This window comes from Streptococcus oralis, assembly GCF_021497885.1.
Taxonomy (GTDB): Bacteria; Bacillota; Bacilli; order Lactobacillales; family Streptococcaceae; genus Streptococcus; species Streptococcus oralis_BQ.
This window is the reverse complement of sequence record NZ_CP046523.1, coordinates 1-115343: the sequence shown is the minus strand read 5'-3', so window position 1 is coordinate 115343 and position 115343 is coordinate 1. Positions and strand designations below refer to the sequence as shown.

Below are 115343 nucleotides of genomic sequence, written 5' to 3'. Positions count from 1 at the left end.
GTTGATTAGCCGACGGATCATCTGGCAAAAAGAACTGGGCTGTAATCGCCACTAGCAAAACCAGAGTAGGCAACCAGATATAACGATTAAAAGCAGTCGTCTGGATGCTAACCTTTTCTGTCTGATACCATCTGTAAACTCCATAAACATAGGCCCCTGACAGAGCGATATAAAGTGGTAAGACTCCATATATTGAAGCCCCTAGTCCAAGAGCTGATAAAGCCATACTCTGAACTAGACCATAACCAAAGAAAAAGGATAGAACAGCTAGAAGAAACCAGCCGAGATTTTTAAGTAAGTTCATATAGGCCTCCTATTTGAAATAGCGTTTTACCATAGGTAACTGCATCACATTGATGTAAATATGGATAGTTCCTACGAGCAAGAAGGCTAGTAACTGAATCTCTCCTGTCAATAAAGAAAAGAGATCAATCAGAAAGTAGAGACCTGGCAAAACATACTGATTTAATTGGAATAAAACCCGAAAACTCTGTTCCAAATTAGCCTGACGCTCCCCTTCATCATAAGAATTTATATAGTCCAAAACATCCTTTGGTGTAGAGAAGAATTCCAAATCAAACTGACGAACGATTGCAATTGTTTTATAGAGATATTTTTGAGCACTGAAAACCATCACTAATGCCAAAAAAGAAAGAGATAATGTTAGATAGCTTACATTCAGTACAATTACTTCACTTCCTGAAATGAAGAGAGACAATAAAATCGCTACGCCTGTTATATTAAAAGCGATGGTTCCAAACTCAAGATTACGATACATTTGTACATAATAGGTTTCATTCAGATCATCATCCATTTCCTCTTGATACAAGGAGTGAAACTTTCTACTTTTCTTTAAGAAATTGAAAGTCAAAAGAATGCTAATAAAACCTAACAGTAAACAAATAGCTGATATCCATGGTATCAAGACCTTTACATCTAAAATAGTTCCATGGGATTCTGCACGTGTCTTAAACATCCCTGCAAAACTGCCCAAGAAACCTCCCAAGACAACAGCCGCTAAAAATAACAATCCACGTTTCTTTTTCATATTCATCCTTTCTCTAAACTAATCCAGCTAACCAGTGACCAAACGCTTTACCTGATTCAAAAATAGATGTCAATCCCTCTGAACCAAGTGATACTAAAATCAAACAAACAGCAAACAAAAGAATAGCTTGGTTTCTAGCTTTTTTTGCCCCATCTCCCAAGGGTTCATTGCCAAGCCAACCTGCTAGATAGGCATAGAGAGTTACTGTTATAATCCCAATCTCTGTCGAAGAGAGAAACAGCAAGACTGTCACCAAACGAACGATATTGGCTTGAATATTAAAATAATTTCCTAAACCTGCACAAACACCCGCAAGTTCTTTGTGCTCAGTATCTACTTGAAAATCTGCTAAAAACTTTTTCATCATTCATTCTCCTTTTTCACTTGCTAGATTTTTGGATTTCTTTTCAATCCAGTCAACTACTGGGATGAGAGCAAAGTAGGCCCAAACAAATTGGTCGCTTTGATATGGATTAAACCAGCCTAGGTCCATCCCAATCAGTAAAAACACACTGACTAATAGAGCTATGGCAACTACATAATAGATTACTTTATACTTGTTCATCATTTTTCTCCTTCTTCTTTAACCAATTGAAAATGGACAAGAGGACTAAATTAATCCAAAACAAATACTTACTTTCAACAAAATAAAACCAACCGAATAATGTTCCAATCATAGCGAAAGCATTCACAATAAAGGCAAAAACACTCATATAATAAATCACTTTATACTTGTTCATCACTCATCCTCCTCTATACGAAATACCGACTCGACTGGTTCATTGAATATCTGTGAAATCTTCAGGGCGATTACAATGGACGGGGTGTACTCATCCCGTTCTAGCAAACTGATGGTTTGCCTGGACACGCCAGCTAGTTTGGCCAGCTCTGTTTGATTCAGGCCATCGCGAGCCCGAAGCTCTTTTAGACGATTTTTTAGCATGTCTTTTTTCTCCTTTGTTCTTATCTTGATTTCATTGTAACACATCTTTTTCTTTTTGACAATTATATTTGTCAAAAAGTTTATGATTTTTGTCATTTTGTAAAAGAAAAAGGTCAGGAATAAGATCCTGACCGGTTTATCTATCATTAAAATCCTAGTTTTTCAAATACTTCTGAAAAGTTTTGGCTGATAGCATCAAGCGTAACTTCCACTTCTTCTCGAGTTTGGTTGTTCTTGACCTTGACTTGTCCGCTTTCGACTTCACTTTCACCTAGAGTAATGAGAGTCTTAGCCGCAAAGACATCGGCTGACTTGAACTGAGCTTTGAGTTTACGGTTGAGGTAATCACGCTCTGCTTTGAAACCTTGTTGGCGAAGGGCTTGTACCAACTCCAAAGCCTTGACATTTGCTCCTTCACCCAAGACTGCGATATAAACATCTAGAGCATTTTCGATAGGGAGAGCCACCCCTTGCTTTTCAAGGATGAGAAGCAGGCGCTCTACACCAAGTCCAAAACCAAATCCAGCAGTTTCTGGGCCTCCAAAGTAGGCAACCAAGCCATCGTAGCGACCACCCGCACAGACAGTCAAGTCATTGCCCTCAATCTCTGTGACAAATTCAAAAATCGTGTGGTTGTAATAGTCCAAACCACGCACCATATTGGTATCGATAATGTAGTCTACTCCGAGAGTTTCCAACATCTGACGCACAGCATCAAAGTGGGCTTGGCTTTCTTCATCAAGGAAGTCCAAGATAGACGGCGCATTCTCTACTGCTAGCTTATCTTCTTTTTCCTTAGAGTCCAAGACACGGAGAGGATTTTCCTCCAAACGACGTTGGCTATCCTTAGACAAAGTCTCCTTAAGCGGTGTCAAATAGTCGATCAAGGCTTGACGATAGGCCGCACGGCTCTCAGGATTGCCAAGAGTGTTGAGGTGCAGTTTCACATCTTTAATGCCAATCTCTTTCAAGAAATGGGCTGCCATAGCGATGGTTTCCACATCGGTAGCTGGATTGCTAGAACCAAAGCACTCAACACCAATCTGGTGAAACTGGCGCAAACGTCCTGCTTGCGGACGCTCATAGCGGAACATTGGACCCATGTAGTAGAACTTACTTGGCTTTTGCACTTCTGGGGCGAAGAGTTTATTCTCTACATAGGAACGGACAACGGGCGCTGTTCCTTCTGGACGGAGAGTGATGTGTCGGTCACCCTTGTCATAGAAATCGTACATTTCCTTGGTTACGATATCCGTTGTGTCTCCAACGGAACGACTGATGACTTCGTAGTGTTCAAAAATAGGCGTGCGCACTTCTGCATAGTTATAGCGCTTGAAAACTTCACGGGCAAAGCCCTCAACGTACTGCCACTTGGCAGACTCAGCAGGTAAAATATCCTGCGTTCCTTTTGGTTTTTGTAATTTCATAGAAAATCCTCTTTATAACTTAATAGTCCTATTTTACCATAAATAGAGGGATTAAAACAGTGAGAAAAAATTAGGATTCAAATATCATTTTTGAGATTAAGAATTGTCAAAAAAATAGCTAGCAAAGAAAGACCAACAAATAGCATCCAAGTCAACTGTATATTCCATACGGCTACAAGTGAAAAACTAGCTGTTCCCACAGGTATGGATAAGGTAAACAATAAACCCAAAAAATTACTGGTACGAGCTAGAACCTCTGGAGCTAGATTTTTCATGAGCATGGCACTAATCTTTGGTGAAACTTTGCCAGACACATACAGAGTTAAAAAGAGAAATAGCAAACCAAGCACGACTTGATTGAATAAGTTAGCCAGACCAACTAGACTGAGTCCCAAGGTCGCCCACATCATCAATCTAGGCAAGGACTGCTTCCCAAAATAATCATTGCCCGTAAGGCTACTGATGATGACTGCTACTAAAACACAGAATTGATTGATAAATAGTGCCTCTGTGTAAGAAAAATTCAAGAGAGAATGGCTCAAAAAGAAGATGTTATAAATGCTTCCTAAAGCGCCACCCAAGGCATTAATAAGCAAGACAGCAAAGAGCATAAAACCAAAGTTTTTCTGTCCACTTTTAAGAAAAACGAGGCGTAAATTTCGATAAATCGTTAGGAACTGGTCTTTGATAGAAAGCTTCTCATTCTTTAGGATTTCACCATCAGGAGATGAAATTGACAGGTTTAATTTGCTTCTTCCTAAAAAGAGAATAGAGGCTGATACGAGGAAAAAACAAGCATTGATTCCCGCAACGAGAGAAAAATTGTTGACCGATAGACCTAAGAGCCAGACTCCGAAAGCTTGACCACCAATAGCTGAAATATAGGTGATAAACTGGGAAAAAGAGTAAGCCTCCATCAGATCATCTTCAGCTACTTTTTCCTTAATGAGAGGCATGCGCAAACCACCTGCAAAATCACTGATGACATCACTAATGACATTGATTAAACACAGGCTAGAAAAGGCAAAGAGACTCGCTTGCTGAACAATTAGGGCTGCTAGAAAAAATAGAACCGCCTGAAACAAACCGCTATAGGTCATCCATTTGACCTTGTCCCTCGTGTAATCTGCACGAATCCCTACAAAAACTGTAAAGAGAGTCGGAAGAATCATGACAATATTCGCCATAGCAACAGCAAAAGATGCTTGTCGTAAGGTCGATGCATAGACGATAAATACCAGGTTGAAAATCGAAGCACCAAAAGCATTGAAGAATCGTGACAAAGTCAAGAGTCGATAAGCTTGATTTCTAAACAATAGCTTCATAGGTAATCTCCCTTCTTGTTCGAACTTCTATATGAAGTATGACTTTAGTATAGCACTTAAAAATTTTAGAGGAAGAACTTTTGAATATATGCAACAAATAAAATGAGCAAAAAACGATAGAACTTCTTTGATGACCTGAGAGAGATCAAGAGTTCTATCGCTTCAAATTTTAAATCATACTTCTTTAGTAATAAAAAATGAATCTTATCTAAATATAGATTACTCTAATCTTAGTATTCTAAAAATTTTAGGTAACATTATAGTTATATATATTAGGAGGGTTACTCCCCCAAATATGAATATCAACCCTCCATTCACTTCTTTTTGAAAAAGATAAGTGAATACTATGGTACCTATCGGCATGATAGATGTATTTAGTGTAAATAAAGTACTCATTACTCTGCCTAAAAATTTTGTTTCGATGGTACTTTGAAGGTAAGTCATCACAATGATATTTAAAACAACAAGAGTAAACGCTATGATTCCCATAAATATACTACCAAGAAAAGAAATAATAATTTGAGAGTTAGTTGATGCAAATGTGATGCCTAAACCAATAATAGCCATAGTTAAGAGAACAAGTGGCATGGTTATCTTACTCTCGAGTAAGATGTTGTTTTCTTTCTTATCTGGCAATAGTGACATTGAAATACTAGCTAAAAGCATTCCTACTGCGGCCATAGTTTCAAGCATCCCTACTGTCGAGTTATCTAACAGAAGTTGCTCTTTTAATACAAAGGGCACCCCAATACTGATAGATGTGTAGAAAAAATTGAGGATAACACTTACAAGAATAATGTATTTTACAATTTGATTTTCTTTAAGAAATTGAATGATTTCTTTGATTCCATGCAGAGGATTTTCACAATTCGTGGCCTTGTTCTCTTGCTCGTTATATTCATAGTAAAATTTCATACTAAGTAGAACTCCTAAAGAGAGGAGGTTTGCAAAGATTTCAATTAGAATAAAACCTGCAAAACCTAACCAACCATAAAAAATGACTCCAATAGCTGGAGAAAGCATGGTTGCAATTGCAATGGCAGTCTGTGTAACAGAACTTAATCTTTGAATTTTTTTATCATTTACTAATTCATGAATTGAGGCTGAATAACAAGTATCACTTATATTTACTGTAATAGAGTGAAGTATTACAAACGGAATTACTAGGTATAAGATACTCGAAGAATCCATAAGAAAATAAAAAGCATAGAACAAAAGAAAGGTAAAAATTCTAAAGATGAAATTATATATCAAAATTTTCTTGTGTGGGTATCTATCTACTAGATTACCAATGGGAACTAAGAAAATCAGACTGACTAAAGGATAAATAATCATATTAATCCCAAAACTCATTGCAGATTTTGTTTGATCCAGTAGCATCAAACCTAAAGCAAAATTGAAAGATTTCCCGCTCAAAGAGCCAATGAAATTGCTAATAAAATCTTTTATAATTTGCTTATTTGAGATACGGTCACTAATTATATTTTTCATTTACATTCTCCCCTCTTCTTAATTTGCAGATATTCAACAATCGGTCGTTTTTCTATAGTATTCGGCAGATTTGTTACAGCCAAGCATCTCAAAAATATGGACAGCATCTTCCATCTTTTTCTGACCCTCCTTAACTCTACCTTGCTTGCTATCAAGGAGACCTTCTGCCCACAAATAGACAATTCGGAAATAGGTCTCGTTTTCCTTGTAGAAATGCTCTTCGATAACACGTTTAAAATAATAGGCATTGGTAAATTCTTCACACTCAATGCTGGCTAAAAAACCATTCAGTAGCATGGTGTGAAATAGGTTCCGATTTCCCTTCATTTCCATTAGAAAATCAGATTTTCGGACCATTTCTCGTACATATCTAGTAAAAAGAGGAATAGATAAGAGAGGAGAACTAACCGAGAATAAATTGAGTTCATACATCCCCCAAATCTCAGTAGAAAACAGGTAATCATGAAGGACTTTCCCTTCCTCTGCTGTTAACTCTACCGTTTCATCCATGCTCTTCATATAAGACTTGATAATAATGGCATTTAGAATATGTTTCTGTTTGTTTTGAGAATGGGCATGCTTTTGATACTCCTTGCGATACAAGTCTTCAAGAGGTGCTATATTCTTTGGATCCAAGACAGCTATGATTTCTTTTCTCAACTCAGAATCTGTATCATACTGAAAACCTCTCGCCAGAAAGAGGATTTCCTCTACACTGGCAGATATATTTTCTAGGGCAAATAGAAACTTTTCTACCGAAAGCTCACTCTGACCTGTTTCAAATCGGGACAACATGGACGGCGAAAATTGTCCCCCAGTTGCTTGTCTCAGCGAGATATTTCTTGACTCTCGTAATTGTCTAAAGACTTTTCCAATCCGCTCCATAGGCTCCCCCTTGATTCAGTATTTTCTTCATTTTATCATATTTTTCAGAAAATTCATCAAAAACTTGCCAAATTGTCAGAATTATGAGAAAATAGAGGATATTTATCACGTGGAGGGACTGTAATGAGAGACGATATCAAAATCAATGACCGCGCTTTGGCCTTACAAGACCAAATTATCGAAAAACTAGAGAAGGTTTTTGATACAGATGTGGAATTGGATGTTTACAATCTAGGGTTGATTTATGAAATCAATCTGGACGAAACGGGTCTCTGTAAGGTTGTCATGACTTTCACTGATACTGCCTGCGATTGTGCCGAAAGCTTGCCTATCGAAATCGTCGCAGGTCTGAAACAAATCGAGGGTATCGAAGATGTCAAGGTTGAAGTTACATGGTCTCCTGCCTGGAAGATCACACGAATCAGTCGTTATGGGCGTATAGCCCTTGGACTGCCACCTCGTTAAACAGGCAAATTACTTTTGAAGATAAAAAGAAGCAAGCCGAAGTTGGCTTGCTTTTTGATACTCAATGAAAATCAAAGAGCAAACTAGGAAACTAGCCGCAGGCTGTACTTGAGTACGGCAAGGCGACGTTGACGTGGTTTGAAGAGATTTTCGAAGAGTATAAGTTTATTTTTTACCTGACTTGTCCATATTCCAGAAGTCTGTCACGGCTCCACGAGAAGCGGATGATACGATGTGAGCATATTTACCAAGGACACCACGGCTGTAAAGTGGTGGCAAGGTTGTTTCTGCCTTGCGTTTTTCAAGTTCTTCTTCGGATACTTCCATGGAAATTTCTTTGGTATCTTGGTCAACCGTAACGATGTCACCTGTACGAAGGTAGGCAATCGGTCCACCATCCTGAGCTTCAGGAGCGATATGTCCAACAACCAGACCATAAGTACCACCAGAGAAACGGCCATCCGTCAAGAGAGCAACCTTGTCTCCTTGACCTTTACCAACGATCATGGATGAAAGCGACAGCATCTCAGGCATACCAGGACCACCCTTAGGTCCCACGAAACGAACAACGACTACATCGCCATCAACGATTTCATCTGTCAGAACAGCCTGGATAGCATCTTCTTCTGAGTCAAAGACCTTAGCTGGACCAACGTGACGACGCACTTTAACACCTGATACTTTAGCAACCGCACCGTCAGGGGCAAGGTTCCCGTTCAAGATGATAAGCGGACCGTCTGCACGTTTTGGATTTTCAAGTGGCATAATGACTTTTTGGCCTGGTGTAAGGTCTGCAAAGTCAGCCAAGTTTTCAGCGACTGTCTTACCAGTACATGTGATACGGTCGCCATGAAGGAAACCATTTGCCAGCAAGTACTTCATAACCGCTGGCACACCCCCAACTTCGTAGAGGTCTTGGAAGACATACTGACCAGATGGTTTCAAGTCGGCCAAGTGAGGCACACGTTCTTGGATCGTATTGAAGTCTTCAAGTGACAAGTCAACATTGGCAGCATGGGCAATGGCAAGCAAGTGAAGAGTGGCATTTGTAGAACCACCGAGAGCCATAGTTACAGTGATGGCATCTTCAAAGGCTTCACGAGTCAAGATATCTGATGGTTTGAGACCAAGCTCCAGCATCTTGACAACAGCACGTCCTGCTGCTTCGATATCTTCTTTCTTGTCAGCTGATTCAGCTGGGTGAGATGAAGATCCTGGCAAACTCATACCTAGAACTTCAATAGCAGTCGCCATGGTATTAGCTGTATACATACCACCACAGCCACCAGGGCCCGGGCAGGCATTACATTCGAGACGCTTCACGTCCTCAGCTGTCATATCACCGTGGTTCCATTTTCCGATTCCTTCAAACACCGAAACCAAGTCAATGTCTTTGCCATCAAGATTTCCGGGTGCAATGGTTCCACCATAAGCGAAAATAGCTGGAATATCCATATTAGCAATGGCAATCATAGAACCAGGCATGTTCTTATCACAGCCACCGATAGCAACAAAGGCATCCACGTTGTGACCACCCATAGCCGCCTCGATGGAGTCCGCGATGATATCACGAGATGTCAAAGAGAAGCGCATACCAGGCGTTCCCATGGCAATTCCGTCCGCTACAGTAATAGTTCCAAACTGCACAGGCCAAGCACCTGCAGATTTGACACCTTCTTTCGCCAATTTCCCAAAATCATGCAAGTGAATGTTACATGGTGTATTTTCCGCCCAAGTCGAAATCACTCCCACAATCGGTGTTTCAAAGTCCTTATCTGTCATACCAGTGGCACGAAGCATGGCACGGTTTGGTGATTTAACCATGCTGTCATAAATGCTACTGCGGTGACGTTTATCTAATTCAGTCATTTGTTCCCTCCCGTTTCAGTTTTTACTATTATAGCACATTTTAAAGGCAATGAACAGAAGAAAATTCTTGAATTTTCAGAAAATTTCGATTACTAGCTCCTAATTTTTTCATCTTTTTTTGTCAAGTAACTTTACTTTACAAAAAAAATGTGTTATCCTAGTATGGTTGATGAAAATCACTAGATTGAATCGAATTTAAATACCTAAAGGAGAAATCAAAATGGCAGTACCTGCACGTCGCACTTCAAAAGCGAAGAAAAACAAACGTCGTACACACTACAAAGTAACAGCTCCATCTGTAAACTTTGACGAAACTACTGGAGATTACTCACGTTCTCACCGCGTATCACTTAAAGGATACTACAAAGGACGTAAGATCGCTAAAGCTGCATCAGCTGAATAATAGAAGGGAGATACCATGCGCGTAAATATCACACTTGAACACAAAGAATCTGGTGAACGCTTGTACCTTACTTCTAAAAACAAACGTAACACTCCAGACCGTCTTCAATTGAAGAAATACTCACCAAAACTTCGCAAACACGTTGTGTTCACCGAAGTTAAGTAAGCATTCAATACGAATCAATACATAAGAAAGACGCTGATTTTGTACTGACCCCAAAAGTTAGACAAATAATTATTGAAGGGATTTAGTTCTGTATTGCACAGAGCTAAGTCCTTTTAGTTTGATCTTAATTCGTTTATTGTTGTAGTAATCAATATAGTCTACAATAGCTTGTTCAAGGTCTTCTAAAGACCTAAAGTTCCTCTCATAACCATAAAACATTTCGGATTTCAAAATACCAAAGAAGGGCTCCATCATACCGTTGTCTGGGCTGTTGCCCTTGCGTGACATGGATGGCTGAATTCCTTTACTCTCTAGGAACCGATGATAAGAATCGTGTTGATATTGCCAGCCTTGGTCACTATGGAGAATGGTCTTCTCATAGTGTGTCTCTGTAAAGGCCTGCTCCAGCATAGCTTTCACTTGTTCTAAATTGGGCGAAGTAGAAAGATGATAAGCAATAATTTCACTGTTAAAACCATCTAAAACAGGCGATAAATAGAGCTTTTGGCTGCTTGCTGGAATGGCAAACTCTGTCACATCCGTGTAGCACTTTTCCATCGGTTTCGACCCTTCAAACTGGCGTTGAATGAGATTCTCTGCTTTCTTGCCAATCTCTCCTTGGTAGGAAGAATACTTCCGTTTCCGACGAATTCGAGCCGTTAAACCAAGGATCGTCATCAACCGTTGAACTCTTTTATGATTGACCGAATAACCACGATTCCTTAGTTAAAGAGTAACTCTCCGATAGCCATAGTTGCCTTTATGGTCATTATAAATAGTCTGAATTTCGGTTTTAAGCTCTTTATCTTTGTCAAGCCCATCTAGTTCCTTCAACTGATAGTAGTAAGTTGAGCGAGCTAAACGAGCTGTTTCAAGAAGTAAATCTAGTCGAAATCCTCCTGAAGCCATTTCTCTAACTGTTTCTGCCTTTCTCGCTCTAGGGCTTCGTCCCTTTCATCTAACTCTTTTAACTTTTTTAGGTAGGCCACCTCGGTACGTAAATGTTCATTCTCCTCTTGAAGTCGCTCAAGTTCAGTCATTCTTCCCAAGTTTTCTTTCGTTTACGTCCCATTTTAGCTGGTCTCCCTCTTGTTTTCTCAACAATAGTATACCCGTTTTTCTTGTATTGCGCCAGCCAATTTGAAATCATTCCTTGGTTGGGGAGGGCATAATCAAGACTAACACTTCTTTGCGAACAACCTTCCAGCAAGACTTTCTCAATCATTTCTTGTTTTAATTCAGGGAAATAGTGACGATTCTTCTCTTTTTGACGAACTCTATTCCGTAACGATCAATCAATTTAATCATGTACCTAAGATTAGAATTGTTTATCCCAAATTTATTTGAAAGCTTCTCTAAGCTATATCCTTGTTTTCTAAGTTCATAGATTTGAACTTTGTCCTCATATGTTAATTTCATTTAAAAAACACCCCAAAAGTTAGATTTTTCTGTCTAACTTTTGGGGTACAGTTCAAATATTAGCGTTTTTCGTATTTTTTAGTCTTAAAATACGGTATAATAGAAGTAAAATTTAGAGGATGTAGGTTCTATGCAGTCATTAAAAGAGCTAATAGAAAATTTAAAAAATGATATACAATCATTTGAACTTGTGGCAACTTATTTAGGATACAGTCTAGGTGAGAATCCAATAGAAAACTCGGGTGAGTGGAAGATTCTCTTTACTGATAAACTAGAGGATAAATCTAAAGGTGTGATGGCTATCAAGTTTCAAGAAGATTTGAATTCCTCTTCGAAAACAATCGAAGTTAGACGTCTATACAAACAGGTTGAAAAATTAAGAGATAGCTATACAGTTGATTTTGATACTCAATTAGTTGGATTTATCGGAGAAAATCGGATAGTTATTTTCCCAACCCATAGTGGGAATAGAGATGTCCGACTTGACATTAATTTAGAAACAGCTGAAAAGTCATTCTATTTCTCAAATTTTAACTTGTTGAAAAACGAAAATATTCAGATTGAAGAGGATAATTTTGGTTTTGGAGAAGATATAAGAATTCCCGACGGTGTATTCACTCAGCAGCTTTCTAGTCACTTTCTAATGGTTGTCTCGTATTACCGAAAAAAACTTTCGGAACTAATAACTGCAAGTCCTTTAAAACAAGAGTTGAAGGAGTTGGTTGGTTTTAAAGCCCAGTTTTACCTGGAACAAGGTGATTTAATCAACTTGGTTGAAGATGATACCTACACAGCAGTTCTGTCAAATGTAGTTGACACGATTATCCTTAGACAATTGATGAGGAGGTTTTTAGAAGGTTATTACGGTTCTGATGCCTTTAATGTCAATGATATAGCACTAGGAGTTGGAAACGGTACTCTTGATGATGCTTTGAAAAAAATTGCAGAAGCAGAGGCAACTATCCGTATTGGAGATGAAGATACATTTAAAAAACTAAACCGTAAAAAGACTCCAATTAAAAATCAAAACGAAATTAGTTTATTTGATATTTTTGATGACGATGAGCAGCGTGAGACATCAAGTTTAAGTTTAGAAGAAAATAGCAAGGAACAGATTAGTGAAATTAGCCGAAAGGCTACTGAGCAATTTAGAACAGTTTACGATGGTGACTTGTTTGCAGGCAGTGTTGGTCAAGTTGCAGATCGTTTAGAAATTCTTTTAGCGCAAGATTACACTGACTTCTGGACAAAACTATGGCTAGATACAAGCGCCCAGGAGTATTCCTTCCGTTATGAGGATTTACCCCCAAATGCAATTGAGAAACAATATGAAAACTCAATGAGTCAAAACGTTCAAATCAGGATTGAAGACAATAATACTCCTGTCGTATTCTATGGAGAGGATAGTGTTGAGCAAAAAAATAAGGGTGCATACTATACTGATGAACGATTTGTAAACTATATGGTAAAGCAAACTGTTGAAGTTGAGTTTGAAAAACGATTTTTAGGATTAAAAGAGGCAATAAAATCTGGTGAACTTTCTGATATTCAAACAAGTGTTGAATACTTGCTTGATATGAAAATTGCGGACTTGTCTTCGGGAGGAGGATCTTTTCTACGTGGAGCTTTTCAGCTACTAACGAGAAAACAACCTCTGATGTCAACACTTAATTTACCACAAGAAATTGAAGAGCAGTTTCCTTATTTCAGAGAGGATGACGAGGCCATTTATCAGTGGGAAAAGTATATTCTTGAACATATGATATACGGTGTAGATATCGATTATAAGGCAATTATCATTTCAAGTTTAACTTTGACCTTGTCCTCAATTGAACATCGTCCAAAGGAAATGAAACTCCCATCTTTAATTGGAAGAAATTTAATCCATCAAAACTCATTAATTAATACAGTTCCCTATTTTAGACGAAAAGAAATATATGCTAACTACAGACCAGAGTTGAAGGAATTACGGAAACTTAAAGTAGAAGGATCTGAAAAATACGAAATAAAGAGGGCCGAACTACAATCTAAACTGTTGAAATATCTTCCTGAAAAACTAAGAGCAGAAAGTACTTTCTTGCATATTGAAGCTATTGAAGTTAATTTACCCGAAATCTTTTTTGATGAAAATGGTGAATTCATTGAAAACTCGGGATTTGATGTTGTTATTGGCAACCCACCATGGGAAATATGGAAACCAAATTCAGACGAATTCTTCTCCCAATATGATGATACATACTTGTCCTTATCAAGTACGAAAAAGAAAACTAAACGCCAGGGTGAATTATTTGAAACTATGCCACGTATTAAGGATAAATGGGAAGAGGAGCTTAATAGGATCGAGCAAGGTTCCATTTATTTCCGCCACACGGATAATTTTAGTAATCAATCTTGGACTGTTGAAGGAAAGAAAACAGGCAGTGACATTAATCTTTACAAAATTTCTGTAGAACGCTTTTTACAATTGCTTAAACCAGACCAGCACCTTTCACTTATCGTCCCTGATAATTTGATGACTGATCTCGGAGCAACGGGTTTGCGCCACTTGATTTTTGATAATTATGATTTGGAAGAATTCTTATCTTTTGAAAATAGGTTAGGCATTTTTCAAACTATCCATAGAAGTTACAAATTTGCTGTAACCACTATCAAGAAATCTCCATCACAAAGAGAGGAATTTAAAGCTTTCTTCTACAAACTCAACCTTGATGCACTCAATCAAGAGAATGAAAAAATGGACTATCCATTTTCTCTGGTTAAGGAAGCAGAACCTGAAAAATATTCACTCTTTGAGCCACGTAGTATTAAGGAATTTAATCTCTATCAAAAAATTAAATTGAAATTCCCACCTTTGAGAGAGACTGAAGTAATTAAACTCAGAAGAGATTTTGATAAAACTAATGATTCAGCTTTGTTTTTGCCAATCGAAGAAGCTGACTACCCACTCTATGAAGGTAAATTGATGAATCAATTTAAGCTGGTTGATGTCCCGACAGAAGGTGTTTCTGAATCAGATATCCTCCGAAAAACGGGAGCTGATTATGAAAATTATAGGATTGGAATTCGAGCCATAGCTAGTGCTACTAATCAACGTTCGTTAATAGCAACTTTATTACCTCGTTATACGACAGCAGCAAATAATTTATTGATGGAAAAAGATGTTGATACAACAAAAATTCAGGAAAAGCTATTTACATTAGGATTGTTAAATTCGTATGTACTAGATTTTGTATTAAAAAAATTGGTTAACACTAATATTAATCAAACATACCTCAAACAGTTACCAATCCCAACTATTTCAGATGTTTCATGTTCGGAGGAGATTATACAAATCGTGAAGCAGTTATTGCTTAAAAATGGACCACTATATGAAGAGCTAGAAAACCTGGTGACAGGAGATGGTTTCAAAGGACTATCGCATGATGACTTAATTGCAGAGTTAAATGCCAGAGTCATGCTTGCTTTTGAGCTAACTCGAGAAGATATAATCGATTTGATGAAGACTTTTGAGACAGCTAATCATAAAGCATTTGTAGAAGAAGAAACACAACGGATTATCGCCGTTTACGATAGGATAAATAGATGACAGAAAATAAGGATTTAGAAACAGAAATTTTTCAACGCAAGGTAATTGATAACAGACACCTCTCGATGACTGACACGTTCAAATATCTCATCTCAGATTCAGGCACGCAGACCTTGAGACTTGGAGTAGGCTATTTTTACATTTCGGGCCTCATTCTGATTAAAGATGAATTTCTTCAATTTATGAATGAACGAAATGGTCGTGTACAAATTATTATGGGAAATCAAACTAACCATGAAACGGTAAGTGTTCTGGATGTGAAAACAAGCCAAGAGTACAGAGCCGAGCTTCCGCAGCTAATGAGCGCAGACTTGGATGGTATTCTAAGCGAAGAAGATTTCTTAAAGCAAGTGAGACAATGGATTAGTGAAGGGCGCATTGAGATTAAAGTCTACATAGGAGACGCCAATTATTTCCATGCTAAATCATACCTATTCTCAAGAAGTTTTGAAAGTAGCCAAGGGAAAGCTATTGTAGGTTCTTCAAACTTTTCAAAAAATGGTTTGATAGGAAATACAGAATTAAATGTCTTAGGACAGGATAATTATTTTGCCTTGAATGATTGGTTCTCAGAACTTTGGGAGTCGGATGAGGTGGATAATTTCGCAAGTGAATTGATAGAAATAGTAAAAAGCAAATTTCCAAATTGGCAAAAAGGTAAACCCTATAAATCAACATGGGAGACCTACTATGATTTTGCCCAGATATTTGGTAAGCCTTATGCTGAGTTTAACGAGGAAACTGAATGGTCAGAATTTCTCTATCCTCACCAAAAAACAGGGATTATCGATATTTGGGATAAACTGAATACATTTAGTACTGCTGTATTATCAGATGGTGTTGGACTTGGGAAAACAAGGACAACAGCTGGCATTGTCAAGCTGAGTCTAGAAAGGCAACCAGACTTAAAGACCTTGATTATTGCTGACAATAAGCTAAAGGTTCAGTGGACAGAGGAACTTGCAATCTTAGGTATTTCAGACTCACACTTTCAATATATCTCAAGAGAAAAGTTAGCTTTATCAACCGGTAAAGATCTTGAAAAAATTGCTGAATTCTTTGATTTGATTATCGTTGATGAGGCTCATTTAGGATTTAAGAATAGAGGAACTAGAGCCTATAGAAACTTACAATTAGTAGATAAACATTCTCAAAACCTTGGGAAAAAGATGAAAGGACTTATGCTTACGGCAACTCCTTGGAATAACAGCCGAAAAGATGTTTTGAATTTAGGAAGCCTCTTCTTAGATATAGATAGTATTCCAGCTAATAGACGCTATCAACAATATTTTCTATTTGGAAACAATCAACGAGTTATTAATAAACTTGTTACGGATGATGTAGCCTTTAGCGAATTTTGGGAAGATTTATTCTTACAAAGGACCCGTAAGACTTATGGTGGTCAGAACGTCAATTTTGCCAATCGTAAATTTCCAACTGTCGAAATACCATACGAACCAAGAAAAAACAAAATCTTTACGGATAATTTTGAACGTATCTCAAATTTAAATTTCCCGTATATGGATGCAATACGATATATTAATCCAGAGAGAAATGATATGAGTGGTGACCGCCTGAAATTAATGCTACTAAAACGAGCAGATTCAAGTTGGCAATCATATTTGAAGTCACTGGAAGGTATTAGAGATAAAAACACAACTTTACTTAAACAGCTAGATATAGTAGAAAATTCATCAAATCCAACAAGTGAATTCAAGATGTTTTTATCAAGGAAATATGGTTTAGATGAATATTTATCAAAAAATGTTGGACTCTTGACGACTGATATTGATTTTGATGATTTTAGTGATGCTTCACTTCTTTCTCAATACCAATTTGATTCAAGTATAAAAAAACGTCGCTACTATGAAAAAATAAGTAAACAGATTGACGACATTAAACCAAAACTTGCGAAAGTAACGATCACTAAAATGAAGTCAGACGCTATCAGTGATGATGAGATTTTAAATAACCTGATTAATGAATTACGGTCATCTTATGAATTTATCGATGAGAAATTTGATAAAGTCAAACAGAAGATTGTTCTGGAGCTCTCACGTGGTCGGAAAGTTATCTTAATTTCACAGTTTTCTGATACAGCAAGATATTACTATGATAAATTGCTGAATGATGCTGAACTATCCGATGACAATATGGGATTGATAACAGGAAATGATGATGAAAATCGTGTGGGAAGATACCCAGAAACGAAGAAGGAAATTCTAGATAGATTCTCTCCGTTATCAAAAAATCGTCAGGATATTTTCGGTACTGTCCAAGAAATTAATCTTTTGGTGGGTACAGATACGATTTCCACTGGCCAAAACTTGCAAGATGCGATTGTTCTTATGAATTTAGACTTGCCATATAATCCGATGATATTAGAACAGAGAATTGGTCGCATTGATAGACCGCGACAAGACACTGAGGTTAATGAAATTTATATATACACATTCCCAGTATACGAAGCTATTGATGTGGAACTCAAGATGTCTGAACGACTTGGAAAAAAAATGGCTGGGGTGCTCTCTGATACAGAATTTGATGACATGGTTTTACCTGAGTATACATCTTATCTTGAGGATGTAAAGAGCAAAAAAGGTGAAGCAATTAGGGATATGTTGGACGAAACTGTAGAAAAAACAATATTCAAAAGTGGGCTAAGATCTGAGAAACACTCGTCAGAGTTTAAAGAAGCAAATAAGAGACTTTATGATCTGAAAATATCAAAGATAACACGGATAAATAATCCAGTTTTCAAGACATATAGCTTCTCAGGGAATAGTAATGATCATAGTATATTAGTAGGTAGAGTGTTCTTCAATGATGTAAATGGAGCGCCAATAGCAAAATCTGATAGAATTTTTGATCTTAATAATCTAGAAAATGAAGAAATTATAAATGCAGAAAGACATCTAAGGTTAGCTAGTTCAAAAACAATTGTTTCAACAGCAGATTTACCACAGGAAAAAGCACAGTTTCTTATAGAGAAAGCTCAAGAACAGCTCAATAGTCATAAGCAATCTTTAGTAGATACATATAATTGTGCAATTGAGACAGCAGAGACCAACTATAAAAGTTTGCAAAATAAAGTTTCTGAAAGTGCAGCAGTGAAAATCAGCCAAAGTGTTAAAGATAAGGGAATTGTTTCACTCATTTTGAGTCGTATAGAAGAGGCTGGTTTGAAACCTACAGATGTTAGAAAGATTGCCTATTATATTCGCATGATTGATGAAGAGAGTGAATTGTATCAGTATGTTAAAGAGATTGATGCCGATGTAAATCGATTCTGGCATGAATTCGAAGATTATGCTGAAATATTCGATTTTGCTAATTTAGATTCATCCATAGGTTCAAAAGTTGTTAGGTCGTCTAATCGTCAAGCAAGTGTTGACAAAACAGAAATTGAAATCTTGTTTGGGAATATAGTAGTTGAATAGTTCTGCACAGTGATACGAAAAATTCTAGTATTAATAACTAATTTTCCGAAAAATACTTATTTTTCGGAAAATTAACATTGAGAAATCTAGAGTTACGATTTTTAGGTTTTGCTCCTTCAATACACCTCCTCCCTATCCAAATTTGGATAAAGTTTTTCATTGTTCAAAATTCGAAGAACAGTAGTTCTACTTGTTTTTATTTTATATTTTCACATAATGGCAATATTACAAAAAGTAACTTACACAGTTAAAGCCGAATGCTTCCCAGATACCTTGGGCTTTAGATGAAGGTATTAGTGACATGTTACCAATTATGCAGACTGATATTCAACTTCAAAAAGAGAATAACATCTTGATCATTGATGCTAAATACTATTCAAGTACTACACAAGTACGTTTCGATAAGTACACTATTCATTCTAATAATCTTTATCAGATTTTTACATATGTAAAAAACCGTCAATATCAATTTGGAGATAATAAATGTCTAGTATCAGGTATGCTATTGTATGCAAAAACTAATGAACAAATTCAGCCCGACAGTCTTTATCAGTTTCATTGAAATCAGATTAGTGTTCGTACATTGGACTTGAATTTACCGTTTAAAGAAATAGAAAAGCAGTTAGATTTGATTGTATTATCTCAATTTGAAGAGCAGTTAAAAATATAGTATCTACAGTTATTTTGAGAACAAAGATCTTTATCAAATTTTTAAAAGATTGAATTATTCATTTATTATGTGGTGGATGAATAAGCAATTTCGACGTTTAAAAATTATTTGAACAAATGAAAAAATCTAACTAGATGCCTCAATGTAGCAAATGATTATAAACTAATCAAGAAAGGTGAATAATGGAAAAAGACTATCTATTTAAATTAAATGTTCAGCCTCATGTGCTGGAAAAATATTCTGGAAGCAGAATTGACACTTTAAAAAATGAGTTGTTACCTAATGTTATTTCATTTTCATTTGGTAACGATATATTTAGTCAGACAGACTCTAATATTCAATTAGGAAGCGATCGGATGGGCTTTCAGATTGTTAGAAACTATCAGGATATTTTAGAATCTGAGGAATATGAACGTTTAATAGAATTGACTTCTGAGTTAACAAAGGAGTATGTTAGGATTAGTAGAGAATATTCTAATAAAAACGGAATTCATTATAGTCAAGAATATTTGGATAAACATCAGGAAGCAATTGAATTACGAAAAAAATTATTAGAAATCTTTGAGGAGTTGAAACAGTCTCAAAAGGAATACAGCAGTTCTACAATTGATAGAATATTAGAAGCAAAATACGATTTTGTAATAATGTCAAAAGTTGGAACAGGTATAGATCATATTCGGAAAGTCAAAAGGATTTCTTTGTTTTTAGAAGAGTATAAAAATAATCCTATAGAAGCTGTGCAAGTAGTATATAAATTTCAGTCAGAGAGATTAAGTATCCGAGCTCGAAGTCAACAGGAGGCACTTACCTTACATCGTATAATTGAACGTAAAATCAATAGTTCAGGCGAATTAGGTGAGATTGGGAAAGTTACTATAAATCCCATATATGAAGAAATTGTATTAAATATTGATCAGCAGAATACCAGGAGTATTGAAATTGTGACAACTTATCCAAACGGTACTGCAGATGAGTTGGAAGATTTGATGGTAGATCCTAATGAATTTTTTAAAACTAAAGAAAGCCGTATGACATTGATGTTTTCAGATGATAAAAATAATAGAGTAACATGGAGAAAAATTTGGAAGTTCTTAATTTTAAAAGCACAACAGGGCTATTTAAGATCTGTCAATAAAAATGGATGTTATATTATTGATGAAGAAAACTCTGTATTACAAACTAAGAGGTATTAAATATGTTACAAAAGCCAGAAAGAAATCCGTTAAAAATTATTTGGTTATCGAAAAATGATATACTTCCAAAAGAACTTTGGATAGCTTATGGTATTTTTTTGTGCATTATAACTGCTATTAAGTTTTGTATGCCTATTCATGTGATTGATGTTGATTTAAAAATCTATCAGACAAATCAGTATATTTTTCTTGCTATCTCGTCATTAGCCTTAGTACTATCAATGTATACCTTTGGTAGGGAGGTGTATACTCTTGATGACTTTGCAAAATTTTATTTAAGAAACAATGGAATAACCTACTATAAATATTTAACAAATTATTTATTTCCGTCGTTGATGTGGCTTGTAGCATTATTTTTTTCAATAATGAGATTAATGCTTATTGTAAAAATATCTAATACAACATTAGAAGTTTTGAGAGTAATATATCTTTCTCAAGTATTATTAGCTATTATATCAACCGTTAATTTAGTAATTAATAATATGAATCGAGTTTCAAATAAAGTCTATATGACTTCAAAAAGTATCAGCGAGGAGTATTCTAAAAAGAAAGAATCTGTTAGTTCAAAAACAATAGGAAGTACGGTGAATACGTTAAATATTAGTGTTGGGAAATTTAAACGTGTAGTACATTTCGGTATTGAAAAACTAGATTAAAAAAGATTAAGATAATTTCGCTTGAATTTATTTTAGAGATATTGTGTGAAAAATAATAAAGGGAATCACTTCTATTGATCAATATTAATTAGATTTTCATAAATTATGGAGTGATTTTCACTTATCTTGAAATATCTTGTATTAAACTGATTTCTAAGAAATAAGATGAAGCTGTGTGTAATAGGTAAAACGATATCGTACTATATTTAACTGAAATTTTTAATAATATTCCAATCTCTACCTTTTTCACTACCTTTTTCTTAGAAATGGTCTTAAAGTCTGGTATAATAAGTTTTATAGGCGTATTATTTTATTTTTACAGATTAAATAAGCATACCTAACTTAAAACGCCTTACTGGGCGTTTTTTGCTTTATTGGCTGGCAGTCTTTAGCTTTTCAGGAGAGATTTATGGCGTTTTATCTTTTGATGTTTCCTCCACTTTTTATCTTTCACGATATGGAAGAAATTATCGGTCTTGTCCCTTGGATTCATTTCAACGAAACCTTGCTGGCCCAAAAGGCTCCAACTATTCTCAAGATCCACAAAGGAATTACAACAGAGGGATTTGCCCTCGCTGTTTTTGAGGAATTCATCCTTGTCTTATCCATCACTTTCTTAGCATATGTTACTCAATCTAGAGCGCTCGAATTGGTTTGGTTAGGGGGATTTGTAGCCTTTGCGCTTCATCTCTTGCTCCATATCGGACAATCAATCCTTCTTCGCAAGTATATTCCTGCTCTGATTACTTCTGTCCTCTGTTTTCCTGTCAGTGCTTATTTGATTACAGACATCGTACATTTGTGGCAGGTTTCGACTAGCGAATTTTTCCTATTTTCACTGGTCGGTTCAGGCATTGTCGTCATCAATCTCCTCTTTGCTCTCTGGCTTGGGAGAAAGTATTCCGCCTGGCTTGCCCATTACCATTAACAAAAGTTCCTTGCAATTTCAATATGCAGGGAATTTTTTTATCCTCCTTCACAGTTAATAAGTGTTCTATAGTTTTTTAAGACAAAGCAAAAAGCCCACTGTTGTAGGCTTTTCGTAAGATATTTCTTAAAATTAAAGCATTTTGTTGTAGAATTCAACGACAAGTGCTTCGTTGATTTCTGGGTTGATTTCGTCGCGTTCTGGCAAGCGAGTCAATGAACCTTCCAATTTTTCAGCGTCGAATGATACGAATGCTGGACGTCCAAGAGTAGCTTCTACTGCTTCAAGGATTGCTGGAACTTTCAATGATTTTTCACGAACTGAGATCACTTGACCTGGAGTTACGCGGTATGATGGGATATCAACGCGTTTTCCGTCAACAAGGATGTGACCGTGGTTTACGAATTGACGAGCTTGACGACGAGTAGTCGCAAGACCAAGACGGTAAACAACGTTATCCAAACGACGTTCCAAAAGAAGCATGAAGTTGAAACCTAGGATTCCGCCTTTGATTTTTGTAGCTTGTACGAACAAGTTACGGAATTGTTTTTCACCTACACCGTAAGTGAAACGAAGTTTTTGTTTTTCAGCCAATTGCAAACCGTATTCTGACAATTTAGAACGGTTGTTTGGTCCGTGTTGTCCTGGTACGTAGTTACGACGTGCCAATTCTTTACCTGTACCTGTAAGTGAAAGGCCAAGGCGACGAGCTTGTTTCCAAGATGGTCCTGTATAACGTGACATATGTATGTCCTCCTGATATAAATAATATTTGGCGGAAATAGTCACTTAGAAAGCCCTGATTCGTGCAGATGCCCTTCGCCTAAACAGCCAAGGTTACTTGTCATAAGACACCTGTTGACGAGCTTCATGCTTTCCTGCTGCTATTTCACACAAAGGCTATTGTACCATGAAAAGCTAGATTTGTAAAGGGATTTTACGACTTTATTTCAAATTAAGGCTGAATGTAAACTTGCTTCCTAAGCCATACTGGCTTTCTGCTGTGATTTCGCCGCCAAGCTGATGGGCTAGTTCTCGTGCAATCGCAAGACCTAAGCCATGACCCCCTGTTTTCATATTGCGCGAAGTTTCTACACGATAAAGTCGTTTAAAGATCTTTCCCAAATCCTCAGGAAGGATCCCCTGGCCCTCGTCTTTCACACTGATTGTCAGCTCTTGTTCTGTTAATTGGGCAAGAACCTCGATTCTGGTTCCTGGTTCTGAATATTTAAAGGCATTGTTTAACAAATTAACTAAAATGCGAGAGAGTTTGTCAGAATGGCTCTTGATTTTCGCCGACTCAGGTGACACTTGAATGTAAACATCCCGCTCCTCTTGTTCAATCTGGAGTTGAAATTCACTCATTGACTCAATCAGCAACTGGTCTAAAAAGACCTCTTCGACTTCTTCATCAGCAGTTTCTTGAGGTTGTGTGTTAAGAGTCAAAACATCCAATTCCTCTACTAGCTTGTTTAGACGCTCAGTTTGCCGACCAATCGTGGTTAAGTAGTGGAGCCGCTCCTCTTCCTTGATCACTCCATCTAGAATTCCCTCAACAGTAACCTGAATGGAGGTAATGGGAGTTTTAATATCGTGAGAGAGCTGCGCAATCATCATTCTCTTTTCTTGCTCGCTCTCATCAAGTGATTGAAAGGTAGCCTGCAAATTGTGGGACATATCATTAAAAGCCTGTCCCAGCTCTTGAAATTCTAATGGTCCTTTGGTTTCAATTTCTGTGCTGAAATCCTTGCTGGCTATATCCTGAGCTTGTTTTTTCAAGTGTTTCAGAGAAGAGAACACTGGCGACAAAAGAAAGATGCTCACTGCAGCGCCAATGAAACTAGCAATCAAGGTCATTCCAACTAGAAAGTAAACTTCACTTTTCTCAATCAACATTCGTTGGACTGCCCAAAAAACGACCAAAATCGTTAGTAGAGTCGACACTAGATACCCCACTAAAATATAGTTTCTTAATTTCATTTTCTACCTCTTGGTCTTTCCATCTTATAGCCCAAACCCCAGACAGTTTTGATAGCAGGAGCATTTGAATTTGTATACTTGGTCAACTCTTGCCTCAAAGCATGGATATGAACATTGAGTGTATTGGTATCATCCACATAGTCCTCTTGCCATACCTTCTCGTAAAGTTCCGTCTTTGAAAAGACTCTCTCGGGATTGCTGGCTAATATCCATAGAAGTTCAAAGGATTTTACTGTCAATTCCAAAGGTTGCTCCCCAATGCGGACCTCATGAGTCACATGGTTGATTACCAAGTCACCAAACTCGATCTGTTCTGTCTCTCCTCCACGGCTAAGGCGACGCAAGATATTATTCACTCTTAAAACCAATTCGCGTGGGCTAAAGGGTTTGACTATAAAATCATCTGCCCCCAAACTTAATCCATAAATCTTATCCTGTTCGCTTGTCTTAGCAGTTGTAAAGAGGAAGGGTTGATCCGGAGCGATATACTGAACTTCACTGATAAAATCATAGCCATCCATATTGGGCATCATGATATCTGTGATAATAAGGTCAATAGATTTTTTTCTGAAAAGTTCTAATCCCTCCTTACCATCATGGGCGACCAAAACATCGTAACCTGCTTGTAAAAGATAGCGGTTTTGAATATCTAAAATATCTATCTCATCATCAACCAGCAAAATTGTCTTTTTCATCTGACACTCCTTCGATAAAAACAGTGTTATACTTGCTTTAGTATAACACTATTTTCTCTAATGTTTAAGTGATTTGAATCTTAATCTTCTCGTTTGGTTGTCAAACCCAAAAGTCCAACAAGACCTGCCAAGGCTAGACCAAAGATACCAAGGCCAGCTGTAGCCGTTTTAGCTTCCCCAGTATTTGGTAACATCGCTTTATCATCTTTTTTCATCATATTAGCCATTGGGCTAGAAGCTGGTTGATCTACTTTCATATCTGACATATGGTGATTTGTACCCATCATACCCTCAGTTGTACCTGTAGAGCCTGTTTCAGAAGGCTTCGTATTCATCTGACCTTGTTGAGATGGTATTGTCGCCATTTCTTTTCCACGAAGCTGAATCGTTACTTGACGAGTAGCAATCAGATTGGTCAAATCAGGTTTGCCATCTTTAGAGCCATAGACTTTAACAGTAGCTAGGTATGTATGTGTTCCGTTAGCTCGAAGTTGATCCAGCAAGGCCTGACCATCTTTGCCAACCGTATTGCCATTCAAATCCACTTCGTAGAAATATTGACCTTTAGCCAAGCCTTCAAGTGGCAATAGCGCTGGGTTCTTCGCTGTTCCATTGTCAGACCATGGAGCTTTGTCTGAGGCTTTTAACAAGAGGCGAGTCAACATACCATCTCCACCAAAAGCTTCGTATGGAATAACTTGGTTGACACCGGCCAAGAAAGGTCCAGGAACCTTAGCCTTATCAAGGTAGCTAGCTGGAACATCAATCATGTCTTTGACATTGTTAACAACAGACTCTTTGACCTGATTTGGTGTGGTCAAGCCATTCAAATTAACAGTCAAATCTTTAGTCGCTATGAGGTTAGTTAAGTCAGGCTTGCCGTCTTTCGCACCGTACACCTTGATAGTAGCTTTATAGCTTTGTGTACCATTTTGTTTCAAGAGGTCAAGCAGCTCTTTGTCAGATTTTCCTTGAGTGCCTGCTAAATCCACTTCGTAGAAGTAAAGGCCTTTGCCCAATTTTTCTACTGGTGGGAGAGCTGGATTTTTAGCCGTTCCATTGTCTGACCATGGAGCTTTGTCTGAAGCTTTCAAGATCAGACGAGTCAACATGCCATCTCCAGCGAAGAATTCGTATGGAATGACTTGATTGACACCAGCTGTAAATGGTCCTGGGAAATTGGCTTTGTCAAGGTAGCTAGCTGGGACATCTACTGTGTCTTTGGTGTTGTCAGCCACACCTTTTTGAACTTCAGCTGGGGTGGTCAAACCATTCAAGTTGACATCCAAATTTTTAGTCGCTACCAGATTAGTTAAGTCAGGTTTGCCATCTTTCGCACCGTACACCTTGATAGTAGCTTTATAGCTTTGTGTACCATTTTGTTTCAAAAGGTCAAGCAACTCTTTGTCAGATTTTCCTTGGGTGCCTGCCAAATCCACTTCGTAGAAGTAAAGGCCTTTGCCCAATTTCTCTACTGGTGGGAGAGCGGGATTTTTAGCTGTTCCGTTGTCTGACCATGGAGCCTTATCAGATGCTTTCAAGATCAGGCGAGTCAACATGCCGTCTCCAGCGAAGAATTCGTATGGAATGACTTGGTTGACACCGGCTGTGAAGGGACCAGGGAAGTTAGCCTTGTCCAAGTAAGTGGCTGGGACATCCACTGTATCTTTTGTATTGTCAGCCACACCTTTTTGGACTTCAGCTGGGGTGGTCGCTGGTTGCGCTTCACTAGCTTCACGGTCTTGTCCAGAAACTGTAGGCGCAGGACTTTCCACAGGTTTAACTGCATCTTCTGTTTGTTTCTTAGAGTCAGGTTGTGCTTGTACTTCTTCTTTTGGCGCTACTGCCGGCTCTTTAGCAGTTGCGTCCGCTTTTTCTGAAGAGCTTGTAGTATCCAAGCTTGCTTTAGGTGCTGAGTCTGCTTGTTCTGAAGGAAGAGCTACATCAACTGCTTTTTTGAGAACCTCTGCTGGTAAGTCGCTCTTTTCACTCACCGAAGCAGCGTCTGGCACGACTTGGGCAGGGGTCGGATTGACGACATCAGCACGTGCAGAACTTGGTTGACCAACTAGGACAAAGAAGCCACTAGCCACAACAACTGAAGCAACACCGACACTAAGACGGCGAATTGACCAACGAGTATATCTCTGATTTGGATTGAATTTCATAGGATTCTCCTTAGAGTTTTCTTTTTTTTTGATGACTCTAGTATAATCTCCTAAAATTAAAAAGGATTAAGAAAAAGTTAAAATTTTTCTTAAATCCCTCTTATAAAATACTTATATTGACTCGTTAATTGTTAGAAAGAGAGTACCCTTCCTCTCCTACTCACTCAGTTCAGCTAGGGTATCCAAATGTTGGTTATTAATGACCGCCATGATGTAGGCATCTGCCTGCAAGAGGTCATTAGGTCCGAATTGGACATCTAGAGGAGCATTTTCGTAGGCACGAAAACCTAGTACGTTGAGGTTGTATCGCCCACGTAAATCTAACTGACTGAGGCTTTTACCAGCCCACGATTGGGGAATTTTCATCTCGACAATCGAAACATTCTTGTCCAGCTGAAAGACATCCACGCTGTTATGAAAGAGGATTGTCTGCGCTAAAGAGCGCCCCATTTCAAACTCTGGTGAGATGACTGCGTCCGCACCGATTTTTTCTAAAACTTTTTTAGCTGTATGGCTTTTGACCTTGGCAATGACGGTCGGCACTCCTAGACTCTTGCAGTGCATAACCGCGAGAACACTGGACTCCAGATTTTCACCCGTTGCGACAACTACAGTATCACAGGTGTCAATCCCCGCTGATAGAAGGAGTTCTTCATCCGTAATATCGCCAACTACTCCACGCGCCAGCACAGGTTCAAATTGATTAATGCGTTCCTCGTGGTCATCAATAGCAATGATATTCATGTCATGCTTGGCTAGGGCAGCCAAAACACTGCTCCCAAAAATTCCCAAGCCTAAAATTCCAATTGTCCGATCTGACATCGTTCTTCCTTTCTTATCCGATAGTGATATCTGCTTTCATATAGTGAATCGTATCTTTCTTGTCTGGCTGGTATTCCGCTACACTGACCAGTAGTGTCAAGGGACCAATACGGCCGATGAACATCAGCAACATAACGATGCTGAGGGCTATCTTGCCTAGCTCTGGTGTTAAATTTGCCGTCACCCCAACTGTCGCAAGGGCTGAAATGGTCTCAAACATGAGGTAGATAAAACGCGGATTTCCCTCTGCTGTTATCCCTAGCAGGATCAAGCCCAGCAAGAAGGTCAGCAAGAAGATAATAAAGACACTGAAAGATTTTTGCACGGTTCGGGGTTCAATGGTCCTCCGAGCCACATTGGCATGAGGCAAGCCCAATAGTTCGCTACGAGCGAAGACCAACAAGACAAAGAAGGTCGTAATCTTGAGCCCCCCTGCTGTCCCTCCAGGCGCCCCTCCTAGAAACATCTGTAGGATATAGATGAACAAGGTCACCGGTCGAGCCTGGGTGTAGTCAATAGAGGCAAAACCTGCCGTTCTCATGCTGACGGTCTGGAAGAAACTAACCAGTAGTTTCTCTGGAGCGCTGAGATTTCCAATCGTCCCAGGATTGTTCCACTCGATGAACAAAGTCGATACGGTTCCAAAGAGCAGAATTCCCGCCGTTAAAAAGAGAACCAACTTGGTATGAAAGCGAAGACGACGTTTTTCCTTTTTCCCAATCTGGGTCGCTAGGTCAAACCAGACCATAAATCCTAGACCACCCGTGATAATCAAACCAGCAATCACTAGATTGATCAAGGGATCCGTTTGAAAAGCTGCCAAACTCGTACTTCCAAAATTATCAAATCCAGCATTACAGAAAGCTGAAACAGCCAAAAAGACAGAGGTTAACACCCCTCGCCCCCAGCCAAATTCGGGGATAAAGCGGAAACTCAAGAGAAAGGCACCAATTCCTTCCACCAGAAAAGTCGTCAGAAAGATTGAGCGGATGAAGTCCTTTAGAGACTGGGTTTCTCCATAACTGAAACTTTCTTGAATAGTCTCACGACCACGAAGACTGAGCTTTTGCTTGCCTTGGATATAAAAGATTCCGATAAAGGTCATGAGACCCAAACCGCCAATCTGGATCAAGAGCATACAGATCAACTGGCCCCATATATTGTAAGTAGAGGCTACCGGCTGGGTAAAGAGCCCTGTCACACAGACCATGGACACGGTCGTAAAGAGATGGTCAAAGTAGGTCGCTTGTGACGTTGTTGCTTGCACAAAGGGGAGACTTAAAAGGAGAGAACCCAAGAAGATTACTAGGGCAAAACTTAAAAAGATGCGACGGGCTGGCGATAAACGTCCCAGTGTCGTCCTGATTTTTTCCAAAAAAGATTTGAATAACATAGCTACATTCTACCATAAAAACAGTAAGAAAACTCACATGTGGTGCACAATGGCAAGACAGAGTTCGAGTGCCTTATCAAAAGCTTCTGAGCCCCAGTCACGACTGTCGTAGTTGTCCAGATCCGCCAAGGAATCTGCGGTAAAGAGCAATTCCCCCCAGACAACCCCACGTAGTTGGGTTACTGCCGCAAGAGCCGAGCACTCCATCTCCACAACTGCACAGCCTTCCTCCTTGCGATAGGCAACCTTTTCAGCCGTCTCTCGGTAAAAACCATCTGTCGTCCAGGTCATGACTTCCTCATAAGGAATGCCTCTTTGTTCCAAGACTTGCTCAATAGCAGAGACAGCCTCAATCTGCATCTCCATATAACGAGAAGGCGCTACATAGTGGTAGCTGGTCCCCTCATCTCGCAAAGCCCGAACAGGGACGAGAAAGGCATTTTCCTCTATATCGGCTAGGACGCCACAGGTTCCAGTGGAAATGATTTGCTCCACACCATAGCCAATCAACCAATCCATAAACTGGGCCGCTGGAGCAGAACCAACAGGCGCTTGAGCCAGACAAATCTTCTCACCCTTGTAGTTGATGACGTACACTGGATAAGTTTTAGTGGCAGAAACGAACTCGCCAACACAGTCCGCCCCTACTTCCTGAGCATAACGGTCAATCTCCTCCTCCAAAAATGCGTAGATGCACTTCTTTGGCAACTTTAAATCTAGCCCCTCATGTGTTGGCATAAGGACCGCTTGGGGATTGTCATCAAACTCCAAAATGGGAATCGCATGTTTCTGAATCATAGCCCACCTCCTCTAATTTTGTACTATTGTATCAAAAGCTGACGGAGTGTCAAGGAGTTGTCTTTACATTTCCTCTAGTAACAACACAAAACTCTCCCTTCTCTTTCGAGAAAGGAGATTCTTTTTTATCCTTGTCCGCCAGGGGCTGGACCTCCGCCTTGAGGGCCTCCATTTGGTCCACCGCCTCCAGGCATAGAGTTGACAATTTCCGTTTGTTTTTCACCGTTGAGATAGATATCCCCGCCTGTGTAGGTCGCTGTTCCATCAAAGTCAAAACCTGTTTGACCAATCATTTTAATGGTTCCGCCTGTGACCGTGATATTGCCGTTTGAGTCAATTGGGTCTGTATCTCCTTGACCGACTTCTACTGTCAGGTTCCCACCGTTCATGGTGAAGAAGATTTCACTCTGTTGGGCATTTTTGTTGGCTGCATTGACTCCATCATCTGTCGAATAGATGCTAATGTCCCCACCGTTGATAGTGATGGACTTACCTTCAAGTCCTTCTGTCGAATTCTTGACGGTGTAGGTACCACTATCGATAACCAAATCACCTGATGCGTGGATGCCATCATCTCCTGCTGCGTGGATGCCATCATCTCCTGCTGTGACGGTGATGTTGTTGTTGGATAGGTACATGGTTCCGACTGAAGTATCCTCGTCATTGTCCACCTTTACGCCATCTTCTTTGGCATCGATAGTCATGGTCGTACCAGTGATGTTGAGTTCATCATTGACATTAAAGGCATCGCCAATTGCTGTGATGTTATAGGTTCCACCCGTGATGTGGAGGGCGTCGTTGGCCTTGATACCATTGTTCTTCTTGCCATCTACATTGAGAGTTCCTTTCCCGTTGATGGTCAAATCCACCTTAGAAAAGAGAGCTGCGTCTGCTTTTTCGTCACTGTTAGAGCTTGAGTCAGAGAGACTGTTGGTGGTCCCCTCTGCTAAAGTCAAGTAGACGTGGCCAGCTGATGTCGCAGATATCGCTGCATTGGTATTGGTCATGGTCGCACCTTTTAGGACTAGGTGAACATCTGCCGACTTATCTGCCTCGACCTTGATCTGCACTCCGTCAGACTGACCTGAAATTACATAGGTCCCAGATTTTGTGATGGTCACTGTTGATTCAGAGACTGTCACCCCTTCTCCAGAGACGTTTGCAGATGAGCCAGATAACTCAATCTTAGAAGCTGTGCTTTCATCATAAGAAGTATCATTGTCCTTCTCTGTAAAATAGGATGATTGGTTTGTCTTTGTTGCAGTTGTTGTTGCACTATTTGTCGTCGCATTGGTATTGGATGTAGTTGTTGACTGGGAACATGCTGCCATCAGTACCATTGCCGTTAAACTCGTTACGAGTAGGGTCCATTTTTTTGATTTCATACCTTTTTCCTCTCCTTCGTATGATATAGCTAGACAGTCTACAGAAGATTCCTGAAACAAAACTAAAACTTTTCTGAAAGTTTCCTTAAATTCAGTTTGGATTAGATTTCGTCTAGTAATTTTTTAGAAAGGACTGCTAGAAACAATTTTTGAACGCTAAAATACCTTTAATAGATTTTTAAAACCAACATCCCCCAGTGCGATGTCTCCTTGACCAAGAAAGCCAAAAAGAAGAAAAATTTATAAGACTAAAACTCATAAAAAGAACAGCCCTAGCTGTTCCTTTTCACTTCTATTTCACAGGTATTTCCTTAATCACACGCGCAGGATTGCCAGCTAGGACGACATTGTCTCCAAAGGACTTGGTAATCACGGCCCCTGCTCCAGCGACGACATTATTACCCAGTGTCACCCCAGGAAGGACAATGACACCACCTCCAGCCCAGAAATTATCTCCGATGGTGATGGGCTTGCCGTATTCGACCCCTGAATTGCGTTCATGCGGATCCAGTGGGTGGAGTGGGGTTAAAAACTGACAGTTGGGGCCAAGCATGGCGTTGTTCCCGATGCGAATCGGACAAACATCCAGCATGGTCAAGTTCCAATTAGAATAAAAATTTTCCCCTAGATGGATGTTGACCCCATAATCGACCACCAGGCGTGGATTGACATAGAGATTTTGCCCAGTTGAACCAAACCAAGTCTTGATAATCTCCGCACCTTTTAAGGGATCTAGCTCCTGATTGAAATCAGCCTGCTTCTGACGTGCTGTCTGAGCCAAGGCCCGTAATTCTGGATCCGACGGACGGTAAGGCTCCCCTGCTATCATTTTCTGGTATTCGCTAGTCATCTTATCACCTCATACTTACTTTGGCCCCATCATATCAAAAAGCCTCTGAAAGGTCAAGAATAGCCTGCTTTCTAGACTCTCGAAACAAATCCCCTCCCAAGTCAAAACAACTTGCTTGACAAAAGATTGACTTCATGGTTTAATATACCCCATAAGGGTATATTTGGAGGTGCCTATGTTTCACTTATTTACAAAAATTGACAGTATTTCTACCAGCGAGTTAGAAGCTAAACTCAGAGAACCAATTCAGCTACTAGATGTTCGGACGCCTATGGAATTCCGTAGAGGTCATATCAAAAATGCAAAAAATGTTCCTTTAACGGAAATCGGATCTTACACACCTGCGACAAAAGAAACACTTTATGTCATTTGTCATTCTGGTGTACGAAGCAAACTGGCTGCGAAGAAGCTAAAGAAAAAAGGTTACGATGTCGTCAATGTTCGAGGCGGTATGAGCGCTTGGACAGGTAAGGTCATCTAGAAGTATAAAGGAGAAAGTCAATGAAAATTATCATTGTCGGAGGAGTTGCAGGCGGTATGTCAGCAGCAACCCGTCTCAGACGCCTCATGGAAGACGCTGAGATCATTATTTTTGAGAAAGGTCCCTTTGTTTCCTTTGCAAACTGCGGACTTCCTTACTATGTTTCAGGAGAAATTGCAAACCGTGATAGTTTATTGGTCCAAACTCCTGAAAGTCTCAGGGCACGCTTTAATCTCGATGTGCGGCCATTTCACGAGGTTATCCAGATTTCGCCAGAAGAACACACTGTGACGGTGCGGCATGATGGACAGGAATTCACAGAAAGCTACGACAAGCTGATCCTCTCCCCAGGAGCTAAACCATTTGTCCCTACCATTGAAGGCTTGGCAGAAGCTAAGAATGCCTACACGCTTCGCAATGTTCCTGACCTCAATGAGATTATGGCAGCCTTGGACAATCATCCAAAAGAAGCTGTCGTTATCGGTGCAGGCTTTATCGGGCTTGAAATGGCTGAAAATCTGGCAAAACGTGGATTGCAAGTCACCATCGTGGAGAAAGCACCCCATGTCTTGCCACCATTAGATCAGGAAATGGCGGCCTTTGTCCAAGCAGAATTGGTCAAAAACGGCGTTCGCGTTATCACTTCTCAGTCTGCGACTCGATTTGAAGATCAAGGAAAAACCATCGTTCTCGAAAACGGTCAAAAGATTGCTTCTGACCTCACCATCCTTTCTGTAGGTGTTGAACCTGAAAATGGACTGGCTCAGGCAGCGGGGATTGAACTGGGACTCCGTGGTGGGATTCTCGTCAACGAAAACTACGAAACCAGTCAAAAAGATATTTTTGCAGTTGGAGATGCCATCGTCGTCAAGCAAGAGATTACTGGCCAAGATGCCCTCATCTCTCTAGCTTCTCCTGCCAATCGTCAGGGACGCCAAGTGGCGGACGTCATCGCAGGACTCGGCCGTACAAACAAGGGCAGTATCGGCACTGCAATCGTTCGTGCCTTTGATATGACAGCTGCTTCGACTGGTCTCAGCGAGCGTATCCTTAGCATGAATCAACTTCCTTACAAGGCCCTTCATGTCAGCGGTAAAGACCACGCTGGTTATTATCCCGGCGCTACTGATATGACCTTGAAGCTCCTCTTTGACCCAAACACTGGAAAAATCTATGGTGCCCAAGGAGTTGGGAAGAAAGGTGTTGACAAACGAATCGATATCCTAGCAACTGCTATCAAGGGAAATCTCACCGTCTTTGACTTACCAGAGTTAGAGTTTACCTATGCGCCACCATTTGGCTCTGCCAAGGATCCCGTCAATATGCTGGGCTACGCAGCCTTGAACCTTATCGAAGGTCTCAGCGACAATATTCAATGGCACCAGCTCGAAGACGAACTGGCTACTGGTAAGAAATTCCTAGATGTACGGACAAGTGGCGAATTCCAGAGTGGTCGACTCAAAGTCGATACCATTCATATCCCCCTAAATGAACTACGAGAACGCTTGGATGAACTAGACAAGAACCAAGCCTATATCGTTAGCTGCCACAGTGGTTTACGCAGCTATATCGCAGAGCGTATCCTTAAACAAGCAGGATTTACCGTCCAAAACTTTGACGGCGCTTATTCACTATACAAAATGGCTAACCCAGAAGGAGTAGAATATGGTAACTAATATCAGCATGGCTGACTTTTATGAAAAATATCAAAATGAAAAACTAGATCTTATCGATGTACGTGAAGTACATGAGTTTCAATCAGGACATGCGCCAGGTGCAAAAAATCTTCCGTTAAGCACCTTGGAGCAAGGCTACAAAGAACTCAAACCTGACCAGGAATACCATGTCATTTGTCAAGGTGGAGTGCGTTCTGCCTCTGCCTGTCAATTTCTCAGCGCCCAAGGTCTCACCGTTATCAACGTAGAAGGTGGTATGAATGCTTGGCCCGGTCAAGTAGAATAATCAAAAAACCGATTAAGAATTCTTAATCGGTTTTTTCATCTTTATAACTCGATGATATGAGCCTCATAACCAATAGCTTCTAGGAACTTGAGTAGGTCTGTCGTGTCCAAGAAAAGCGTTTTTTCATTGGTATTAGGGTGAAAACTCATCCGTTTTTCAGACATAATTTCTTTGTCGAAATAGACCTGAACAGCCTTATCTGCATTGTTGAGCAAGCCAAATGGAGAGACAACACCTGCTGGTAACATCATTTTTTCAAACAAGCTCTCAGAGGAAGCCATACGGATTCTATTGGCTCCTACCAAGTCTTTCAAGAGGTCCATGTCCAAACGCTTTTTATCATCCATAATCACGAGATAATAGGCTGTTTTCTTTTTGTTGGTGAGAAACATGGTCTTAGTACGGACGCCTTCGATCCCTTCGATAAAGCTATCCGCTTGCTCTGTTGTCAAGGCTGGCTCGTGCTCCACGATTTCAAAGGGAATATCTAGCCCATTTAGCATTTCTACTACTTTTTCGTATGCTTCCATCTTCCGGCCTCCTTTAACTTGTCTTACCACCTTTAATTATACCATCAAAATGCATTTTCTTCCAATTCCCATCTAAGCCTCTCTAGGTTTCTTTCATTTTCATACAAGTTATCTTAGACGGGACTCCAACTGCTAGGATGGTCATGATTTCCAGCCAGCAAGCCCTTCTTTTCTTTCCACCGCATAACCACAAGGCGTTACATATCTTTTGCATGACCGAAACGCTGATTGATTGTGTGACTCAAGGTGACTAATTTTCCCAGAATATCCCTCTTGCAGATAAATAGCACATAACTATCGCTATTCATATCCATACAAGCAAGACAGAAATCGTGTCCAGCCCATCTTTCGTCCAAAATTTTACACCAAGTAGGGATGTCATCACCCTCGTCGAACCAATTCTCCTCCAAATCAAGAGTTTGTTTAGCTGCCAGAGGCTCTAGTTGGTACAGAAATTCATCCTTATCTGTCTTCCAGTCTAACTCAATGACTGCATCCACAGCAAGTAGTTCATCAGCAATAGCAAGCCATTTTATCGTAGCTTCATCGACTTCTTCGCCTATGCCCCGCTCGTCATATCTCTCTGCATACTGCTTGAAATAGGCTTTCGGTGATTCAAAACAGGAGGTCAAACGAGATCGTACCTCACTATCATCTGTTAGCAATTGGGTTATTTCCTGATAGATTGCGATATTTTTCTGCTCATCTGTCCGCATATCTAGTACAATTTCCCAGTCTTCTAGGTCCGATGTAACTCTGTTCTCCAAATATGCCCGAAGCAAGTCTTGAGTTTCTTTCTCGCTCAGACCATTTTTTTCGTAGATTACATTCTCGTTGATCCGTTCGGCATCAGCTACACTAACCTCAAAACGAAAACCGTCCGAATCTTCATCCTGACAAACCTGTACAAAATCCGATACAAACTGACTCCCCTTTAGTTTAACTGGTTGCTGAGGTATTAAAGTGAGAAAATCCCTATCACCATCTTGGACAGCTGCCAGTTGCTGCCATACTTCCTCAAGTTCAAAGCCATTTTGTTCCTTCTCACCATCATCTAGCACCCAATCCGCAAAGATTCTTCCGGAAATACTCGCAAAATCTGCTCTCTCGTCTCCATCTAGATAAGGCTGATCACTTGTAACAGGAGCCATCTCTTTGACTACCTTTTCAGCCTCTTTTTGAATCCAACCTTGTCTAAAGAAATGGGCAACAACACTAGGCAAAATCAAGACAGGCAGACAAATAAGAGTCCCTGCAAGTGCGAGACCCTTATATCGATTTTTTGTGGGACTCCCTTCTGATAGCTGATTTAGAAAGTCCGCTACTTGATTAAAAAGTTCGCCCCCAGTGACCCAGAATAGGAACAGACATTCCACACCAAGTAGGCCAAGCCATATAAACGCCATTCGTTTCGCTGCCTGACTACAGATCTCCATTTTAGTTTGTATAGGAATAGCTTCTGCCTCAGGAACACTCTGAAACCATTTTTCTGCTCGTTCTTCTTTTGTCATCTTTCCCCTCCTGTGATCCACTTTCTTATCTTGTTCTATCACATAGAGAACTACTATTTTCGTTTGATTAGGTACTGAACAGCCTTTTCTAAGCGTTCTTTTTGAGCCTCAGGGTCGTCTAGGGGTTGGTTGATGCAGGCTGTGAGATTCTCGGTAATGATCATCTCAATCACGCGCTCCACACTCGAACGAACCGCTGTCAACTGGGTAATGATATCTGCACAATCACGCTCTTCTTCGATCATCTTTTGAATTCCACGCAACTGCCCCTCTGAACGTTTCAGGCGTGTAATATACTTTGAGTTTGTCATCTTCTTATCCTTGGTCGATTTTTCTTCATTATATCTCTAATGGACTCCTTTGTCAAAATTCTCGTTCCCTCTTTATCAATAGAATCTCACCCTGCTATCGCTTTCATGGTATAATAGAATGACAAATACTATTAGAATCTATGCTCGTAGCAATACGAGTCATTCTTAGAATAGACCAGCCTATGAACTCTATCTATGGCCCTTGCGAAGTCTACTTACCCACTATCTTGCAGACTTTTCTTCAAGATATGGAAGAAGCCGCAGCTAATTATAAAAAAGAAACCTCCCTCAAACTATATGAGCATTTGCATGCGCGTATCAAAACCGAGGAAAGTATGCGTGAAAAATGCCAACGCAAGGGCCTTCCTCAGACAAGTCAATCCGCTCTTAAAGAAATACGAGATGCTATTGGCGTTCGAATTATCACAGGCTTTACAGATGATATCTACCGCATCGTAGAGTATATTCGCCAGATGCCAAGCATCCATATTTTCAAAGAGAAAGACTATATCCGTCAGGTCAAACCCAACGGATACCGTTCCTATCATCTGATTCTAGAGGTGACCACTCCCTATCCAGACTGTCTGGGAAATGACCAGGGTACCTATTTTATCGAGATTCAATTGCGCACAATTGCCATGGACTCCTGGGCTAGCCTCGAACACCAGATGAAATACAAGAAAAACATCCAAAATCCTGAGCGAATCACGCGCGAGCTCAAACGTTGTGCCGATGAGCTTGCTTCTTGTGACTTGACCATGCAGACCATCCGTGATTTGATTCAGTGCTCTGATCAAGACTAAGGAGAACCTATGAAAATCCTACTTGCCGAAGATGAAACCCAACTAAACCGTGTTATCACTGTTGCGTTAGAACGCGAAGGCTTACAGCGTTGATTCTGTTTTTAACGGACAAGACGCTGTCGAAAAGGCTAAATCTAACCACTATCACCTCATGATTTTTGACATCATGATGCCAATTAAAACTGGAATCGAAGCCCTCAAAGAAATTCGCCAGGCAGGCAATACAACTCACGTCATCATGTTGACAGCCATGGCCGAAGTGGATGACCGCGTAACTGGACTTGATGCAGGTGCTGACGACTACTTGACCAAACCTTTCTCGCTCAAGGAACTCTTAGCTAGACTCCGTTCTACTGCACGCCGCCTGGAAGACTACACCCCGGATACAGTCCAATTAGGAAATACTCGCTTGGATATTGACGAACAAGAATTAGCTGCTACAAACAGCATTCGTTTAGGGAAAAAGGAAACCCAACTCTTGACTCTCCTCATCCAGCACGCGAACCAACCCCTCAGTTGTCAACAGCTACTAGAGCAGGTCTGGCCAGACGAGCTGGAAGAACAGGATCACGAGCTCGTCTTTCTCTATATCTCCTACCTACGCCAAAAACTCCAAAGTGCCCAGTCTAGCTTACAAATACTTGGGGCTGCAGAAGGCCCCTTCCAATTGACAGGAGGTGACTAGATGTTTCGAAAACTTCGTATCAAATTTATCGCAACGGCCACTCTTGCCATCGCTCTGATTCTAACCTTCTTTCTAGTCTTGATGAATAGTATCGTCTACACTCAGACGGAGGGTAACATCCACACCGTCCTCTCTATCTTAACCAAGAATGAGGGCGAACTTCCTATTACAGACGAAATCAAGGAAAGTCTGACTGAGAAAAATATCCAAGAAGGAATTGTCTACAATTTTCAATACTTCTCCGTCAGAGAAAAGGAAAATGACTACGCCATCTCCCTCACAAATGTCCAGTCCTTAACTGAGGCTGAAGTCAAAAGTTTTCTCCCAAACATCCTCAAAAAGCAAGAAACTTATGGTTCTATTACTCATAAGGGACGCTATTTTACCTACCAAGTGAGCCAATCTACGACTGGGAAACTACTGGTCTTCTTTGAGACAACTAACTATATCCGCGAACGCGACACCCTACTTCAGGTCTCTATCTGGCTGGCCTTGGCTAGCTTACTCCTCCTCATACTGCTCTTTACCTTGATTTCTGGGATTGTTATCCGTCCCTTCGTCAAAAACTATGAAAAACAACGGATGTTTATCACTAATGCAGGTCATGAACTCAAAACACCGCTGGCTATCATTTCGGCCAATACCGAGCTTCAAGAACTCATGGAAGGAGAGACCGAGTGGAGTATCAGCACCAAAGAACAGACAGAGCGTCTCAACCACTTGATTGGAAGACTGATCCGACTTGCTCGGCTCGAGGAACAAGAGGATATCAAACTAACTCCTCAAAATATCTCGCTTATTGCTGAGAAAGTTGCGACAGATTTTGCTCCCCTCTTTAAAAAAGAAGATAAAAACTTTGAAAGCCTGATTGAAGCAGATATCATAGAAAAAGTTGCTCAGGAGGAATTTTACGAATTACTCAGTATTTTGCTCGACAATGCCCGCAAATACTGTGATCCAGCAGGCACCATCCGTCTAACTCTCAAACGCAAAGCCTATCTCCTACGCAAGCGCACCTGTATCACTGTGTCTAACGACTACAAGGATGGGCAGCCTGCCAATATTAAACGCTTCTTTGATCGCTTCTACCGTGCCGAAACATCACACAATAACCAAACCACCTCTGGGTATGGCATTGGTCTCTCCATGGCCCAACACCTTGTCAGCCTGTTTAGAGGAAAAATCTTTGTCACCTATAAAAAGCAGGTGATTACCTTTACCATCTGGTTGTAAACGTGGAGAGTCTGGTCAGAGTTCATTCAATAAAAATACAAGGGGAAGCCAATGGAATTTTTAGTAGCTGAGGAGGGTACTCCTCAAAGCATCGGTTGCGAAGGAGCAACGATAGCATATTATGGGAGTGAGATAGAATTTCATTATGAAACCGTGCCACCACATGGAGATGATATTTTTTCTGCAAAATTGCCTTTATTAGATATTCAACTTCCATTTTGGATCTATGGGAGAAATCTCATATTTTTAGATGCCTATTATTTGCTTGCAGAAACAGTGGAGAAGGGCACTTGGAATCCTATAACAAGTATGCTTATCAATATCCATACAGGAAAATATGCCAGCTTAGATCACTGGTACAACAACATTTCGGTCAAGGAAAAAGAAATCGAGTTCAAAAATGACTACGATGGAAGATCTATGATTTTAAAAGATGTTGATGGGCTTAAGTGGGTTTAGAAATATAAAATGCAAATGTTGGTTTTATATTAAAGGAGGAGAACAATGTCCAAAAAAAGAGTGACCTTACCTAAAAATTTTGATGAACTGATTACAGCAAGAGATATTGAAGCTCTTAAAGCCGTATATTATAAATGTGAGCTTACTGCTCATGACGGCAGATACAGCTTAAATACGGCACTTCATTTTGGAGGTGTTCCTGATGAGCTTGTTATCTGGCTGGTGGAACAGGGTTTAGATGTAAATACTCCTGATTATTATGGGCGGACACCATTATATAAGCATGCCACGCTGGGTAGGGATACTGTGAAACTACTTTTTGAATTAGGCGGAGATATACAAAAGCCTGATACATACGGGAGTACACCTCTGCATACGGCAGCAGGGTTTTTCCGACCTAAGATAGTCAGTTTTTTGGTTGAAAAAGGTGCAGATGTTAATGCAAAAACTGATATGGGACGAACTCCTTTAGCTGAAGCCCTTGCTACTTGTAGGCAGATTAATATTGCACAGGTAGCAGAAATTGCAGAAATGCTCATAAAGGCGGGCGCTGAGGTAACTCCTGATATGGCAGAAAGAGTCGAACTAATCGGAAAGGATTTTGAATTTCACAGAGAAAACTTTAATAAAGATTACTTGACTGAAACAGAAGCAGGGCTTGAGAGACTCTATGCACTGTTTGATGTAAAGCCTGCTCCGAAACGCAAGATACATGACGGAGTTTCTCCTATTCTTGTAGAAGATGGTCCTTGGCAAAAGCAATACGATGAACTTTGGGAGATGTTGATTCCTTCAAGCGGGCCAGCAAAAACTGTACAAGGCGAAGTGATCCGTATAACAGGGCGCGTACAGGATGAGCTCTATAGAAATGGCGGTGTCAACTGGGATAAACACTACCGGAACATGCTTAAAGCCCTGCCAAATCATTTCGCTTCAGGTACACCGCTTTCCGAAGAAGAACTGGAAGAAACTAAGGAACTGATTTCCAGCATCCGTGCAAAAGGCAGTGATGAAGATACTATAACTGAACGTTTGTGTGAACTTTCGGTTCTCTGGGTAAGCTTAAATCCTGATCCGCTTCCTTTAGGCAAAACAAATTATAACAGATGATTCTAAATTTGTAGGAGACTTAAAATGATTACATTAAAGGATATAGGAAGTTTTAAATCTGTTCCACAAATTGTAAATGATATCATAAATGGAAATACATCGGCATTAGATAAGTATTTTTCAAAGGGATGGGATATTGAAAAGGGTATAAAAATAGGTAAGTATACCACTTTGTCACCTTTAGACATCGCTTTGATTATGGAAAGTTTTGACTCTGTAAAATGGCTTGTGCAAAAGGGCGTCAATCTGAATGTAAAAGGAAGTCCTTCATTTTTGCTTGCTGTAAGGTATTGTGATAAAGCTATTATCAGGTATCTGGTAGAACATGGCGCAAAGGTGAACTGTGTAAATGAGGTAAAGGCAGAGGCCTTTGAACAGGCTTTATATGGGAAAAAATATGAGAACCTACCTCTTATCCACGAATTAGGACATAGGGTAGAAAAATACGGTGGACAGGCATTTCGCAGTGCAGTTTCAGAGAGAAATTATGAAGTGCTTGATTTCTTTATAAAGAACGGAGTTAATATTAACTACAATGCCCCTGATACGGTCTATCCTTTTAAACCAACCCCGCTATGTGTAGCCGCAAGGTATGTTGATTTGAAAATGTGTCAGTATCTTGTGGAAAATGGGGCGGATGTAACAATAACCGAAAAAGACGGGATGCGTCCATACAGTATCGCACTTGAAAATGGCGATGAAGAAATGGCTGCATATTTTAAGCAGTTAGAACCTGAAAAATACCACAGTTTACAAAATAAACTGGATGAACTGAAACCATTTAAATTGCCTAAGGTGGTCATTGATTTTCTTCAAAGCGAGGAATTACATTTTGAACTTAATGACTGTGATTTTAAATGGATAGAGTTTTTTTCTTTAATCAATACTGTTCCGATGAAAAAAGGCAGACAGAAAGTCCTACGTATTTCTAAACAGACGGGAGATTATGACCATATCTATATTGTATGGAATCCTAAAACAAAGAAGGTAGCTTCCTATGATATAGAGCATGAAGAGTTGAAAGATATGTGCAGTTTTGCGGAATTTGTAAATGATATGCCAGCATATATGCAACAAATAATCGAAGGAGAGCTGTAACTAAGAGAATAAAGGGTGGATGGTATGCAGATAAGTGATGAGATAAAAAAGATAGAAGAGTACATTTGCGAAAACTTTGAAGAATGGGATTTGGATGATCCTGTCGAGGAAGAATATCTGGACGATTATCAGGAGATATCCGGCGCTTCTGAGGAAGAAATAGCAGCATTTGAAGAGAAATTTGGGATAACTCTGCCTGATGATGTAAAAGAGCTTTACAGCTATAAAAACGGGAGTAAGTATCTCAGTATTCTGCCTTGCCTTATAGATGAAAGAGACATGGCCTTTTGCTTGATGAGCCTGCAGGCTATCAAAAACACTAAACACTATTTTCAAAACAGAGACGCCCTCTTAACTGAATTTCCTGAGCATTTTACAAGCCAAGACATTGAAAAAATGCGGGACGAGAGGATAAAACCCTATCTTTTTAATAAAAAATGGATTCCTTTTGCCGAGTATTGTGACAGTTGTTTCCTGATGCTGGATTTTGATCCTGACAAAGAAGGAAAAGAAGGTCAGATTCTTTGCTATATTCATGATCCTGATGAAGTTGTGTATGTGGCAGAAAATCTTAAAGACCTAATCTTTTCGATAATTAGGGAAATAAAAGCATAAGATAGAAGATTTAGAAAGGAACCGTTTATGAGAAAAATACAAGTTTCAAAAGAATGGTTGCAGAAATACCAAGAAATAAAACATCTACTCACTTCGTCTATCAATTATGCAGACTGTTTTGATAGGAAAGAAATACAGGGTGCAGAAATTTTTGTTTTGGATATGGGGGAAGTGACTTTCCCTAGCGGAGAAATTCTGGTTCGCGATCCTTTGGTCTGGCTCCGTAGAGAGGAAAAGCCTTACTTACAATCTGTTCCCAAAGGAACATATAGACTAAAAACTTTAGTAGCCAAGATAGAAGAAGACCATTACAGGTATGTAGCAACGAGAATCCAATTTACAGATCAAGTACCAGTCATCTACTATGAAGCACTGACTGGTGATGAAGATATAGACGCTGTTGAAAAAGACTCTTATTTTGGATTTGCAGTTGATGCAGGTCTGGCAACGATAGTAGATGTTGAAACCAAGAATGCCTACTGCGATTTTGAAGATAATTGGTATAAAGAAAATCCTGACAAAAATATCTACGATGATTTCTTTGCAGCAGTTTTTGCTCAACATGCCATAGACAATCCCCTTTATCAACGTGAGGGTGGGGATTGGATTAATTTTAAAATCCCCAACACTGACCTAAGCATTCCGATGATCCAATCAGGTTTTGGAGACGGAGTCTATCCCGTCTACTTTGGCTATGATAAGGATAATCAGCTTTGTGATTTAGTTGTCGAATATATTTACCTAGAATAGAGAGGAATAGCAATGTCACTAGAAAAAATCTATGATTATTTTCATCATTATGATTCTAAAACCTACCAAGTTGTAGCCTGCATGGGAAACGAACCCTCCGAAGAGGAGATACAAGATTTTGAAAAACTGTATCAAATCAGTCTTCCAGAAGACTTTAGAGAGTTTACCATGTCACCCCTAGGCGGACTATATATGGAAGTCAGGGAGGAACTGTGGCCTAGAGCTAAAGCATTTGATGTGGCACCATTTTGGACATTTTGCCGTGGTATTAAGGTTTACGGCATTGCAAATGAGATACCTGATTTTCTAGATATTCGACTGAAGACCAAAGAATTACATGAACTAGGCTTTGTAAATTATATCCCTTTTCTGTCTATCATCGGTGATGGAGATGTGATTTTCTGCTTTGATAAAAATAATCACATTGTCGCCTTAGATTGGTATAGTAGTGGAGAGGCTGAAGAACTCGATAGTGACTTTTCAGATCTTTTGCTCAAGCAAATCCAAGAACTGGAGGAGCGTAAAAACAGAATGTTAGAGAGAATCGAGAAACAGAAAAAAGAAAAATAAGCCATGTACTGACCAAACTGCCTCTAATGTCAATACAACAGCACGAAACTCAAAAGAGCTGGAAACCAGCTCTTCTTTTTATTTTACAACAAGCTCGTAGCGAGTTTTGCTGGTAAAGGTTTGACCTGCTTTGAGAATGACTTGGTCTTTGAGGTCACTGTGAATGGCATCTGGTAAAGCTTGCGCTTCAAGGGCAATCCCATTGTGTTGCACCATTGGCTGGCCTCCGATGATGACACTCTCATCCACAAAGTTTGCTGTGTAGACCACAAAGCAAGGGGCCTCTGTCTTGAACAGCAGGAAACGACCTGAGTTTTGGTCATAAAGGAAACCAGCATTGTCATGACCGGCAGGAAGGGCAAATGGGTGATCCAAACCAGATACCAACTGGATTTGCTCATCTTCCTCTTCAAAGATGTCCTTCAACAAAGCTCCATTGTAGATATGTTTCACTACATCACGAGTAGCATCTGGAGTCTTAGCCGGAACTCCGTCTGGAGCGATTGGGTAAATGCCCTCCGTATTTAGTTGGAAGACATGGCGGTCAATTGTCTGCGTGAAATCACCAGACAAGTTGAAGTAGCTGTGATTAGTGGGATTGACAAGCGTATCCTGATCTGTCGTCACCTTATAGCTGACTTCGTAAGCACCAGTTTCTTCCAAATGATAGCTGATCCATATCTTGAGATTACCAGGGAATCCTCCTGTCCCATCTGTACGCTCTGTGTAGAGGGTCAAGCCATGGGCGCTCACCTCTACCAATTCAAACAAGCTTGAATCCCAACCTGTTGAACCACTGTGGTTACAGTTGCTGGCATTGTTGACTTCAAGATTATAGGTCTGGCCATTAAGCTCAAATGTCGCACCTGCAATACGGCCCGCTACAGGACCTACACTTGCTCCATGCTTGGGACTATTGCCTACATAGCTATCAAAATCATCAAAGCCCAAAATCACATTGGCAAAATTCCCAGCCTTGTCAGGCGTGACATAGCGCAAGATGGTCGCACCATAAGTCATAACTTCAAGCTGGTAACCACCATCAGTCTCAAAGCGATAGGTCAAGACATCCTTGCCCTCATGATTTCCAAATACACGCTCTGTGTATGCTTTCATTCTTCTCTCCTTTGATCCATTTCTCTTAAGTAAACAAACCATAGAGAGTGTCTCACCATCTATGGTTGTAGTTTCTATTTTCAGAATCCTTTGTCAGAAAACTTAAGTATCCTCTTAACAAAAAGGAATTCTTCTATTCTTGTTTTTATGCTTCTACACGTTCAGTCCATGAAGTCGCTGTTGTTTGAAGAACTTTGTTGAGTTCGTCAATGTTCTCAAATCCAGTTGTGCGTAGCCATTCACGAGCTGCTGCTTCACCGTCTTTGATGTAGGCTTCAACTGATCCAGCCCATGTAGCACGGCCACAAAGAACGCCGTTGAAGTTTGCGCCTGATTCGTGGGCAAAGACAAGTGTTTCTTGGAAGAGTTTCGCTGACACTCCCGCACTCAAATAGATGTATGGCAAGTTAGTTGCTTCATCTTGCGCTTTGAAGAAGGCTGCAGCTTCCTCACGAGTATGAACGATTTCACCATCGCCAAAGCCTTCAACGTATTTGACGTTGACTGGAACTTCCACTTTCAAGACATCGATGTTGAAGCGTGGGTCTGAGAAGACCTTCATAGCACCGATAACCTTATGTGGTTTCACTTTTGCGTATTCTGCAGATCCTGCATCCGCAATCTTTTCATCGTAAGCCAAGATTTCAAGGAAGAATGGAATGTCTTCCGCCACACATTCAGAACCAATGCGTTCGATGTAGGCTTGTTTTTGTTGGTTGAGTTCGTCAGAACTGTCTACGTCATAGTAAAGCAAGAACTTAACCGCATCTGCACCTTGTTCCTTGATGCGTTTGGCAGACCAAACATCCAAGCAGTCTGGCAAGCGTTTAGTGCTCGTTGTGTCGTAACCAGTTTTCTCATAAGCAAGGAGAAGACCAGCATTGGCATCAAGCGCTTTTGTAGCTGGAAGACCATACTCAGGGTCGAGAAGCATAGATGATGCGTATTTGGTCAATTCATCTGCAACCAAGACTTTGAGTTCTTCCATTTGAGCTACTGTTGGCTCTTCTGTTTGGTATTGAGCCATGAGGCGTTTCAAAGCACCACGTTGGTCAAAGGCAAGAGCTGAGATGATTCCATTTTCATCTGAAAGTTTTTGCAGGCAGGCAACTTTATTCGGACTTAATTGTAATTTACTCATAGACACTTCCTTATTTTTGATAGTCATGAATGATCACACCTTGTACCACACGGTTTACGGTACCTGTAGGAGACGGTGTATCTGGTTTGTTTTTAACTTTCAGCGAAGTCAATAGGGCAAAGAGTTGAGCATATACGATGTATGGGAAGACACGGTAAATATCGTTCAAGACACCACCACAGCCAAGGGCTACTTCTTTGACATTTTCAAGACCAAAGGCTTGATCACTCAAAAGCACAACACGACGAGCAATACGGTCACCAGCCACTTCACGAACCAAGTCCAAGTCGTACTTGCGAGTGTAGTCTGTCGTTGTACCAAATACCAAAACAACTGTATCTTCGTTGATCAATGATTTTGGACCGTGACGGAAGCCAACTGGGCTTTCATACATGGTCGCCACTTGACCAGCTGTTAATTCCAAAATCTTGAGCTGAGCTTCATGAGCAAGACCGAAGAAAGGACCAGCACCAAGGTAGATGACACGGTTAAAGTCGAGGTCAACAAGCTCTTTGACATCTGCTGCATTGTCTAGAACTTTACGCGCAAGGCTTGCCACAACTTCAAAACGTTCAGCTTTAACAGCAAATTCTGTAGGATCAAAGACCAAGAGAGCTGTTAACATCATAGACGTAAAGCTAGAAGTCATGGCAAATCCAGCGTCATTTGAAGCAGCAGGTTGCAAAAGCAAGAGATTGCGGTCGTCACCATGAGCTTGAAGAGCCAATTTCCCATCTGCTGCACAAGTAATCGTCACTTGATAGAGCTCATCCACCAAGGCTTTAGCCAAATCAACAGTCGCTACACTTTCAGGCGAGTTTCCACTACGAGCAAAAGATACAAGGACAGTCGCCACGTCTTTTTTCAAATAAGTTTCTGGATTGGCAACAATATCAGTTGTCGCAATGGCATTGAAATTCCATTTGCGTTCGTCATAGACTTCCTTAAAGTATGGTACCAAGGTATCTCCCACATAAGCAGAAGTACCAGCACCCGTCAAGATGACCTTGATATAGTCATGTTTATCAGCGATCCCTTGAAGAAAGGCTGTAATTTCTTCCCGTTTCGCTTGATAGGCTTCAAAAGCCTCTTCCCATACATCAGGCTGTTGGTAGATCTCACGAGTCGTGATTTCTGCACCCAGTTTAAGTAATTCTTCTTTTGTGTAATTTAGCATAGAGTTCCTCTAATCTATTATTGTTTCATTCCTATTGAAAATATGGGAATGGATTGACTCCCATTCCCATGTATATTCTATACAAGCTGTTCTAACGATTTTCACGTTGTCACATCTTATTGAATTGAGTTCCAACTAAAATCTTGGGGAAAAAGACCGATTATCGTCGGAGCATCGCTCCATCCTCCTATCGCCTATTTTCCCTGTGATTTTCACGTTGTCACATCTTATTCATCTTCGTCATCATCGAAGCCCGCTAACAGATCATTGACTTTTACAATGCTTTCTGCAGCACGGCTCTTATAATCCGCATCTGCACCTGTAAGGCTTGCATTGATAAATTCAATCACCATTGGAAGATTCATCCCTGCGTAGAGTTCAATGTCGCGACCTTCCATAATCAAACGGCTTACCACGTTACAAGGTGTTCCGCCGAGAAGGTCCGCAAAGACTAGGAAATCATCAAATCCTTCGATAGCAGCTTCAAATTTTGCAGTAAATTCTTCTGGACCATCTTCTGGAAGAAGAGCCACTGCATGAATGTTGTCCTGTGGACCCATGATCATTTCTGTGCTACCTTTAAGTTCTTCACAGAAACGACCATGACTTACCAAAATTAATGATTTACTCATAAATTATGCGCCCATTCCAAGCAAGAATTTACCGATGAATGAAAGACCTACTGCAAGAACGATAATGATACCGATCGCTTTAGTAGAGTTCATACCTTTCTTACCAAGCAACCAGAAGATAAAGGCAGTAAAGATTGCTGGAAGCAAGCGTGGGAAGATTGAGTTCAAGATATCTTGGAAGTCAATCATCTTTTCACCGATTGGCAATTTGTAAGAAATGTCAAAGTTGATCATTGTTGCTACAAGAGCACCCATCATGAAGACACCAAGTACAGATGCAGCGTCAATCAAAGCTGTCAAGGTACTTTGCATGTTGTTGATAAGGTTAACCCCTTCTTTGTAGGCAAATTCCAATTGTTTCCAACGGAAGATGTCATAAGCAACTGCAACTGCGATCCAAAGGAAGATACCCCATGGTTGGCCAGCGATAGCCATAGTTGCTGCGATAGATCCCATGATAGCAGGCACAAGTGAACCAAAGATTGTATCTCCAAGAGGAGCGAATGGTCCCATCAAACCTGTCTTGATACCGTTAACGGCATCTTTTGAACCCACACCATCTTTTTCTTCCATGGCAAGGTCAAAACCAGCGATAATTGTGTGGAAGAATGGTGAAGTATTGAAGAATTGAGTATGAACTTTCATCATTTCTTTCAATTCAGGAGTTCCATCCCCATACATTTTACGCAATTGAGGCAAGATCATGTAAAGGTAACCAGAAGCTTGCATACGTTCATAGTTCCAACCTAATTGGAAAGTAAACAAGCTACGTTTGTTGATTTGATTAAAATCTTCTTTTGTAAGTTTGTAATTAGAATTCGTCATCTTCGATTTCCCCACTTTCTGATGGTGTAGAAGGTGCTGCTACAGCTACTTTTTGGCTGTTCTTAAAGTGAACAACTGCAAGGAAGATACCTACGATAGAAATACCAATCATAGACAAACCTTTGAAGTTATTCACAAAAGCAATTTTTTCAGCAACATCTTTAGGTAGAGTACCAAGGATACCCGCAACAGCTCCACCAAGACCTGTTACATATGAGTAAAGAACAGTCAACATAGCTGTCAAACCGAATCCCATTGCAAGGTAGTGAAGGTTACGTTTAACTGGAAGGTAACGAAGCAAGATTGCAAATCCAAGACCTGGAAGCATACGACCTGCAAGTGTCAAACCGTCTGCAACCCATTGGTATTCTTTAACAAGGTCTACTACTGATTGTACGAAAGCACCACCAAAAGCAAGAGCGAAGAATACTGGAAGGGCACGAGAAAGAGCCCATGGAAGCGCACCAAGTAGGTAATTGCGTTCGATACCTTTGTAGTCAAAGCGTTCGATCGCAGCATCAATACGGTGTGCAAAGAAAGTAGTTGTCATACGTCCAAGAACGTCGAAGTATGTCAAAAGTGCCGCTACTGGTACAGCGATTGTTGTAATCGCAAGGTCTGTATCAATACCTTGAGAGATAGAGAATGCTGTTGCAAGAACCGCACCAGAAGTTGCGTCAATACGAGAAGCACCACCGAAGGTACCAACCCCGAGAACGAACAACTGCAAGCTACCACCGATAAACAAACCAGTTGTCACATCTCCCATGATCAAACCAGTAATGAAACCAGCGAATACAGGGGAACCTGCAGATGAAACGATTGTCAACTCATCACAGATTTGATAAGCTGAGTACAAAGTGAGAAGTAAAATTTGCCACCATTGTATCATAACAATGACCTCCTAAAAATTTTTTCCTATTTTAATAAGCTCAAAAAGTCTGAAACTGGATCATTTGGAACCATTTGAGCAGTGAGTTTCACACCTTTTTCTGCTAGTTTGTGGAAATCTTCCACATCCTTATCTACCACGTTGATAGAACGTGTGATAGAGCGAGTTTCTGGTGTTTGAGACATATTGCCGACGTTGAGTGTTTCAAGCGGAACACCTGCTTCGACCAAACCAAGGAAACGGTCTGGTTTACGTGCAACGATAAAAAGACGTTGGCTATCGTATTTACCAGCAAGGATATTCGCTGCCGCTTTTTCAACCGGCAAGATACTAAGTTTCACACCTGGTGGTGTCGCAAGTTTCAAGCCACTCTTTTCAATATCGTTGTTAACAACTTCGTCGTCTACAACCATAATGCGTGAAACATTTAGTTTTCCAGCCCAAAGATTGGCTACTTGACCGTGGATCAAACGTCCATCGATACGGCATCCTACAATTGTCATAAGTTTTCCCCCTTTATATGTTTTAGTGTAGGTTTACGAGTTAAATGAATCTCTTCTTTATATTCGCCCTCAGTTTCAAAGATGATGATGCGGTTAGCACCTTCCTTGAGATAGCTATGAGGGATATAAAGTGAGAGGGTCGGGCCGACGTTCCAGAAACGCCCTAGGTGGCGCCCGTTGACAAAGGCAACCCCCTTACCAAACTCAGACAAGTCTAAGTAGGTATCCTTCGGCTCTTCGACCGTAAAGTCGAAAGCGTAAAAGGCTGGTTGTCCTTCTGTCCATCCTTTTGAAAAATCAATCTTCTCAGGATTATCCAGTGGAAGTGGATATTGTTTCCAATTCAGTAAGAAATGTAGATCCTTGCAGACACCTGTACGAATTCCTTTACGCTGCGTATCTGCCAAGAACTTATGTCCGTAGTTGACACGCCCCATATTTTCAATCAAAATGTCAATCTCTGAAAAGCCTTCTCGGTTGCCTTGACAGTAGATATCTTCACCAATTTCTGTCTGGTATTGAGTGGCAATCCATTGACCATCTACATAGAGTTGAGCTCGGTCACGTCCATCGATGATACGGAGACGTTCCTCTTCGGCATCCCAACTTGCTTCGGTACGATAAAGAAGGTAGCCATAACTTTGACCAAGTTCTTCCATCGCTTTTGGATAGAGGCTTTCAGTTGGACTGGCCAGGCTATCCAGAGTTTCAAACAAGGAAACTTTTTCGACCAATGGAATGGACCCTATCTCCATGCTTTCCTTATAGAGTGGTTCCAACTGTGGATACTCTGGGAAGTGTGTTGCCATCATCTTCTTGACTGCTAGGTATTTAGCAGTTGGATTTCCTTCTTCATCGAGAAGGGCATCATAATCGTAAGATGTAACTTGTGGCAAATCTAGAGTTCCTCGAGCCGAGCAACCATTCATGAAACCAAAGTTTGTTCCGCCATGGAACATATAAAGGTTGATGGAGCCTTGCTCTAATACCTCTCGAACAGCTTCTGCCAATTCTTTAGGATCCCGTGTGATGATGGGTTCTTTCCAACGGTTGAACCAGCCATCCCAGAACTCCATACACATGAGGGGCCATTTTTTACCATACTCATCAAAGAATTCCTGCATCTGTGAAAAATTGTAAGGAGCTTTAGAGCCGAAGTTCCCTGTCACAAAGAGGTCGTCTTCGATCAAGGTTCCGGCTTTCAGAGTAGCCCTCCATGGGCCATCTGAAGTAAAGAGCGGGCAATCAATTCCTCGGTCTTCCATCAATTTCCGAATTGCTCGTAGATAAGACTTATCTTCTCCATAAGAGCCATATTCATTTTCGACTTGCATCATAAGAATGTTCCCGCCATTATCCAACAGACGAGGCACAAGCCTTGGCAACAGTTGGTCATAATAGCGAGCAACAGCCTCGATGTAGGCTGGGTCGGACGAGCGGATTCGCATGCCCTTGGTCAGGAGCCAAGCTGGCAAACCACCGAACTCCCACTCAGCACAGATAAATGGAGACGGACGTACAATGGCATAAAGTCCCAGATCCTGTGCTATTTGGAGAAATTTCTCCAAATCTAGAGCACCTTCAAAATTAAACTCCCCTTCAACAGGTTCGTGTAAATTCCATGCTACATAAGTCTCGACCGTATTAAAGCCAAGCGCCTTTAAGTTGTAGAGGGAATGATACCAATCCTCTGCTGGAATCCTAAAATAATGAATGGCGCCGGACAAAATCTTGAACGGTTCGCCGTCTAAGTAGAAATCGTCCTCAATTTTAAATCTTGTCATGTTACTACCTCTGACTAATTAAGTTTGCGCTTTCATTTATTATAATATTAACTATAATCAAATCTCGTGCATTTGTCAATAGGTTTTAGAAAATTCTTTAAAATTTTTCTATTTTTTTACTTCTTTTTTACCAAAATTATCTAAAAAATAGCATGAAATAAGGGCTTTTGTACGACCTCTGTTTCGATGATACTTTTATATATGTGCAAAATAATATTTTTAATGTATTATGTTATTTTTTTATCTAAATGCTACTATTTTCTTTGTGTTTGTGGTAAAATCAAAGAAGGAGAAAGAAAAAAATTGAGGTGCAATTATGGCTATTCCAAAATACCAATATATTAAAGACGAACTCAAGAATAAAATCATCTCAGGTCAATTTGCGAGTGGAGACAAATTTTATACTGAAGCAGAATTGATCGCCATGTATGATGTGAGTTCTATTACCGTCGTACGCGCTTTGAACGACCTTGCCAAAGATGGCTATATTGTCCGTCAACAAGGGAAAGGGACATTCGTATCACGCGCTCGTAAGCACAAACTCGTTGAATTTTCAGATGTCGAAATTTTTGAAACAAAAGACGATAAGGTAACCGTTCTTTCTATCGAACGTGGAAACAAGCTTGAATATTTAGACAAACTCGGCCTACGTGGAGATCAATTCTACTATAAGATTGAACGTATTCGTCAAAGTAATGACGTAACTTATATCTACCACACTTCTTATATTCCTGAACAATATATCAATGCCAACTATCCAAACCTTGACTACTATAGTTCTATCTATACACGCTTCAAGTTGGACTACCACATCCACATGACTGATGAGCATTTTGAGGAAATCAATGAGATTACATTCCCAACCCCAGAGCACGCTGCTTCTGTATTAGGAATCGATACACAATTCCCAACAGTCTTCCAAACCAAGACAACCAAGCTAGAAGCTACTGGTCAAGTTCTGGCCTATAGCGAAACTTATAAGCGAGCAGATTACTACAAGATTAAATTTATCTCAAGTAATCAAGGCCGATAAGAAAAACCTGAGCTTAGACTCGGGTTTTTCTATATCTATCATAGCATACTCCATTTAGTATGAACATACGATAAAAGGTAAATCTATAATTAGTAGCGTTTTTACTAAAAACAAGTAAAATAGTCAGAAAAAATTTTCTGCTAGAGCAGATTTGCTAGGAAAAACAGCTTCCTAATCTTATAATTTCCTCCATTTATTATAGTTCTTTCATAAAGCCGCTTGACTTTTTATATCTTAGGTAATAAAATGAAAACAGTTTTGTGTAATCGCTATCATACAATATAATAACAGGGAGGTTTTATCATGAAACTAGAAAAGAAACAGCGCTTCTCCATTCGTAAGTACGCGATTGGAGCAGCTTCTGTACTCATAGGATTTGCTTTTGGTACCCAAGTCGTATCTGCCGACGGGATTACTCCAGCTCCAACAGCTGAAGAAACTGTCCAAACGATTCAGGAGAGTCCTCAAGCAGTCAAAGAAGCTGTAGACTCCAAGGTTCCAGAAAAACTGGAAGAAAAAGCTGACGAGCCTGTAAAAGAGGAGGTCAAAGAAGACAAGGAGGCTCCTCGAACAGTTGCTCCAAAAACAGAAGAGTCAAGCGCACCAGTTGTGACAGAAAATGCTGCTCCAACTCCTACTGCCGAGAAAGAAAGCCCTGCCCCAGCTGAAACTCCTGCAGAAAAGAAAAATGAAGCCGTCACACCTGCAGTAGCCACTCCTAGCACGGAACGAGCAACTCAGGTGAATGAAAAACTAGCGAAACGAAAAATGATCTCAATCGACGCTGGACGCAAGTACTTCTCTCCAGAGCAACTCAAAGAAATCATCGACAAAGCCAAACACTACGGTTATACTGATCTTCATCTACTAGTTGGAAATGATGGCATGCGTTTTATGTTGGACGACATGACAATCAAAGCCAATGGCAAAACCTATGCAAGTGATGATGTCAAACGTGCGCTCGAAAATGGAACTGATGCCTACTACAAGGATCCAAATGGCAACCACTTGACAGAGAGCCAGATGACGGACTTGATTAACTATGCCAAAGATAAAGGTATCGGACTAATCCCAACCGTTAATAGCCCTGGGCACATGGATGCGATTTTGCATGCTATGAAAGAACTAGGCATCCAAAAACCGAACTTCAACTACTTGGGAAAAGAATCTGCTCGTACTGTTGACCTTGATAACAAAGAAGCGGTTGAATTCACAAAAGCTTTAATCGACAAGTATGCAGCTTACTTCGCTGGCAAATCTGATATTTTTAACATCGGACTTGACGAGTATGCCAACGATGCTACAAACGCTAAAGGTTGGACTGTCCTTCAAACACAAGGAAAATATAGTAAATTTATCACTTACGCTAATGATCTTGCTCACATTGTCAAATCTCACGGTCTTAAGCCAATGGCTTTCAACGATGGCATTTACTACAATAGTGATACTAGTTCTGGTACTTTTGACAAAGATATCATCGTTTCTATGTGGACTGGTGGATGGGGCGGATACGACGTCGCTTCTTCTAAACTTCTAGTTGAAAAAGGTCACCAAATCCTTAATACCAACGATGCTTGGTACTATGTTCTCGGACGAAATGCCGATGGCCAAGGCTGGTACAACCTCGACCAAGGACTCAATGGTATCAAGAACACTCCAATCACTTCTGTACCAAAATCTGATGGGGCTACTATCCCGTTCATCGGGGGTATGGTAGCTGCTTGGGCGGATACCCCATCTGCACGCTATTCACCATCACGCCTCTTCAAACTCATGCGTAGCTTCGCAAATGCCAATGCTGAATACTTCGCAGCTGACTATGAGTCTGCTGAGCAAGCTCTGAAAGAAGTACCAACAGACCTTAACCGCTATACTGCAGAAAGTGTCGCAGCTGTAAAAGAAGCTGAAAAAGCCATTCGCTCACTTGATAGCAACCTCAGCCGTGCCCAACAAGATACCATTGACCAGGCAATCGCAAAACTCCAAGAAGCTGTCAGCAACTTGACCTTCACACCAGAAGCTCAAAAAGAAGAAGATGCGAAACGCGAAGTTGAAAAACTTGCCAAGAACAAGGTGATCTCAATCGACGCTGGACGTAAGTACTTCTCAGCTGAGCAACTCAAACGTATCATTGATAAAGCTAGCGAACTTGGATATTCTGATGTGCATCTCCTCCTAGGAAATGATGGACTTCGCTTCCTACTTGATGACATGACTATCACTGCTAACGGTAAAACTTATGCAAGTGACGATGTCAAAAATGCCATCATTGAAGGAACAAAAGCTTACTACGATGATCCAAACGGAACCACTCTTAGCCAAGCTGAAATCACTGAATTGATCGAGTACGCAAAATCAAAAGGCCTCGGACTCATCCCAGCAATCAACAGCCCAGGTCACATGGATGCCATGCTCGTCGCTATGGAAAAACTTGGAATCAAGAATCCTCAAGCCAACTTTGACAAGGTCTCCAAAACAACCATGGACCTTGAAAACGAAGAGGCGATGAACTTTGTCAAAGCCCTCATCGGCAAGTACATGGACTTCTTTGCAGGCAAGACAAAGATCTTCAACTACGGTACAGACGAATATGCCAATGATGCCACCAACGCGCAAGGCTGGTACTACCTCAAATGGTATGGACTCTATGGCAAGTTTGCTGAATACTCTAACACCCTTGCTGCCATGGCCAAAGAAAGAGGCCTTCAACCAATGGCCTTCAACGATGGTTTCTACTACGAGGACAAGGACGATGTTGAGTTTGACAAGGATGTCATCATCTCTTACTGGTCTAAAGGATGGTGGGGCTATAACCTTGCATCTCCTCAATATCTAGCAAGCAAAGGTTATAAATTCCTTAACACTAACGGAGATTGGTACTATGTTTTAGGTAATCACAAACCAGACGAAGCCTACCCACTATCAAAGGCGATTGAAAACTCTGGTAAAGTGCCATTTAACCAGCTTGCTTCTACCAAGTATCCAGAAGTAGACCTTCCGACAGTCGGAAGCATGCTTGCTATCTGGGCAGACAAACCAAGTGCCGAGTACAAGGAAGAAGAAATCTTTGAACTTATGACTGCCTTCGCAGATCACAACAAAGACTACTTCCGCGCTGACTACAATGCTCTCCGTGAAGAGCTTGCTCAAATCCCTACTAACTTGGAGGGATACAGCAAAGAAAGTCTCGATGCCCTAAATACAGCTAAAGAGGCTCTCAACTACAACCTCAACCGTAGCAAACAAGCCGAGTTAGACGCTCTCGTAGCCAAACTCAAAGCAGCCCGCCTAGGCCTCAAACTAGCTGCAACACACTCAGGAAGCCTCGATGAAAACGAACTAGCTGCTGCTGTCGAAAACAAACCAGAGCTCATCATAAAAACAGAGGCTATTCCGTTTGAAATCGTTAAAAAAGAAAATCCGAACCTCCCAGCTAAGCAAGAAAAGATTGTAACACCAGGTGTAAATGGCGAACGCACTCATTACATCTCTGTCCTTACTGAAAATGGTAAACAAACAGAAACCATTCTAGATAGCCAAGTAACCAAAGAACCTGTGACCCAAGTGGTTGAAGTCGGTGCCCCTATTACTCACAAAGGGGATGAAAGCGGCCTTGCTCCAGCTGCCGAAGCGAAACCGAGACTAGATATCCAAGAGGAAGAGATTCCGTTCACTACTGTGACACGTGAAAATCCACTCTTACTCAAAGGGAAGACTCAAGTTGTTACTAAAGGCGCTAACGGTCGTCGCAGTCATTACTACTCTGTGAGCACTAGTGCTGACGGTAAGGAAGTGAAAACTCTTGTAGATAGCCTTGTGACCCAAGAAGCAGTAACCCAAGTTATTGAAGTCGGAACCCTTGTAACCCATGTAGGGGATGAACACGGTCTTGCTCCAGCCGCAGAAACAAAACCGAGACTGGACATTCAAGAGGAAGAAATTCCATTCACTACTGTGACACGTGAAAATCCTCAATTGCCAAAAGGACAGACGCAAGTTGTTACTAAAGGTGCTAACGGCCACCGTACTGCCTTCTACTCTGTAAGTACTACTGCTGACGGCAAAGAAGAAAGAACACTTGTCAATAGCGTGGTAACACAGGAAGCGGTCACTCAAGTCGTTGAAGTCGGAACTGCCGTTGAGAAAGCTGAGCAAACTGCACCAACTACTGTCAAAGCAGATGAAAAACAACTCCCTGCAACAGGAAGTCAAGACTCTGCAGGCTTGATCGCAGCAGGACTCATGGCGACTCTAGCAGCCTACGGACTGACTAAGAGAAAAGAAGACTAAGATTCTTCTAAGAGAATATGAAAAAGCGAGATCGAATCTCGCTTTTTTGTTTTATGATTAGTCACCAAGTCCGATACGTTCAAAGATATTATCCACTCGTTTGGTGTAGTATGCAGGGTTGAAGATTTCATCGATTTCTTCTTGAGTGAGGCGTGATGTTACTTCTGGATCTGCTTCCAGAAGTGGCTTGAAGTCTACTTGGTTATCCCATGAGTGGGCTGTTTTTGGTTATACCAAGTCGCCAATTTAAGACCAAAGGTCGTCGGCTCCGCATGCATCCCGTGGGTACGACCCATCATGATGGTGAACTTGTGCTCCTTAGCCTTATCAGCGATGATGTTGGTGAAATAAAGACCGCTCCGCAAATAGCAGCCGACAGCATGCCCTCGCTGACAAAGCCAGCGTGGGAAGGGCTCATGGCCGCCAGAAATCAGGTCAACCTTGCCCGTCTTCTCACTCTTGCGAGCGATTATATCAAATCCCTCGACCCGATGCTGTGAATATAGGCCAAGCCGTCCAGCATCTCGTTCACAACTGCTGTTGGATCGTTGATAATTTTCTTCATAGGTGTCCTCCTTTTCTCGGCGCTTCTTTCAAATTGAGCTATTCACCCTAAAAAGAAAGCGTTGTCATTTTTGGCATCATTTTAACATTTTATCTTGCCCAAAGCAAATTCTGCCACATCTTAGACTAGAAGAAAACATCAAATTAGTTGACAAGAAAAAGTAGACAGCGTATACTAAAGATAGATAAGTAGACAGCGTATACTTTTGGAGGAGATACATGAAACGCAATACTGCCCAACTGAAAGAACAGCTTATCCAAACAGGGATTGACGAAATCGGAAAACATGGAATTGAACAACTTTCGCTCAGGACTGTTGCCAAGGTCTGCGGTGTGACTCACGGCAGCCCTTACCGCCATTTTGAGAGCAAGGAAGGCTATCTCAAAGTCGTTTTGACTCAGCTTTCGCTTTTTCTCAATCAGGAAATCAATGAAAATATTGATGCGACTGGTTCTGCGCGCGATCAGCTGATCCAGCTTGGACTTAATTTCATTATTTTTGCCAAGACCTACCCTCATTTTTTTGAAGCTCTCTTTATCAAATTTCCTTTTAAATATATGAAGGTGACGCAGGACACTATTCTCTTGGAGTCTGACTTGCCTGGATTTGATAAATTTAAGGAGCTCGTTTTAAAGCTTCGCAAGGAGGAAAATTTTAGCAATAGCGAAGCAGAAAGCCTTTTTCACTTTTGGAGCTTTATCACAGGCCTAGCCGTTCTGACCAACAGTCCTATCGGACAAGACCTTGATCTTCAAGCCATCCAAAGCACGATTGAGCATATGCTTGATATTTATATCAAAGGAGAACAATCATGAAAACCTTGATTATTTACACCCACCCCAGCCCAACTGGCTTCAATGCTGCTATTCTCAAAGAAGTTCAAAGCAATCTTTCTAAAAAGCACGAGGTGAAAACTTTGGACTTGTATGCTGAAAATTTTGATCCGATTTTGCGCTTTGACCAAGAACATAGACGCCGTGACCTGCACAAAGACCCTGAAATGGCAAAATACAGGGATTTGATTACTTGGGCAGACCAGCTGATTTTCATTTTCCCTATCTGGTGGAGTGGTATGCCGGCCATTCTCAAAGGCTTTATCGACCGCGTCTTTGCGGCTGACTTTGCTTACTCTTATAAAAAAGTTGGCCTCCAAGGCCACCTGCAAGGCAAGTCCGGCTGGATTATCACCAGCCACAACACACCTGCTTTTGCCTTGCCTTTTGTCCAAGACTACGGCAAGGTACTGAAAAATCAAGTCCTGAAACCGTGTGGAATTACTCCAGTCAAACTGACCGTCCTCAACAGTGTAGAACGCAAAACAGACCAAGAACGCCAAGAAATGCTCAAGAAAGTCGGACAACTGGCAAGTCAAATTTAAGATAAAGAAAACGGGAGCGGGAAAGAACTTCAAACAAGTTAAAAAAGTTCGTCTTCCCACCCCCGCTTGGAGCTTAAAAAGCGAAGGAAGATGCCAATCAACCACTGCGTCATCTATTTTTTCTAATTTATTTTCAAAAGCCTGGACTTTTTGCCCAGGCCTGTTTTTATATTTAATCTAAGCCCACGCGCTTGAAGATTTCATCCACGCACTTGGTGTAGTAAACTGGGTTGAAGATTTCATCGATTTCTTCTTGTGTGAGGCGTGATGTTACTTCTGGATCAGCTTCGAGGAGCGGTTTGAAGTCTACTTGGTTGTCCCAAGAGTAGGCTGTTTTCGGTTGAACAAGGTCGTAAGCTTGCTCACGTGTCATGCCTTTCTCAATCAGGGTCAACATGGCACGTTGGCTAAAGATAAGACCAAAAGTCGAGTTCATGTTGCGGATCATGTTTTCTGGGAAGACGGTCAAGTTCTTGACGATATTTCCAAAACGGTTGAGCATGTAGTCGATCAAAATAGTCGTATCTGGTGTGATGATGCGCTCAGCTGATGAGTGGGAAATGTCGCGTTCGTGCCAGAGAGCTACGTTTTCATAAGCTGTAATCATGTGACCACGGATAACACGCGCAAGACCTGTCATGTTTTCAGAACCGATAGGATTGCGTTTGTGAGGCATAGCAGATGAACCTTTTTGCCCCTTGGCAAAGAATTCTTCTACTTCGCGTTGCTCAGATTTTTGCAGACCACGGATTTCCGTTGCCATACGCTCGATAGAAGTTGCGATGCTAGCAAGAACTGCAAAGTACTCAGCGTGGAGGTCACGAGGAAGCACTTGTGTAGAGATTTCTTGGGCACGGATACCCAACTTGTCGCAGACGTATTGCTCTACAAATGGTGGGATGTTGGCAAAGTTCCCAACCGCACCAGAGATCTTACCAGCTTCCACACCAGCAGCCGCATGCTCGAAACGCTCGATGTTCCGCTTCATTTCACTGTACCAAGTCGCAAGCTTGAGACCGAAAGTCGTTGGTTCCGCGTGCACACCGTGGGTACGGCCCATCATGATGGTGAACTTGTGCTCCTTAGCCTTATCAGCGATGATGTTGGTGAAGTTTTCAAGGTCACGACGGATGATGTCGTTGGCTTGCTTGTAGAGGTAACCATAGGCAGTATCGACCACGTCAGTAGAAGTCAAGCCATAGTGAACCCACTTACGCTCCTCACCAAGCGTCTCAGAAACCGCACGCGTGAAAGCCACCACATCGTGACGAGTCTCTTGCTCAATCTCCAAAATACGGTCGATGTCAAAGTTCGCCTTCTCGCGAATCAAAGCCACATCTTCCTTAGGGATTTCCCCCAACTCAGCCCATGCCTCGTCAGCCAAGATTTCCACCTCAAGCCAAGCACGGTATTTATTTTCTTCACTCCAAATGTTCGCCATTTCAGGGCGAGAGTAACGGTTGATCATAGTTTCTCCTTATCTACATATTTATTTTTAAGTTTTTGAGACTCAGATTCATCCAATTTTTCAATTTCTTGCTTTTTTTTAGATGACCAGAAAGAAATCTTTAATAAAATTAATATTGTTTTAAACGATGATATTAGAGTTGAACATACTATAAATAACCAAATACTAAAAATATAATTATAATTGTTTAAGTCAAAGTTTGACTGTATGAATCCAAGAAGTATTGTGAAACACAAAGACAAGAAATTCAAAAGTAATGTTTCCTTACAAAAATAAAATAAATCACTCTCAGCGTCATATTCACGAATTCTCTCCATAATTAATGAACTATGTATAGAGGGCAAAACACCAAAAAGTGCTATCAAAACGCCCACTATGATTGCAAATACATTTATTAAATTGGAAAATAATGTATCTATCCCTTTAGAACTAGCACAAATAAAATTTATTTTACAATCTATGATTGCAACCACAGCTGATATCAAGAATGGAAATATTTTTATAAAGAAATCAGAATTCCGATTTTCTCTTCTCATAGACATCTCCCATCTTATGTTTCACGTCATCGTATTTTATCGGTAATTTTCTTTCTTGTTTAATTGTAATTTCATCCTGTATAACATTACCAAATAGACTCACGAATTCAGAAACTCCCTCATTTCTTACTGTAAAATCAGCTCTCTCTACATGATCCTTATATTTATCATTCAATAACAAAATATCATCTAATAGATTGTTTTTCTCATCCGTATTTAATTCCTTTGTTTTATACCGTCCTACTGATAAAGTAATATCATAATAAGGAATTCCTATATCTCTCATTGAATCTATTGCTTTTCCTAGTTTTGATTTCAATGTTGAGAAAATGTCCAATCGTTGTAAAACATCAACCTCACTCATTCTAAAACGAATTTTTGAAACTTGTTGTGCTTCTTTAACTTTTTTAAAAGCTTTGAAATCTATTTTTCTATCCAGCCTAATTTTACTATCCGTAAAAGTCTTATGAAAATATTTTTCAATTCCAACCGCACTAACACTATGCGAATTCTTTTGAATCATTAATATATTCTTTCTAGGATCATATAAACATACCATCGGTTCGGCTACATATTCATCATCGTTTAAAGATAACTCTTCTGCTTCTGACTCTCTTTTACACAATAATGGGACATCTTTATCTCTGATTCGTAAAAATTGAAAAAACCACAAATCAAAACTTTTTTTATAACTAATATTTTCAACTCTTATATAATCATCCAAATATTCGACAGCATTCTGCGAATACTTTGAAACATCAATACCTTTTATCCATTTTTCAAGATCAAATGGCACTTTTTTATCATTAACATATTCAAACACATCAAAATATTCACATTTAAAAATTTTCTCAACACTATCTGTAGACAAGTTTTACCTCTTTCTATAATTCCTCTACTTCATCCGGCTCATCACTAAACAAAGTCACATGTCCCATTTTGCGGTTGTGCTTCGCTTCTATTTTACCATACATGTGGAAGTGGGCGCTTGGATTTTCTGTGACATATGTTTCAGCAGCCTTGACATGCTGGCCGAGAACATTGAGCATGACGGCTGGGGCATGCAGTTTGATAGCTGGCAATGGTGCTCCGAGAATACCCAAAATATGCGTATCAAACTGCGAGAAGTCACAGGCTTCAATCGAGTAGTGCCCAGAGTTGTGTGGACGTGGGGCAATCTCATTGACGATGATATCATCGGCCGTCGCAAACATTTCCACACAAAGGGTTCCAGACAGGTTCAGTTGTTCTGCGATTCGCACTGCCATAGCTTTGGCTTTTTCAGCTAGACTTTCTGAGATGCGAGCAGGCACAATCGTTTTTGAAAGAATGTTATTACGGTGGATATTTTCCTGAACTGGGAAGACTGTCACATCCTTGCCATTTCCTGACACGATAACGGAAATCTCAAGGTCAAAGTCGACAAATTCTTCCAAAACGCAATCTGCTGAATCCGCTAGTGCATAGGCTTCTTCCAAGTCTGCTTCTGCACGAATGACCTTTTGTCCATGCCCATCGTAGCCACCAGTCGCCGTTTTGAGGACATAGTTTTTCGACAGGTCCATATCTGCCAAATCTTGACTAGAAGTCACGACCTTGTATGGTGCCACAGTGACTTGAGCCTTATTTGAGAGAAAGTCCTTTTCAAAAATACGATTTTGGGAGATGCGAAGAAGGTCCGTTCCTTGAGGGAGTTGTCCATCCTTGATAACGGCATCCAAACCATCAGCATCAACATTTTCAAACTCATAGGTGAGGACATCGCAACGTTCCGCCAACTGACGGAGGGCATCCACATCATTATAAGGAGCCACGATAATTTCCGATACGCGAGAGGCTGGGCAATCCGCCGCAGGATCCAGCGAGATAACCTTGTGCCCCATGTAGATAGCAGAAATGGCCATCATCTGCCCCAGCTGACCACCACCGATAATTCCGATTGTTTTAGATGAGCTCATTTGTAGACTCCTCTGCGATTTTTCCTTGCTCTTCTGCGAAATCTGCCAAAGCTGTCGCGATAGCCTGATCCTCTACTGACAGGAGACGAAGAGCGAAGAGGGCTGCGTTTGTCGCTCCTGCTTCACCGATAGCCATGGTTGCAACAGGCACGCCACCCGGCATCTGTACGATAGAGTAGAGCGAGTCGACGCCACTAAGGGCACGTGATTTGACGGGCACACCAATGACTGGAAGGGTTGTTTTAGCAGCAACCATTCCTGGCAAATGGGCTGCGCCACCAGCACCTGCAATGATGACCTTGATACCACGGCTACGAGCCTCCTCCGCATGTCTGAACATGAGGTCTGGAGTACGGTGGGCAGAGACAACTTTCTTTTCGTAAGCTACACCGAAGCGGTCTAGAACTTCTGCTGTTTTTTGCATAGTTGCCCAGTCGGATTTTGAGCCCATGATAATGGAAATTACTGGTTTAGTCATAATATTCCTTTTCTTCCTTTCTTTTTTCAATCACCTTAAGTTGTGAGGGACGGCAGCAGCCACCAAAGGTGTCTCATGCCTAAATCGGAAGCCCAAGATCTTCCGATTTCCCTGAACGATTGGCTTATAAGCCAATCGTTCTTTCACAACGGCGGTGATTGCTCTATATTAGCTTGCTAACGCTCGCAAGTTATGCAACCATTATCGTATTTGGCGACTTCGTCACGTTATTCTTATATCTTTACTTAATAGCCTTGCTTCCGATATCGGTTCGGTAGAAGAGGCCTTCTGTTTTTTGTTTGTCAAGTTCCTTGTAGATGGTACTTTGGGCTTCTTTAACGGTATCTTCTGTGGTGACGAGCATATAGACACGTCCACCGTTTGATAGCAGTGCTCTGCTATTTTCCGCAAACTTAGCCCCTGCATAGTAGGTGATGATATTGCCTTCTGTCTTAGTTGGCAACTCGACACCCTTTGCATAATCTAACGGGTAGCCCTTGGATGCGACAACCACACCCAGAGTCACACCCTTGTCCGTCCAGGTGATGTTTGGCTCCTTACCATCGAGGATATCCGTAATATTTTGTGCAAAGTCAGATGTCAAACGAGGTAGGATAATCTGAGTTTCAGGATCTCCGAAGCGAGCGTTAAACTCGATAACCTTAGGTCCATCAGCTGTCAAGATAAGCCCTGTGTAAAGGACACCAAGATACGAACGACCTTCTTTGATCATCCCTTCAAGGACTGGCTTGACAATGGTGTCAACCGCCGTATCAACCACGCTCTGTGGCAAGTGGGGAACTGGCGCATAGGCACCCATACCACCCGTGTTAGGCCCTTTGTCGCCGTCATAGGCACGTTTGTGATCCTGAGCCGTTGGCATGATGTAGAACTTATCGCCATTGACAAAGGCAAAGAGAGAGAACTCCTCGCCGTCGAGGAATTCCTCGATAACCACACGCGCACCTGAATCACCGAATTTATTGTCCAAAAGCATCTCGTGAGCGGCTTCGACCGCTTGCTCGACTGTCTCAGCAACGACGACACCCTTTCCAAGGGCCAAACCGTCTGCCTTAACGACGATTGGAGCGCCTTTTTCTTCGATATAGGCCTTGGCTTCCTCGAAATCTGAGAATGTGCCATAGGCTGCTGTCGGAACACCGTATTTGACCATGATTTCCTTGGCAAAATCTTTGGACCACTCCAGCTCCGCTGCCAATCTTGTCGGACCAAAGGCTTTGAGACCAGCTGCATTGAACTCATCCACGATACCAGCAGCAAGGGCATCATCTGGCCCGATGAAGGTCCAAGCAATATCGTTGACCTTTGCAAACTCAATTAACTTAGAATGTTCGGAAATAGAGATATTCACCAATTCCAGACCATCTAGAGTCATCCCATCATTTCCAGGAGCTACAAAGACTTTTTCAACGTCTTTTGATTCAAGCAATTTCTTAGCAATCGCATGTTCACGACCACCAGAACCGACAACTAACAGCTTCATCTCTCAACCTCTTTTGCGAATTATTTACTAATATTATATCACAAACGTTCGTTTTAATCTTGTTTCACTTAGCATTTTAAACCAAAAAAGGAAAGAAACTGTTTTCTTCCCTTTTGTATTCTTAATGTCTAAAATGTCTCACTCCTGTGAAGACCATAGTCAAGCCGTATTTGTCAGCAGCTTCGATGGATTCTTGGTCACGGACAGAGCCACCTGGTTGGATGATGGCCTTGATACCGGCTTTGGCGATTTCTTCCACGTTATCCGCAAATGGGAAGAAGGCATCAGAAGCAAGAACAGCGCCGTCAAGGCGGTCTTTAGCTTGTTCGATGGCGATACGGACTGAAGCCACACGGTTGGTTTGACCAGGGCCAACGCCAAGTGTCATGTGGTCATTGGTCACGATGATTCCGTTTGATTTGACGTACTTGATGGCTTTCCAAGCGAACTCAAGGGCCGTCGCCTCTGTCTCGGTTGGCTGGCGCTTGGTCACCACTTGCCAGTCAGCTGGGCTTTCCTTGACCACGTCTTGATTTTGAACGAGGAGCCCACCGACTACACCTGTGTATTCTGCCTCTACCTCACTAGCATCTTGAGCATCAAATGGCAAGGCAAGGATGCGCAAGTTTTTCTTTTTATTGGTTAAAATGGCTAGCGCTTCATCCGTATAGCTCGGTGCGATGATGATCTCGAGGAAAACGCCGTGCATCTTCTCAGCTGTCGCAGCATCCACCTCACGGTTAAGGACGACAATTCCACCAAAGATAGACACTGGGTCAGACTCATAAGCATAATCCCAAGCAGTTTCGATGTCATCAGCTTGACCAATTCCACATGGGTTCATGTGTTTGAGAGCCACAACGGTTGGACGGTCTTTGAAATCACGAATGATACGAATCGCCGCATCAGCGTCACGAATATTGTTAAAGGACAATTCCTTACCGTTGAGCTGTTTCGCTGATGCAATGGAGTAATCCGTTGGCAAGGCTTTTTGATAGAAATCGGCATCCTGCTGAGGATTTTCCCCATAACGCATTGGTTGCTTCAGGTCATAGGTCAAAGTGAGCTTTTCAGGTTTTTCTTCACCCACTTGAGCTGTGAAGTATTCTGCAATCAAGGCATCATAAGCTGCTGTGTGACGGAAAACCTTGGCTGCCAAACGTTGACGAGTTTCATAAGTCGTTTCACCATTTGCTGCCAATTCATCAAGCACCACTGCATAGTCAGCTGGGTCTACAACAACCGTTACGCTGGCGTGGTTTTTAGCTGCTGAACGAAGCATGGATGGCCCACCGATATCGATATTTTCAACTGCGTCAGCGTACGTCACGTCTGGTTTGAGAATCGTTTCCTTGAATGGGTAAAGGTTGACTACAACAAGGTCAATCAATTCAATCTTATTGTCCTTAGCAGCCTCTAGATGGCGATCAAGGTCACGACGAGCGAGGAGACCACCGTGAATATTTGGATGGAGAGTCTTAACACGACCGTCCATCATTTCTGGGAAACCAGTTACATCATCGATGGCAACAGTCTCCACCCCAGAATTATCAAGGGCAACCTTGGTCCCACCTGTCGAGATGATATCCCAACCAAGTTTTTTAAGTTCTTGGGCAAATTCAACAATGCCCGTTTTGTCTGAGACGCTGATTAAGGCGCGTTTAGTCATGTTTTTTCCTTTCATTGTATCAAGAGGTGCTTTCACATCATTTAAACTAAAGACTGGCGATCATAGTCTGTAAGCTGATTCCCAAGTTCTTTTAACAGTTTTCTGACCTCAAGCTTACTAGTTTCACTTTCGTACACACTTCGCAGTTCGGCATCTGTCGCACCAATTAAGGTTACAAATTCCACTTTTCCATGCGGAGTATCTAGAGACTTAGCTAAATCATCAGCAGCAGTCAAGAACCCTGTCAGACTAGATTTCTGTTGGGCATCAATTCCTACCGTTTGCTTGGTATAAATGTATTCTTCTGGCAAAACCACTTTACCTGTTTGAAAAATATATCTTGCTACATACTGCAACAAGCCACAGCCATTTTTTATTTCTTCTTCGTCGTCACTATTCGATTTCTTTAACTTAAAGGTTAATTCAATCCCATAACCACTGTATTTAGGGTCCGAGCTTTCTTTTGTGTATAACTTCGACAAACCATAGCCAACAAAATGCCAAAAATCTCCCGCATCATAAACACTGATGCCATCAAGCGGATCTGGACCACAAAACATATATTTGACAAGCGTTCCATAATGCCGAGGATTGGGCTGATCAGGATAAAGACGATCAAATTCTGCATCGATGGCTTCCCATCCTGGAGCGCTATCATCTGTATTTTCAGATTTGATAACAATCTTTCCCTCATCTCTAGTTGACGTCTCTTCGCTAGAAGGTTTTTTCTTAAAAAATCAAACAAACCCATAAATTTCTCCTTAGCAGATAACTTTTAATCCTTGCCACAAAATCATCCATGACTTCCTTCTTATTTTCGTGCAACTCCCAAGCTATCCAGCACCTCTGGATACAACTTATACTCCGCTTCATGAATGCGAGCTTCAAATCTTTCGATAGTATCATCAGCTAGACGTGGCACACGGACTTGTTTGATGACCTTGCCTGTATCCACACCAGAGTCCACCCAGTGAATGGTAACGCCACTCTCAGCAACCCCGGCATTCCAAGCATCCTCTATCCCATGAGCTCCTGGAAATTCTGGCAGGTAGGCTGGGTGAATGTTTATGATACGACCTTCGTAGGAAGCTAGCAAGGTGGGCCCAACGATTTTCATGTAGCCGGCGAGGCAAACCAAGTCAATCTGATGTTCTTCCAAGAGTTCGACAAGAGCTGCTTCGTAGTCCGCCTTGTTCTCAAACTCCTTGAGTTCAAAAGCATAGGACAGGACGCCGAGCTTGTCTGCACGTTCCAGCACATAGGCGTCACGATGGTCTGAAAAGACAAATTCCACCGGAAACTCTTCGGCAATCACCTGAAAATTTGAGCCATTACCAGAGGCAAAAACCGCTATTTTTTTCATTTGATGATGACACTTTCGTTTTCTTTCTTGACGATGCGACCAATTTCATAGACTGGTTCATCCAACAAATCCTTGACACGACCTACATTTTCAGGGCTAACTGCCAGCATGAGTCCCACACCCATATTGAAGATTTCAAACATTTCTTCATGCTTGATTTGACCGTATTTTTCAAGAGCTTTGAAAATCGGAAGCACTGGAACCTTGTCTTCTTCAATTTCCGCAGCTAGGTCATCCGCAAACATACGAGGGACATTCTCGATAAAGCCACCACCAGTGATATGGGCAATACCGTTGACCAACTCTTCTTTGATGAGCGGTAAGACAGCCTTGACATAGATACGAGTCGGCTCAAGCAGGACTTCCTTGAGTTTCTTGCCTTCCAATTCTGGCAAGACTTCCTCACCTGTATAGTCGGCAAAGACACGACGAACAAGTGAGTAACCATTTGAGTGAATCCCACTTGAAGCAAGCCCGAGAAGAACATCGCCTTCTGCCACCTTTGAGCCGTCAATGATTTGAGATTTTTCAGCCACACCAACTGCAAAACCAGCCAAGTCGTAGTCATCTTCGCCATACATACCAGGCATTTCAGCCGTTTCCCCACCGATGAGGGCAGCGCCTGCCTGCACACAACCTTCTGCCACACCAGCGACGACTTGTTCTAGCTTGGCTGGTTCATTCTTCCCTGTCGCCACATAGTCGAGGAAGTAAAGAGGCTCCGCACCTGCAGCAATAATATCGTTGACACACATAGCCACACAGTCCTGCCCGATGGTATCGTGCTTGTCGTACTTGATAGCCAGCATGAGCTTGGTTCCGACACCGTCAGTCCCTGAGATCAAGACCGGCTCTTTGACACCTGTCTTTGAAAGGTCAAACATGCCACCGAAACCACCAAGAGCTCCCATGACACCCGCACGCTCCGTGCGAGCCACATGTTTTTTTATTCGTTCAACTACTTCATAACCCGCTTCAACATCCACACCAGACTGCGCATAAGCATTTTTATTCGTCATTTTGTTCATTCCTTTCCTTTAATGGAAAATCGTTATCCGCCTATTTGTAAAAACTGGTCTTTTCTTCCAAACTTCTACGATATTCTTCCTCATAGTCGTAGAGAGGAGTTGGGTAGTCGCCGTCAAAGTAAGCGACACAGAGACCACCGTTCGGAGCATCTGTTTCAATACCAATCGAATCAATCAAACCTTCAACAGAAAGATAGGTCAGGCTATCCGCACCAATGATTTGGCGAGTTTCTTCGACCGTATGATTGGCAGCAATCAGCTCCTGACGAGTCTGGATATCAATCCCGTAGAAACATGGATAAGCTAGCGCAGGACTTCCAATAGCAACGTGAACCTCAGAAGCACCCGCTTCTTTCAAAAGCTGAACGATACGGCGAGAGGTTGTCCCACGAACAATGGAATCATCAATCATGACCACACGTTTGCCTTTGACAACACCCGAAACGGCAGACAGTTTCATCCGTACCCCTTGCTCCCGCAATTCTTGAGTCGGTTGGATAAAGGTTCGTTGCGTGTATTGGTTTTTAATCAGCCCCATTTCATTTGGCAGACCAGACTCTTCCGCAAATCCCATGGCTGCGCTGAGTGATGAATTTGGCACACCGACCACTATATCCGCTTCATGCTTAAATTCACGCGCCAATTGAGCTCCCATACGTTTGCGAGCTGTATGGACATTGACACCGTGGATATTGGAATCGGGGCGAGCAAAATAGATATACTCCATAGAGCAAATCGCCAACTGTGTATCATCTGTATAGCTATCATACTGGATGCCCTTATCATCAATGATCACAATCTCTCCAGGCTTCAAATCTCGAATCCACTCAGCACCAATAACTTCAAAAGCACAGGTTTCGGAGGAAACCACTACCGCTCCGTTGGTCATTTTCCCAATCGAAAGCGGACGGAAGCCATTAGGATCAAGCGCCGCAATCAACTTGTCCTCAAACAGCAGGATATAAGCAAATCCACCTTTTACAAGGCTGAGCGCCTCTTTGATTTTGCCCATCAAGTTCGGATTGTGACTCCGACGAATGAGGTGGGCCAAGATTTCCGAGTCCGAAGTTGAACTGAAAATTGCTCCTCTTTGTTCCAATTCTTTCTTGAGCGATTCGGCATTGGTCAAGTTTCCGTTATGAGCAAGTCCAAACTGCATATCATGAAAGCGAAAGAGGAAGGGCTGGATGTTGTCCACAGAAGCTTCGCCAGCAGTCGCGTAACGAACATGCCCAATCGCGCTCGTTCCAGTCAGTTTATCCAAATTAGCTGGGTTTCTGAACACTTCTGATAAAAGCCCCATGTCACGATGACGCTTCAATTGCCCCTGATCATTGGAGAGGATTCCTGCCCCCTCCTGACCACGGTGCTGAAGACTGTGGAGACCAAAATAGGTTAATTTAGCAGCATCTGGATGTCCCCAGATACCGAAAACACCACATTCTTCATTAAGAGATTTTACTTCGTATGTCATTTTTTATACCTTTTATTTCTCTGTGAAATAACGCACAGCCGACGCGAACAGGTGCTGGTCTTTATTTCCTGGGATGTTTTGGAAAAGATCGTCTTCATAACGTTCTGAGTGTCCCATTTTACCGATGATTTGACCATTCTTGCTGGTAATTCCTTCGATGGCATTTACAGAACCATTCGGATTGTACTTAGAATCCATACTTGGTTTGCCGTCAAAGTCAACGTATTGGCTAAAGATTTGTCCATTGTCACGGAGCTCTGCAAATTCTTCAGCCGTCACGACAAATTTCCCTTCACCGTGCGATACTGGAATGGCATGGATATCGCCCACTTGCACACCAGCCAACCATGGCGAGTTGGTATTGGCAATCCGAGTTTCCACCATCTTAGCCACGTGTTGGTTGGCATCATTGTAGAAGAGGGTTGGACTCGTACTGCTGGCATCCTCGAAGTTTCCGTATGGAAGAAGACCTGATTTGACCAAGGCCTGGAACCCATTACAGATACCGATAATCAAGCCACCACGAGCGATAAAGCTATCAATGGCTGCACGCACTTTTTCATTAAGAAGGATATTGACAATAAACTTAGCTGATCCATCCGGCTCATCCGCAGCTGAGAAGCCACCTGCAAAGAAGAGGATGTTAGCCTTGCCGATGTTGTCAACCATGGTTTCAACTGACTTGACAATAGCTTCTTCATTCAAGGTCACAAATGGTACCAAGTTAACCTCTGAACCTTCTTTTTCGAAGGCCTTAGCTGAGTCATATTCTGAGTTGGTACCTGGGAAGACTGGGATGTAAACCACAGGTTTTTCAATAGTTTCCTTGGCTTTGATGACTGCGTCAGAAGCGACAGCTGGAACTTCTTCCAGTTCTTTGGCTTGTGCAAATTCTGTTGGGTAAACTTCTTCCAGTTTCCCTTGGAAGGCACTGTCAAGTTTGTGTCCATCTAGCTTCACACCGTTGACAAGGAGTGTAAAGTCTGCGCTTGTTTGTCCAATCTTCTCTACTCCAGCAATTTCTTCAGGAGATGTGAAGACAAATCCGCCCAATTGAGCTGTCAAAGCTGTTTCAAGTTCAGGCAAGGTCACCTCTGCACCGATATGGTTCCCAAAGGTAGCAAGAGCCAAGCTTTCAACGACACCACCGTATTTGACAGCTGATGCAGATGTTACTTTGTGGGCCTCTTGAAGGGCTTCAAACTGAGCGAAGTTAGACTTGATAAGATCAAAGTCAATCTCTTGTGCTAGAGCTTGACCTGGGATGTAGTAGATGTTTTCACCAGCAGTCTTGAACTCAGGAGAGAGCACCTTGCGGCTATCTGCTGTCGTCACCCCAAAAGCAACCAAGGTTGGTGGTACGGTTAATTCTTCAAAGGTACCAGACATAGAGTCCTTACCACCGATAGATGGCAAGCCAAGTTGGATTTGTGCTTCGATAGAGCCTAGAAGAGCTGCTACTGGCTGACCAAAGCGCTCAGCTTGTTTGTCCATCCGCTCGAAATACTCTTGGTAAGAGAAGCGAGCCTTAGACCAGTTTGCACCAGCAGCCACCAAACGAGCAGTCGCTTCGATGACCGCATAGGCAGCACCGTGGTATGGAGACCATTCTGCCACATATGGATTGAATCCTTGCGCCATGACAGACGCAGTATTGGTCACCCCGTGCTGAACTGGCAATTTCTGGACAGATGCCTCAGTTGGTGTGAGTTGGTAGCGACCGCCAAGTGGGTGATTGACTGTAGAACGACCGACCGAACAGTCAAAGATGGTTTGCAAGCCTTTTTGACTCGCATGGTTGAGGTCAGACAGAACTGCAAGGGTATCTGCTTCAAGTGTGTCAGCATTGGTTGTGCGTTCTTCTGGAAGTTTGGCATCCTTGTCCACAACCTTGGCATCAACGACTACACGCACACCGTTTGTATCAAGAAAACGACGTTCCAAGTCGACAATCGTTTCGCCATTCCAGTGCATGACAAGATTTGGTTTTTCAGTCACTGTCGCAACCACAACCGCGTCAATATTTTCTTTATTACATTCTGCAACGAAAGCATCTACATCCTTAGGACGAACCACAACTGCCATCCGTTCTTGTGATTCAGAGATAGCAATTTCTGTCCCGTTCAAGCCTTGGTATTTAAGAGGAACCTTATTAAGGTCGATTTCAAGACCGTCTGCCAATTCACCGATAGCCACACAGACACCACCAGCTCCAAAGTCGTTGGATTTCTTGATAAGACGAGTGACATCTCCATTACGGAAAAGACGTTGGATCTTGCGTTCTTCGATGGCATTCCCTTTTTGAACCTCAGCACCAGCAGTCTCTACAGACTCAACCGTTTGAACCTTAGAAGACCCCGTAGCACCACCGACTCCATCACGGCCAGTCTTGCCACCTAGCAAGATAATCACATCACCGGCTTCTGGTTTTTCACGGACAACATTGCCCTTAGGAGCTGCACCAACAACGGCACCAAGCTCCATACGTTTAGCTACAAAGCCTGGGTGGAAATATTCACGAACGTAAGTCGTCGCCAGACCAATCTGGTTCCCATATGAAGAATAACCATGAGCCGCTGTCTTCGAAATGACTTGTTGTGGCAATTTACCAGCGCGCGTTTCTGAAATCGGAGCTGTAATGTCACCCGCACCTGAGATACGCATGGCTTGGTAAACGTAGGAACGGCCTGACAATGGGTCACGAATGGCGCCACCGATACAAGTAGCTGCACCACCAAATGGCTCAATTTCCGTTGGGTGGTTGTGGGTTTCGTTTTTGAACATGAGGAGCCAAGGTTCCTTGACACCATCAACGTCCACTTCGATTTCAACCGAGCAGGCATTGATTTCGTCAGACACTTCCATATCGTCCAAACGACCATTAGCACGCTCATAACGACCAAAAATAGTCGCCATATCCATCAAGGTTTGTGGCTTTTCAGACCGACCTAGTTCCTCACGCATGGCAATATACTTGTCATAAGTCGCCTGCAATTGCTTTTGGAATTTAGAAGCTGAGAAATCAATCTGTTTCAACTCTGTCTCAAAAGTCGTGTGACGGCAGTGGTCGGACCAATAAGTGTCCAAAACCTTCAGCTCTGTTTCCGTTGGCACGCGCCCGATTGACTTGAAGTAGTCTTGGATAAAGAGCAAATCATCCACTTCCATGGCCATCCCTTGTTCGGCCTTGTAGCGGGCAAAGTCTTCTGCCGTATAGCTTTCAAAGAAAGTCAATTTAGGAATGGTCTTGTCTGACTCAGAAAATTCCTGCTTGGCAATCCCTGTCGTGATGTCCTTGAAACGAGAATCAACTGGATTGAGCAAGTAGTTCTTGACCGCCTCTAACTCAGTCGCATCAATATCTTTATTGACCAGATAAAGTTGGGCTGTATTGACCGTCACATCACTCGAACTTCCCAGCAAAAGCAAGGCTTCCTGTGAAGAAGCTGCACGTTGGTCAAACTGCCCTGGCAGGCTTTCAATGGCAAAGAAAGCATAGTTGGCAAGATCCGCTTGCACAGCCGCTTCATCCAAGACATGGTCGGTCACCTGCTCAGAGAAGATGTGTTTCTCTGCAGGCTCAAACAAGTCCTCTGCCAAATCAAAGACATCATAAACCTGCACGATGCGAATACTTTTCAAAGTTGACAATCCCAAGTTGTGTTGGAGTTCTCTTACCAAACTCTCTGACTTGACCTGAAAATCAGCCTTTTTTTCAACAAAAATACGTTTATCCATCAATTCTTATTCCTTTATTTCAGCTCTTGCAAACAGATTATTTCAATTCCTGCAATTTCTCCCAGACAACTTCATAAACATCTGTCAATTCTCCGAGACCTCTACGGAAAACATCCTTGTCCATGTGGTTGCCGTCAGCGTCCCAAAGTCGACAGTTATCTGGTGAAAATTCGTCTGCCAAGATAATCTTACCATCCTTGTCAAAACCGAACTCTAGCTTAAAGTCAATCAATTTAAGTCCAATCTCAGCAAACCAAGCTTTCAAAAGTTCATTGATACGACGCGTTTCTTCCTTCAAGTAAGCAATCTGCTGGTCATCAGCAATTTTAAGGAATTTCACATGCTCGTCATTGATAAATGGATCATCCAAATCATCATTTTTATAGTAAAATTCAACGATCGGAGTCTCAAATGCGATGCCCTCATCAACGCCAAAACGTTTTGAAAAGGAACCAGCCGTGTAGTTGCGAAGCACAACCTCCAAAGGAATGATCTCAACTTTTTTATTGAGTTGTTCCGTGTCTGAAAGTTTCTCCACAAAGTGAGTCGCCACACCAGCAGCATTTAATTTCTCAAAAATAAAAGATGAAATCTGATTATTCAAGACTCCCTTGCCCGCAATCTGCTCCTTCTTGACACCGTTGAAAGCAGTCGCCTGGTCCTTGTAAGTTGAAATAATGAGATTTTCATCCTCAGTTGTATAGATATCCTTGGCTTTTCCCGAATAGATCAGTTTTTTTGACATTTTAAAGTTCGCCTTTCGTATTTCTTTACTTCATTCTACTACAAAATAACGGAAATAGCAAGAATTTGCGAACGACAGCGAAGGTAGCTCTTTTTAACATTAAGAAAAACTGTAAAATCAAAACATTTTACAGTTTTAAAAGTATAATATTGCATTAAAAACAAACATTATTCTCTGTTTAAAAATTGATCCCAATAATAGCGGAAATAACTTTTCTTTCCTGTGATTAGTGTCAAACGTCCTTCTGAACCGTAGCGAAGCTCTTCTGCTTGTTCAGGAGTCAGACTTGTCTCCGCCTCTATTTTAAAGAAATTTCCCTTTTCAGTCTTGGTAGCTGTCGCATCAATATTCGTAATCGCAGAAACAAGAATAAGTTCTTTGTTGGCATCCTTGGTTGTAGTAAAGCGAACAGAATCACCTACTTTGAGTCTTGCAACATCTTTCGAACTGAGATAAGCTGTGAGTTTGGTTTTGCCTTCTCTTTCCAAGGCCGGGTACAGTTGGGCTAGCAGGGTCCCTTCTGCAACCATCGTAGAATCACTGGTTTCAGGATTAAGGTGAAGCACCCCATCCTCACTTGCTGTAATTTTCCCCTTGTCCAGCAGACCTCCTTGGACTTTCTTACCCGACTCTGCTTCTAAAATTTTCTGATCCAAAAGGGTTAATTCCTGACCGACTTTGACTAGGTGCTGGGACTTAAGGGATTCAAGCTGACTATCCAGTCCACTTGCGTAGGCTTGTTGAGCTCCAGATCCCGCATACTGTACACGATAAGTAGCTAAACTAGACTCTAGCTGGCTAATTTGGGCATCCACCTGTGCAATAACTTGTGATTTAGCTTGCGGATCTTCTCCAGCTTGGTTTTTATAGGTCTGATAGAAAGAGTAGGCTGGATTCTGACTATCTAGTTGATCTCCCTTTTCAATCGCCGACTTAGCTGTTTTGTAGTCTCGGATTTTATCCTCTGTTTGGCTGATAAGATTGCCAATCTCGGCCTGGCTCTGACTTGCTGCCGCATTCTGCGAGGAGATGTTGGCATTTTGCTGCGAAACATTGCTCCTAAGACTACTAGCTTGGCTGAGATAGTCTCTAAACATCTCCTGATAACCAAACTTATCCGCCTCTGGAAATTGATCGCTCCCCTCTTTCAAACTGGATTGCAAATACCCCAACTGCTTTTTTTGATCCTTTAGCATCTCCAATTGACTGGCATATGCCTCTACCTGGACAGCCTCCGCCCCTTGCTGGTACTGAACGAGTAGTTCCCCCTGCTTGACCAACTTGTTTTCTTCCAGATAATTGGCCACGATGCGTTGATTGCTAGTCGACTGGATATTGGCAATAATCCGACTAGGTTCGACTGTCGCTCTGGTAGACAAACTAATCTCTTTCTCTGCAAAAACTGCAAATCCCAGTAAAAACATGAGCAGAAGTGACATAGGTAAAATCACCCGACTGGAAAAATTATGGTAACGACGATTATAAAACTCCGCACTTTCTAAAAATTCTGGTTTCATCTTCTCCTCTTTCTAGCTATTCACCAAATGGGCATAAAAACCATCTTGAGCAAGCAAGTCTGCATGGGTGCCCTCTTCGACAATCTTGCCCTGATTCAGAACAACAACCTTTTCTGTCCGCTCAGCAATAGTCAAGCGGTGGGCAATGAAAATCAAGGTCTTATCCAAAGCCATGAGATTATCGACAATCCGCTTCTCTGTCAAGATATCCAGACTGCTGGTCGCCTCATCCAATATCAGAACAGGCGCATCCGTTAAAAGAGCACGCGCCAGAGCAATTCGCTGCCGTTGCCCCCCAGAAATACCTGCTCCATCCGAAGTCAATTCTGTCTGATAATTCAGTGGCATGCGCTCGATATCCTCCCGAATTTCAGTCAATTCAACTGCTCGTAAGATATCTTCCTGTGTCGTCCCTTCCTTGGCTCCAAGGAGAAGATTCTCCAAAATCGTTCCGTTAAAGACATAGGGCTGTTGAGGTAGATAGTTTATATACTGGCGCAAGGCTTTTTTATCAATCTGATTAAGATTGACACCGCCCAGACTAATCTCTCCCTGACTAGGGTCGTAAAAGTTAACCATCATCTTGGCCAAGGTCGTCTTACCTGACCCTGAAATCCCCACAAAAGCTACTTTAGAACCTTGGGGAATCATCAAATTGATATCCGACAAGACGTCACGACCATAGCCATACTTATAGTGGACTTGTTTAAAGGTCACATCTCCCTTCATCATGCTCAAATCTTCGACTGTTTTCTTCTCCTCAAACTCCGAAGCTACTAGATAGACTTCGTTAAGACGATTATTAGCAACCTGCGCTGTCTGAAGTTTGGTTTGCAGGTTGATGATATTTTCCAAAGGGTTGGTAAAGTAAACAAGCAAAGTATTATAGGTAATCAGCTGACCCAAACTCATTTTCCCATCCATGACAAGAACTGCTCCCATCCAGAGAACGGCAACATTGAGCAGGAGCTGAGCAACTTTTTTCAATGCCTTTTGCTGACTTTCTGCCCGACTATAGGTAAAAGATTTTTTCAGATAAGCTACAAATTCCTTATCAATCTTTTGATAGCGTGAACTTTCACTAGTCAAAGATTTAATAGTCTCAATACCGTTGATGTCCTCGATGATAGAAGAAGACAGAACTGCATTGGCTTCCATAGTGTCCCGATTCATCTTTTCAAAAGGCTTCATAAAGGCAAAGATAATCACTGTATAGATGGGAAGTGCAAGCAGACTAATGAAAAAGAGCGTCATATTTTGTGAAAACAAGACAAGCGAAATAATCAAAATCGTCGACACATCTAAAAAGATAGACAAGATGGTCGAAGCTAGCGCATCAATGATACTATTAGCATCCGTAAAACGAGATACAATCTCTCCTGTCCTGCGTGTCGCAAAAAAGGACATCGGCAGGTGAAAAACATGCTTGATGTAGGACAAAATCACGTCAATTGACAAGCGTTGCCCAAGGACCAGCAAGAGATACTCCTGAGCATAAGACAAAATCTGCTGGAGAATATAGACGATGACCAAACCAATAGAAATAATTCCTAGCGTCGTACGCATCTGGTCTGGTACGTAACTATCAATGATGGACTGAAGATAATAAGAACCTACAATGTTGATCAGGGTTACCAAGAGTGTCGCTAGGACGATATTGGTAATTAAGCCACGCTGTTTGAGTAAGATTGGCAAGAAGGATAGGAGCCCCTGTTTTTTCTCCTTATGGGGCTTATAGTCCGGAGATGGCGCCATAAAGAGACTGATCCCTGTCCACTCTTGCGCAAATCGCTCACGGGAAATCTTGGTCAGCTTGACACCAGGATCTGGATCAGCGATATGGATGTGCTTTTTATCCTGACCTGTCACCACATAGTAGTGGAGCAATTTCCCTTCCTTAAGCACATGAGCCACAAAGGGAAAGGTCAAATCTGGCAAGTCAAAGAGCGTCATATCCGCCTTGATAGCTCGCGTCTCAAAGCCAATTTCCTCTGCCACCTTTACAAGACCCAAAGCAGTTGTCCCATCCATGGTCGTCTTAGCTAGTTCTCGTAGATGAGCCAAAGAGTAATAACTACCGTAGTAACCAAAGACCATAGCCAAGGAAGCCACGCCACAATCCATCTGATCCACCTGAGGACGGTAGTGCCTTTTCTTAAATTTCATATCCTTCTCCTTTTTTCTAACAATCTCTTAAAAGCTTTGTAAGATTATTTTAACCAAACAAGTAAGAAATAAGGGAATTATTTCTGAAAAAACAATATCCACGCCTAAACAGCACTTTTTGTCAAAGAAAATAGGCAGAACAAGAGTCCTGTCTAGAACATTCAATTACAGAGATTTCTTACCTTTCCCACTTCTTTTGTGAATGGTGTACAAAACGATAATCGAAAACAGCGGTGGTACAATATAACTCTTTTCACTCATTGTCAGCTGAAATCCCAGGGTTGCTAGTATCCCAAAGATGAAAATATTCATCAAAAATAGGAAAATAAATACAAGAATAGATTTTAAAATCTTAGTCATTTTCGCCCTCATTTCCTTCTTTAGCCGTTATTTTCTGGATAGTATGGTATTTTACCGCTATATAAATGATTAAAAGAAGTAGGGGATAAGAGAACAAGTCTGAAACTTCCATAAAATTTACACTACACTTTCCTGGTAATAGATTATAGTCCATTAAAACTTGCAGGATAGGTAGTACAATGCGTACTAGTAGAAGCCCTCCTAATAACATCACTTCTTTTTTAACATACAGACACCTTCCTCACTAAATGTAGATTACGGTTCATTGGTCTAACACTCCAATATTTCTCTTATACTGAAGCTACAGAAATCAGACTCATGTTGTCATCGTTTATTATCTTTTTCTTCACTTCTATAAAGTAAGATAAAGATCATCAAGAATAATGAAATCGTAGGTATATCAAGATATTCAAACCATGTAGGTAGGTTTATTTTGTTTACATCAGCCAAGATTCTAATAATTAGATAAGCCATCGAGCTAAACAATACAGTGGTCTCTGGCCAAACTTTTCCTAGTAATTGAACAACTTTCATCCCGAACTCCAATCTGATGGTCCATCAATTCCCAATCGTACTTTCTTTTGTTTCGTACTTATATCCTACATAAAACAGACCAAGCAGAATTGGATAGGTTTCTGGATAAAACAAGGTATTGATCGGTTTTTTCAAAATCAAATACGTTGCGATGTAGATAATGAGTGATACAATAAAATATCCCTCAGCAAATCCTAATAAGAATTTTTTCATGGTAGACTCCTATTTACCTGATAAGAAAGGTGGAAAAACTCCGCCATTCACATGCACAAAATCCTTTTCATTCAGATTCATCATTTATGGTTTTGATTATCTTTTGACAAATCTTTGCAAAAAATACCAAAATAGCCTGAAGCAAGCAAGCCAACTAAAGTCCATTGCCAATCAAAGGATACTAATGAACCTGTACGAATCACATGGAGCGCGAGATTAAGAGCTATTGCCAACAAAGGAACTATAGTGGCTAGTTTAGGTAACAATGTATTGAGATTAAGGTTGTGATTCATGGTTAATTTCCCTACATACTTTATCCCAAATTTTTAGCTTAGCGTCTACTTCCTAGATAACGCCCATACATATAAGAAGCTACTCCTAATACACCCCAAGCTATTGCTGTGGAAGTAGTAACAATGAAGCCTCCCTCAGTAACAGATAAGTCTGCTTCTGTCATGATGTCAAATTTTTCATCCAGTTTTTTCATTTTTCTCTCTCCTTTTTAAATAATACTGGCTAATCCAATAGCTACTCCAACCAAAAGCCCTACTATTCCTGAAGCTGATATAATAATTACTGCAAATTCTTCTGAAATCTTCATTTATTTCTCCATTTTTTATTGGTAGTAACTAAAAGATGACTATTCAATAGTATTTGCCACACACTAACAATAGTTCTCTTTAAACCTTGTCTTTACCTGAATCCAAATAACTCATCATTAAAATAAGGATTGGAATCCATAATTCTGAGCCTACATACTGATCAACTTTAAAGGGAATTACATTTAAATCACCCAGCACACAGAGTGCTCCAAAAATGATTAAAAGCACACCTATTACATTTTTTAGATTTTTCATACCTGATCACTTTTTATCCAAACCTACGTTTTAAATCTTGCCCGATCAATCTACCGCCAAGGAAAATAGTCACTCCTATACCAATCGTAGCTAATGTGATCACGCCTCCATCAGTATTCATTAATTCGTCTTCTGTCAACTCTGGCCAATTATTTAAATTATTCATATTCATTTTATCCTCCTATTATCACATAAAGTATCCCCAAGCAATACCGCCAATAAGTAGGATGCCCCCTACTACCACAGCAGTAACAGAACCCCCATTCACATCCATCAACTCTTCTTCTGTAAGAGCTACAAAGTTCTGTTCCATTTTGTCAAAATTTGTCATTTGTTTTCTCCTTTATTTCTATTTTTTAGTTTACGGTTTCTAGGCTTTAAACCATTTTAAAATCCAGATTGGAAAAATAACTGAAATCATTTTTTCTCTCCTTCCTTTTCTTCTTACCTATCTATTCGAAAAACAATTCGAAAATGAACAACTGTTTCATTTTTATTTTAAAAACCACTTGATGTACCATGGATACAAGATTGGCATGTACATGAACGTTCCTCCTTTTTTCTTTCTCATCTCTATATTCGCAATTTCTACAAAAAAGTTTAACGTTTTTCTTTTTTCTGCAAACAAAAAAACAACATGACTTGCATGTTGCTTTTTGCTATATCTTACCTTTAATAGTTCCGACTACATCCGCTACGCTTTGAAGATGATCAATTTCCTCATCAGTGATTTCGATACCAAATTCATCTTCTAGCGTTAGGACGAACTCCATCAAGTCCACTGAGTCCGCATCTAGATCGTCTTTCAAACTCAAGGCCTCTGTTACGACAAAGTCCTCTCCCTGTCGCTCTTGGATAATGGTTACAATACGGTCAAAAATTTCTTTTTCTGTCATCTTTTTATTCTCCTGAAAATTCACGCGCAGTCTGGGCAACTACGTCTGTTTTTAGCATGGTACGAATCTGGCGAATCGTACTATACACAGCCTTGGCGTCACTTGAACCATGAGTCTTGACAACCGGTGCCTTAACACCAAACAAGACCGCTCCACCAACATCTGAATAGTTAAGTTGCTTTTTCAAACCTTTAAGGCTATCCTTGAGAAGAAGAGCACCTAGTTTCGCTCGAAGACCACCACCTGTGATAGCTGTCTTAAGCAAGCCCATGATACCCATGGCTGTCCCTTCAATAGATTTGAGCACAGCGTTTCCCGTGAAACCATCTGTTACGACAACATCCGCAACACCATTCATCAAATCACGCGCTTCCACGTTTCCGACAAAATTCAAGCTTTCATCAGCCGCCAGTAAAGCGTAAGTTTCCTTACGAAGCGGGTCTCCCTTGCTGCTTTCTGTTCCGTTGTTGAGCAAACCAACACGTGGTTGTGCAATCCCACGAACATTTTTCGCATAGAAGGAACCCAAAACAGCGTATTGGTGCAGATGATGGGCTGTATTTTCCGCATTGGCTCCAAGGTCTAGCATGTCAAAGCCTTTTCCATCAATGGTCGGCAAGGTAGATATGAGTCCTGGACGATCGATGTTCTTGATACGACCCACGATGAAAAATCCTGCTGCCAACAAGGCACCTGTGTTCCCAGCTGAGAGGACAGCGTCTGCTTCTCCCTCCTTGACTGCCTTGGCTGCTAATACCATGCTGGCATTTTTCTTCTTACGGATAGCTTTTGTCGGCTCATCGTCTGAGTTGATTTTCTCATCCGTATGGATGATGCTAACGCGCTCTGTCGCTGTTAGATATTGCTTGATCTTGCTTTCATCTCCGTAAAGTTGAATCTCAATATCTGAAAAGTCAGCAAGGGCTTGGTTGACACCCTCAACGATGGCTTGAGGTGCATAATCGCCCCCCATAGCATCTACTGCGATTTTTTTCATTTGTCTTCCTCTTTTAGTAATTGTCCCCAGTCGGCTAGGGAATCAATGAATTTCTTTGATTTTAGGTGAATTCCAACGTACTCTTCGTAGAGTTGATCCATAAACTTGCGCAAGTCTTGCTTGATTTCAGACTTGAGCGAAATGGTCTCCAAGGTCTCAAAATCAATGGCTTGAAATTGATTGAGCAGATAAGGGATGTTGGGATTCAGATGGCAACGTTTCTCGTCCTCATGAAAATGATCCGGACAGAGGCAGGCTCCATATTTGAAAGAAAAGTCAAAGGCCTGACCTACCCGATGGCAAAAGACACACTCATTAAAATTAAGGCTGATTCCAAATCGAGTCAAGATTTGAATTTCAAAAATATTGGTCAAAACCTGATAATCTATACCTGCTTCCATCAACTCCAGAGTCTTCCTCAAGAAAGCAAACAAGGGAGCATCCTGCTGATTATCCTGCAAACTAGCATCTGCAAGGGCAGCCACATAGGTTGCATAGGCCATGACAAAGAGATCACTATTAATCTTGGGGAAGGTCATCACCTCATGGTAGTCCTCGATGTAGCTAAGCCCGTCATCATTGATTCGCAAGAGAAATCGTGCCAACACCAAGGGCTGAATAACCGGAGCTAGTTTGGACTGGCCAGCGTGTTTGACGAAAAACATGCGCTTGCCCGCCTGCTCGGTAAAAATTTTGACTAGCTTGTCATCCTCACGAAAGTTACGATTGTAGAGCACCAAGCCTTGACTCGTGATAGACTGAATCATGCTTCTCTCATGTACTCCTCAAGTCGTTTCATGGCCTCTCTGATTGTTTCCATGCTGGCTGCATAGGACAGGCGCACATAGCCTTCTCCGTAACGTCCAAAGGCGGCGCCAGGGATAAAGGCAACGGCCTTCTTCTGAGCAAAATCCTTCAGAAAAGCAAAGGAATCTTGATTGTAGCCCGCTGGAATCTTAGCAAAGATATAGAAGGCACCGTCTGGTTTGATAATTTCAAAACCAAGAGCAGTCATCTTTGCGATGATATAATCTCGACGCTGGATGTACTCCTTCTTCATAGGCTCTGCGTCGTTTTTACCAGCGGTCAAAGCCTCCACCGCAGCATGTTGTGCCATCGTATTTGCGGCAGTAACCAAATATTGGTGACTCTTGATTAACTGAGCTGTGAAAGCTGCAGGAGCAAAGATGAAGCCTAAACGCCAACCAGTCATAGCATGCGATTTAGACAAGCCATTGATAATAATAGCCTGGTCTCTCAGCATCGTTCCTAGAGATACATGGGCTTCGCCTGTATAGGTTAATTCTGAGTAAACCTCATCACAGACAACAAAAATCTCATACTTGCGTAAAACGTCTGCCAAGGCTTCCAACTGCTCCCGACTATAGGTAATTCCTGTCGGATTGGCTGGATAGTTGAGAATAACTGCTTTGAGCTTGTCCCCTTGCTCCAAAATAGCCTTTTCCAACATCTCAGGAGTCAAAACAAAACCATTTTCAGTTGTATCAATCTCGACAATCTCTGCCCCAACCAGATTGACAATCGGTTCATAGCCTGGATAGGCAGGAGCTGGCAAGAGCACCTTGTCCCCCTCTTCCAAAATAGCTGTCAAAGTAGCAGATAAAGCCTCTGTCGCCCCAATTGTAACCAAGATTTCATTTTCAGGATTATAATCTAGCTGGTATTTTTCTTTTACAAAGTCGCTAGCAGCCTGGCGCAAGGTCAGTAAACCGCTCATCCCTGTATAGTAGGATTGGTTCTGATCAATGGCTCGCTTGGCTGCCTCCTTGATATGATCTGGCGTTGTAAAATCAGGTTCCCCCAAGGTCAAACGCAAGACCCCAGGAATCTCTGAAATTGCCTGGTCAAACTGGCGAATCAAGGAAACTTGAATCTTGTCTAACTGTTTATTAAAGCGCTTGGTTAAGTCCATAGATATCCCCCTTGCTTACAGAACATAGTACTATTATACTACAAAAGCTCCCTGACCGCAAAATCCATCTGAAACCCGCATTTTTCACTTTCTGTTTTACTTTTCTTCTCGACAGGACTATAATAATAAGTGCTTATTTTCGGAGGTTTATATGTTATTTTTATCAAAAAATGGAGCAGGAATCTTGACCTGCCTTCTCATTTCCATCGTATCTTGGTACTTAGGAGGATTCTTTCCTGTCATTGGCGCACCCGTTTTTGCCATTTTCATAGGCATGCTCCTAAATCCCTTTCTCTCATCCTATAAACAACTGGATGCTGGATTGACCTTTAGTTCTAAAAAATTACTCCAATATGCTGTTGTCTTGCTTGGTTTTGGTCTCAATATCTCGCAAGTCTTCGCAGTTGGGCAATCTTCACTCCCTGTCATCCTTTCCACCATTTCAATAGCCCTGATTATTGCCTACCTCTTCCAGCGCTTCTTTGCACTGGATACAAAACTGGCTATCTTGGTTGGAGTGGGATCTTCTATCTGTGGTGGCTCTGCCATTGCTGCGACAGCGCCCGTTATCCATGCCAAGGAAAAAGAAGTTGCCCAAGCCATTTCCGTTATCTTTTTCTTCAATGTCTTGGCTGCGCTCATCTTTCCAACTCTGGGAACCTGGCTTCACTTATCAAATGACGGCTTTGCCCTCTTTGCAGGAACTGCGGTCAATGACACTTCCTCTGTAACGGCTACCGCCAGCTCCTGGGACAGTCTTTACCAGACCAATACCCTCGAATCTGCAACCATTGTGAAACTCACACGCACCTTAGCAATCATTCCTATCACTCTCTTTCTCTCCTACTGGCAAAGTCGCCAGCAAGAAAATAAACAAGGCGTACAACTAAAAAAAGTCTTCCCACTTTTTATCCTTTATTTTATCCTGGCTTCTCTCTTAACGACTCTCCTTACCTCTCTCGGTGTGTCCAGTAGCTTCTTTACCCCTCTCAAACAACTCTCCAAATTCCTCATTATCATGGCCATGAGTGCTATCGGTCTCAAAACAAATCTAGTAGCCATGGTCAAATCCAGCGGTAAATCCATTCTTCTTGGAGCCCTTTGCTGGATTGCCATCATCCTTACCAGTCTTGGCATGCAGGCATTGATTGGTATTTTCTAACACAAAAGGTAGCCCATGGCTACCTTTTATTGTTCAAGAATTAAGCGTGTATGTTCTCTCTTGATACAGCGATTCATCACGATGTCATCGCATCCTCCGGCACGCAAGATTTCTTCCGCTTCTAGGCTTTCAAGTCCTAATTGCGCCCAAAAAATCTTGGCATCAGCCTTGAGAAAATCACGCGCCACATCTGGCAAAAACTCACTACGACGGTAAACATTGACAATATCTACAGGAAAAGGAATCTCAGCTAGACTCGCATAAGCCTTTTCTCCCAAGATTTCCCCACCTGCAGCCTTGGGATTAACTGGAATAATTTTATAGCCTCGAGCCTGCATTTCCTTGGTCACTCGATTGCTAGTTGTTTCCTCACGATCAGACAAACCCACTACCGCTAATGTTTTACTGGTCGCCAGATACTGACGAATCACACCATCACTTGGATTGATAAATTCTTGACTCATAGAAATCCTCCTTTTTCATCAGTATAGCATATTTTGAAAAGGCTTGCAGATTTTGACTATAAAAATCTCCTAGCAAGAAAAGAAACCTGCTAGGAGAACTATCTATTTCAAGTGAAAGATTAAATCTTTTTCTCAATGCTAAACAAAGGAGAAAGAGGACGTTTTTCATGGATACGAACGATGGCATCTCCTAAGAGGTGGGCAATAGAGATCTGTTCAATCTTATCAATCAAACGCTCTTCTGGTAGGTAGATAGTATCCAAAACAACCAATTTCTTAATAGCTGATTTTTGGATATTATCCATAGCTGGCCCTGAAAGAACTGGGTGCGTACAGCTTGCGTAAACTTCAACAGCACCTGCTTCAGCAAGAGCATCCGCCGCATGACAAATAGTTCCAGCTGTATCGATCATATCGTCAATCAAGATACAAGTCTTACCTTCGACCTTACCGATAATGTTCATCACTTCGCTAGTATTCATCTTGTCTACACTACGGCGTTTGTCAATAATCGCAATTGGAGTTTTCAAAAACTCTGCCAATTTACGAGCACGAGTCACCCCACCATGGTCTGGGCTGACAACCACGTAGTCAGAGCCAACCATGCCACGACGTTCAAAGTAGTCCGCAATCAATGGAGCGCCCATCAAGTGATCTACAGGAATATCAAAGAATCCCTGAATCTGCGCAGCGTGCAAATCAATCGTCAACAAACGATCCACTCCAGCCACTTCTAGCATATTGGCAACGAGTTTTGAAGTGATTGGCTCACGCGCTCTCGCTTTTCTATCCTGACGTGCATAACCATAGTAAGGCATGACAACGTTGACAGATTCTGCACTAGCCCGCTTCAATGCGTCCACCATAATCAAAATCTCAAGTAAATTATCATTTACAGGTGAACTAGTTGATTGTAGGATAAAGACGTGTTTTCCACGGATTGATTCTTCAATGTTGACCTGAATCTCCCCATCTGAAAATTGGCGAACAGTCGATTTCCCCAACTCTATCCCAATTTCTTGCGCCACACGCTCTGCCAATTCTCTATTAGAAGAAAGGGCAAACAGCTTTAAATCAGAAAAAGACATGATTTCCTCCGGTATTTATGTATCACTTGTTTTTACACAACATTTTCCATCTACCATTGTAGCGCTTTTTCCTTTATTTTTCAATCAAAAATAAAACAAGAGTAAACATTTATACCCTTGTTTTATACTATTTTATATTAGCTATATTAAACCTGAAAATCCTACATTTTAACAATCGATTTTATGCTAGGATGAGATTTTTTCGAGGCAAAGTTAGTATACTTCTCTCATACTTCCTGTATCCACATCATAGACAGCACCTGAAATAACCACATCATCAGGAATCAGTGGAGATTCTCGAAGCAATTGCATATCCTCTCTCACACTCTCTTCCACATCCTGGAATGGTAAAAAATCTTGATCAGACACATCGACTCCGAGCTCGTGTTTCAAATGTTCATGAAAACTTTCATTTTCAAAGGTTTGAGCTCCACAATCTGTATGGTGAAGCACCACAATCTCTCTTGTCCCCATTTGTTGCTGGGAAATCACCAGTGAACGAATCATGTCCTCAGTTACTCGACCACCCGCATTCCGCAAGATATGAGCATCCCCAAGGGCCAAACCTAGAGCTTGCGCAACGTGTAGACGTGAGTCCATACAGGTCACGATAGCTACTCTGGTTTTGGGTTTAAGTGGCAGATTTAACTGCCCATGTAGGGCAACATAAGCCTGATTGGCTTGCATAAACTGTTCAAAATACGACACGATTCCCTCCTGAAAAATTTGATAATCAAATATTTCTCCTATCTTATCATTTTTAAGAGGATTTGTCACGGATTATGCAAAGACCTTTTTCAAAACTTCTTGAATCGTTGTCACACCAATGACTTCAATTTCCTTGGGTGGAGTGATTCCTGTCAAGGAATTCTTGGGTACATAAATCTTGGTAAAGCCCAGTTTTGCCGCTTCATTTATGCGTTGTTCGATGCGATTCACGCGCCGAATTTCTCCGGTCAAGCCCAGTTCACCCACAAAACATTCCTGAGGATTGGTAGGCTTGTCCTTGTAACTAGAGGCAATAGCCACTGCAACGGCTAAGTCAATGGCAGGCTCATCCAATTTGACGCCACCAGCAGATTTGAGATAAGCATCCTGATTTTGCAAAAGAAGCCCTGCTCGTTTTTCCAAAACAGCCATAATCAGACTTGCACGATTGAAATCAAGTCCAGTCGTCGTACGCTTAGCATTTCCAAACATGGTTGGTGTTACCAAAGCCTGAACCTCCGCCAAAATCGGACGGGTCCCTTCCATGGTCACAACGATTGACGAGCCAGTAGCCCCATCCAAACGCTCCTCTAGGAAAACTTGACTCGGATTGAGTACCTCAACCAATCCACCCGACTGCATCTCAAAAATCCCAATCTCATTAGTGGAACCAAAACGGTTTTTGACTGCCCTCAAAATACGGAAGGTATGGTGGCGCTCCCCTTCAAAGTAAAGCACCGTATCCACCATATGCTCCAACATACGCGGACCTGCCAAGGTTCCTTCCTTAGTCACATGTCCTACGATAAAGATAGCAATGTTATTAGTCTTCGCCAACTGCATGAGTTCAGCCGTTACCTCACGCACCTGAGACACAGACCCCTGCACCCCTGAAATCTCAGGAGACATAATCGTCTGGATAGAGTCGATGATGAGAAAATCTGGTTGGATGCGCTCCACCTCAGATCGAACACTCTGCATATTGGTCTCTGCATAGAGATAAAACTCACTATCAATATCCCCCAAGCGCTCTGCTCGTAACTTAATCTGCTGGGCAGACTCCTCCCCACTGACATAGAGAACCGTACCCACTTGAGACAACTGGGTTGATACTTGTAAGAGAAGGGTTGATTTCCCAATCCCTGGATCCCCACCGATAAGGACGAGACTCCCTGGTACCACTCCCCCTCCAAGCACACGGTTGAATTCCTCCATCTCCGTCTTGGTTCGATTGACATTGATGGAAGTCACCTCAGCCAGTTTCATGGGCTTGGTTTTCTCACCTGTCAAGGACACACGCGCATTCTTGACCTCGGCAACCTCAACCTCTTCTACAAAAGAAGACCAAGACCCACAGTTAGGACAACGCCCTAGATATTTTGGGGAATTGTACCCACAATTTTGACATACAAATGTCGCTTTTTTCTTTGCGATGATAAACCTCTTTCTAAATCTCTATCTCACACTCTATCACTTGGCAAAAATCAATTTTTTCATTAGGTACAAACTGGCGCATGAGCATTCGATGAGCGACAACTACCACAGTCTGATGTTCTCGATACTTAGTCATGCATTCTAGAAAACGAGACTTCATCTCCGCAGCTGTCTCATATTGAATAGGGGCATTGGGGAGCAACTCTCCATTGTTTTCTAAAAACAGACATCTAGCTCTTTCAAAGTTTTCTATTCCTGCTTCATAGACCTGCCATTCGTGTAACATAGGCTCCACTCTCAAAGGAAGTCCAGTAGCACAAGATACATAAAAAGCCGTTTCTAAAGCTCTCGTTACTGCTGAAGTCACTAGTAGATTAGCCGATTGTAGCAAAGGATTTTGCCAAAGTTCCTGAGCTTGTTTTCTTCCCTTCTCAGATAAGGGGGCCAAATCCATCCCAAAACCTGTATAAGAACGTTCCTCTAACTCACGGTAATCTGGCTCCCCGTGACGTACAAAGATGATTTTCATCCTAGTGTCCTGTTGATCCAAAACCACCAGTCCGCACGCCGTCTGCCTCATCTCCGTCTGCGATTAAAAATGGTGCAAAGACAGCCTGAACCACACGTTCCCCAACTTCAAGAATCACTTCCTGATCAGTAATGTTTTTCATCTGCGCAAAAATATGTCCCTCATTTCCAGGATTTCCATAATAATCCCCATCAATAACGCCAACAGAGTTGATCAAGACCAGACCCTTCTTACGAGGATTTGAAGAACGGTCATAGAGATAGAGCACTTCTGTCGGCTGCATGTAAGCCTTGACACCAGTCGGAACGAGAACAATCTCTCCTGGAGCAATCACAGTGCGTTCCGCAACCTTTAAATCATAACCAGCTGCATGAGCTGTCTCACGCTTCGGTAGCAAATTTTCATCTGTAAAACTCGAAACCAATTCAAAACCACGAATTTTCATATTTTTCTCTTTTCTATAATCATTTATTCTAGGCTATTTTATCTTATTTATTCGAAAAAAGCACGAAAAAAGAGCACACAATTCACATCGCTTAGGGCTGCTGGATTCCTCCCCTGACCCGCTTCACGCAGAACTGTTGCTCCACTATTCATTATACCACATTCCCATCGGTTTTTAAAGAGAAATTATTTTTTCCGTCGATTTCGAAAAAAATCCTGCATAATCGCTGCACAGTCATCTTCCAAAATTCCCGTTTCTACCTCTACACGATGATTGAGACGCTCATCTGTCAAAATGTCGTACAAGCTCCCAGCTGCACCAAATTTCTGGTTTTTAGCCCCGTAAACTACGTTTGGAATACGGGCAAGCCCAATCGCACCACTACACATAACACAAGGCTCAATGGTCACAAAAAGCGTACAATCCAGCAGTCGCCAACTCTCTTCACTCACATTCGCATTCTCTATAGCCATGATTTCTGCATGCATGACCGCCCGTTGCAACTCCTCGCGCGCATTATGCCCCCTACCAATGATTTCTCCATCCTTGACAATCACACAACCAATTGGAATTTCATCGTGTTCTAAGGCAATCTCAGCCTCTCTCAAAGCCTCTCTCATAAAGGCTTCTTTTTCTTCAACTGTATAATTCATCGTTCTTCTCTTTTCCTGCTTATCAATTCTATCATTATAGCATGTTTTCCTAGACAAAAAAAGAGCTCTATAATATTTACACTGACTAACTTTAGATAGTATCAAATCGCTGGATTGTAGAAATAATGTTTTAAAAAGAGTATAATATTAACAAAATTGATAGAAAATCAGAAATCATGAACTTAAAATAATGGAGATAACTGACATAGAAAGTTCAAGAGATGAATATACTGATATTTATACAATAAACAATATGAAAGGGTAAATGATGAAATTAGAGTTATTACTGGATAAACCAAAATTTACCTTAATGTTTCCATATGAAAATCAATTTAATAGAGCAGGGGGACCATTCATGATATCTTTATCTGTTATGATTCTCTGGATTCTAAAGCATCTGATAGCTTATAATACCGATTTTACAGACAAGATTATTATAGCAATCGTACTGATTTATGCTCCACTTCTTCTATGGTTTATGGGGTATTATCTCTTCATAAATGGAGTAAAATTAGAAGTTCATAAAAACAATACTGTTCAGTATTATACCTATAGTAGCAGAGGCCTCAGCGTATTACATTATCAATTTAAACTTCAAGATATCGAACAAATAACCATTAAAAAACGTCCCTTTAATTGTGCAAAGTTAACCATGAAAATTAGAAATCCTATTTTTTTAGAAGGATATGAGAAAAATCTAAATAAGCTAATAAGTGTCAGTATCATCACAGATAAACTGAAAGCAGATGTTTTTATGCACGAAATGAACCAAATTCAAAATGACAAATCAGGAAACCAAATTATCAAATAAGCTAATTTACAAAAAATTTAATTTTATCTAACTTATAAATTCTAAAGAAAATAGTTCACTGAAGAAGCTGGGATCAAAAATCCCAACCTCATTTTTGCTTAGTTGTAAACCTATAATTTATTAGTAGATTGAACTGTTTGTTGGTATTTTAGAATTCAAAAAGCTACTTTTACCAAAACTTCTTTTCTCCATTCACAACATTAACCAATTTACTCAAACGTTGAAATCTTACAGATATAGGTTTACCAAATCGAGACTTAGTCTAGAGATTTCTATCCCACTGTTTTTTTCTTTATTTTAAAAAGTCAAGTAGAAGCCTATATAGGACTTATGAACTAAAAAAAGCCACCCAATGGGGTGACTTAGTAGGGAGATTATTATGAAAAAGAAAAGTTTAGGATATTTGTTACAACAAGTTAGGAGGTTTTCTTGTAACTATCTATAGTATACCCGCCCTCTCTTAAACTAATCTTAAAAATCTCTTACGACCAAACACTTTCTAAAATATTTGTTTGTTCACGACCAGGACCAACTGAGAAGGTAGAAATACGAACGCCAACCAATTCACTCACACGACGGACATAGTTACGCGCATTTTCAGGAAGATCTTCCAAATTACGGACTCCAGTGATGTCTTCTGACCAGCCTGGCAATTCTTCGTAGATAGGCTTGCAACGTTTTAATTGCTCAAGACTAGCTGGGTAGTGGTCGATACGTTGACCATCGAGATCATAAGCCACACAGATTTTCACAGTATCCAAACCGCTCAAAACATCAATAGAGTTCAACGAAAGATTGGTAATACCAGATACACGGCGGCTATGACGCATCACAACTGAGTCAAACCAACCCACACGACGTGGACGCCCAGTTGTCGTACCATACTCATGACCTACTTCACGAATGCGATCTCCCACTTCATCAAATAATTCAGTTGGGAAAGGTCCATCACCTACACGACTTGTGTAGGCTTTACATACACCTACAACCTTGTCAATCTTACTTGGACCAACACCAGACCCAATTGTCACACCACCAGCGACAGGGTTTGACGACGTAACAAATGGATAAGTACCTTGGTCGATGTCTAGCATGACACCTTGTGCACCTTCAAAAAGCACACGTTTGCCATTATCAAGCGCATCATTCAAGATAACAGATGTATCTGTCACATACTGCTTGATTTGTTGGCCATATTCATAGTATTCTTCAAAAATATCATCAATTGAAATAGGGGTGCTATCATATAATTTTTCAAACAGACGATTCTTTTCCGCCAGATTACGTTCTAAACGCTCACGAAAAATGTCTTTATCCAAAAGATCCGCAATACGAATTCCAACACGAGCAGCTTTGTCCATATATGCTGGACCGATTCCCTTGATTGTAGTACCAATCTTATTGTCACCCTTAGCCTCTTCTTGCAAGCGATCCAATTCAATATGGTAAGGCAAAATAACATGTGCACGATCAGAAATACGCAAGTTATCAGTTGTCACACCTTCACCATGAAGATAAGTCAACTCTTTCACAAGGGATTTCGGGTTTACAACCATCCCATTCCCGATAACAGAGATTTTTTCAGGGAAGAAAATTCCAGATGGAATCAAGTGCAACTTAAATTTCTTACCATCAATCACAATTGTGTGACCAGCATTATCACCACCTTGGTAACGAGCAATCACCTCTGCATTAGCTGAAAGAAAATCTGTAATTTTCCCTTTACCTTCATCGCCCCATTGGGTACCTACAACAACAACTGAAGTCATAATTTTGTCTGAGCCGCTAGGCTCTTCCTTTCTCATATACATGGCAGGAGTCTCACCCGCAATCATATCTTACAATTTATTATAAGAAAAAAAGACCATTTTATCAAGAAGAAACACTGGAAAAGATTTGGAATTTCTGCAAATTATAAAATTTGAAACCTTAAAAATTAAACAAAATCCTACAAAATATAAAATCAATACAGATTATTGTTCGTGATAAATGATATATGAACGTCACTAGTTTAGAGTAGTACCTTCTAGCAAGAATTTATCTAGATACAAGCGATAGGCCGTCTGAAAATGATATAAACAAAACTCTTTATCGCTTTTAATTCTAAATCTTATCAAATAATAAAGTAAAAAACGAAGATGAAGTGATTCCCACTCAGCAGAACTCTGGCATAAAGAAGCATATTCTTGTTCAACTAGTTTCAAAAAGACAAATGCTCGTTCATAAAATTTTTGAAGCATATAAAAAATCCCTTTCTTATTATTAACACTAGTCTAACAGAAAAACGAACTAAAAAAGCTTCAAATCCTATAAAAGAAGAATTTAAAGCTAAACGAACTAAAAATAAAATATAAAGGTAATTATAGATGCCAAAATTAAGTTTTGAATTTTGAGAAGTTTACTTCATTTATAAAATCATGACCACCCGTCAAACGGATGGTTTGCACCAGGGCTATAAGCCCAAATTACCAGCCAGCGCCTAAAGACGCTGGATAATTTCTTTAATCTTGAATATATTTCTTAATTGTGGCTTCATTAAGTCCCACTGTACTCACATAATAACCTTCTGCCCAAAAATGCCGGTTGCCAAACTTGTACTTGAGGTTGGCGTGTTTATCAAACATCATGAGTGCACTTTTGCCTTTTAAATAACCCATGAAACTTGAAACACTTATCCTTAGTGGAATACTTACTAACATATGTACATGATCAGGCATTAAGTGTCCTTAGATAATCTCAACACCTTTATAACTACATAATCGGTGGAATATTTCTCCCAAACTACTTTGATATTGATTATAAATGATTTTTCGTCTATACTTAGGGGTGAACACAATGTGATATTTACACATCCACTTTGTGTGTGATAAACTATGTGCCTTTTGTGCCATATTTTTCTCCTTTCGCTTTACAATTGGCTTGAACACCTTTATTGTATCGCGTTTGGAGTTTTTTTGGTATAACCTTCAACGCGCACTCGCATAGCGGGTGGTTTATTTGTCTCGCACCTGACGGAGCGAGACGGACTAATAGTCACATAATAAAAAAGAACACCAGTGGTGTTCTTTTTTATCTGACTCCGCCAGTAGGACTCGAACCTACGACATCATGATTAACAGTCATGCGCTACTACCAACTGAGCTATGGCGGATAAAAGCTAAGCGACTTCCATATCTCACAGGGGGCAACCCCCAACTACTTCCGGCGTTCTAGGGCTTAACTGCTGTGTTCGGCATGGGTACAGGTGTATCTCCTAGGCTATCGTCACTTAACTCTGAGTAATACCTACTCAAAATTGAATATCTATCAAATACCAAGAAAACCTTTCGCTTTCGTATCCTCAGTTACTTTGGATAAGTCCTCGAGCTATTAGTATTAGTCCGCTACATGTGTCACCACACTTCCACTTCTAACCTATCTACCTGATCATCTCTCAGGGCTCTTACTGATATATAATCATGGGAAATCTCATCTTGAGGTGGGTTTCACACTTAGATGCTTTCAGCGTTTATCCCGTCCCTACATAGCTACCCAGCGATGCCTTTGGCAAGACAACTGGTACACCAGCGGTAAGTCCACTCTGGTCCTCTCGTACTAGGAGCAGATCCTCTCAAATTTCCTACGCCCGCGACGGATAGGGACCGAACTGTCTCACGACGTTCTGAACCCAGCTCGCGTGCCGCTTTAATGGGCGAACAGCCCAACCCTTGGGACCGACTACAGCCCCAGGATGCGACGAGCCGACATCGAGGTGCCAAACCTCCCCGTCGATGTGAACTCTTGGGGGAGATAAGCCTGTTATCCCCAGGGTAGCTTTTATCCGTTGAGCGATGGCCCTTCCATGCGGAACCACCGGATCACTAAGCCCGACTTTCGTCCCTGCTCGAGTTGTAGCTCTCGCAGTCAAGCTCCCTTATACCTTTACACTCTGCGAATGATTTCCAACCATTCTGAGGGAACCTTTGGGCGCCTCCGTTACCTTTTAGGAGGCGACCGCCCCAGTCAAACTGCCCGTCAGACACTGTCTCCGATAGGGATAACCTATCCGGGTTAGAGTGGCCATAACACAAGGGTAGTATCCCAACAACGTCTCCTTCGAAACTGGCGTCCCGATCTCATAGACTCCTACCTATCCTGTACATGTGGTACAGACACTCAATATCAAACTGCAGTAAAGCTCCATGGGGTCTTTCCGTCCTGTCGCGGGTAACCTGCATCTTCACAGGTACTAAAATTTCACCGAGTCTCTCGTTGAGACAGTGCCCAAATCATTACGCCTTTCGTGCGGGTCGGAACTTACCCGACAAGGAATTTCGCTACCTTAGGACCGTTATAGTTACGGCCGCCGTTTACTGGGGCTTCAATTCATACCTTCGCGTTACCGCTAAGCACTCCTCTTAACCTTCCAGCACCGGGCAGGCGTCACCCCCTATACATCATCTTACGATTTAGCAGAGAGCTGTGTTTTTGATAAACAGTTGCTTGGGCCTATTCACTGCGGCTGACTTAAAGTCAGCACCCCTTCTCCCTAAGTTACGGGGTCATTTTGCCGAGTTCCTTAACGAGAGTTCTCTCGCTCACCTGAGGCTACTCGCCTCGACTACCTGTGTCGGTTTGCGGTACGGGTAGAGTATGTTTAACGCTAGAAGCTTTTCTTGGCAGTGTGACGTCACTAACTTCGCTACTAAACTTCGCTCCCCATCACAGCTCAATGTTATAGATATAAGCATTTGACTCATATCACACCTCACTGCTTAGACAGACACTTCCATTCGTCTGCTTTAGTTAGCCTACTGCGTCCCTCCATCACTACATACTCTAGTACAGGAATATCAACCTGTTGTCCATCGGATACACCTTTCGGTCTCTCCTTAGGTCCCGACTAACCCAGGGCGGACGAGCCTTCCCCTGGAAACCTTAGTCTTACGGTGGACAGGATTCTCACCTGTCTTTCGCTACTCATACCGGCATTCTCACTTCTATGCGTTCCAGCACTCCTCACGGTACACCTTCATCACACATAGAACGCTCTCCTACCATACCTATAAAGGTATCCACAGCTTCGGTAAATTGTTTTAGCCCCGGTACATTTTCGGCGCAGGGTCACTCGACTAGTGAGCTATTACGCACTCTTTGAATGAATAGCTGCTTCTAAGCTAACATCCTAGTTGTCTGTGCAACCCCACATCCTTTTCCACTTAACAATTATTTTGGGACCTTAGCTGGTGGTCTGGGCTGTTTCCCTTTCGACTACGGATCTTAGCACTCGCAGTCTGACTGCCGACCATAATTCTTTGGCATTCGGAGTTTATCTGAGATTGGTAATCCGGGATGGACCCCTCACCCAAACAGTGCTCTACCTCCAAGAATCTCTAATGTCGACGCTAGCCCTAAAGCTATTTCGGAGAGAACCAGCTATCTCCAAGTTCGTTTGGAATTTCTCCGCTACCCACAAGTCATCCAAGCACTTTTCAACGTGCCCTGGTTCGGTCCTCCAGTGCGTCTTACCGCACCTTCAACCTGCTCATGGGTAGGTCACATGGTTTCGGGTCTACGACATGATACTAATGCGCCCTATTCAGACTCGGTTTCCCTGCGGCTCCGTCTCTTCAACTTAACCTCGCATCATATCGTAACTCGCCGGTTCATTCTACAAAAGGCACGCTCTCACCCATTAACGGGCTCGAACTTGTTGTAGGCACACGGTTTCAGGTTCTATTTCACTCCCCTCCCGGGGTGCTTTTCACCTTTCCCTCACGGTACTGGTTCACTATCGGTCACTAGGGAGTATTTAGGGTTGGGAGATGGTCCTCCCAGATTCCGACGGGATTTCTCGTGTCCCGCCGTACTCAGGATACTGCTAGGTACAAAGACTATTTTAAATACGAGGCTATTACTCTCTTTGGCTGATCTTCCCAAATCATTCTTCTATAATCTTTGAGTCCACATTGCAGTCCTACAACCCCGAAGAGTAAACTCTTCGGTTTGCCCTCCTGCCGTTTCGCTCGCCGCTACTAAGGCAATCGCTTTTGCTTTCTCTTCCTGCAGCTACTTAGATGTTTCAGTTCACTGCGTCTTCCTCCTCATATCCTTAACAGATATGGGTAACAGGTAGTACCTGTTGGGTTCCCCCATTCGGAAATCCCTGGATCATCGCTCACTTACAGCTACCCAAGGCATATCGTCGTTTGTCACGTCCTTCTTCGGCTCCTAGTGCCAAGGCATCCACCGTGCGCCCTTATTAACTTAACCTTATTTTTGACCTTTCAGTCATAAACTCTTTTAATACTACAGCGTTTCGGTTTATTTTCTTGTTACTATTTGATATAGATATTCAATTTTCAATGTGCATTACTTGGTGATCTCTCACCAATGGAGCCTAGCGGGATCGAACCGCTGACCTCCTGCGTGCAAAGCAGGCGCTCTCCCAGCTGAGCTAAGGCCCCACAAGACCTCTCAAGACTAAACAAGACCAATGCGCAGTTCCTTATCCTTAGAAAGGAGGTGATCCAGCCGCACCTTCCGATACGGCTACCTTGTTACGACTTCACCCCAATCATCTATCCCACCTTAGGCGGCTGGCTCCTAAAAGGTTACCTCACCGACTTCGGGTGTTACAAACTCTCGTGGTGTGACGGGCGGTGTGTACAAGGCCCGGGAACGTATTCACCGCGGCGTGCTGATCCGCGATTACTAGCGATTCCGACTTCATGTAGGCGAGTTGCAGCCTACAATCCGAACTGAGACTGGCTTTAAGAGATTAGCTTGCCGTCACCGACTTGCGACTCGTTGTACCAGCCATTGTAGCACGTGTGTAGCCCAGGTCATAAGGGGCATGATGATTTGACGTCATCCCCACCTTCCTCCGGTTTATTACCGGCAGTCTCGCTAGAGTGCCCAACTAAATGATGGCAACTAACAATAGGGGTTGCGCTCGTTGCGGGACTTAACCCAACATCTCACGACACGAGCTGACGACAACCATGCACCACCTGTCACCTCTGTCCCGAAGGAAAACTCTATCTCTAGAGCGGTCAGAGGGATGTCAAGACCTGGTAAGGTTCTTCGCGTTGCTTCGAATTAAACCACATGCTCCACCGCTTGTGCGGGCCCCCGTCAATTCCTTTGAGTTTCAACCTTGCGGTCGTACTCCCCAGGCGGAGTGCTTAATGCGTTAGCTGCGGCACTAAACCCCGGAAAGGGTCTAACACCTAGCACTCATCGTTTACGGCGTGGACTACCAGGGTATCTAATCCTGTTTGCTCCCCACGCTTTCGAGCCTCAGCGTCAGTTACAAGCCAGAGAGCCGCTTTCGCCACCGGTGTTCCTCCATATATCTACGCATTTCACCGCTACACATGGAATTCCACTCTCCCCTCTTGCACTCAAGTTAAACAGTTTCCAAAGCGTACTATGGTTAAGCCACAGCCTTTAACTTCAGACTTATCTAACCGCCTGCGCTCGCTTTACGCCCAATAAATCCGGACAACGCTCGGGACCTACGTATTACCGCGGCTGCTGGCACGTAGTTAGCCGTCCCTTTCTGGTAAGATACCGTCACAGTGTGAACTTTCCACTCTCACACTCGTTCTTCTCTTACAACAGAGCTTTACGATCCGAAAACCTTCTTCACTCACGCGGCGTTGCTCGGTCAGACTTCCGTCCATTGCCGAAGATTCCCTACTGCTGCCTCCCGTAGGAGTCTGGGCCGTGTCTCAGTCCCAGTGTGGCCGATCACCCTCTCAGGTCGGCTATGTATCGTCGCCTTGGTGAGCCGTTACCCCACCAACTAGCTAATACAACGCAGGTCCATCTGGTAGTGATGCAATTGCACCTTTCAAACAGTTATCATGCAATAACTGCTATTATGCGGTATTAGCTATCGTTTCCAATAGTTATCCCCCGCTACCAGGCAGGTTACCTACGCGTTACTCACCCGTTCGCAACTCATCCAGAGAAGCAAGCTCCTCCTTCAGCGTTCTACTTGCATGTATTAGGCACGCCGCCAGCGTTCGTCCTGAGCCAGGATCAAACTCTCATTAAAAGTTTGAGTTCTCACTCATTTCTGTCACTGACAGATTTATTGTTTTTTCATTGTTCAGTACTACAACGTCAGTTGTAGCGCCCTGCACATTGGTTCGTCTTGTTCAGTTTTCAAAGGTCTTTGTCACTCAATCTCTCTCAAGCGACAACTATATTAGTATATCACAGCTGTCGACCTATGTCAACACTTTTTTGAAACTTTTTTGAACTTTTTTCATCAAGTGTTCCATCCGCAACATACCATAGTCCGTACGGGATTCGAACCCGTGTTACCGCCGTGAAAAGGCGGTGTCTTAACCCCTTGACCAACGGACCTTGAGTTTTTCAACTCTTTCTATTATACCTACTTTTTCCTCTTTGTCAAGATCTTTTTTGACTATCTTCAGTTTATCTAAAATCACTCAATACCACTCTTAATTCTCCTAGAAGTGCCTTACGTCCTTTGAAACATTCTCCTCCCATCAGACGTTCTAGTTGTTCTTGTTTTTCTTTCCCCTGACTTGCCTTGTAATTCTTTAGAAGCTCATGAAAGAGATAATAATCATCCAGTCTCAGGCCTTTTTCTCCTAGGCGATGGCTGATTTCGCTTACCTCTTCATAGGGTTCTTTATCGAAACGGCGCTTATGACTTTCCTGTTTGCGGATGTAGTCTAGGATGCGATTGCGGAATTTGGTTTTAAAGCAGACATATAGTCGGCGACGTTCACCAACTAGTAACTCTGGATGGTGACTGACCAGCTCATACAGGCACATCATCCCCTCCTGGTCCCAGTCCTCTTTCTCCCACAGATGTAAATGGTATTCTTTGCGGCACTTATGGACAATCCCCTTACTTTCTTCGTATAGTTCTTTCAGATTCATAGACCTCTCCTTTCTGCATTTAGTTTAGCAAAATGCGCGAGCCCCTGAGTCTACTTTCTCTATTCTATACTTCTTCCTCCCTCAACGGCACATAAAAAGAGAGGCACTGCCTCTCTGGGGTTATTTTTCTTCACTCATTTTTGATTTTACTTCATCATAAGATAGGGCATGGGATTCCTCTTCTACAGTCTCAGGCATTTTTCCTGTTTCGTAAAGAGATTTAATTTGTGTACTATCCAATGTTTCGTATTTCAACAATGCTTCTGCAATCAACTTGTGGGTTTCACGATTTGATTGAATAATTTCAGCTGCTTTGTTTCGTGCCTCATTCAATAATGAACGAACTTCCTCATCAATCTCATAGGCTGTTTGTTCTGAAATTGATTTTTGAGGACTTTGTGCACCAAACATAGCATGGTTACCTTCGTATTGGACTGGGCCAAGTTTTTCACTCATACCATATTCAGTGACCATCGCACGCGCCATCTGAGTAGCTTGTTCAAAGTCATTTGAAGCTCCTGTCGTTTGGACATTAAAGATAATCTCTTCAGCTACACGACCACCCATGAGACCAGCCAATTGCTCTTTCATATCTTCTTTGGAAAGAAGCATTTGGTCTTCTTTAGGAAGTGCAATCATGTATCCGCCTGCACGTCCACGTGGCACGATGGTCACTTTATGAACAACACGAGCATTTGACAAGACTAAACCAACAATTGTATGTCCAGCCTCGTGGTAGGCAACCAATTCACGTTCTCTTTGTGATACTGTTTTATCTTTCTTAGATGGTCCAGCAATCACTCTGTCCTCTGCCTCATCAATATCTGAAGCATCAATGACTGCCTTGTTGCGACGGGCAGCAACTAAGGCCGCCTCATTTAGAACATTTTCCAAGTCAGCACCAACAAAACCTGGAGTTTGTTGGGCAACTAATTTCAAATCAACATCTTCTGCTAGAGGTTTATTTTTAGCGTGAACTTTCAAGATTGCTTCACGACCTTTAACATCAGGACGACCAACCAAGACTTTTCTATCAAAACGTCCCGGGCGTAGTAGAGCAGGATCAAGGACATCTGAACGGTTTGTTGCAGCGATGACGATAATTCCTTCATTTCCCTCAAAACCATCCATTTCAATTAAGAGTTGGTTCAAGGTTTGCTCACGTTCATCATTTCCTCCGCCGAGTCCGACACCACGTTGGCGACCAACAGCATCAATTTCATCGATAAAGATAATGGCTGGTGCTGCTTTTTTTGCATCCTCAAAAAGAGAACGAACACGGCTTGCACCAACTCCGACAAACATTTCTACAAAGTCAGATCCTGAGATGCTAAAGAATGGAACTCCTGCTTCTCCAGCAACTGCCTTAGCAAGTAAGGTTTTACCTGTCCCGGGAGGCCCCTCCAAAAGAACACCCGCAGGAATACGCGCACCAAGCTTTGTAAATCGTTTTGGATCTTTTAGGAATTCAACAACTTCGACTAATTCTTGTTTTTCTTCCTCGGCACCTGCAACATCTGAGAATCGTACCTTGATATCTTCTTTGTTAGCAGCCTTGGCCTTGCTACGTCCAAAACTCATTGGATTTCTACTATTATTTCCTCCCATATTTCCCATCATAGAGAATAGGAAGAAGAAGAGAATAGCAAATGGCACAACAGAGACAAGGATATTGATCCACATACCGCTTGAACTCTCATGCTTGACTGTTACTTCTGCCTGGTGTTCAGAAGCAAGTTTTTGCAATTCTGCAACTGTTGAATCCGATGGAAGAATGGTACTTGAGAATCTTTCTACTTTTGTGGCAGCAGGAGTGAAAAATTGAATCCCTGTTTCTTCTTTACTAGTCTTAGGATTTTTATAAACACCAGACACCTCAATGATACTACCATTTGGCTGATAGGTCAATTCTTTTACATTGTCGGCTGTAATTTCTTTTACCAATTCTGTATAGTTAATTTTTTCACTTTTTCCAGCAGCATTTCCAGAGTAAAAATACTGGAACCCTGTTACAAGGAAGAAGATAATTAACAAGTATAGAAATGGATTTCTAACTAAACCATTATTTTGTTTTTTCATTAAAGATAGATCTTTCTAATTTGAATAAACTTCCTCTTTCAACACTCCAACATAAGGAAGATTACGATAATTTTCTTTGTAGTCCAAACCATATCCTACTACAAACTCATTTGGAATAGTAAAGCAAGTATAATCCGCTTCAATTTCAACAACACGTCCCTCTGGTTTGTCCAACAAAGTCGCAATTTTAACCGAAGCTGCCTCTCTTGCAATAAACATATCTTTCAAATTCTTCAAAGTTTGACCTGTATCGATGATATCTTCTACAAATAGAATATGTCTTCCTTTGATATCTTGAGTCACGTCTTGCTTGATATTGATGACACCACTACTTGCTGTTCCACCATGGTAACTAGATACCATCATGAAGTCCATCTCAATATGTGTATCAATATGTTTGACCAATTCAGCCATAAAAGGAATTGATCCTTTCAAAATTCCAACAAGAATTGGATTTTTCCCCTCATATTCTTTTGTTAGTTGCGCACCTAGCTTTTTAGCTGCTTCTGTAATTTCATCATGTGAAACGAGGATTTTTTTAATATCGTGTTCTAACATCTTTTTACCTATCTATTTTTTCTATATAAAGTACAGTGTTCATTATATCATTTTTCGTGTTTTTACTCAAATCACTGATAGCAATTCCTAAAATTGAGACAATTTCTCCCAATTGCTCAATAATAGGGGTTGTTTTTCGTTTTTCAATAGAGATTTTCAAATCTATAAATAAACGTCTCAGTTTCTTTCGATGACCATTTAGGATAATAACATCGCCAGGTTTTCGACATCTAATATGTACAGATGTTTCCCGTGAAACCGTTACTTTTTGAACAAAATCCCCTTCAATAGGGATGCCAAAGGAAAATAAATAGCCCATATATCGAACTTGATTTTGATAGTGTAACACAAGTTCATCTTCCTTTTCATCAGCCTGAGGACTGATTTTGCAAACTCGAAAATATTGATACTCTTTTATCAATTTATAGCCATTTTTAAGAGAATGACGATACTGGCTTCTAGTTGCTAAAATCTGTCGAACTTCAGCAAACTGAGCCTTTGTCAGATTTAAGTCTGGAAATTGATTGAGATAGTTCTGGAGTAAAACCCCTTGAGTTTGTTGTGAGAATGAAAAGAGCTCATTCAAATCTTCCACATCAATCTGTTTAGAAAGCTCCGTTATTGTTGCTTGGTAATCTGAAATTTCCCTTCCTAAATCTAAAAGGGCGGATTTAAGACGAGGATTTTCTTTTTCAAGTTCTGGTAAATACCTATTTCGAATACGATTGCGAAAATAGGCATTTTCCTGATTTGTTTGATCTTCAAAATGAACAATTGGTGGAAAATCCTTTTTATGAAAAGGCAACAAGGGACGGAGGATTTCAATTCCATCAACTACTTGACTTTCTTTTATTCCTGTTAAATGACCTAGTCTACTTCCGCGAATCAAGCGCATCAAAATCGTTTCAACCTGATCATCTGCATGGTGGGCAGTAACCAAGGCTGTCGCTCCAACCTCTTTCATGATTTTTCTAAAAAAATCATAGCGAAACTCTCGAGCACGCGCTTCTGAAAAGTCTCCTGAAAAACTTGTGATATAAATAGGAAGTCCAGCCGCATCAGCTAACTTCCTTAGTTCATTTTCCTCCCAGTCAGACTCCCTTCTTTGCTTATGGTTGACATGTGCTAAAATCAACTCAATTCCCAACTCTTTTTGATAAGTGGACAATAGATGGAATAAAAACATTGAATCTAATCCGCCAGACAGAGCTAACACGATTTTAGAATGTTTTTTGAAATACTCTTTTCTGAGAAAATGATTTAAAAAATCCCGGTCCCTCATTTTAGAACCTCATAGACATCCTTGGCTATCTTAGCAATGGTGTCATAATCAGAATTTTTGGTGAAAATGGAAAGAACGAAAGGAGAGTCTGTATAGACAATGGCAGTATCATGTTTGAACTCGTCGGCATCTCCAATTTTATGAGCTACCTTAACCGAAACACCTTTCGCAATTCGTTGGTTATCAAAATTCGTCTTACTTAGAGACTCTAGTACAAAGCCATTCTGATTATAAATAGCTTCCATGACCTTTCCAGCCATTTTTGAAGAAGTTAATTTATCATTCACATCCCAATCTTCACCCATAATGGTGGACATTTTTTCTTTAAAAGCCCCGTCAGATTGATTGGTCACATAATAACCTAAAATATTATGAGCAACATTGTCAGACTCTTCTGTTATCTTGGTAATTAACTGTTGGAGACTGTAATCTTTGTTGTCTCCTGTTTTAGGTAAACTACCACTACCTTCTGGTTTATAGGATCCGGGAAAGCTATTTACCTCTGGGATATACTTGAAGCTACTGTCTAGCGTATATTCCCCTTGATTTATCTTATCTTGAGCATAATAAAGGTAAGTCAGTTTCAAGATGCTGGCCGAATAGAGTTTGCTGTCTTCATTCACCCCAGCTTCTTTTCCTGTACTCAGCTGTTTAACATAAATAGAATAATTTTCATTCTGATAGTTGTTTGACAAGACTTCTTGAACCTTCTGGATGCGATTGTCTTCTTCTGAGACGAACTCTTTGGATACCCACCCAACTTGATCAATATGAAGAAATTCTTGTCCCTCAGCAAAGAGGGTTCTATCTACTGTTACGCGTTGATAGGGAGAGAGGGATGAAGAAATTTCTTTAGCACCATAAGGACTGTTATAAATAACAAACCCCGGTTCCAACCATACTTGTCTATTTTGAGTTTGAACTTGACTTTGATCATAGATTAAACGCTTATCTGCAAGGATAAACTGATGATTGTTTAATTTAAAAACAGGAATACCTTGTCTATTCAAACGCCATTCTACGATTTTAAAGGTGGTTCTAGGAGTCAATTTTCCAGACTCCTTAACAAGATCTTCATTAGCATAAATAGCTGTCTCTCCATATACCATTGGGGATTCCAGAGTTTCTTTATAGTAGAATCCATGATCAGACTCAGTTAGATAATAAATTTCTTGTGAAGAGTAAGGAAGCTGTTTTTCTGTGCTAACTACTCTTGAAGTTATGATAAAAACAGATAGTAGCGATAACACTACTAAGAACTTACGCATTCTTCCCTTCCCTTTCTTCTTGTACTCGTAATAAATGATTCTTAGTTGCTAATTCCTCTAATTTTTCATCTGATAAACTTAAAAACTGCTCAACAACTTCTAATAAATTTTCCATGACATTACCTCGGAAGCAAATCAGGAATTGTATAAATTGCTTCTCGTTTCTTTGAGTAATAGTACTTGGCGCGTGCATATTTTGCTACATAGTCTTCATCTTTCAACTTTGCAGCAAAAGCAGATTCCTTATCCTTTTCATCACTAAGAGTTTGGTACTGCTCTTTCAACTCTGTCAATTGCTGGCGGCGTTGCAGTAACTGATTATAGCTTTGAGCCAAGTTATAAGTTGGTAAAATAAACAACAAAATCATCAAAATAAGGATCCAACCCATAAAACGATTTCGTTTTTGTCTCTCCTTCATCAGGTAACGACGACGTTGATGTTCATTTTGAATAAAAGGATTGTTCATCTGTACAATATTTTTAGACATTTTCTTCTACCCGTGTTTCACTGAGAATTTCGTACATGCCTGCTGCATCTTCTTTTTTTGTACTATCTTTCATCTCTAGTACTTTAACAAGCAACAACTTATTTCCAAAGCGAATTTCAACTTGGTCATCAACTTTTAAATCCGTTGAACTTTTGGCCAAGATTCCGTTCACCTTGATTCTACCTTTATCTGCTACTTCCTTTGCGACTGTGCGGCGCTTAATAATTCGTGATACTTTTAAATACTTGTCTAATCTCATTTTTATTACCTCAAATTATTATTGTACCATTTTTATCCTTTTTATAGAAGAAAAATGTCAGATGAGATTTGCTTCCTTTGATTCTTTTATCTCTAATAAACTTTCTCCAAAGATCAGCAGACCTTCTAAAATTTCATAATCCTTCTTGTTTCGGACATCAAATACGACTTCCATTAATCCTCTATTCTCAGCTATAGCTGCCTTTAAGTTCGTTGCAGATAAGGCTTTAAAATAATCTTGAGCCAAGAACAGTCGTTGAGTAATTTTTTCAAATTGAACTGTAATCTTATTTTCTTTTCTCTCCACACGTTCTACAAATACCTTGTCCAAGTAAGATTTGACCAAACCAATCTCTAAAAGATAGGCCACTACGTCTGGATATTCTCCAAAGCGATCCATCAATTCTTCTTGTAATTCTTCATAGTTGACACGGTTGTCAATTTGACGAATTTTCTTGTAAATCTCAATTTTATGTCGTTGGTCAGAAATATAAGTATCAGGAAGATAGGCATCGATTTGTAAAATCAACTCAGCATTTCCTTTGGTTCTTGTGTTCCCATTACCGTTACGTTTAGCGATAGCTTCCTCTAGTAACTGAGAATACAATTCAAAACCAACAGAATCAATGAAACCTGATTGGGATTTTCCTAGGAGATTTCCTGCTCCACGAATCGAAAGATCTCGCATAGCAATCTTAAATCCTGATCCCAATTCTGTAAACCCTTTGATTGCTTCTAATCTCTTCTCAGAGACTTCACTGATTGATTTTTCTGGACGATACATGAGATAGGCATAGGCAATGCGATTACTACGACCAACTCTTCCTCTTAATTGATACAAGGTTGATAAGCCCATATGATCTGCATTTTCGATAAATAAGGTATTTGCGTTTGGAATGTCAACTCCTGTTTCAATTATGGTAGTTGTCACCAAAATATCATATTGTCCTTCAATAAAGTCCAGTAGAGTATTTTCTAACTGAATTTCACTCATTTGTCCATGAACATACCCAATCGAAGCCTCTGGAATCAACTTCTGTAATTCTGAAACCTTCTGGTCAATCGTGTCAACTTTGTTGTAAAGATAGTAAACTTGACCTCCACGCTCCATTTCACGCAAGACAGCATCACGAATCACACTATCATTCTTTTCCAAAACATAGGTTTGAACAGGATAGCGATTGGTTGGAGGAGTTTCAATAACAGACAAATCTCGGATTCCCAGCATAGACATATGAAGGGTACGAGGGATTGGCGTAGCTGTCAAGGTTAGGACATCCACTTGTTTCTTTAACTCTTTCAAAGTTTCCTTATGCTTGACACCAAATCGTTGTTCCTCATCAATAATCATCAACCCCAAATCTGAAAACACAACATCTTTTGACAAAACACGATGCGTTCCAATCAAAATATCAACTTGACCATTTTTTAATTTTTCAAGTGTCTCTGCCTGCTCTTTTTTACTTCTAAAACGACTCAACACATCAATATTAACTGCAAAATTTTGGAATCGTTCCTTAAAATTCGTATAGTGTTGTTGTGCTAAAACCGTCGTCGGAACTAGAACGACAACCTGTTTGTGATCATTGACAGCCTTAAATGCTGCACGCATTGCAACCTCAGTCTTCCCAAAACCAACATCCCCAACCAAAAGTCGATCCATGGGATGAGAATCCTGCATATCTCTCTTAATTTCCTCAATACTACGAAGTTGATCATCCGTTTCAACATAAGGGAAAGCATCATCAAAAGCATGTTGCTCTTCATCATCATCTGAGAAAGCAAACCCCTTCAACTGACTACGCTCAGAATACAGTTTGATTAAATCGTCAGCTATATCCTCTACCTGGTTCTTAACTTTTTGCTTGGCCTTTTTGAAATGACCATCATTTAATTTATTTAGTTTAGGAGGTTTCCCATCACTTGAAACATATTTTGACAGCAATTGAATCTGCTCTACTGGGATGGAGATTTGATCCCCATTTTGATATTGAACACTGACATAATCACGGTGAATGCCTTTGATTTCAATTGTTTCGATTCCTAGATATTGACCAATTCCATGGATATGGTGAACAACGTAGTCCCCTTTTTCAAGTTCATTATAATCTTTTAATCGCTCTGCGTTTGAAGCATATTGTCTTCGAAAACGACGTTTTAATTTCTTTTGAAAAATCTCATGTTCAGTAATGAAGAGAATTTTTTCATCTACAAAATGAAAACCATGTCTTAGATTACCCTCAATCAGGTTTACAGATTCTTTACAGATACTTGACTTATCTTTGGAATCCAATTTGACCTGGTATTCCTCTAAAACATCCTCCAATGTTTTACTTCCCATTGAATTGCTAGACTGCAAAACAATGGTGTAGTCCATTTTTTTGTATCGCTCAATCTCTTCTTTAAGAAAAGAAAACTGATTGAAAAACTCTTGCATGGGGTATTGATTAAATTGATAAATGTGATCAAACTTGAGGTTTCCTAAGCCCTTTTGCAGATTAGAGAAAAAGGTAACTGGACTTTGTTTTTTATAGGTTTGCTCTGTTTCTGCAAAATAATGCATACCAGAAAATGCTTTACTATTCTGTAAATCTTCTGTAAAGTATTGTGCTAATTCTCTTTCAAAGGTTTCATACTGATTCATCAATTTTTGATAGTCATCAAAGAATACTGGCGTATCTTTTTCATTATAATCAAATACAGTCCATGTTTTATCATAACATAAGGACAAAAATTTTCGACTATCTGAATGTGTTTGTCTTTGATGAAAACTTGACAAAATTTCTTCCAAGTATGATTTTAAAATTGGTGATAAGGTCTTCGAAATTTGCTTTTCTAAAGCTGACTGACCTCGTAAATAGTCACTTTCTTTTAAAAGCATATCACTAGCTGGAAAGATTGTGAGTTCTGTCTGATTTTCTTTTGATAATTGTGTTTCTACTTCAAAAGTTCGGATTCCATCTACTTCATCGCCAAAAAACTCGATTCGGAAAGGTTCTAACTGAGACATCTCAAAAATATCTAAAATGTCTCCTCGAATACTAAACTCACCTTGTGTCTGTACTTGAGTAACTTTTTGATATCCAATTTCCTTTAACCAGTGAAGTAGCTCATGTTGGTCATATTCTTCGCCAACCGCAATTTTTATAGTACTTTCTTTAAATCTAGTCGGAGAGGGTAAAATTAACCGACTCGCTGCGATATTACAAACTAAAATCCCTTTCTTAGATGGATCACTCAAAAAACGCAAGGCCTCAGCCCGCGAAATGATTTTTTCTTGCGAAGACATCAAAAACTCTACCATAGGAGAGTCATCTACCAAAAAAGGATAGACAAGTTCCTCTCCTAAGAGAGAAAGAAGATCACTGATAATTCGTTCTGCTTCTCCATAAGTCGAGGTCAGTAACACAACCTTATTTTCTTTTTTTAGACTACTTGCAATTGCAAGAGCCTTGGTAGAAGTTGACAGACCTAGTATTAGTTGTCTTTTCTTATCTGTCAGATTTTGATGCCATTTTTTTATCTGGTCATTTTCTGAGAATAAATCTAATAAAGTCACCATTTATCCATTATACCTCTGCATCGTTTTCTCAAAGTTTTTCTCTTGTAAATAGTAGTTTACAGCTTCGTCAACTTTGTCAATAGACTGTAAAATACCTACATAGTCATCCTGATCAAACTTACTTAAAACATGGTGAACCAGTGAAATACCTTTTTTAGGTCTGCCAATACCTATTTTAACACGGTTAAAGACCTGAGTACCTATATGTTGAATAATAGACTTAATACCATTATGACCACCAGCTGACCCCTTTGCTCTTAAACGAATTTTCCCAACTTCCATGTCAAGGTCGTCGTAAATAACGAGTAAATCTTCAATATCCAAACCATAGTAAGTCAATAAAGCATGAACAGCTTTCCCGCTTTCATTCATAAAGGTCGTTGGTTTGACAAGATAAATTTTTTCGCCATTAAGGAAAAAAGATGCTAGGTCAGCTTGAAATATCTTGTCATGTGTAAAGGTGACATTTTGTTTTTTAGCCAATTGGTCAATCAACATAAATCCAACATTGTGCTTGGTTTCAAAATATTTATCCCCTGGATTTCCTAATCCAACAAGTAATTTAGTCATTTATTTTCCTTTCAAAAGCCAAAAGGGTTGGAATTTTTTTCCAACCTAATTGACACTATTGGTTAAATATCTTTAGACATTAAAGCGGAATTCCATGATATCGCCATCTTGAACGATATATTCTTTTCCTTCTTCACGCAAGCGCCCAGCTTCTTTTACAGCCTTTTCAGATCCATATTTCACTAGATCCTCATATGACATGGTTACTGCACGAATAAAACCTTTTTCAAAGTCTGAGTGAATAATACCAGCTGCTTGAGGAGCTTTCATACCACGCTTAAAAGTCCAAGCGCGAACTTCTTTTTCACCAGCTGTGAAGTAAGTTCCGAGTCCAAGCAAGTGGTAAGCTGCACGAGTCAACTTGTCAACGCCTGATTCAGTCAACCCAAGTGCTTCAAGAAATTCTTGCTTATCTTCATCATCTAACTCGGAAATTTCTTCCTCAGCACGCGCGGAAATAACTACCACCTCAGCATTTTCTGTCGCTGCAAATTCTCGAATTTGTTTAACATAGTCGATAGAATCTGGATCTGAAACTACATCCTCATCCACATTGGCAACATAAAGAACTGGTTTAGTGGTCAAAAGGAAGAGACCTTTAACAACCTTTTGTTCTTCATCTGTAAATTCAATGGTACGTGCTGATTTTCCATCTTCAAGAACAGGTTTAATCTTTTGAAGAACGTTAAACTCTGCTACTGATTCTTTATCTTTTTGCGTACGTGCCATCTTTTCTACACGCGCATAGCGTTTATTGACTGATTCTAAGTCAGCAAGAATCAACTCCAGGTTAATGGTATCAATATCTGCAAGTGGATCCACAAAGGCGTCTTCACGTCCTTGCTCGCGCATCACATTTTCATCATCAAATGCACGCACAACATGAACAATCGCGTCTACTTCACGGATATTGGCCAAGAATTTATTACCCAACCCTTCTCCTTTTGAAGCTCCTTTTACAATCCCTGCAATATCTGTAAATTCAAAGGTTGTCGGGACTGTCTTTTTAGGTGTGATCATTTCAGTTAGTTTTTGTAGGCGTTCATCTGGAACTTCTACCATCCCAACATTTGGATCAATAGTCGCAAATGGGTAGTTTGCTGCCTCTGCTCCTGCTTTTGTAATTGCATTAAAAAGGGTTGATTTACCAACGTTTGGCAAACCAACGATACCTGCTGTTAAAGCCATAGTTTCTCATTCTCCGTTCTCATTTCAATCCCTAACATTATAACACAAAAAGGGAAAACTTGCTAACCCTCTAACTAAGGGTTCTTAGTCAATAATCTTATTCATTTTTCGTTCAAAATCATAGCGACTCATCATGACAAGGTGGTCACAATTGCTACATTTGATTTTGATATCTGCCCCTACGCGTGTAATTTCCCAACGATTAGCTTTTTTTCCTGTTGATTTAATGGTGCAAGCATGTGTTTTTTTCATCTCAACAAAATTTCCAACTTGATACATACTACTCTCCTTTTCTTTTTTGATTATATCATAAAAGAGGCGAGCCAGGCTCAACCTCTTTAACTTAATTTGTACGAACTGGTGTGATGAGCTGCATGAAGTCTTCGTCAGTATCTGCTGGCACAAGAGTAAATGGACGAACAGCTGAGATAAAGCTAATAGTTACCTTTTCGCTATTTAAAGCCTTGAGAGAATCAATCAAGTAAGTTGGGTTGAAACTAATAGTTAAATCATCACCAGTCACCTGCTCCGTATCGATTTCTTCGTTTACTTTACCAACTTCTGGAGAGTGAACATGGGCGCTAACAACTCCACATTTAATTTCAAGCTTCACAGTACCATTTTGAGTCGCACTTGATAAGAGGCGAGCACGCTCCATTGACTGGCGTAAATTTACCACGTCAAAAGTAATTGTAGTATTAAAGTCTGTTGGAATCAAACGATCTGTATCAGGATAGTTTCCTTCTAGGAGACGAGTGTAGAAGCTAATATTTTCGCTTCTAAAGAGGATTTGATTATTTGCAAAGAAAATCTCCACAGTTTCAATATCATCCGTAAATACAGCTGAAAATTCGCGTAGAGAGCGACTAGGAATTACCACATCGAAATCATCGCCATTTTTTTTAAGAGTCAATTTTTTCTGGCTAAGGCGATGAGAGTCTGTTGCAACTGTTTTTAGTTCCTTGTGTTGGCTCAATACAAAATGAACACCTGTTAAAATTGGACGACTTTCTTGCGTACTTGCAGCAAAAGCTGTTTCATTGATAATTTTCTTGAGTAGTTTGGTTTCAAGAACCAAAGGAGTGCTTGCTGAAATTTCTTGGATTCGTGGATATTGTTCGCTATCTTTTCCTTTTAAGGTGATTTCTGATTTTCCACTTGTTAAGACAATTTGTTTTTGTTCAATCTCTTTGAAATCAAGTGTTACATCTGGAAGACTAGATACAACATTGATAAAGAAAGAAGCCTCAAGAAGAATCGAACCTAAGGAAGTAATCAAGAGGCCAGCATCTTCATTCTTTTGAGAAATGAAATTTTCAATAGAAATTTGACCGTTTGATCCAATCAAAATAATTCCTTCATTGGTAACATCAATTTTAATGGTTGATAAAATTGGAATGGCATTTTTTGAGCTAATTGCTCGTTTTGTAGTATTTAGGGCTTGTAGAAATAAATTTTTATTAATTGAAAAATGGATCATGGATTCTCCTTTATTTATTTTTAGTATTAGAAGGATAATAGAAATAATAGAGTGTGTGAATTCTGTGGAAAACTGATTTCTATTTAATGACTTCAAGCTTTTTAGCTTGTTTAAAAAATGTGGATAAAAAAGATAAGAAAGGAAAAGTTATCCACAAGCTACTTAATTTTCTTTTTGATTGCTTCTATTTCTAAACGTAAATTATCGTCTTCGTCAATCAAGGATTTAATTTTAGCATGGGCATGAATAACGGTGGTGTGATCCTTTCCTCCGAATTCTTTTCCGATTTTTGGAAGACTATTATCTGTCAGTTCTCTAGCTAGATACATGGCTACTTGACGCGCCAAAACGATATTCTGAACTCGTCTCGTCCCCTTCATTTCTTTGACACTCACTCCATAAAAATTACCAACTTCAGTTTGGATTTTGTCAATTGGAATGACTAGCAGTTGGCTAACATCTTGTTTGCGAGCTCTGATAGCTTCAGCAGCGATATCAATGGTGATATCCTTAATCTTCTTTACTCTGGCAATTAAAGTGATATCGTTGATTGCTCCTTCAAGTTCTCGAACATTTGAATCGAATTGACCTGCTAGGTATTCTAGTGTATCGCTTTGAAAATTATAGTCCAAATGTTCCGTTTTACTTTGAAGAATGGCAATTCGTGTTTCAAAGTCAGGTGGTGTGATATTTTGAGTCAAGCCCCAGCTAAAGCGCGTGACAAGTCTTTCCTCAAGGCCCTCTAAATGTTTAGGACTTCGGTCACTAGTCAGAACGATTTGTTTTTGATTGCTATGAAGAGCATTGAAGGTATTGAAAAATTCTTCTTGAGTTGCAACTTTTTTACCGCTGAGAGATTGGATATCATCGATCAGTAAGAGATCAAGGCTACGGTAAGTCTTTTTGAATTTCTCCATTTCCCCAAGTCTCAGGTGTTCAAGAAAATCATTGATAAAACTTTCAGCAGGAATATACTTAACCCGAGCTTCAGGAATATTTTTTAGAATTTCATTTCCGATAGCATTCAGTAAGTGGGTTTTCCCTAGTCCAGGACCACCATAAATGAAAAGGGGATTATAAGTCAAGGCGAGATCTTCGGAAACAGCCAGAGCAGCAGACTTAGCCCAGATATTCCCATCTCCTTGAATAAAGTTATCAAAGGTATATTTTTCCTTCAATCCTGTTTCAGAATATGGAATAGCAAGATTGGCCTGTGAAGCAACATAATGATTGCTATTTTCAGAATCCATGACATAGGTTGAAGATTCTTCCTCAGGCTTTGTTAAGACAAATTGAGTTTTTATTTCAGTATCATAAACTTCAAAACCAGCAGCCACAATGATATCTTTGAGTTGTTTTTTCCAAACCATTTCCATTTCAGGTCTAGGTAAAAAGATAGTAGCTACATTTCCCTCCACTTTTATGAGTTCAGCAGGTGTGGCATAGAAATCGTACATGGAACGTGTCAATCTTTCTTGAGCCAATTCCAAGATTTGATTCCAAAATTGTTTTTCTTTCAC

The 115343-nt window shown here is 41.0% G+C and carries 107 protein-coding genes, 3 tRNA genes, 3 rRNA genes, 1 other RNA gene and 7 pseudogenes (1 of these 121 running past the window's edge); 27 read left to right on the top strand and 94 right to left on the bottom strand.

Features of this window, described 5'->3' with window-relative positions:
• The 10 genes from GOM48_RS00595 to GOM48_RS00550 all read right to left on the bottom strand — a co-directional run.
• Window positions 1-304, bottom strand: the start of a protein-coding gene (locus GOM48_RS00595; protein WP_235097727.1) for a CPBP family intramembrane glutamic endopeptidase. 338 nt of this gene lie to the left of the window's left edge; 304 of the gene's 642 nt are visible here — the first part of the coding sequence; the start codon lies at window positions 302-304; its stop codon lies beyond the left edge, outside the window.
• Between the two features lie 9 nt (window positions 305-313).
• The gene (locus GOM48_RS00590; protein WP_235097725.1) at window positions 314-1048 is read right to left on the bottom strand and encodes a DUF3169 family protein; all 735 of its coding nucleotides are present in this window, start codon (window positions 1046-1048) and stop codon (window positions 314-316) included.
• A 13-nt stretch (window positions 1049-1061) separates the two neighbouring features.
• Window positions 1062-1412, bottom strand: a complete 351-nt coding sequence (locus GOM48_RS00585; RefSeq protein WP_235098702.1) for a PspC domain-containing protein — start codon at window positions 1410-1412, stop codon at window positions 1062-1064.
• Between the two features lie 3 nt (window positions 1413-1415).
• Entirely contained in the window at window positions 1416-1613 is a 198-nt protein-coding gene (locus GOM48_RS00580) for a hypothetical protein (RefSeq protein ID WP_061599175.1), read from the bottom strand.
• Window positions 1600-1788, bottom strand: coding sequence for a hypothetical protein (locus GOM48_RS00575; RefSeq protein WP_038804241.1), 189 nt, complete (start codon window positions 1786-1788; stop codon window positions 1600-1602). Before GOM48_RS00575 ends, GOM48_RS00580 begins: the two co-directional genes overlap by 14 nt.
• On the bottom strand, window positions 1788-1991 hold the full coding sequence (locus tag GOM48_RS09795) for a helix-turn-helix transcriptional regulator (protein WP_000916947.1): 204 nt from the start codon (window positions 1989-1991) through the stop codon (window positions 1788-1790). Before GOM48_RS09795 ends, GOM48_RS00575 begins: the two co-directional genes overlap by 1 nt.
• A 146-nt stretch (window positions 1992-2137) precedes the next feature.
• A complete protein-coding gene (gene hisS, locus GOM48_RS00565; protein ID WP_235097721.1) occupies window positions 2138-3418 on the bottom strand; it encodes a histidine--tRNA ligase in 1281 nt (426 codons plus the stop codon).
• Between the two features lie 77 nt (window positions 3419-3495).
• The gene (locus GOM48_RS00560; RefSeq protein ID WP_235097719.1) at window positions 3496-4743 is read right to left on the bottom strand and encodes a transporter; all 1248 of its coding nucleotides are present in this window, start codon (window positions 4741-4743) and stop codon (window positions 3496-3498) included.
• Window positions 4744-4962: 219 nt separating this feature from the next.
• A complete protein-coding gene (locus GOM48_RS00555; protein ID WP_235097717.1) occupies window positions 4963-6234 on the bottom strand; it encodes an MFS transporter in 1272 nt (423 codons plus the stop codon).
• A gap of 33 nt (window positions 6235-6267) precedes the next feature.
• The gene (locus GOM48_RS00550) at window positions 6268-7119 is read right to left on the bottom strand and encodes a helix-turn-helix domain-containing protein (protein WP_235097715.1); all 852 of its coding nucleotides are present in this window, start codon (window positions 7117-7119) and stop codon (window positions 6268-6270) included.
• Window positions 7120-7242: 123 nt separating this feature from the next.
• Between GOM48_RS00550 and GOM48_RS00545 the strand changes: the two genes are divergently transcribed.
• Complete coding sequence (locus GOM48_RS00545; protein ID WP_235097714.1) at window positions 7243-7584, top strand: metal-sulfur cluster assembly factor; 342 nt, start codon at window positions 7243-7245, stop codon at window positions 7582-7584.
• A gap of 165 nt (window positions 7585-7749) precedes the next feature.
• On the opposite strand, the gene ilvD is transcribed toward GOM48_RS00545, so the two are convergent.
• Entirely contained in the window at window positions 7750-9453 is a 1704-nt protein-coding gene (ilvD, locus tag GOM48_RS00540) for a dihydroxy-acid dehydratase (protein WP_061428478.1), read from the bottom strand.
• 220 nt (window positions 9454-9673) lie between these two features.
• On the opposite strand from ilvD, the gene rpmF reads away from it, so the two are divergent.
• A complete protein-coding gene (rpmF, locus tag GOM48_RS00535) occupies window positions 9674-9856 on the top strand; it encodes a 50S ribosomal protein L32 (protein WP_000290417.1) in 183 nt (60 codons plus the stop codon).
• A 15-nt stretch (window positions 9857-9871) separates the two neighbouring features.
• The gene (rpmG, locus tag GOM48_RS00530) at window positions 9872-10021 is read left to right on the top strand and encodes a 50S ribosomal protein L33 (protein ID WP_001265622.1); all 150 of its coding nucleotides are present in this window, start codon (window positions 9872-9874) and stop codon (window positions 10019-10021) included.
• Window positions 10022-10090: 69 nt separating this feature from the next.
• On the opposite strand, the pseudogene GOM48_RS00525 reads toward rpmG, so the two are convergent.
• Window positions 10091-11440: pseudogene (locus GOM48_RS00525) on the bottom strand (IS3 family transposase).
• A gap of 130 nt (window positions 11441-11570) precedes the next feature.
• Here GOM48_RS00525 and GOM48_RS00520 point away from each other — a divergent pair.
• From GOM48_RS00520 to GOM48_RS00495, 6 genes and pseudogenes are all read left to right on the top strand, one after another.
• Entirely contained in the window at window positions 11571-15026 is a 3456-nt protein-coding gene (locus tag GOM48_RS00520) for an Eco57I restriction-modification methylase domain-containing protein (RefSeq protein WP_235097712.1), read from the top strand.
• The gene (locus GOM48_RS00515) at window positions 15023-18466 is read left to right on the top strand and encodes a helicase-related protein (protein WP_235097711.1); all 3444 of its coding nucleotides are present in this window, start codon (window positions 15023-15025) and stop codon (window positions 18464-18466) included. The genes GOM48_RS00520 and GOM48_RS00515 overlap by 4 nt, the downstream gene beginning before the upstream one ends.
• 244 nt (window positions 18467-18710) lie before the next feature.
• Window positions 18711-19136: pseudogene (locus tag GOM48_RS00510) on the top strand (5-methylcytosine restriction system specificity protein McrC); the annotation flags it as partial.
• Between the two features lie 182 nt (window positions 19137-19318).
• Window positions 19319-20329 (top strand): hypothetical protein, encoded by a 1011-nt coding sequence (locus GOM48_RS00505; protein WP_235097709.1) that lies wholly within the window; start codon window positions 19319-19321, stop codon window positions 20327-20329.
• 2 nt (window positions 20330-20331) lie between these two features.
• Window positions 20332-20985 carry a hypothetical protein gene (locus GOM48_RS00500; RefSeq protein ID WP_235097707.1) on the top strand — a complete coding sequence of 218 codons (654 nt, stop codon included), beginning with the start codon at window positions 20332-20334 and terminating at the stop codon, window positions 20983-20985.
• A gap of 409 nt (window positions 20986-21394) precedes the next feature.
• Window positions 21395-21913 (top strand): HXXEE domain-containing protein, encoded by a 519-nt coding sequence (locus GOM48_RS00495; protein ID WP_084917372.1) that lies wholly within the window; start codon window positions 21395-21397, stop codon window positions 21911-21913.
• A gap of 132 nt (window positions 21914-22045) precedes the next feature.
• On the opposite strand, the gene rpsD is transcribed toward GOM48_RS00495, so the two are convergent.
• From rpsD to GOM48_RS00450, 9 genes are all read right to left on the bottom strand, one after another.
• Window positions 22046-22657: a 30S ribosomal protein S4 gene (gene rpsD, locus GOM48_RS00490; protein ID WP_000092756.1), complete on the bottom strand. Its 612-nt coding sequence runs from the start codon at window positions 22655-22657 to the stop codon at window positions 22046-22048.
• A gap of 201 nt (window positions 22658-22858) precedes the next feature.
• Window positions 22859-23893, bottom strand: coding sequence for a sensor histidine kinase (locus tag GOM48_RS00485; RefSeq protein WP_235097706.1), 1035 nt, complete (start codon window positions 23891-23893; stop codon window positions 22859-22861).
• Window positions 23890-24588: a response regulator transcription factor gene (locus GOM48_RS00480; RefSeq protein ID WP_044020073.1), complete on the bottom strand. Its 699-nt coding sequence runs from the start codon at window positions 24586-24588 to the stop codon at window positions 23890-23892. Before GOM48_RS00480 ends, GOM48_RS00485 begins: the two co-directional genes overlap by 4 nt.
• A gap of 80 nt (window positions 24589-24668) precedes the next feature.
• The gene (locus tag GOM48_RS00475; RefSeq protein WP_235097704.1) at window positions 24669-26756 is read right to left on the bottom strand and encodes an SSURE domain-containing protein; all 2088 of its coding nucleotides are present in this window, start codon (window positions 26754-26756) and stop codon (window positions 24669-24671) included.
• 156 nt (window positions 26757-26912) lie between these two features.
• Window positions 26913-27578: a potassium channel family protein gene (locus GOM48_RS00470; RefSeq protein WP_044020070.1), complete on the bottom strand. Its 666-nt coding sequence runs from the start codon at window positions 27576-27578 to the stop codon at window positions 26913-26915.
• A 13-nt stretch (window positions 27579-27591) separates the two neighbouring features.
• A complete protein-coding gene (locus tag GOM48_RS00465; protein ID WP_235097702.1) occupies window positions 27592-28971 on the bottom strand; it encodes a TrkH family potassium uptake protein in 1380 nt (459 codons plus the stop codon).
• A gap of 33 nt (window positions 28972-29004) precedes the next feature.
• On the bottom strand, window positions 29005-29769 hold the full coding sequence (locus GOM48_RS00460) for a nucleoside phosphorylase (RefSeq protein ID WP_235097700.1): 765 nt from the start codon (window positions 29767-29769) through the stop codon (window positions 29005-29007).
• Window positions 29770-29894: 125 nt separating this feature from the next.
• Window positions 29895-31154, bottom strand: a complete 1260-nt coding sequence (locus GOM48_RS00455) for a carbohydrate-binding domain-containing protein (RefSeq protein ID WP_235097698.1) — start codon at window positions 31152-31154, stop codon at window positions 29895-29897.
• 292 nt (window positions 31155-31446) lie between these two features.
• Window positions 31447-32004: a sugar O-acetyltransferase gene (locus tag GOM48_RS00450; RefSeq protein ID WP_125449418.1), complete on the bottom strand. Its 558-nt coding sequence runs from the start codon at window positions 32002-32004 to the stop codon at window positions 31447-31449.
• Between the two features lie 175 nt (window positions 32005-32179).
• Here GOM48_RS00450 and GOM48_RS00445 point away from each other — a divergent pair, with 175 nt between their 5' ends.
• The 3 genes from GOM48_RS00445 to GOM48_RS00435 are packed head-to-tail and all read left to right on the top strand — an operon-like array spanning window position 32180 to window position 34447.
• Entirely contained in the window at window positions 32180-32485 is a 306-nt protein-coding gene (locus GOM48_RS00445; RefSeq protein WP_084925265.1) for a rhodanese-like domain-containing protein, read from the top strand.
• A 20-nt stretch (window positions 32486-32505) separates the two neighbouring features.
• Window positions 32506-34161, top strand: a complete 1656-nt coding sequence (locus GOM48_RS00440) for an FAD-dependent oxidoreductase (protein WP_235097696.1) — start codon at window positions 32506-32508, stop codon at window positions 34159-34161.
• Window positions 34151-34447, top strand: a complete 297-nt coding sequence (locus GOM48_RS00435) for a rhodanese-like domain-containing protein (RefSeq protein WP_235097695.1) — start codon at window positions 34151-34153, stop codon at window positions 34445-34447. Before GOM48_RS00440 ends, GOM48_RS00435 begins: the two co-directional genes overlap by 11 nt.
• Before the next feature lie 41 nt (window positions 34448-34488).
• Here the strand turns inward: GOM48_RS00435 and GOM48_RS00430 are convergent, their stop codons facing one another.
• The 3 genes from GOM48_RS00430 to GOM48_RS00420 form a co-directional block, all read right to left on the bottom strand.
• Window positions 34489-34977 (bottom strand): prolyl-tRNA synthetase associated domain-containing protein, encoded by a 489-nt coding sequence (locus GOM48_RS00430; protein ID WP_235097693.1) that lies wholly within the window; start codon window positions 34975-34977, stop codon window positions 34489-34491.
• A gap of 197 nt (window positions 34978-35174) precedes the next feature.
• A complete protein-coding gene (locus GOM48_RS00425) occupies window positions 35175-36488 on the bottom strand; it encodes a DUF6630 family protein (protein WP_235097691.1) in 1314 nt (437 codons plus the stop codon).
• Window positions 36489-36541: 53 nt separating this feature from the next.
• Window positions 36542-36799 (bottom strand): metal-sensitive transcriptional regulator, encoded by a 258-nt coding sequence (locus tag GOM48_RS00420; protein WP_000185163.1) that lies wholly within the window; start codon window positions 36797-36799, stop codon window positions 36542-36544.
• 182 nt (window positions 36800-36981) lie between these two features.
• Here GOM48_RS00420 and GOM48_RS00415 point away from each other — a divergent pair, with 182 nt between their 5' ends.
• From GOM48_RS00415 to GOM48_RS00375, 9 genes and pseudogenes are all read left to right on the top strand, one after another.
• A complete protein-coding gene (locus GOM48_RS00415; RefSeq protein WP_235097688.1) occupies window positions 36982-37602 on the top strand; it encodes a GTP pyrophosphokinase family protein in 621 nt (206 codons plus the stop codon).
• A 9-nt stretch (window positions 37603-37611) separates the two neighbouring features.
• Window positions 37612-38287 (top strand): annotated as a pseudogene (locus GOM48_RS00410) (response regulator transcription factor).
• A complete protein-coding gene (locus GOM48_RS00405; RefSeq protein ID WP_235097687.1) occupies window positions 38288-39520 on the top strand; it encodes a sensor histidine kinase in 1233 nt (410 codons plus the stop codon).
• A gap of 51 nt (window positions 39521-39571) precedes the next feature.
• A complete protein-coding gene (locus GOM48_RS00400; RefSeq protein WP_235097685.1) occupies window positions 39572-39979 on the top strand; it encodes a hypothetical protein in 408 nt (135 codons plus the stop codon).
• A 45-nt stretch (window positions 39980-40024) separates the two neighbouring features.
• Complete coding sequence (locus GOM48_RS00395; RefSeq protein ID WP_235097683.1) at window positions 40025-41089, top strand: ankyrin repeat domain-containing protein; 1065 nt, start codon at window positions 40025-40027, stop codon at window positions 41087-41089.
• A 24-nt stretch (window positions 41090-41113) separates the two neighbouring features.
• Entirely contained in the window at window positions 41114-42187 is a 1074-nt protein-coding gene (locus GOM48_RS00390; RefSeq protein ID WP_235097681.1) for an ankyrin repeat domain-containing protein, read from the top strand.
• Between the two features lie 24 nt (window positions 42188-42211).
• The gene (locus GOM48_RS00385; protein ID WP_235097679.1) at window positions 42212-42802 is read left to right on the top strand and encodes an SMI1/KNR4 family protein; all 591 of its coding nucleotides are present in this window, start codon (window positions 42212-42214) and stop codon (window positions 42800-42802) included.
• A 27-nt stretch (window positions 42803-42829) separates the two neighbouring features.
• Window positions 42830-43552: a DUF4241 domain-containing protein gene (locus GOM48_RS00380; RefSeq protein WP_235097677.1), complete on the top strand. Its 723-nt coding sequence runs from the start codon at window positions 42830-42832 to the stop codon at window positions 43550-43552.
• Between the two features lie 12 nt (window positions 43553-43564).
• Window positions 43565-44122: an SMI1/KNR4 family protein gene (locus GOM48_RS00375; protein ID WP_000051082.1), complete on the top strand. Its 558-nt coding sequence runs from the start codon at window positions 43565-43567 to the stop codon at window positions 44120-44122.
• Window positions 44123-44200: 78 nt separating this feature from the next.
• On the opposite strand, the gene GOM48_RS00370 is transcribed toward GOM48_RS00375, so the two are convergent.
• From GOM48_RS00370 to GOM48_RS00335, 8 genes are all read right to left on the bottom strand, one after another.
• Complete coding sequence (locus GOM48_RS00370; RefSeq protein ID WP_000649414.1) at window positions 44201-45238, bottom strand: aldose epimerase family protein; 1038 nt, start codon at window positions 45236-45238, stop codon at window positions 44201-44203.
• Between the two features lie 145 nt (window positions 45239-45383).
• On the bottom strand, window positions 45384-46379 hold the full coding sequence (lacD, locus tag GOM48_RS00365) for a tagatose-bisphosphate aldolase (RefSeq protein ID WP_004245774.1): 996 nt from the start codon (window positions 46377-46379) through the stop codon (window positions 45384-45386).
• Window positions 46380-46389: 10 nt separating this feature from the next.
• On the bottom strand, window positions 46390-47556 hold the full coding sequence (locus GOM48_RS00360) for an SIS domain-containing protein (protein ID WP_235097675.1): 1167 nt from the start codon (window positions 47554-47556) through the stop codon (window positions 46390-46392).
• Between the two features lie 227 nt (window positions 47557-47783).
• On the bottom strand, window positions 47784-48188 hold the full coding sequence (locus GOM48_RS00355) for a PTS sugar transporter subunit IIA (protein WP_235097673.1): 405 nt from the start codon (window positions 48186-48188) through the stop codon (window positions 47784-47786).
• A 3-nt stretch (window positions 48189-48191) separates the two neighbouring features.
• The gene (locus GOM48_RS00350) at window positions 48192-49013 is read right to left on the bottom strand and encodes a PTS system mannose/fructose/sorbose family transporter subunit IID (RefSeq protein WP_000185284.1); all 822 of its coding nucleotides are present in this window, start codon (window positions 49011-49013) and stop codon (window positions 48192-48194) included.
• Window positions 49000-49905: a PTS mannose/fructose/sorbose/N-acetylgalactosamine transporter subunit IIC gene (locus tag GOM48_RS00345; RefSeq protein WP_235097671.1), complete on the bottom strand. Its 906-nt coding sequence runs from the start codon at window positions 49903-49905 to the stop codon at window positions 49000-49002. The genes GOM48_RS00350 and GOM48_RS00345 overlap by 14 nt, the downstream gene beginning before the upstream one ends.
• A 26-nt stretch (window positions 49906-49931) precedes the next feature.
• Complete coding sequence (locus GOM48_RS00340) at window positions 49932-50408, bottom strand: PTS sugar transporter subunit IIB (RefSeq protein ID WP_000156968.1); 477 nt, start codon at window positions 50406-50408, stop codon at window positions 49932-49934.
• Entirely contained in the window at window positions 50405-52192 is a 1788-nt protein-coding gene (locus GOM48_RS00335) for a glycoside hydrolase family 35 protein (protein WP_235097669.1), read from the bottom strand. Before GOM48_RS00335 ends, GOM48_RS00340 begins: the two co-directional genes overlap by 4 nt.
• Before the next feature lie 316 nt (window positions 52193-52508).
• On the opposite strand from GOM48_RS00335, the gene GOM48_RS00330 reads away from it, so the two are divergent.
• Together GOM48_RS00330 and strH are read left to right on the top strand one after the other, a co-directional pair.
• Window positions 52509-53225: a GntR family transcriptional regulator gene (locus tag GOM48_RS00330; protein WP_235097667.1), complete on the top strand. Its 717-nt coding sequence runs from the start codon at window positions 52509-52511 to the stop codon at window positions 53223-53225.
• A gap of 303 nt (window positions 53226-53528) precedes the next feature.
• The gene (strH, locus tag GOM48_RS00325) at window positions 53529-57515 is read left to right on the top strand and encodes an LPXTG-anchored beta-N-acetylhexosaminidase StrH (protein ID WP_235097664.1); all 3987 of its coding nucleotides are present in this window, start codon (window positions 53529-53531) and stop codon (window positions 57513-57515) included.
• Window positions 57516-57572: 57 nt separating this feature from the next.
• Here strH and GOM48_RS00320 read toward each other — a convergent pair.
• The 3 genes and pseudogenes from GOM48_RS00320 to GOM48_RS00310 form a co-directional block, all read right to left on the bottom strand.
• Window positions 57573-57743 (bottom strand): annotated as a pseudogene (locus GOM48_RS00320) (adenylosuccinate lyase); the annotation flags it as partial.
• On the bottom strand, window positions 57710-57811 hold the full coding sequence (locus tag GOM48_RS09890) for a hypothetical protein (protein WP_414930190.1): 102 nt from the start codon (window positions 57809-57811) through the stop codon (window positions 57710-57712). The pseudogene GOM48_RS00320 and the gene GOM48_RS09890, both read right to left, overlap by 34 nt.
• 41 nt (window positions 57812-57852) lie before the next feature.
• Window positions 57853-58080: pseudogene (locus tag GOM48_RS00310) on the bottom strand (dihydroxyacetone kinase subunit DhaK); the annotation flags it as partial.
• 218 nt (window positions 58081-58298) lie between these two features.
• On the opposite strand from GOM48_RS00310, the gene GOM48_RS00305 reads away from it, so the two are divergent.
• On the top strand, window positions 58299-58895 hold the full coding sequence (locus GOM48_RS00305; protein WP_235097662.1) for a TetR/AcrR family transcriptional regulator: 597 nt from the start codon (window positions 58299-58301) through the stop codon (window positions 58893-58895).
• On the top strand, window positions 58892-59458 hold the full coding sequence (locus tag GOM48_RS00300; protein ID WP_235097659.1) for an NAD(P)H-dependent oxidoreductase: 567 nt from the start codon (window positions 58892-58894) through the stop codon (window positions 59456-59458). Before GOM48_RS00305 ends, GOM48_RS00300 begins: the two co-directional genes overlap by 4 nt.
• 172 nt (window positions 59459-59630) lie before the next feature.
• Here GOM48_RS00300 and purB read toward each other — a convergent pair whose 3' ends face one another.
• From purB to GOM48_RS00165, 28 genes and pseudogenes are all read right to left on the bottom strand, one after another.
• A complete protein-coding gene (gene purB / locus GOM48_RS00295) occupies window positions 59631-60926 on the bottom strand; it encodes an adenylosuccinate lyase (protein WP_235097657.1) in 1296 nt (431 codons plus the stop codon).
• Entirely contained in the window at window positions 60923-61462 is a 540-nt protein-coding gene (locus tag GOM48_RS00290; protein ID WP_235097655.1) for a hypothetical protein, read from the bottom strand. Before GOM48_RS00290 ends, purB begins: the two co-directional genes overlap by 4 nt.
• A complete protein-coding gene (locus GOM48_RS00285) occupies window positions 61437-62333 on the bottom strand; it encodes a DUF6731 family protein (RefSeq protein WP_235097654.1) in 897 nt (298 codons plus the stop codon). Before GOM48_RS00285 ends, GOM48_RS00290 begins: the two co-directional genes overlap by 26 nt.
• 13 nt (window positions 62334-62346) lie before the next feature.
• Window positions 62347-63420, bottom strand: a complete 1074-nt coding sequence (gene purK, locus GOM48_RS00280) for a 5-(carboxyamino)imidazole ribonucleotide synthase (RefSeq protein WP_235097652.1) — start codon at window positions 63418-63420, stop codon at window positions 62347-62349.
• On the bottom strand, window positions 63407-63898 hold the full coding sequence (gene purE / locus GOM48_RS00275) for a 5-(carboxyamino)imidazole ribonucleotide mutase (RefSeq protein WP_000165788.1): 492 nt from the start codon (window positions 63896-63898) through the stop codon (window positions 63407-63409). The genes purK and purE overlap by 14 nt, the downstream gene beginning before the upstream one ends.
• A 30-nt stretch (window positions 63899-63928) precedes the next feature.
• Window positions 63929-64045 (bottom strand): phosphoribosylaminoimidazole carboxylase, encoded by a 117-nt coding sequence (locus GOM48_RS09790; protein ID WP_321159612.1) that lies wholly within the window; start codon window positions 64043-64045, stop codon window positions 63929-63931.
• 94 nt (window positions 64046-64139) lie between these two features.
• Window positions 64140-65402 carry a phosphoribosylamine--glycine ligase gene (gene purD, locus GOM48_RS00270; protein WP_235097650.1) on the bottom strand — a complete coding sequence of 421 codons (1263 nt, stop codon included), beginning with the start codon at window positions 65400-65402 and terminating at the stop codon, window positions 64140-64142.
• A 121-nt stretch (window positions 65403-65523) separates the two neighbouring features.
• Window positions 65524-67071, bottom strand: a complete 1548-nt coding sequence (gene purH / locus GOM48_RS00265; RefSeq protein WP_235097648.1) for a bifunctional phosphoribosylaminoimidazolecarboxamide formyltransferase/IMP cyclohydrolase — start codon at window positions 67069-67071, stop codon at window positions 65524-65526.
• A gap of 41 nt (window positions 67072-67112) precedes the next feature.
• A pseudogene (locus GOM48_RS00260) lies at window positions 67113-67822 on the bottom strand (suppressor of fused domain protein).
• A gap of 60 nt (window positions 67823-67882) precedes the next feature.
• Entirely contained in the window at window positions 67883-68434 is a 552-nt protein-coding gene (gene purN / locus GOM48_RS00255; RefSeq protein ID WP_235097646.1) for a phosphoribosylglycinamide formyltransferase, read from the bottom strand.
• Window positions 68431-69453 carry a phosphoribosylformylglycinamidine cyclo-ligase gene (gene purM, locus GOM48_RS00250; RefSeq protein WP_235097645.1) on the bottom strand — a complete coding sequence of 341 codons (1023 nt, stop codon included), beginning with the start codon at window positions 69451-69453 and terminating at the stop codon, window positions 68431-68433. The genes purN and purM overlap by 4 nt, the downstream gene beginning before the upstream one ends.
• Window positions 69454-69493: 40 nt before the next feature.
• Window positions 69494-70936, bottom strand: coding sequence for an amidophosphoribosyltransferase (gene purF / locus GOM48_RS00245; protein WP_235097642.1), 1443 nt, complete (start codon window positions 70934-70936; stop codon window positions 69494-69496).
• 12 nt (window positions 70937-70948) lie between these two features.
• Window positions 70949-74674, bottom strand: a complete 3726-nt coding sequence (locus GOM48_RS00240) for a phosphoribosylformylglycinamidine synthase (RefSeq protein WP_235097640.1) — start codon at window positions 74672-74674, stop codon at window positions 70949-70951.
• A 37-nt stretch (window positions 74675-74711) separates the two neighbouring features.
• Window positions 74712-75419 carry a phosphoribosylaminoimidazolesuccinocarboxamide synthase gene (gene purC, locus GOM48_RS00235; protein ID WP_000038498.1) on the bottom strand — a complete coding sequence of 236 codons (708 nt, stop codon included), beginning with the start codon at window positions 75417-75419 and terminating at the stop codon, window positions 74712-74714.
• 167 nt (window positions 75420-75586) lie between these two features.
• On the bottom strand, window positions 75587-76936 hold the full coding sequence (gene comB / locus GOM48_RS00230) for a competence pheromone export protein ComB (protein WP_235097638.1): 1350 nt from the start codon (window positions 76934-76936) through the stop codon (window positions 75587-75589).
• Between the two features lie 12 nt (window positions 76937-76948).
• Window positions 76949-79102 carry a peptide cleavage/export ABC transporter ComA gene (gene comA / locus GOM48_RS00225; protein ID WP_235097636.1) on the bottom strand — a complete coding sequence of 718 codons (2154 nt, stop codon included), beginning with the start codon at window positions 79100-79102 and terminating at the stop codon, window positions 76949-76951.
• A gap of 165 nt (window positions 79103-79267) precedes the next feature.
• Window positions 79268-79462: a hypothetical protein gene (locus tag GOM48_RS00220; RefSeq protein ID WP_235097634.1), complete on the bottom strand. Its 195-nt coding sequence runs from the start codon at window positions 79460-79462 to the stop codon at window positions 79268-79270.
• Window positions 79463-79786: 324 nt separating this feature from the next.
• Complete coding sequence (locus GOM48_RS00215) at window positions 79787-79996, bottom strand: bacteriocin immunity protein (RefSeq protein ID WP_235097632.1); 210 nt, start codon at window positions 79994-79996, stop codon at window positions 79787-79789.
• 24 nt (window positions 79997-80020) lie between these two features.
• Window positions 80021-80209, bottom strand: coding sequence for a hypothetical protein (locus GOM48_RS00210; RefSeq protein ID WP_131200675.1), 189 nt, complete (start codon window positions 80207-80209; stop codon window positions 80021-80023).
• An 80-nt stretch (window positions 80210-80289) separates the two neighbouring features.
• Window positions 80290-80502, bottom strand: coding sequence for a bacteriocin immunity protein (locus tag GOM48_RS00205; protein ID WP_235097630.1), 213 nt, complete (start codon window positions 80500-80502; stop codon window positions 80290-80292).
• A gap of 38 nt (window positions 80503-80540) precedes the next feature.
• On the bottom strand, window positions 80541-80696 hold the full coding sequence (locus GOM48_RS00200) for a hypothetical protein (protein ID WP_000732133.1): 156 nt from the start codon (window positions 80694-80696) through the stop codon (window positions 80541-80543).
• Between the two features lie 193 nt (window positions 80697-80889).
• Window positions 80890-81066 carry a hypothetical protein gene (locus GOM48_RS00195; protein ID WP_235097628.1) on the bottom strand — a complete coding sequence of 59 codons (177 nt, stop codon included), beginning with the start codon at window positions 81064-81066 and terminating at the stop codon, window positions 80890-80892.
• 13 nt (window positions 81067-81079) lie between these two features.
• Window positions 81080-81238, bottom strand: coding sequence for a class IIb bacteriocin, lactobin A/cerein 7B family (locus tag GOM48_RS00190; RefSeq protein ID WP_235097627.1), 159 nt, complete (start codon window positions 81236-81238; stop codon window positions 81080-81082).
• 15 nt (window positions 81239-81253) lie between these two features.
• Window positions 81254-81397, bottom strand: a complete 144-nt coding sequence (locus tag GOM48_RS00185) for a class IIb bacteriocin, lactobin A/cerein 7B family (protein ID WP_235097625.1) — start codon at window positions 81395-81397, stop codon at window positions 81254-81256.
• A 328-nt stretch (window positions 81398-81725) separates the two neighbouring features.
• Complete coding sequence (locus tag GOM48_RS00180; protein ID WP_235097623.1) at window positions 81726-81962, bottom strand: acyl carrier protein; 237 nt, start codon at window positions 81960-81962, stop codon at window positions 81726-81728.
• Window positions 81963-81966: 4 nt separating this feature from the next.
• On the bottom strand, window positions 81967-82959 hold the full coding sequence (plsX, locus tag GOM48_RS00175) for a phosphate acyltransferase PlsX (protein WP_235097621.1): 993 nt from the start codon (window positions 82957-82959) through the stop codon (window positions 81967-81969).
• Window positions 82956-83726 carry a DNA repair protein RecO gene (recO, locus tag GOM48_RS00170; protein ID WP_235097619.1) on the bottom strand — a complete coding sequence of 257 codons (771 nt, stop codon included), beginning with the start codon at window positions 83724-83726 and terminating at the stop codon, window positions 82956-82958. The genes plsX and recO overlap by 4 nt, the downstream gene beginning before the upstream one ends.
• The gene (locus GOM48_RS00165) at window positions 83723-84892 is read right to left on the bottom strand and encodes a pyridoxal phosphate-dependent aminotransferase (protein WP_235097617.1); all 1170 of its coding nucleotides are present in this window, start codon (window positions 84890-84892) and stop codon (window positions 83723-83725) included. The genes recO and GOM48_RS00165 overlap by 4 nt, the downstream gene beginning before the upstream one ends.
• Window positions 84893-85043: 151 nt before the next feature.
• On the opposite strand from GOM48_RS00165, the gene GOM48_RS00160 reads away from it, so the two are divergent.
• Window positions 85044-86054, top strand: coding sequence for a YeiH family protein (locus GOM48_RS00160; protein ID WP_235097615.1), 1011 nt, complete (start codon window positions 85044-85046; stop codon window positions 86052-86054).
• Between the two features lie 26 nt (window positions 86055-86080).
• On the opposite strand, the gene GOM48_RS00155 is transcribed toward GOM48_RS00160, so the two are convergent.
• From GOM48_RS00155 to tadA, 8 genes are all read right to left on the bottom strand, one after another.
• Window positions 86081-86518, bottom strand: coding sequence for a CoA-binding protein (locus tag GOM48_RS00155; protein ID WP_000076478.1), 438 nt, complete (start codon window positions 86516-86518; stop codon window positions 86081-86083).
• 119 nt (window positions 86519-86637) lie between these two features.
• Entirely contained in the window at window positions 86638-87606 is a 969-nt protein-coding gene (locus tag GOM48_RS00150; protein WP_084933666.1) for a ribose-phosphate diphosphokinase, read from the bottom strand.
• Window positions 87607-87819: 213 nt separating this feature from the next.
• Window positions 87820-88314, bottom strand: a complete 495-nt coding sequence (locus GOM48_RS00145) for a beta-class carbonic anhydrase (protein WP_025170864.1) — start codon at window positions 88312-88314, stop codon at window positions 87820-87822.
• Between the two features lie 72 nt (window positions 88315-88386).
• On the bottom strand, window positions 88387-89748 hold the full coding sequence (radA, locus tag GOM48_RS00140; RefSeq protein WP_081102559.1) for a DNA repair protein RadA: 1362 nt from the start codon (window positions 89746-89748) through the stop codon (window positions 88387-88389).
• 13 nt (window positions 89749-89761) lie between these two features.
• Window positions 89762-90277 carry a histidine phosphatase family protein gene (locus GOM48_RS00135; RefSeq protein WP_235097612.1) on the bottom strand — a complete coding sequence of 172 codons (516 nt, stop codon included), beginning with the start codon at window positions 90275-90277 and terminating at the stop codon, window positions 89762-89764.
• Window position 90278: 1 nt separating this feature from the next.
• Window positions 90279-90722, bottom strand: a complete 444-nt coding sequence (locus tag GOM48_RS00130; protein ID WP_000701979.1) for a dUTP diphosphatase — start codon at window positions 90720-90722, stop codon at window positions 90279-90281.
• Window positions 90723-90776: 54 nt separating this feature from the next.
• Window positions 90777-90875: signal recognition particle sRNA small type (gene ffs / locus GOM48_RS00125), an RNA gene on the bottom strand.
• A gap of 32 nt (window positions 90876-90907) precedes the next feature.
• On the bottom strand, window positions 90908-91375 hold the full coding sequence (gene tadA, locus GOM48_RS00120; RefSeq protein ID WP_001110101.1) for a tRNA adenosine(34) deaminase TadA: 468 nt from the start codon (window positions 91373-91375) through the stop codon (window positions 90908-90910).
• Between the two features lie 265 nt (window positions 91376-91640).
• On the opposite strand from tadA, the gene GOM48_RS00115 reads away from it, so the two are divergent.
• The gene (locus tag GOM48_RS00115; RefSeq protein ID WP_235097610.1) at window positions 91641-92186 is read left to right on the top strand and encodes a hypothetical protein; all 546 of its coding nucleotides are present in this window, start codon (window positions 91641-91643) and stop codon (window positions 92184-92186) included.
• Between the two features lie 482 nt (window positions 92187-92668).
• Here GOM48_RS00115 and GOM48_RS00110 read toward each other — a convergent pair whose 3' ends face one another.
• From GOM48_RS00110 to dnaA, 23 genes and pseudogenes are all read right to left on the bottom strand, one after another.
• Window positions 92669-93955, bottom strand: coding sequence for an adenylosuccinate synthase (locus tag GOM48_RS00110; RefSeq protein WP_223328858.1), 1287 nt, complete (start codon window positions 93953-93955; stop codon window positions 92669-92671).
• Between the two features lie 237 nt (window positions 93956-94192).
• Complete coding sequence (comW, locus tag GOM48_RS00105; protein WP_000939517.1) at window positions 94193-94426, bottom strand: sigma(X)-activator ComW; 234 nt, start codon at window positions 94424-94426, stop codon at window positions 94193-94195.
• Between the two features lie 264 nt (window positions 94427-94690).
• A pseudogene (tnpA, locus tag GOM48_RS00100) lies at window positions 94691-95077 on the bottom strand (IS200/IS605 family transposase); the annotation flags it as partial.
• Between the two features lie 186 nt (window positions 95078-95263).
• Window positions 95264-95337, bottom strand: a tRNA-Asn gene (locus GOM48_RS00095).
• A gap of 5 nt (window positions 95338-95342) precedes the next feature.
• A 5S ribosomal RNA gene (gene rrf, locus GOM48_RS00090) occupies window positions 95343-95458 on the bottom strand.
• A gap of 77 nt (window positions 95459-95535) precedes the next feature.
• Window positions 95536-98438 (bottom strand): 23S ribosomal RNA (locus GOM48_RS00085).
• A gap of 121 nt (window positions 98439-98559) precedes the next feature.
• Window positions 98560-98632: transfer RNA gene (locus tag GOM48_RS00080), tRNA-Ala, on the bottom strand.
• A gap of 51 nt (window positions 98633-98683) precedes the next feature.
• A 16S ribosomal RNA gene (locus GOM48_RS00075) occupies window positions 98684-100230 on the bottom strand.
• The 16S, 23S and 5S rRNA genes sit together here with 3 tRNA genes alongside, the layout of an rRNA operon.
• A gap of 242 nt (window positions 100231-100472) precedes the next feature.
• Window positions 100473-100544 (bottom strand) — tRNA-Glu (locus GOM48_RS00070).
• Window positions 100545-100616: 72 nt separating this feature from the next.
• The gene (locus GOM48_RS00065; protein ID WP_197906202.1) at window positions 100617-101090 is read right to left on the bottom strand and encodes a sigma-70 family RNA polymerase sigma factor; all 474 of its coding nucleotides are present in this window, start codon (window positions 101088-101090) and stop codon (window positions 100617-100619) included.
• A 120-nt stretch (window positions 101091-101210) separates the two neighbouring features.
• The gene (ftsH, locus tag GOM48_RS00060) at window positions 101211-103169 is read right to left on the bottom strand and encodes an ATP-dependent zinc metalloprotease FtsH (protein WP_235097608.1); all 1959 of its coding nucleotides are present in this window, start codon (window positions 103167-103169) and stop codon (window positions 101211-101213) included.
• A gap of 15 nt (window positions 103170-103184) precedes the next feature.
• Window positions 103185-103727: a hypoxanthine phosphoribosyltransferase gene (gene hpt, locus GOM48_RS00055; protein WP_061418811.1), complete on the bottom strand. Its 543-nt coding sequence runs from the start codon at window positions 103725-103727 to the stop codon at window positions 103185-103187.
• 4 nt (window positions 103728-103731) lie between these two features.
• On the bottom strand, window positions 103732-105009 hold the full coding sequence (tilS, locus tag GOM48_RS00050; protein ID WP_235097607.1) for a tRNA lysidine(34) synthetase TilS: 1278 nt from the start codon (window positions 105007-105009) through the stop codon (window positions 103732-103734).
• The gene (locus tag GOM48_RS00045; RefSeq protein ID WP_235097605.1) at window positions 105006-106277 is read right to left on the bottom strand and encodes a serine hydrolase; all 1272 of its coding nucleotides are present in this window, start codon (window positions 106275-106277) and stop codon (window positions 105006-105008) included. Before GOM48_RS00045 ends, tilS begins: the two co-directional genes overlap by 4 nt.
• Window positions 106270-106392, bottom strand: a complete 123-nt coding sequence (locus GOM48_RS09745; RefSeq protein WP_061418802.1) for an SP_0009 family protein — start codon at window positions 106390-106392, stop codon at window positions 106270-106272. The genes GOM48_RS00045 and GOM48_RS09745 overlap by 8 nt, the downstream gene beginning before the upstream one ends.
• Window positions 106393-106396: 4 nt before the next feature.
• Window positions 106397-106765 (bottom strand): septum formation initiator family protein, encoded by a 369-nt coding sequence (locus GOM48_RS00040; RefSeq protein ID WP_235097603.1) that lies wholly within the window; start codon window positions 106763-106765, stop codon window positions 106397-106399.
• The gene (locus GOM48_RS00035) at window positions 106758-107024 is read right to left on the bottom strand and encodes an RNA-binding S4 domain-containing protein (protein ID WP_001234975.1); all 267 of its coding nucleotides are present in this window, start codon (window positions 107022-107024) and stop codon (window positions 106758-106760) included. Before GOM48_RS00035 ends, GOM48_RS00040 begins: the two co-directional genes overlap by 8 nt.
• Before the next feature lie 57 nt (window positions 107025-107081).
• The gene (gene mfd / locus GOM48_RS00030) at window positions 107082-110585 is read right to left on the bottom strand and encodes a transcription-repair coupling factor (protein ID WP_235097601.1); all 3504 of its coding nucleotides are present in this window, start codon (window positions 110583-110585) and stop codon (window positions 107082-107084) included.
• Complete coding sequence (gene pth / locus GOM48_RS00025; RefSeq protein WP_235097599.1) at window positions 110586-111155, bottom strand: aminoacyl-tRNA hydrolase; 570 nt, start codon at window positions 111153-111155, stop codon at window positions 110586-110588.
• 72 nt (window positions 111156-111227) lie between these two features.
• Window positions 111228-112343 carry a redox-regulated ATPase YchF gene (ychF, locus tag GOM48_RS00020; RefSeq protein ID WP_001218700.1) on the bottom strand — a complete coding sequence of 372 codons (1116 nt, stop codon included), beginning with the start codon at window positions 112341-112343 and terminating at the stop codon, window positions 111228-111230.
• 84 nt (window positions 112344-112427) lie between these two features.
• The gene (locus GOM48_RS00015) at window positions 112428-112622 is read right to left on the bottom strand and encodes a DUF951 domain-containing protein (protein WP_139658191.1); all 195 of its coding nucleotides are present in this window, start codon (window positions 112620-112622) and stop codon (window positions 112428-112430) included.
• A gap of 64 nt (window positions 112623-112686) precedes the next feature.
• Window positions 112687-113823: a DNA polymerase III subunit beta gene (gene dnaN / locus GOM48_RS00010; RefSeq protein ID WP_235097598.1), complete on the bottom strand. Its 1137-nt coding sequence runs from the start codon at window positions 113821-113823 to the stop codon at window positions 112687-112689.
• Window positions 113824-113981: 158 nt separating this feature from the next.
• Complete coding sequence (gene dnaA, locus GOM48_RS00005; RefSeq protein WP_000660603.1) at window positions 113982-115343, bottom strand: chromosomal replication initiator protein DnaA; 1362 nt, start codon at window positions 115341-115343, stop codon at window positions 113982-113984.

Coding starts and splice junctions, on each gene's coding strand:
- GOM48_RS00590 (WP_235097725.1), bottom strand. CDS start 1,048: ATGAAAAAGAAACGTGGATTGTTATTTTTAGCGGCTGTTGTCTTGGGA.
- purB (WP_235097657.1), bottom strand. CDS start 60,926: ATGATCAACCGTTACTCTCGCCCTGAAATGGCGAACATTTGGAGTGAA.
- purD (WP_235097650.1), bottom strand. CDS start 65,402: ATGAAGCTGTTAGTTGTCGGTTCTGGTGGTCGTGAACATGCGATTGCT.
- purM (WP_235097645.1), bottom strand. CDS start 69,453: ATGACGAATAAAAATGCTTATGCGCAGTCTGGTGTGGATGTTGAAGCG.
- comB (WP_235097638.1), bottom strand. CDS start 76,936: ATGAAACCAGAATTTTTAGAAAGTGCGGAGTTTTATAATCGTCGTTAC.
- GOM48_RS00500 (WP_235097707.1), top strand. CDS start 20,332: ATGTTACAAAAGCCAGAAAGAAATCCGTTAAAAATTATTTGGTTATCG.
- ychF (WP_001218700.1), bottom strand. CDS start 112,343: ATGGCTTTAACAGCAGGTATCGTTGGTTTGCCAAACGTTGGTAAATCA.
- GOM48_RS00505 (WP_235097709.1), top strand. CDS start 19,319: ATGGAAAAAGACTATCTATTTAAATTAAATGTTCAGCCTCATGTGCTG.
- GOM48_RS00190 (WP_235097627.1), bottom strand. CDS start 81,238: ATGAATATGAATAATTTAAATAATTGGCCAGAGTTGACAGAAGACGAA.
- GOM48_RS00395 (WP_235097683.1), top strand. CDS start 40,025: ATGTCCAAAAAAAGAGTGACCTTACCTAAAAATTTTGATGAACTGATT.
- GOM48_RS00575 (WP_038804241.1), bottom strand. CDS start 1,788: ATGAACAAGTATAAAGTGATTTATTATATGAGTGTTTTTGCCTTTATT.
- GOM48_RS00115 (WP_235097610.1), top strand. CDS start 91,641: ATGATGAAATTAGAGTTATTACTGGATAAACCAAAATTTACCTTAATG.
- GOM48_RS00205 (WP_235097630.1), bottom strand. CDS start 80,502: ATGAATCACAACCTTAATCTCAATACATTGTTACCTAAACTAGCCACT.
- GOM48_RS00180 (WP_235097623.1), bottom strand. CDS start 81,962: ATGACAGAAAAAGAAATTTTTGACCGTATTGTAACCATTATCCAAGAG.
- GOM48_RS00220 (WP_235097634.1), bottom strand. CDS start 79,462: ATGACTAAGATTTTAAAATCTATTCTTGTATTTATTTTCCTATTTTTG.
- GOM48_RS00290 (WP_235097655.1), bottom strand. CDS start 61,462: ATGAGAAGAGAAAATCGGAATTCTGATTTCTTTATAAAAATATTTCCA.
- purK (WP_235097652.1), bottom strand. CDS start 63,420: ATGAGCTCATCTAAAACAATCGGAATTATCGGTGGTGGTCAGCTGGGG.
- GOM48_RS00110 (WP_223328858.1), bottom strand. CDS start 93,955: ATGACTTCAGTTGTTGTTGTAGGTACCCAATGGGGCGATGAAGGTAAA.
- GOM48_RS00545 (WP_235097714.1), top strand. CDS start 7,243: ATGAGAGACGATATCAAAATCAATGACCGCGCTTTGGCCTTACAAGAC.
- strH (WP_235097664.1), top strand. CDS start 53,529: ATGAAACTAGAAAAGAAACAGCGCTTCTCCATTCGTAAGTACGCGATT.
- GOM48_RS00355 (WP_235097673.1), bottom strand. CDS start 48,188: ATGAGTAAATCATTAATTTTGGTAAGTCATGGTCGTTTCTGTGAAGAA.
- purF (WP_235097642.1), bottom strand. CDS start 70,936: ATGACATACGAAGTAAAATCTCTTAATGAAGAATGTGGTGTTTTCGGT.
- GOM48_RS00375 (WP_000051082.1), top strand. CDS start 43,565: ATGTCACTAGAAAAAATCTATGATTATTTTCATCATTATGATTCTAAA.
- GOM48_RS00405 (WP_235097687.1), top strand. CDS start 38,288: ATGTTTCGAAAACTTCGTATCAAATTTATCGCAACGGCCACTCTTGCC.
- GOM48_RS00130 (WP_000701979.1), bottom strand. CDS start 90,722: ATGAAAATTCGTGGTTTTGAATTGGTTTCGAGTTTTACAGATGAAAAT.
- tadA (WP_001110101.1), bottom strand. CDS start 91,375: ATGAATTATACAGTTGAAGAAAAAGAAGCCTTTATGAGAGAGGCTTTG.
- GOM48_RS00330 (WP_235097667.1), top strand. CDS start 52,509: ATGGCTATTCCAAAATACCAATATATTAAAGACGAACTCAAGAATAAA.
- purC (WP_000038498.1), bottom strand. CDS start 75,419: ATGTCAAAAAAACTGATCTATTCGGGAAAAGCCAAGGATATCTATACA.
- GOM48_RS00360 (WP_235097675.1), bottom strand. CDS start 47,556: ATGCTAAATTACACAAAAGAAGAATTACTTAAACTGGGTGCAGAAATC.
- GOM48_RS00480 (WP_044020073.1), bottom strand. CDS start 24,588: ATGAAAAAGACAATTTTGCTGGTTGATGATGAGATAGATATTTTAGAT.
- GOM48_RS00440 (WP_235097696.1), top strand. CDS start 32,506: ATGAAAATTATCATTGTCGGAGGAGTTGCAGGCGGTATGTCAGCAGCA.
- GOM48_RS00585 (WP_235098702.1), bottom strand. CDS start 1,412: ATGAAAAAGTTTTTAGCAGATTTTCAAGTAGATACTGAGCACAAAGAA.
- GOM48_RS00435 (WP_235097695.1), top strand. CDS start 34,151: ATGGTAACTAATATCAGCATGGCTGACTTTTATGAAAAATATCAAAAT.
- tilS (WP_235097607.1), bottom strand. CDS start 105,009: ATGAGGGACCGGGATTTTTTAAATCATTTTCTCAGAAAAGAGTATTTC.
- GOM48_RS00460 (WP_235097700.1), bottom strand. CDS start 29,769: ATGATTCAGAAACATGCGATTCCCATTTTGGAGTTTGATGACAATCCC.
- ilvD (WP_061428478.1), bottom strand. CDS start 9,453: ATGACTGAATTAGATAAACGTCACCGCAGTAGCATTTATGACAGCATG.
- GOM48_RS00455 (WP_235097698.1), bottom strand. CDS start 31,154: ATGAAATCAAAAAAATGGACCCTACTCGTAACGAGTTTAACGGCAATG.
- GOM48_RS00470 (WP_044020070.1), bottom strand. CDS start 27,578: ATGTCAGATCGGACAATTGGAATTTTAGGCTTGGGAATTTTTGGGAGC.
- rpmF (WP_000290417.1), top strand. CDS start 9,674: ATGGCAGTACCTGCACGTCGCACTTCAAAAGCGAAGAAAAACAAACGT.
- GOM48_RS00165 (WP_235097617.1), bottom strand. CDS start 84,892: ATGGACTTAACCAAGCGCTTTAATAAACAGTTAGACAAGATTCAAGTT.
- GOM48_RS00150 (WP_084933666.1), bottom strand. CDS start 87,606: ATGTCTTTTTCTGATTTAAAGCTGTTTGCCCTTTCTTCTAATAGAGAA.
- GOM48_RS00155 (WP_000076478.1), bottom strand. CDS start 86,518: ATGAGTCAAGAATTTATCAATCCAAGTGATGGTGTGATTCGTCAGTAT.
- GOM48_RS00580 (WP_061599175.1), bottom strand. CDS start 1,613: ATGAACAAGTATAAAGTAATCTATTATGTAGTTGCCATAGCTCTATTA.
- GOM48_RS00380 (WP_235097677.1), top strand. CDS start 42,830: ATGAGAAAAATACAAGTTTCAAAAGAATGGTTGCAGAAATACCAAGAA.
- GOM48_RS00335 (WP_235097669.1), bottom strand. CDS start 52,192: ATGACAAGATTTAAAATTGAGGACGATTTCTACTTAGACGGCGAACCG.
- GOM48_RS00300 (WP_235097659.1), top strand. CDS start 58,892: ATGAAAACCTTGATTATTTACACCCACCCCAGCCCAACTGGCTTCAAT.
- rpmG (WP_001265622.1), top strand. CDS start 9,872: ATGCGCGTAAATATCACACTTGAACACAAAGAATCTGGTGAACGCTTG.
- recO (WP_235097619.1), bottom strand. CDS start 83,726: ATGATTCAGTCTATCACGAGTCAAGGCTTGGTGCTCTACAATCGTAAC.
- GOM48_RS00215 (WP_235097632.1), bottom strand. CDS start 79,996: ATGAAAGTTGTTCAATTACTAGGAAAAGTTTGGCCAGAGACCACTGTA.
- purN (WP_235097646.1), bottom strand. CDS start 68,434: ATGAAAAAAATAGCGGTTTTTGCCTCTGGTAATGGCTCAAATTTTCAG.
- plsX (WP_235097621.1), bottom strand. CDS start 82,959: ATGAAAAAAATCGCAGTAGATGCTATGGGGGGCGATTATGCACCTCAA.
- GOM48_RS00515 (WP_235097711.1), top strand. CDS start 15,023: ATGACAGAAAATAAGGATTTAGAAACAGAAATTTTTCAACGCAAGGTA.
- hisS (WP_235097721.1), bottom strand. CDS start 3,418: ATGAAATTACAAAAACCAAAAGGAACGCAGGATATTTTACCTGCTGAG.
- GOM48_RS00210 (WP_131200675.1), bottom strand. CDS start 80,209: ATGAAAAAATTCTTATTAGGATTTGCTGAGGGATATTTTATTGTATCA.
- GOM48_RS09890 (WP_414930190.1), bottom strand. CDS start 57,811: ATGGGTCGTACCCACGGGATGCATGCGGAGCCGACGACCTTTGGTCTT.
- GOM48_RS00520 (WP_235097712.1), top strand. CDS start 11,571: ATGCAGTCATTAAAAGAGCTAATAGAAAATTTAAAAAATGATATACAA.
- purE (WP_000165788.1), bottom strand. CDS start 63,898: ATGACTAAACCAGTAATTTCCATTATCATGGGCTCAAAATCCGACTGG.
- GOM48_RS00550 (WP_235097715.1), bottom strand. CDS start 7,119: ATGGAGCGGATTGGAAAAGTCTTTAGACAATTACGAGAGTCAAGAAAT.
- pth (WP_235097599.1), bottom strand. CDS start 111,155: ATGACTAAATTACTTGTTGGATTAGGAAATCCAGGGGATAAATATTTT.
- comA (WP_235097636.1), bottom strand. CDS start 79,102: ATGAAATTTAAGAAAAGGCACTACCGTCCTCAGGTGGATCAGATGGAT.
- GOM48_RS09795 (WP_000916947.1), bottom strand. CDS start 1,991: ATGCTAAAAAATCGTCTAAAAGAGCTTCGGGCTCGCGATGGCCTGAAT.
- GOM48_RS00160 (WP_235097615.1), top strand. CDS start 85,044: ATGTTATTTTTATCAAAAAATGGAGCAGGAATCTTGACCTGCCTTCTC.
- comW (WP_000939517.1), bottom strand. CDS start 94,426: ATGCTTCAAAAATTTTATGAACGAGCATTTGTCTTTTTGAAACTAGTT.
- GOM48_RS00400 (WP_235097685.1), top strand. CDS start 39,572: ATGGAATTTTTAGTAGCTGAGGAGGGTACTCCTCAAAGCATCGGTTGC.
- rpsD (WP_000092756.1), bottom strand. CDS start 22,657: ATGTCACGTTATACAGGACCATCTTGGAAACAAGCTCGTCGCCTTGGC.
- GOM48_RS00040 (WP_235097603.1), bottom strand. CDS start 106,765: ATGTCTAAAAATATTGTACAGATGAACAATCCTTTTATTCAAAATGAA.
- GOM48_RS00345 (WP_235097671.1), bottom strand. CDS start 49,905: ATGATACAATGGTGGCAAATTTTACTTCTCACTTTGTACTCAGCTTAT.
- GOM48_RS00370 (WP_000649414.1), bottom strand. CDS start 45,238: ATGAAAGCATACACAGAGCGTGTATTTGGAAATCATGAGGGCAAGGAT.
- GOM48_RS00445 (WP_084925265.1), top strand. CDS start 32,180: ATGTTTCACTTATTTACAAAAATTGACAGTATTTCTACCAGCGAGTTA.
- purH (WP_235097648.1), bottom strand. CDS start 67,071: ATGACTAAACGCGCCTTAATCAGCGTCTCAGACAAAACGGGCATTGTT.
- GOM48_RS00495 (WP_084917372.1), top strand. CDS start 21,395: ATGGCGTTTTATCTTTTGATGTTTCCTCCACTTTTTATCTTTCACGAT.
- GOM48_RS00135 (WP_235097612.1), bottom strand. CDS start 90,277: ATGAAAATCATCTTTGTACGTCACGGGGAGCCAGATTACCGTGAGTTA.
- lacD (WP_004245774.1), bottom strand. CDS start 46,379: ATGAGTAAATTACAATTAAGTCCGAATAAAGTTGCCTGCCTGCAAAAA.
- GOM48_RS00200 (WP_000732133.1), bottom strand. CDS start 80,696: ATGAAAAAACTGGATGAAAAATTTGACATCATGACAGAAGCAGACTTA.
- GOM48_RS00425 (WP_235097691.1), bottom strand. CDS start 36,488: ATGACAAAAGAAGAACGAGCAGAAAAATGGTTTCAGAGTGTTCCTGAG.
- GOM48_RS00465 (WP_235097702.1), bottom strand. CDS start 28,971: ATGTTATTCAAATCTTTTTTGGAAAAAATCAGGACGACACTGGGACGT.
- GOM48_RS00240 (WP_235097640.1), bottom strand. CDS start 74,674: ATGGATAAACGTATTTTTGTTGAAAAAAAGGCTGATTTTCAGGTCAAG.
- GOM48_RS00340 (WP_000156968.1), bottom strand. CDS start 50,408: ATGACAATTGTAGGATGCCGTATCGATGGACGTTTGATCCACGGTCAA.
- GOM48_RS00415 (WP_235097688.1), top strand. CDS start 36,982: ATGAACTCTATCTATGGCCCTTGCGAAGTCTACTTACCCACTATCTTG.
- GOM48_RS00185 (WP_235097625.1), bottom strand. CDS start 81,397: ATGACAAATTTTGACAAAATGGAACAGAACTTTGTAGCTCTTACAGAA.
- GOM48_RS00195 (WP_235097628.1), bottom strand. CDS start 81,066: ATGAAAAATCTAAAAAATGTAATAGGTGTGCTTTTAATCATTTTTGGA.
- GOM48_RS00065 (WP_197906202.1), bottom strand. CDS start 101,090: ATGAATCTGAAAGAACTATACGAAGAAAGTAAGGGGATTGTCCATAAG.
- GOM48_RS00485 (WP_235097706.1), bottom strand. CDS start 23,893: ATGAAATTAAGAAACTATATTTTAGTGGGGTATCTAGTGTCGACTCTA.
- GOM48_RS00450 (WP_125449418.1), bottom strand. CDS start 32,004: ATGACTAGCGAATACCAGAAAATGATAGCAGGGGAGCCTTACCGTCCG.
- GOM48_RS00045 (WP_235097605.1), bottom strand. CDS start 106,277: ATGCGTAAGTTCTTAGTAGTGTTATCGCTACTATCTGTTTTTATCATA.
- hpt (WP_061418811.1), bottom strand. CDS start 103,727: ATGTTAGAACACGATATTAAAAAAATCCTCGTTTCACATGATGAAATT.
- mfd (WP_235097601.1), bottom strand. CDS start 110,585: ATGGTGACTTTATTAGATTTATTCTCAGAAAATGACCAGATAAAAAAA.
- GOM48_RS00015 (WP_139658191.1), bottom strand. CDS start 112,622: ATGTATCAAGTTGGAAATTTTGTTGAGATGAAAAAAACACATGCTTGC.
- dnaN (WP_235097598.1), bottom strand. CDS start 113,823: ATGATCCATTTTTCAATTAATAAAAATTTATTTCTACAAGCCCTAAAT.
- GOM48_RS00560 (WP_235097719.1), bottom strand. CDS start 4,743: ATGAAGCTATTGTTTAGAAATCAAGCTTATCGACTCTTGACTTTGTCA.
- GOM48_RS00305 (WP_235097662.1), top strand. CDS start 58,299: ATGAAACGCAATACTGCCCAACTGAAAGAACAGCTTATCCAAACAGGG.
- GOM48_RS00555 (WP_235097717.1), bottom strand. CDS start 6,234: ATGAAAAATATAATTAGTGACCGTATCTCAAATAAGCAAATTATAAAA.
- ftsH (WP_235097608.1), bottom strand. CDS start 103,169: ATGAAAAAACAAAATAATGGTTTAGTTAGAAATCCATTTCTATACTTG.
- GOM48_RS00420 (WP_000185163.1), bottom strand. CDS start 36,799: ATGACAAACTCAAAGTATATTACACGCCTGAAACGTTCAGAGGGGCAG.
- GOM48_RS00385 (WP_235097679.1), top strand. CDS start 42,212: ATGCAGATAAGTGATGAGATAAAAAAGATAGAAGAGTACATTTGCGAA.
- GOM48_RS00430 (WP_235097693.1), bottom strand. CDS start 34,977: ATGGAAGCATACGAAAAAGTAGTAGAAATGCTAAATGGGCTAGATATT.
- GOM48_RS00475 (WP_235097704.1), bottom strand. CDS start 26,756: ATGAAATTCAATCCAAATCAGAGATATACTCGTTGGTCAATTCGCCGT.
- GOM48_RS00390 (WP_235097681.1), top strand. CDS start 41,114: ATGATTACATTAAAGGATATAGGAAGTTTTAAATCTGTTCCACAAATT.
- GOM48_RS00035 (WP_001234975.1), bottom strand. CDS start 107,024: ATGAGATTAGACAAGTATTTAAAAGTATCACGAATTATTAAGCGCCGC.
- GOM48_RS09745 (WP_061418802.1), bottom strand. CDS start 106,392: ATGGAAAATTTATTAGAAGTTGTTGAGCAGTTTTTAAGTTTATCAGAT.
- GOM48_RS00350 (WP_000185284.1), bottom strand. CDS start 49,013: ATGACGAATTCTAATTACAAACTTACAAAAGAAGATTTTAATCAAATC.